This is a genomic window from Ramlibacter paludis (genome assembly GCF_022012305.1).
GTDB lineage: Bacteria > Pseudomonadota > Gammaproteobacteria > Burkholderiales > Burkholderiaceae_C > Ramlibacter > Ramlibacter paludis.
Genome location: NZ_JAKLTM010000003.1, coordinates 396,234 through 507,955 on the forward strand (window position 1 = coordinate 396,234; position 111,722 = coordinate 507,955).

At 69.0% G+C, this 111,722-nt stretch carries 105 protein-coding genes and 1 tRNA gene (2 of these 106 cut by a window edge); 48 read left to right on the forward strand and 58 right to left on the reverse strand.

What is annotated here, in order from left to right; translation table 11 throughout:
- On the reverse strand, positions 1–490 hold the 5' portion of the coding sequence (locus tag LZ009_RS12390) for a YbgC/FadM family acyl-CoA thioesterase (protein ID WP_275698238.1). The gene continues 380 nt to the left of window position 1, outside the view; only the first 490 of its 870 coding nucleotides appear in the window; its start codon is at positions 488–490; the stop codon falls past the left edge of the window.
- Positions 487–1,443: an alpha/beta hydrolase gene (locus LZ009_RS12395; RefSeq protein WP_275698239.1), complete on the reverse strand. Its 957-nt coding sequence runs from the start codon at positions 1,441–1,443 to the stop codon at positions 487–489. The genes LZ009_RS12390 and LZ009_RS12395 overlap by 4 nt, the downstream gene beginning before the upstream one ends.
- Positions 1,444–1,473: 30 nt before the next feature.
- On the opposite strand from LZ009_RS12395, the gene LZ009_RS12400 reads away from it, so the two are divergent.
- Complete coding sequence (locus tag LZ009_RS12400) at positions 1,474–2,610, forward strand: iron-containing alcohol dehydrogenase (RefSeq protein WP_275698240.1); 1,137 nt, start codon at positions 1,474–1,476, stop codon at positions 2,608–2,610.
- Between the two features lie 6 nt (positions 2,611–2,616).
- On the opposite strand, the gene LZ009_RS12405 is transcribed toward LZ009_RS12400, so the two are convergent.
- The 3 genes from LZ009_RS12405 to LZ009_RS12415 are packed head-to-tail and all read right to left on the reverse strand — an operon-like array spanning position 2,617 to position 7,053.
- Positions 2,617–3,675: an acyltransferase family protein gene (locus tag LZ009_RS12405; RefSeq protein WP_275698241.1), complete on the reverse strand. Its 1,059-nt coding sequence runs from the start codon at positions 3,673–3,675 to the stop codon at positions 2,617–2,619.
- Complete coding sequence (locus tag LZ009_RS12410) at positions 3,672–4,760, reverse strand: patatin-like phospholipase family protein (protein ID WP_275698242.1); 1,089 nt, start codon at positions 4,758–4,760, stop codon at positions 3,672–3,674. The genes LZ009_RS12405 and LZ009_RS12410 overlap by 4 nt, the downstream gene beginning before the upstream one ends.
- 10 nt (positions 4,761–4,770) lie before the next feature.
- Positions 4,771–7,053: an arginine/lysine/ornithine decarboxylase gene (locus LZ009_RS12415; RefSeq protein WP_275698243.1), complete on the reverse strand. Its 2,283-nt coding sequence runs from the start codon at positions 7,051–7,053 to the stop codon at positions 4,771–4,773.
- Between the two features lie 111 nt (positions 7,054–7,164).
- Between LZ009_RS12415 and LZ009_RS12420 the strand changes: the two genes are divergently transcribed.
- Complete coding sequence (locus LZ009_RS12420) at positions 7,165–7,587, forward strand: NfeD family protein (protein WP_275698244.1); 423 nt, start codon at positions 7,165–7,167, stop codon at positions 7,585–7,587.
- 21 nt (positions 7,588–7,608) lie between these two features.
- A complete protein-coding gene (locus tag LZ009_RS12425; RefSeq protein WP_275698245.1) occupies positions 7,609–8,568 on the forward strand; it encodes an SPFH domain-containing protein in 960 nt (319 codons plus the stop codon).
- Here the strand turns inward: LZ009_RS12425 and LZ009_RS12430 are convergent.
- Together LZ009_RS12430 and LZ009_RS12435 are read right to left on the reverse strand one after the other, a co-directional pair.
- Positions 8,535–8,924: a hypothetical protein gene (locus tag LZ009_RS12430; protein ID WP_275698246.1), complete on the reverse strand. Its 390-nt coding sequence runs from the start codon at positions 8,922–8,924 to the stop codon at positions 8,535–8,537. The genes LZ009_RS12425 and LZ009_RS12430 overlap by 34 nt on opposite strands.
- Positions 8,925–8,944: 20 nt before the next feature.
- On the reverse strand, positions 8,945–10,438 hold the full coding sequence (locus tag LZ009_RS12435; protein ID WP_275698247.1) for a MerR family transcriptional regulator: 1,494 nt from the start codon (positions 10,436–10,438) through the stop codon (positions 8,945–8,947).
- Positions 10,439–10,681: 243 nt separating this feature from the next.
- Here LZ009_RS12435 and LZ009_RS12440 point away from each other — a divergent pair, with 243 nt between their 5' ends.
- Positions 10,682–11,419 (forward strand): hypothetical protein, encoded by a 738-nt coding sequence (locus LZ009_RS12440; RefSeq protein WP_275698248.1) that lies wholly within the window; start codon positions 10,682–10,684, stop codon positions 11,417–11,419.
- Positions 11,420–11,474: 55 nt separating this feature from the next.
- Here the strand turns inward: LZ009_RS12440 and LZ009_RS12445 are convergent, their stop codons facing one another.
- From LZ009_RS12445 to LZ009_RS12480, 8 genes are all read right to left on the reverse strand, one after another.
- The gene (locus tag LZ009_RS12445) at positions 11,475–12,191 is read right to left on the reverse strand and encodes a hypothetical protein (protein WP_275698249.1); all 717 of its coding nucleotides are present in this window, start codon (positions 12,189–12,191) and stop codon (positions 11,475–11,477) included.
- A gap of 77 nt (positions 12,192–12,268) precedes the next feature.
- Positions 12,269–12,359, reverse strand: a tRNA-Ser gene (locus tag LZ009_RS12450).
- A gap of 41 nt (positions 12,360–12,400) precedes the next feature.
- Entirely contained in the window at positions 12,401–14,476 is a 2,076-nt protein-coding gene (locus LZ009_RS12455; protein ID WP_275698250.1) for a hybrid sensor histidine kinase/response regulator, read from the reverse strand.
- A gap of 9 nt (positions 14,477–14,485) precedes the next feature.
- Positions 14,486–21,097, reverse strand: a complete 6,612-nt coding sequence (locus tag LZ009_RS12460; RefSeq protein ID WP_275698251.1) for a hybrid sensor histidine kinase/response regulator — start codon at positions 21,095–21,097, stop codon at positions 14,486–14,488.
- Positions 21,098–21,366: 269 nt separating this feature from the next.
- The gene (locus tag LZ009_RS12465) at positions 21,367–22,494 is read right to left on the reverse strand and encodes a branched-chain amino acid ABC transporter substrate-binding protein (protein ID WP_275698252.1); all 1,128 of its coding nucleotides are present in this window, start codon (positions 22,492–22,494) and stop codon (positions 21,367–21,369) included.
- Between the two features lie 152 nt (positions 22,495–22,646).
- A complete protein-coding gene (locus LZ009_RS12470; protein WP_275698253.1) occupies positions 22,647–22,946 on the reverse strand; it encodes a hypothetical protein in 300 nt (99 codons plus the stop codon).
- Positions 22,946–23,383, reverse strand: a complete 438-nt coding sequence (locus tag LZ009_RS12475) for a DNA polymerase III subunit chi (protein ID WP_275698254.1) — start codon at positions 23,381–23,383, stop codon at positions 22,946–22,948. The genes LZ009_RS12470 and LZ009_RS12475 overlap by 1 nt, the downstream gene beginning before the upstream one ends.
- Entirely contained in the window at positions 23,384–24,874 is a 1,491-nt protein-coding gene (locus tag LZ009_RS12480; RefSeq protein ID WP_275698255.1) for a leucyl aminopeptidase, read from the reverse strand.
- 51 nt (positions 24,875–24,925) lie between these two features.
- On the opposite strand from LZ009_RS12480, the gene lptF reads away from it, so the two are divergent.
- From lptF to LZ009_RS12505, 5 genes are read left to right on the forward strand one after another with little or no spacing between them, the layout of a single operon-like run.
- Positions 24,926–26,053, forward strand: coding sequence for an LPS export ABC transporter permease LptF (gene lptF / locus LZ009_RS12485; RefSeq protein ID WP_275698256.1), 1,128 nt, complete (start codon positions 24,926–24,928; stop codon positions 26,051–26,053).
- Positions 26,050–27,150, forward strand: a complete 1,101-nt coding sequence (gene lptG, locus LZ009_RS12490) for an LPS export ABC transporter permease LptG (RefSeq protein ID WP_275698257.1) — start codon at positions 26,050–26,052, stop codon at positions 27,148–27,150. Before lptF ends, lptG begins: the two co-directional genes overlap by 4 nt.
- On the forward strand, positions 27,147–27,506 hold the full coding sequence (locus tag LZ009_RS12495) for a sirohydrochlorin chelatase (protein ID WP_275698258.1): 360 nt from the start codon (positions 27,147–27,149) through the stop codon (positions 27,504–27,506). Before lptG ends, LZ009_RS12495 begins: the two co-directional genes overlap by 4 nt.
- Positions 27,507–27,549: 43 nt before the next feature.
- On the forward strand, positions 27,550–28,494 hold the full coding sequence (locus LZ009_RS12500) for a CysB family HTH-type transcriptional regulator (protein WP_275698259.1): 945 nt from the start codon (positions 27,550–27,552) through the stop codon (positions 28,492–28,494).
- A 10-nt stretch (positions 28,495–28,504) separates the two neighbouring features.
- Positions 28,505–29,665, forward strand: coding sequence for a pyridoxal phosphate-dependent aminotransferase (locus LZ009_RS12505; protein WP_275698260.1), 1,161 nt, complete (start codon positions 28,505–28,507; stop codon positions 29,663–29,665).
- Between the two features lie 277 nt (positions 29,666–29,942).
- On the opposite strand, the gene LZ009_RS12510 is transcribed toward LZ009_RS12505, so the two are convergent.
- From LZ009_RS12510 to LZ009_RS12525, 4 genes are all read right to left on the reverse strand, one after another.
- Positions 29,943–30,647 carry a Rieske (2Fe-2S) protein gene (locus LZ009_RS12510; RefSeq protein ID WP_275698261.1) on the reverse strand — a complete coding sequence of 235 codons (705 nt, stop codon included), beginning with the start codon at positions 30,645–30,647 and terminating at the stop codon, positions 29,943–29,945.
- Between the two features lie 62 nt (positions 30,648–30,709).
- The gene (gene hrpA, locus LZ009_RS12515) at positions 30,710–34,543 is read right to left on the reverse strand and encodes an ATP-dependent RNA helicase HrpA (RefSeq protein ID WP_275698474.1); all 3,834 of its coding nucleotides are present in this window, start codon (positions 34,541–34,543) and stop codon (positions 30,710–30,712) included.
- Between the two features lie 39 nt (positions 34,544–34,582).
- On the reverse strand, positions 34,583–35,806 hold the full coding sequence (locus LZ009_RS12520; protein WP_275698262.1) for a GGDEF domain-containing protein: 1,224 nt from the start codon (positions 35,804–35,806) through the stop codon (positions 34,583–34,585).
- A gap of 8 nt (positions 35,807–35,814) precedes the next feature.
- Positions 35,815–37,068: a sensor domain-containing diguanylate cyclase gene (locus LZ009_RS12525; RefSeq protein ID WP_275698263.1), complete on the reverse strand. Its 1,254-nt coding sequence runs from the start codon at positions 37,066–37,068 to the stop codon at positions 35,815–35,817.
- Positions 37,069–37,134: 66 nt separating this feature from the next.
- Here LZ009_RS12525 and argA point away from each other — a divergent pair, with 66 nt between their 5' ends.
- The 4 genes from argA to LZ009_RS12545 all read left to right on the forward strand — a co-directional run bounded on the left by argA (position 37,135) and on the right by LZ009_RS12545 (position 41,373).
- Positions 37,135–38,484 (forward strand): amino-acid N-acetyltransferase, encoded by a 1,350-nt coding sequence (gene argA / locus LZ009_RS12530; protein ID WP_275698264.1) that lies wholly within the window; start codon positions 37,135–37,137, stop codon positions 38,482–38,484.
- Between the two features lie 160 nt (positions 38,485–38,644).
- Entirely contained in the window at positions 38,645–39,340 is a 696-nt protein-coding gene (locus tag LZ009_RS12535; protein ID WP_275698265.1) for a dienelactone hydrolase family protein, read from the forward strand.
- Positions 39,337–40,020, forward strand: coding sequence for a phosphoribosyltransferase (locus LZ009_RS12540; RefSeq protein ID WP_275698266.1), 684 nt, complete (start codon positions 39,337–39,339; stop codon positions 40,018–40,020). Before LZ009_RS12535 ends, LZ009_RS12540 begins: the two co-directional genes overlap by 4 nt.
- 3 nt (positions 40,021–40,023) lie before the next feature.
- Positions 40,024–41,373, forward strand: coding sequence for an erythromycin esterase family protein (locus LZ009_RS12545; RefSeq protein ID WP_275698267.1), 1,350 nt, complete (start codon positions 40,024–40,026; stop codon positions 41,371–41,373).
- A gap of 43 nt (positions 41,374–41,416) precedes the next feature.
- Here the strand turns inward: LZ009_RS12545 and LZ009_RS12550 are convergent, their stop codons facing one another.
- From LZ009_RS12550 to LZ009_RS12580, 7 genes are all read right to left on the reverse strand, one after another.
- Positions 41,417–41,944: a disulfide bond formation protein B gene (locus tag LZ009_RS12550; protein ID WP_275698268.1), complete on the reverse strand. Its 528-nt coding sequence runs from the start codon at positions 41,942–41,944 to the stop codon at positions 41,417–41,419.
- 42 nt (positions 41,945–41,986) lie between these two features.
- Entirely contained in the window at positions 41,987–43,090 is a 1,104-nt protein-coding gene (locus LZ009_RS12555) for a sulfate/molybdate ABC transporter ATP-binding protein (RefSeq protein WP_275698269.1), read from the reverse strand.
- Complete coding sequence (gene cysW, locus LZ009_RS12560; RefSeq protein ID WP_275698270.1) at positions 43,087–43,986, reverse strand: sulfate ABC transporter permease subunit CysW; 900 nt, start codon at positions 43,984–43,986, stop codon at positions 43,087–43,089. The genes LZ009_RS12555 and cysW overlap by 4 nt, the downstream gene beginning before the upstream one ends.
- A 1-nt stretch (position 43,987) precedes the next feature.
- A complete protein-coding gene (cysT, locus tag LZ009_RS12565; RefSeq protein WP_275698271.1) occupies positions 43,988–44,875 on the reverse strand; it encodes a sulfate ABC transporter permease subunit CysT in 888 nt (295 codons plus the stop codon).
- Positions 44,876–44,882: 7 nt separating this feature from the next.
- Positions 44,883–45,875 carry a sulfate ABC transporter substrate-binding protein gene (locus LZ009_RS12570; RefSeq protein WP_275698272.1) on the reverse strand — a complete coding sequence of 331 codons (993 nt, stop codon included), beginning with the start codon at positions 45,873–45,875 and terminating at the stop codon, positions 44,883–44,885.
- A gap of 3 nt (positions 45,876–45,878) precedes the next feature.
- Positions 45,879–46,520 (reverse strand): peroxiredoxin, encoded by a 642-nt coding sequence (locus LZ009_RS12575; RefSeq protein ID WP_275698273.1) that lies wholly within the window; start codon positions 46,518–46,520, stop codon positions 45,879–45,881.
- A gap of 83 nt (positions 46,521–46,603) precedes the next feature.
- Complete coding sequence (locus LZ009_RS12580) at positions 46,604–47,362, reverse strand: IclR family transcriptional regulator domain-containing protein (protein ID WP_275698274.1); 759 nt, start codon at positions 47,360–47,362, stop codon at positions 46,604–46,606.
- Between the two features lie 115 nt (positions 47,363–47,477).
- On the opposite strand from LZ009_RS12580, the gene pobA reads away from it, so the two are divergent.
- Positions 47,478–48,650, forward strand: a complete 1,173-nt coding sequence (gene pobA, locus LZ009_RS12585; protein ID WP_275698275.1) for a 4-hydroxybenzoate 3-monooxygenase — start codon at positions 47,478–47,480, stop codon at positions 48,648–48,650.
- A 4-nt stretch (positions 48,651–48,654) separates the two neighbouring features.
- On the opposite strand, the gene LZ009_RS12590 is transcribed toward pobA, so the two are convergent.
- The 3 genes from LZ009_RS12590 to LZ009_RS12600 form a co-directional block, all read right to left on the reverse strand.
- A complete protein-coding gene (locus tag LZ009_RS12590) occupies positions 48,655–49,629 on the reverse strand; it encodes a tripartite tricarboxylate transporter substrate-binding protein (RefSeq protein WP_275698276.1) in 975 nt (324 codons plus the stop codon).
- 79 nt (positions 49,630–49,708) lie between these two features.
- Complete coding sequence (locus LZ009_RS12595) at positions 49,709–51,337, reverse strand: hybrid sensor histidine kinase/response regulator (protein WP_275698277.1); 1,629 nt, start codon at positions 51,335–51,337, stop codon at positions 49,709–49,711.
- Between the two features lie 66 nt (positions 51,338–51,403).
- Entirely contained in the window at positions 51,404–53,623 is a 2,220-nt protein-coding gene (locus LZ009_RS12600; RefSeq protein ID WP_275698278.1) for a YgiQ family radical SAM protein, read from the reverse strand.
- 173 nt (positions 53,624–53,796) lie between these two features.
- On the opposite strand from LZ009_RS12600, the gene LZ009_RS12605 reads away from it, so the two are divergent.
- Complete coding sequence (locus LZ009_RS12605) at positions 53,797–55,449, forward strand: methyl-accepting chemotaxis protein (protein WP_275698279.1); 1,653 nt, start codon at positions 53,797–53,799, stop codon at positions 55,447–55,449.
- Positions 55,450–55,459: 10 nt separating this feature from the next.
- Here the strand turns inward: LZ009_RS12605 and LZ009_RS12610 are convergent, their stop codons facing one another.
- Genes LZ009_RS12610 through LZ009_RS12630 form a run of 5 tightly spaced genes read right to left on the reverse strand, consistent with a single transcriptional unit; the run spans position 55,460 to position 58,855 of the window.
- Positions 55,460–56,416 carry an aldo/keto reductase gene (locus tag LZ009_RS12610; RefSeq protein ID WP_275698280.1) on the reverse strand — a complete coding sequence of 319 codons (957 nt, stop codon included), beginning with the start codon at positions 56,414–56,416 and terminating at the stop codon, positions 55,460–55,462.
- 19 nt (positions 56,417–56,435) lie between these two features.
- A complete protein-coding gene (locus LZ009_RS12615; RefSeq protein WP_275698281.1) occupies positions 56,436–56,618 on the reverse strand; it encodes a hypothetical protein in 183 nt (60 codons plus the stop codon).
- Entirely contained in the window at positions 56,615–58,162 is a 1,548-nt protein-coding gene (locus LZ009_RS12620; RefSeq protein ID WP_275698282.1) for an FAD-dependent monooxygenase, read from the reverse strand. Before LZ009_RS12620 ends, LZ009_RS12615 begins: the two co-directional genes overlap by 4 nt.
- Before the next feature lie 38 nt (positions 58,163–58,200).
- Positions 58,201–58,668 carry a CHRD domain-containing protein gene (locus tag LZ009_RS12625; protein ID WP_275698283.1) on the reverse strand — a complete coding sequence of 156 codons (468 nt, stop codon included), beginning with the start codon at positions 58,666–58,668 and terminating at the stop codon, positions 58,201–58,203.
- Between the two features lies 1 nt (position 58,669).
- Entirely contained in the window at positions 58,670–58,855 is a 186-nt protein-coding gene (locus tag LZ009_RS12630; protein ID WP_275698284.1) for a hypothetical protein, read from the reverse strand.
- A 218-nt stretch (positions 58,856–59,073) separates the two neighbouring features.
- On the opposite strand from LZ009_RS12630, the gene LZ009_RS12635 reads away from it, so the two are divergent.
- Positions 59,074–59,430, forward strand: coding sequence for a hypothetical protein (locus LZ009_RS12635; RefSeq protein WP_275698285.1), 357 nt, complete (start codon positions 59,074–59,076; stop codon positions 59,428–59,430).
- A 64-nt stretch (positions 59,431–59,494) separates the two neighbouring features.
- Positions 59,495–60,043, forward strand: coding sequence for a DUF924 family protein (locus LZ009_RS12640; protein WP_275698286.1), 549 nt, complete (start codon positions 59,495–59,497; stop codon positions 60,041–60,043).
- Here LZ009_RS12640 and LZ009_RS12645 read toward each other — a convergent pair.
- From LZ009_RS12645 to LZ009_RS12655, 3 genes are all read right to left on the reverse strand, one after another.
- A complete protein-coding gene (locus tag LZ009_RS12645) occupies positions 60,040–60,675 on the reverse strand; it encodes a nucleotidyl cyclase domain-containing protein (RefSeq protein WP_275698287.1) in 636 nt (211 codons plus the stop codon). The two genes, LZ009_RS12640 and LZ009_RS12645, sit on opposite strands and share 4 nt — an antisense overlap.
- Before the next feature lie 93 nt (positions 60,676–60,768).
- Positions 60,769–61,608: an exodeoxyribonuclease III gene (gene xth, locus LZ009_RS12650; protein ID WP_275698288.1), complete on the reverse strand. Its 840-nt coding sequence runs from the start codon at positions 61,606–61,608 to the stop codon at positions 60,769–60,771.
- Between the two features lie 30 nt (positions 61,609–61,638).
- The gene (locus tag LZ009_RS12655; protein WP_275698289.1) at positions 61,639–61,857 is read right to left on the reverse strand and encodes a hypothetical protein; all 219 of its coding nucleotides are present in this window, start codon (positions 61,855–61,857) and stop codon (positions 61,639–61,641) included.
- Positions 61,858–61,917: 60 nt separating this feature from the next.
- On the opposite strand from LZ009_RS12655, the gene LZ009_RS12660 reads away from it, so the two are divergent.
- The 4 genes from LZ009_RS12660 (at position 61,918) to LZ009_RS12675 (ending at position 64,286) form a co-directional block, all read left to right on the forward strand.
- Entirely contained in the window at positions 61,918–62,370 is a 453-nt protein-coding gene (locus LZ009_RS12660) for a hypothetical protein (RefSeq protein ID WP_275698290.1), read from the forward strand.
- Positions 62,371–62,411: 41 nt separating this feature from the next.
- A complete protein-coding gene (locus LZ009_RS12665; protein WP_275698291.1) occupies positions 62,412–62,582 on the forward strand; it encodes a hypothetical protein in 171 nt (56 codons plus the stop codon).
- Positions 62,583–62,688: 106 nt separating this feature from the next.
- Positions 62,689–63,612 carry a non-homologous end joining protein Ku gene (gene ku, locus LZ009_RS12670; protein ID WP_275698292.1) on the forward strand — a complete coding sequence of 308 codons (924 nt, stop codon included), beginning with the start codon at positions 62,689–62,691 and terminating at the stop codon, positions 63,610–63,612.
- Positions 63,613–63,629: 17 nt separating this feature from the next.
- The gene (locus tag LZ009_RS12675) at positions 63,630–64,286 is read left to right on the forward strand and encodes a hypothetical protein (protein WP_275698293.1); all 657 of its coding nucleotides are present in this window, start codon (positions 63,630–63,632) and stop codon (positions 64,284–64,286) included.
- Here the strand turns inward: LZ009_RS12675 and LZ009_RS12680 are convergent.
- Together LZ009_RS12680 and LZ009_RS12685 are read right to left on the reverse strand one after the other, a co-directional pair.
- On the reverse strand, positions 64,240–64,644 hold the full coding sequence (locus LZ009_RS12680) for an SRPBCC family protein (RefSeq protein ID WP_275698294.1): 405 nt from the start codon (positions 64,642–64,644) through the stop codon (positions 64,240–64,242). The two genes, LZ009_RS12675 and LZ009_RS12680, sit on opposite strands and share 47 nt — an antisense overlap.
- Positions 64,644–65,606 (reverse strand): LysR substrate-binding domain-containing protein, encoded by a 963-nt coding sequence (locus LZ009_RS12685; RefSeq protein ID WP_275698295.1) that lies wholly within the window; start codon positions 65,604–65,606, stop codon positions 64,644–64,646. The genes LZ009_RS12680 and LZ009_RS12685 overlap by 1 nt, the downstream gene beginning before the upstream one ends.
- A gap of 73 nt (positions 65,607–65,679) precedes the next feature.
- Between LZ009_RS12685 and LZ009_RS12690 the strand changes: the two genes are divergently transcribed.
- Positions 65,680–65,940, forward strand: coding sequence for a DUF2917 domain-containing protein (locus LZ009_RS12690; RefSeq protein ID WP_275698296.1), 261 nt, complete (start codon positions 65,680–65,682; stop codon positions 65,938–65,940).
- Position 65,941: 1 nt separating this feature from the next.
- On the opposite strand, the gene LZ009_RS12695 is transcribed toward LZ009_RS12690, so the two are convergent.
- Positions 65,942–66,685: an aldolase gene (locus LZ009_RS12695; RefSeq protein ID WP_275698297.1), complete on the reverse strand. Its 744-nt coding sequence runs from the start codon at positions 66,683–66,685 to the stop codon at positions 65,942–65,944.
- A gap of 112 nt (positions 66,686–66,797) precedes the next feature.
- Here LZ009_RS12695 and LZ009_RS12700 point away from each other — a divergent pair, with 112 nt between their 5' ends.
- The 6 genes from LZ009_RS12700 to LZ009_RS12725 all read left to right on the forward strand — a co-directional run bounded on the left by LZ009_RS12700 (position 66,798) and on the right by LZ009_RS12725 (position 72,793).
- Positions 66,798–66,989, forward strand: coding sequence for a hypothetical protein (locus tag LZ009_RS12700; RefSeq protein WP_275698298.1), 192 nt, complete (start codon positions 66,798–66,800; stop codon positions 66,987–66,989).
- A gap of 151 nt (positions 66,990–67,140) precedes the next feature.
- A complete protein-coding gene (locus LZ009_RS12705) occupies positions 67,141–67,761 on the forward strand; it encodes a biliverdin-producing heme oxygenase (RefSeq protein ID WP_275698299.1) in 621 nt (206 codons plus the stop codon).
- On the forward strand, positions 67,739–69,952 hold the full coding sequence (locus LZ009_RS12710) for an ATP-binding protein (RefSeq protein ID WP_275698300.1): 2,214 nt from the start codon (positions 67,739–67,741) through the stop codon (positions 69,950–69,952). The genes LZ009_RS12705 and LZ009_RS12710 overlap by 23 nt, the downstream gene beginning before the upstream one ends.
- Positions 69,952–70,413: a response regulator gene (locus LZ009_RS12715; protein WP_275698301.1), complete on the forward strand. Its 462-nt coding sequence runs from the start codon at positions 69,952–69,954 to the stop codon at positions 70,411–70,413. The genes LZ009_RS12710 and LZ009_RS12715 overlap by 1 nt, the downstream gene beginning before the upstream one ends.
- Entirely contained in the window at positions 70,406–72,349 is a 1,944-nt protein-coding gene (locus tag LZ009_RS12720; RefSeq protein ID WP_275698302.1) for a hybrid sensor histidine kinase/response regulator, read from the forward strand. The genes LZ009_RS12715 and LZ009_RS12720 overlap by 8 nt, the downstream gene beginning before the upstream one ends.
- Before the next feature lie 117 nt (positions 72,350–72,466).
- Positions 72,467–72,793: a hypothetical protein gene (locus LZ009_RS12725; protein ID WP_275698303.1), complete on the forward strand. Its 327-nt coding sequence runs from the start codon at positions 72,467–72,469 to the stop codon at positions 72,791–72,793.
- A gap of 89 nt (positions 72,794–72,882) precedes the next feature.
- Here LZ009_RS12725 and LZ009_RS12730 read toward each other — a convergent pair whose 3' ends face one another.
- Positions 72,883–73,662 (reverse strand): transglutaminase family protein, encoded by a 780-nt coding sequence (locus tag LZ009_RS12730; protein ID WP_275698304.1) that lies wholly within the window; start codon positions 73,660–73,662, stop codon positions 72,883–72,885.
- Positions 73,663–73,917: 255 nt separating this feature from the next.
- Between LZ009_RS12730 and LZ009_RS12735 the strand changes: the two genes are divergently transcribed.
- Positions 73,918–75,882, forward strand: a complete 1,965-nt coding sequence (locus LZ009_RS12735; protein WP_275698305.1) for a response regulator — start codon at positions 73,918–73,920, stop codon at positions 75,880–75,882.
- Between the two features lie 11 nt (positions 75,883–75,893).
- Here LZ009_RS12735 and LZ009_RS12740 read toward each other — a convergent pair whose 3' ends face one another.
- Together LZ009_RS12740 and LZ009_RS12745 are read right to left on the reverse strand one after the other, a co-directional pair.
- Positions 75,894–78,251, reverse strand: a complete 2,358-nt coding sequence (locus LZ009_RS12740; protein ID WP_275698306.1) for a DUF3482 domain-containing protein — start codon at positions 78,249–78,251, stop codon at positions 75,894–75,896.
- A gap of 117 nt (positions 78,252–78,368) precedes the next feature.
- A complete protein-coding gene (locus tag LZ009_RS12745; protein WP_275698307.1) occupies positions 78,369–78,551 on the reverse strand; it encodes a DUF3606 domain-containing protein in 183 nt (60 codons plus the stop codon).
- 187 nt (positions 78,552–78,738) lie between these two features.
- On the opposite strand from LZ009_RS12745, the gene LZ009_RS12750 reads away from it, so the two are divergent.
- A complete protein-coding gene (locus LZ009_RS12750) occupies positions 78,739–79,362 on the forward strand; it encodes a hypothetical protein (protein WP_275698308.1) in 624 nt (207 codons plus the stop codon).
- Between the two features lie 55 nt (positions 79,363–79,417).
- On the opposite strand, the gene LZ009_RS12755 is transcribed toward LZ009_RS12750, so the two are convergent.
- Positions 79,418–81,571 carry an AAA family ATPase gene (locus LZ009_RS12755; RefSeq protein ID WP_275698309.1) on the reverse strand — a complete coding sequence of 718 codons (2,154 nt, stop codon included), beginning with the start codon at positions 81,569–81,571 and terminating at the stop codon, positions 79,418–79,420.
- Between the two features lie 369 nt (positions 81,572–81,940).
- Between LZ009_RS12755 and araD the strand changes: the two genes are divergently transcribed.
- A complete protein-coding gene (gene araD / locus LZ009_RS12760; protein WP_275698310.1) occupies positions 81,941–83,671 on the forward strand; it encodes an L-arabinonate dehydratase in 1,731 nt (576 codons plus the stop codon).
- 33 nt (positions 83,672–83,704) lie between these two features.
- Here araD and LZ009_RS12765 read toward each other — a convergent pair whose 3' ends face one another.
- Positions 83,705–84,577: a LysR family transcriptional regulator gene (locus tag LZ009_RS12765; protein ID WP_275698311.1), complete on the reverse strand. Its 873-nt coding sequence runs from the start codon at positions 84,575–84,577 to the stop codon at positions 83,705–83,707.
- Positions 84,578–84,672: 95 nt separating this feature from the next.
- Between LZ009_RS12765 and LZ009_RS12770 the strand changes: the two genes are divergently transcribed.
- The 9 genes from LZ009_RS12770 to LZ009_RS12810 all read left to right on the forward strand — a co-directional run bounded on the left by LZ009_RS12770 (position 84,673) and on the right by LZ009_RS12810 (position 91,649).
- A complete protein-coding gene (locus LZ009_RS12770) occupies positions 84,673–85,836 on the forward strand; it encodes a mandelate racemase/muconate lactonizing enzyme family protein (RefSeq protein WP_275698312.1) in 1,164 nt (387 codons plus the stop codon).
- A 261-nt stretch (positions 85,837–86,097) separates the two neighbouring features.
- Positions 86,098–86,946 carry a phosphate/phosphite/phosphonate ABC transporter substrate-binding protein gene (locus LZ009_RS12775; protein ID WP_275698313.1) on the forward strand — a complete coding sequence of 283 codons (849 nt, stop codon included), beginning with the start codon at positions 86,098–86,100 and terminating at the stop codon, positions 86,944–86,946.
- A gap of 2 nt (positions 86,947–86,948) precedes the next feature.
- Positions 86,949–88,037, forward strand: coding sequence for a hypothetical protein (locus tag LZ009_RS12780; RefSeq protein ID WP_275698314.1), 1,089 nt, complete (start codon positions 86,949–86,951; stop codon positions 88,035–88,037).
- A complete protein-coding gene (locus LZ009_RS12785; protein WP_275698315.1) occupies positions 88,034–88,846 on the forward strand; it encodes a phosphate/phosphite/phosphonate ABC transporter substrate-binding protein in 813 nt (270 codons plus the stop codon). Before LZ009_RS12780 ends, LZ009_RS12785 begins: the two co-directional genes overlap by 4 nt.
- Before the next feature lie 7 nt (positions 88,847–88,853).
- Positions 88,854–89,309, forward strand: a complete 456-nt coding sequence (locus LZ009_RS12790; protein ID WP_275698316.1) for a c-type cytochrome — start codon at positions 88,854–88,856, stop codon at positions 89,307–89,309.
- Complete coding sequence (locus LZ009_RS12795; protein WP_275698317.1) at positions 89,290–90,024, forward strand: cytochrome b/b6 domain-containing protein; 735 nt, start codon at positions 89,290–89,292, stop codon at positions 90,022–90,024. The genes LZ009_RS12790 and LZ009_RS12795 overlap by 20 nt, the downstream gene beginning before the upstream one ends.
- Positions 90,025–90,132: 108 nt before the next feature.
- Entirely contained in the window at positions 90,133–90,462 is a 330-nt protein-coding gene (locus LZ009_RS12800; RefSeq protein ID WP_275698318.1) for a hypothetical protein, read from the forward strand.
- A 100-nt stretch (positions 90,463–90,562) separates the two neighbouring features.
- Positions 90,563–91,030, forward strand: coding sequence for a J domain-containing protein (locus LZ009_RS12805; protein WP_275698319.1), 468 nt, complete (start codon positions 90,563–90,565; stop codon positions 91,028–91,030).
- A gap of 115 nt (positions 91,031–91,145) precedes the next feature.
- The gene (locus tag LZ009_RS12810) at positions 91,146–91,649 is read left to right on the forward strand and encodes a hypothetical protein (RefSeq protein ID WP_275698320.1); all 504 of its coding nucleotides are present in this window, start codon (positions 91,146–91,148) and stop codon (positions 91,647–91,649) included.
- A gap of 44 nt (positions 91,650–91,693) precedes the next feature.
- Here LZ009_RS12810 and LZ009_RS12815 read toward each other — a convergent pair whose 3' ends face one another.
- The 4 genes from LZ009_RS12815 to LZ009_RS12830 all read right to left on the reverse strand — a co-directional run bounded on the left by LZ009_RS12815 (position 91,694) and on the right by LZ009_RS12830 (position 96,170).
- The gene (locus tag LZ009_RS12815; RefSeq protein ID WP_275698321.1) at positions 91,694–92,065 is read right to left on the reverse strand and encodes a VOC family protein; all 372 of its coding nucleotides are present in this window, start codon (positions 92,063–92,065) and stop codon (positions 91,694–91,696) included.
- A gap of 4 nt (positions 92,066–92,069) precedes the next feature.
- Positions 92,070–92,465 carry a VOC family protein gene (locus LZ009_RS12820; protein ID WP_275698322.1) on the reverse strand — a complete coding sequence of 132 codons (396 nt, stop codon included), beginning with the start codon at positions 92,463–92,465 and terminating at the stop codon, positions 92,070–92,072.
- 76 nt (positions 92,466–92,541) lie between these two features.
- Entirely contained in the window at positions 92,542–93,705 is a 1,164-nt protein-coding gene (locus LZ009_RS12825) for an acyl-CoA dehydrogenase family protein (protein ID WP_275698323.1), read from the reverse strand.
- A gap of 62 nt (positions 93,706–93,767) precedes the next feature.
- Positions 93,768–96,170, reverse strand: coding sequence for a DUF6351 family protein (locus LZ009_RS12830; RefSeq protein ID WP_275698324.1), 2,403 nt, complete (start codon positions 96,168–96,170; stop codon positions 93,768–93,770).
- A gap of 174 nt (positions 96,171–96,344) precedes the next feature.
- Here LZ009_RS12830 and LZ009_RS12835 point away from each other — a divergent pair, with 174 nt between their 5' ends.
- On the forward strand, positions 96,345–97,550 hold the full coding sequence (locus tag LZ009_RS12835) for an acetyl-CoA C-acetyltransferase (protein ID WP_275698325.1): 1,206 nt from the start codon (positions 96,345–96,347) through the stop codon (positions 97,548–97,550).
- Between the two features lie 8 nt (positions 97,551–97,558).
- Positions 97,559–99,700, forward strand: coding sequence for a 3-hydroxyacyl-CoA dehydrogenase NAD-binding domain-containing protein (locus tag LZ009_RS12840; RefSeq protein ID WP_275698326.1), 2,142 nt, complete (start codon positions 97,559–97,561; stop codon positions 99,698–99,700).
- Positions 99,701–99,764: 64 nt separating this feature from the next.
- Here the strand turns inward: LZ009_RS12840 and LZ009_RS12845 are convergent, their stop codons facing one another.
- A complete protein-coding gene (locus LZ009_RS12845; RefSeq protein ID WP_275698327.1) occupies positions 99,765–101,042 on the reverse strand; it encodes a M20/M25/M40 family metallo-hydrolase in 1,278 nt (425 codons plus the stop codon).
- 84 nt (positions 101,043–101,126) lie between these two features.
- On the opposite strand from LZ009_RS12845, the gene LZ009_RS12850 reads away from it, so the two are divergent.
- Genes LZ009_RS12850 through LZ009_RS12865 form a run of 4 tightly spaced genes read left to right on the forward strand, consistent with a single transcriptional unit; the run spans position 101,127 to position 104,122 of the window.
- Entirely contained in the window at positions 101,127–102,047 is a 921-nt protein-coding gene (locus LZ009_RS12850; RefSeq protein WP_275698328.1) for a bifunctional helix-turn-helix transcriptional regulator/GNAT family N-acetyltransferase, read from the forward strand.
- Between the two features lie 8 nt (positions 102,048–102,055).
- On the forward strand, positions 102,056–102,946 hold the full coding sequence (locus LZ009_RS12855) for a DMT family transporter (protein ID WP_275698475.1): 891 nt from the start codon (positions 102,056–102,058) through the stop codon (positions 102,944–102,946).
- A gap of 7 nt (positions 102,947–102,953) precedes the next feature.
- Positions 102,954–103,550, forward strand: a complete 597-nt coding sequence (locus LZ009_RS12860) for a chromate transporter (protein WP_275698329.1) — start codon at positions 102,954–102,956, stop codon at positions 103,548–103,550.
- Positions 103,547–104,122, forward strand: a complete 576-nt coding sequence (locus LZ009_RS12865; RefSeq protein ID WP_275698330.1) for a chromate transporter — start codon at positions 103,547–103,549, stop codon at positions 104,120–104,122. The genes LZ009_RS12860 and LZ009_RS12865 overlap by 4 nt, the downstream gene beginning before the upstream one ends.
- On the opposite strand, the gene LZ009_RS12870 is transcribed toward LZ009_RS12865, so the two are convergent.
- Genes LZ009_RS12870 through LZ009_RS12895 form a run of 6 tightly spaced genes read right to left on the reverse strand, consistent with a single transcriptional unit; the run spans position 104,119 to position 108,757 of the window.
- A complete protein-coding gene (locus LZ009_RS12870; RefSeq protein ID WP_275698331.1) occupies positions 104,119–104,448 on the reverse strand; it encodes a hypothetical protein in 330 nt (109 codons plus the stop codon). The genes LZ009_RS12865 and LZ009_RS12870 overlap by 4 nt on opposite strands.
- Positions 104,445–105,170 (reverse strand): SIR2 family NAD-dependent protein deacylase, encoded by a 726-nt coding sequence (locus LZ009_RS12875; RefSeq protein WP_275698332.1) that lies wholly within the window; start codon positions 105,168–105,170, stop codon positions 104,445–104,447. Before LZ009_RS12875 ends, LZ009_RS12870 begins: the two co-directional genes overlap by 4 nt.
- Positions 105,167–106,291: an NAD(P)/FAD-dependent oxidoreductase gene (locus LZ009_RS12880; protein ID WP_275698333.1), complete on the reverse strand. Its 1,125-nt coding sequence runs from the start codon at positions 106,289–106,291 to the stop codon at positions 105,167–105,169. The genes LZ009_RS12875 and LZ009_RS12880 overlap by 4 nt, the downstream gene beginning before the upstream one ends.
- Positions 106,288–107,031, reverse strand: coding sequence for a 23S rRNA (guanosine(2251)-2'-O)-methyltransferase RlmB (gene rlmB / locus LZ009_RS12885; protein ID WP_275698334.1), 744 nt, complete (start codon positions 107,029–107,031; stop codon positions 106,288–106,290). Before rlmB ends, LZ009_RS12880 begins: the two co-directional genes overlap by 4 nt.
- A gap of 31 nt (positions 107,032–107,062) precedes the next feature.
- Positions 107,063–108,037 (reverse strand): Bug family tripartite tricarboxylate transporter substrate binding protein, encoded by a 975-nt coding sequence (locus LZ009_RS12890; protein ID WP_275698335.1) that lies wholly within the window; start codon positions 108,035–108,037, stop codon positions 107,063–107,065.
- 48 nt (positions 108,038–108,085) lie between these two features.
- Complete coding sequence (locus tag LZ009_RS12895) at positions 108,086–108,757, reverse strand: ABC transporter ATP-binding protein (protein ID WP_275698336.1); 672 nt, start codon at positions 108,755–108,757, stop codon at positions 108,086–108,088.
- Here LZ009_RS12895 and LZ009_RS12900 point away from each other — a divergent pair.
- Positions 108,756–109,397, forward strand: a complete 642-nt coding sequence (locus tag LZ009_RS12900) for an arylesterase (RefSeq protein WP_275698337.1) — start codon at positions 108,756–108,758, stop codon at positions 109,395–109,397. The two genes, LZ009_RS12895 and LZ009_RS12900, sit on opposite strands and share 2 nt — an antisense overlap.
- Entirely contained in the window at positions 109,394–110,446 is a 1,053-nt protein-coding gene (mnmH, locus tag LZ009_RS12905) for a tRNA 2-selenouridine(34) synthase MnmH (RefSeq protein WP_275698338.1), read from the forward strand. The genes LZ009_RS12900 and mnmH overlap by 4 nt, the downstream gene beginning before the upstream one ends.
- Positions 110,447–110,481: 35 nt before the next feature.
- On the opposite strand, the gene LZ009_RS12910 is transcribed toward mnmH, so the two are convergent.
- Together LZ009_RS12910 and LZ009_RS12915 are read right to left on the reverse strand one after the other, a co-directional pair.
- A complete protein-coding gene (locus tag LZ009_RS12910; RefSeq protein ID WP_275698339.1) occupies positions 110,482–111,648 on the reverse strand; it encodes a PLP-dependent transferase in 1,167 nt (388 codons plus the stop codon).
- A gap of 17 nt (positions 111,649–111,665) precedes the next feature.
- Positions 111,666–111,722 carry the 3' portion of a phosphoribosyltransferase gene (locus tag LZ009_RS12915; protein WP_275698340.1) on the reverse strand. It continues 468 nt past the right edge of the window, so 57 of the gene's 525 nt are visible here — the last part of the coding sequence; the start codon falls outside the window, past its right edge; it ends in the stop codon at positions 111,666–111,668.

A 111,722-nucleotide genomic window follows, 5' to 3' on the forward strand; every position in this document is an offset into this window, starting at 1 on the left:
CGGTGCGGATGCGGCCGGCGTCCCGCCCCAGCTCCTGCCAGCTGCCCGTGCGGACCTGCACCATGGTCTCGCCGGCTTCGTAGCCGGTGAGGATGTCGCGCAGCGGCGGCGGCACCGGCTTGGAAGTCTGGGTGGCCGGATCGGCAAACACGTAGACCAGCTCGCAGGTGATCAGCAGCTGCTCGCCGCGGAAGATCGCGCCCAGGAAAGTCATCGACGAATTGCCGATGCGGCTGCACTTCATGCCCACGTCGAGCCGGTCGTCCATGCGGGCCGAAGCGTGGAACTCCACCGTCGCCTTCTTCACGTACAGGTCGCCCTGCAGCAGGTGCATGGCTTCCTCGTAAGGCATGGCCAGCGAGCGCCAATAGTCGGCGACGGCCGTGTCGAAGTACATCAGGTAGTGGGCATTGAAGACGATCTTCTGCATGTCCACTTCGGCCCAGCGCACCCGCAGGCGGTGGAAAAACCGGAACTCTTCTCTTCTCATGGCGCGAACAGGGCTTTCTTCAGGGACAGCGCGGCGTCGGCATGGGCCTGCCGGGCTTCCGGCAGGGCGCGGCCCATCTTGATGAATTCGTGCGTGACGCCGCGGTAGATCTCCAGGTCCACGGGCACGCCGGCTGCCCGGAGTTTATCCGCGTAGGCCAGCGCGTCGTCCACGAGGGGATCGCACTCGGCCAGGCCGAACCACGCGGGCGCGACCCCTTCCACGTCCGGCGTCTCCAGCGGCGCGAAGCGCCAGTCCTCGCGCTGATGGTCGTCCACGTACTGGCGGAAGAAGTATTCGATGTGGGCCTGTTCCAGCACCAGGCCCTGGTGGTAGCGGGCATGCGATGGCGCACGCGGCCAGGCGGCGCAGCCTGGGTAGAACAGCAGCTGCAGCGCGATGGGAATGCCGGCGTCGCGGGCCAGCGTGGCGCACACGGTGGCCAGCGTCCCGCCGGCGCTGTCCCCGCCCACCGCCAGCCGGCGCGTGTCCAGCCCCAGCACGGCGCCGGAGCGGGCGATGGATTCGAGGGCATCCCAGGCGTCGTGGAGCGCGGTCGGAAAGCGGTGTTCGGGCGCGAGGCGGTAGCCGACGGACACCACCGCGCAGCCGGCCAGCTTCGCCAGCGTCCGGCACAGGATGTCATGGGTCGCGATGCTGCCGATGGTGAATCCGCCGCCATGGAAATAGACCAGCACTGGCAGCGGACCGGCGGTGGGCGCGTAGATCCGCGTGCGGATGCGCGTCCCGTCCCGGGCCGGCACCTGCAAGTCCTGCACGCGCGCCAGTTCCGGCTTGGGCACCTCCAGCACATCGGCGCTGGCCTCGTAGGCGGTCCGGGCTTCGAACGGGCTCAGCGTGTAGAGCGGAACATGCTTGCTGCGGGCCATGCGCTCGAGCACGGATCGCATGGCGGGCGTCAGTTCGGGAAACTGCGGAAGGAAAGCTACCATGGAGCCCTCCATCGTAAGGGACCGGTTGCCATGGCCTTCATCAACTACGTCACCCAGATCCAGTTCGACTTCGGCGCCATCCAGCTGCTGAAGCAGGAATGCGAACGGGTCGGGATCACCAAGCCCCTCATCGTCACCGATCCCGGCGTCAAGGCGGCGGGCGTGCTGCAGAAGGCGCTGGACGCCCTGCCCGGCATGTCGTATGCCGTGTTCGACCAGACGCCGTCGAACCCGACCGAGGCGGCCGTGCGCGCGGCCACCGCGATCTACAAGGAACAAGGCTGCGACGGCCTGATCGCCGTGGGCGGCGGCTCGGCGATCGACTGCGCCAAGGGCGTCGCCATCGCCGCCACCCACGAAGGACCGCTGACCCGCTACGCCACCATCGAAGGCGGCTCGCCGCGCATCACTGACCAGGCCGCGCCGCTGATCGCGGTGCCTACCACCAGCGGCACCGGCAGCGAGGTGGCGCGCGGCGCCATCCTCATCGTCGACGACCACCGCAAGCTGGGCTTCCACTCCTGGAACCTGGTGCCCAAGGCGGCCATCTGCGATCCCGAGCTGACCCTGGGCCTGCCGCCCATGCTGACCGCGGCGACCGGCATGGACGCGATTGCCCATTGCATGGAAACCTTCATGTCGGCCGCCATCAACCCGCCGGCGGACGGCATCGCATTGGACGGCCTGGAGCGCGGCTGGGCCCACATCGAGCGGGCCACCCGCAACGGCGCCGACCGCGACGCCCGCTTCAATCTGATGAGCGCCTCGATGCAGGGCGCGATGGCCTTCCAGAAGGGACTGGGCGCCGTGCACTCCCTGAGCCACAGCCTGGGCGGCGTGAATCCGCGGATGCACCACGGCACCTTGAACGCCATGTTCCTGCCGGCGGTGGTGCGCTTCAATGCGCAGGCCGAGTCGGTGCGGCGCGACCGCCGGCTGGAGAAGATGGCCCATGCGATGGGCCTGCAGTCGGCCGGCGACATTCCGGAGGCGATCCGCGACATGAACGCGCGCCTGGGCCTGCCGGCAGGCCTGGCGGCGATGGGCGTGGAGCGCGACTGGTTCGGGCGGATCGTGACCGGCGCCCTCGCCGACCACTGCCACAAGACGAATCCGAAGGTGGCAACGGCCGAGGAATACGAGGAGTTGCTGGCCTCCTCGATGTGATCGGGATCAGCCGGCGCGCTTCAGCCGCCGCTGGCTCCAGCGCCGCAGCGGCCGCTCCAGCCGCCGCTCGCTCAACACGGCGAGCGTCGCCGCCACGGACAGCAATCCGAGCAGCAGCAGGCAGCGCGCCGGCACGGACCACGTAGGCGCGTCGGGCGCCACGAACCACAGCACGCCGAACACCAGGATCGGATGCAGCAGGTAGAGCCCGAAGGTCACGTCGCCGAACCACTCGGCCAGAACCGCCGTCCTGCCTTCCAGCCGGACCCGGCCGCTGAAGAACACGGCCACGAACACCGACGAGAACAGCACGGCGCCTCGCAGCCCCAGCAGTTCATTGCCGGGCGCCGAGGGCATCAGCAGGAGCAGCAGCGACACCCAGGCAAAGGCGGTGAGCCAGCCCAGCCACTCCGGCTGCGCCGGCACTTCGCTGCGCTGCCGGTAGCCCAGCATGCAGCCGCCGAAGAAGTAGGCGGCAAAGGCCGGGACGTGGTGATAGGAGATCACGCCACCGGTCCACCCCATCGCCCCGACCGTGCGGTAGATCCACCACCACTGGAAGGCGACCAGCGCCGCCAGCACGGCCAGGCTCGCCGCCGGAGAACGCAGCACCCGCGCCATCAAGGGAAAGAACAGGTAATAGACGAACTCGATGCCCAGCGTCCAGCCGCCGATCAGGAGGGCCCACACGGCAGGATCCCAGAAACCGAAGGCAAAGGTGGCGTTGAGCGCGAGCCGCAGCGGCAGGCGGTTCACCAGCTGGCCGTTGTGCACGGACAGCATCACGATGAAGACGACGCACAGCAGCAGGTACAGCGGGGCGAGCCGCAGCCAGCGCGTGGCCAGGAAACGCAGGATGTCGTTGCCGTCCCGCACGCGCTCGGCGGGATAGACGTAGGCCAGGCTGGCCCCGGATAGCACGAAGAACAGGTAGACGCCGTAGGTGCCCAGCGCGGGCAGCTCCGCCAGTCCCAGCCAGTAGCTCAGGTGGTAGAAGGCCACCATCAGGGCGCCGACGCCGCGCAGCAGGTCCCAGCCGAGGATGCGTGCGGCCGGCTGGTTCACAGCGCCTCGACCCGCGCCGGGTCCGGCTTCGCCAGCCAGGCCGCGAATTCCTCCGCCAGCTGCGTGCTGGCCCGCACCGCCGCCGTCCAGTCCCGCACCCGCGCCTGCAGGTCGCTGCCGTAGCGGGTGAAGTCGGTGCGGTCCGGCAGCTTGCCATTGGGCAGGCTCTTCACCCACTCGGGATCGGGGGCCAGCACCACCATCGAGTCGAGGAACGCCGTGGCGCGATGCCGCCACTTCAGCCCCTTGTCCAGCCAGCCGGGCACGACCGCCTTCTGGAAATGCGGATAGAGCACCAGGTTGGGCCCGGCGCCGCAGTCGTATTTCAGGTGGAGGTGGTAATCGGTGATGCCGCCGTCCCAGTAGGCCCCCGGCGGCGCGCCGGGGATGTCGTGCACCGCGTTCAGCACGAAGGGAATGGAGCAACTGGCCTGCAGCGCCGGCTGGAAGTTGGCTTCGGTCAGCAGGACCTGGCGCGTCGGATAGTCGCCGGTGCCGAACGGCAGGGTGCAGGCCCCACCCTCTTCCGGCGTGGAGAACACCACCCGTTCCAGCCAGGCGCCCATGGCCTTGCGGTGCAGCGAGTTGCTGACGAAGGCGCCCAGGTAGCCGAGCGGCGTGGCGACGCGATGCTGGCGGCGCAGCACGTGGCGGCCGCGCGAGGTGACGATGTGCAGCCGGAACCGCGGGTGCGTCAACACCTCGCGGATGCGGCCGCCGTAGAAGGACTCCAGGCTTTGCGCGAAAGCGTCGCTGACCTGCGTGGCGCTGGGGGTCTTGCGCCCCGGCGCGGGCTCGTAGTGCTGCGCAATGTAGTCGCGCTCCAGCCGCTCGAAGGCGGCCACCGGCTCGCGCAGGCACGCGGTGGCCATGCGCCAGGCGCCGATCGAGGCGCCGACCAGGTGCACCGGATGGTCGGTCTGCGGCAGCCACTGGCCGAACAGGAAGCGGTCCAGCGGCCCCAGCACCAGGCCCTTGGGGCCGCCGGCGGCGGCCGGCACCACGCCGACGTCCGCCGGCTGCAGGCCCTGCTTCTCCAGGTGCCGCCTGGCCGCGGGACCGGCGTAGATACGCAGGGCGGGCATGGCCTCGTCTTTATTTGCCGGCGGCTTCCTGCTGCACGCAGTCGGCGAAGTAGCGCAGCTTGCCGTCCGGGCCGGCTTCGGACACGAGGCCGTGGATGTCGGTCTCGAAGCCGGGGCACTCGGAGTTGAACTCGCGCGAGAACTTCAGGTAGTCGACGATCTTCTTGTTGAACACCTCGCCCGGGATCAGCAGCGGGATGCCCGGCGGGTACGGCGTCACCAGGCTGGTGGTGATGCGGCCTTCCAGGTGGTCGATCTCGACCCGCTCCGTCTTGCGGTGGGCGATGTAGGCAAAAGCGTCGCTGGGCTTCATGGCCGGCTGCAGGTCGCTCAGGTAGATGTCCGTCGACAGGCGGGCGATGTCGTACTTGGCATAGAGCTCGTGCACGTACTGGCACAGGTCCGCCAGGCCCATGCGCTCGTAGCGCGGGAAGCGCTGGCAGAACTCCGGCAGGATCCGCCACATCGGCTGGTTCTTGGCGTAGTCGTCCTTGAACTGCTGCAGCGCCGACAGCAGCGTGTTCCAGCGGCCCTTGGTGATGCCGATGGTGAACAGGATGAAGAAGCTGTAGAGGCCGGTCTTCTCCACGATGATCCCGTGCTCCGCCAGGAACTTGGTGACGATCGAGGCCGGGATGCCGGTCTTGGCGAACTTGCCGTTCAGGTCCAGGCCAGGCGTGACGATGGTGGACTTGATCGGGTCCAGCATGTTGAAGCCTTCGGCCAGGTTGCCGAAGCCGTGCCACTTGGCGGTGCGGGCCTCGCCCTTGATGATCCAGTCGTCGGCGCGGCCGATGCCTTCGTCGACCAGCTTGTCCGGGCCCCAGACCTTGAACCACCAGTCGGCCTTGCCGTACTCGGCTTCCACCTTGCGCATGGCGCGACGGAAGTCCAGCGCCTCCAGCAGGCTTTCCTCCACCAGCGCGGTGCCGCCGGGCGGCTCCATCATGGCCGCGGCCACGTCGCAGCTGGCGATGATCGAGTACTGCGGGCTGGTCGAGGTGTGCATCAGGTACGCCTCGTTGAACAGGTGCCGGTCCAGCTTGCGGTTCTGCGAGTCCTGCACCAGCACGTGGCTCGCCTGGCTGATGCCCGCCAACAGCTTGTGGGTGGATTGGGTCGCGAAGGTCAGCGACTCCTTGGGCCGGGTGCGGCTGCGGCCCATGGCGTGGTAGACGCCGTAGAAGGGGTGGAAGGCGGCGTGCGGCAGCCAGGCTTCGTCGAAATGCAAGGTGTCGACGTAGCCGTCGAGCATCTTCTTGATGGTCTCGGTGTTGTAGATGACGCCGTCGTAGGTCGACTGGGTCAGGGTCATGACCCGCGGCTTCACCTTGTCGGCGTTGACGTGGGCCAGCAGCGGGTTGGCCTTGATCTTGGCCTTGATGTTGGCCGGCTCGAACTCGCTCTGCGGGATCGGGCCGATGATGCCGAAGTGGTTGCGCGTCGGCTTCATGAAGACGGGAATGGCCCCGGTCATGATGATCGAGTGCAGGATCGACTTGTGGCAGTTGCGGTCCACCACCACCACGTCGCCCGGGGCCACCGTGTGGTGCCAGACCATCTTGTTGGAGGTGCTGGTGCCGTTGGTGACGAAGAAGCAGTGGTCGGCGTTGAAGATCCGCGCGGCGTTGCGCTCGCTGGCGGCCACCGGGCCGGTGTGATCCAGCAGTTGCCCCAGCTCGTCGACGGCGTTGCAGACGTCGGCCCGCAGCATGTTCTCGCCGAAGAACTGGTGGAACATCTGGCCCACCGGCGACTTCAGGAAGGCGACGCCGCCCGAGTGGCCCGGGCAGTGCCAGGAATAGGAGCCGTCCTCGGCGTAATCGAGCAGCGCCTTGAAGAACGGCGGCTGGATCCCCTCCAGGTAGCTCTTGGCCTCCCGGATGATGTGGCGCGCCATGAACTCCGGCGTGTCCTCGTACATGTGGATGAAGCCGTGCAGCTCGCGCAGGATGTCGTTCGGGATGTGGCGCGAGGTCTTGGTCTCGCCGTACACGTAGATCGGCACTTCCAGGTTCTTGCGCCGCACCTGCTCGATGAACTGCCGCAGGTTGACGACGGCGGGGTCGAGGTCCGGCCCGGGCGTGAACTCCTCGTCGTCGATCGACAGGATGAAGGCGCTCGCGCGGCTTTGCTGCTGCGCGAACTGCGACAGGTCGCCGTAGCTGGTCACCCCCAGCACCTCGAAGCCCTCGGCCTCGATCGCCTGCGCCAGCGCGCGGATGCCCAACCCGGAGGTGTTCTCCGAGCGGTAGTCTTCGTCGATGATGACGATGGGGAAGCGAAACTTCATGGGCGGGGGTCCAGGGCAAAAAGGCGATGAAGGGGCGAAGTGTATGAAATCCGGGAGCCCTCGACGTTGCGCGGGTGAGGATTTCGCCCACAATGCGCCCAAAGGGGACATATGGCGGACTCAACCACCTGGTGGCTGCTGGCCGGCGCGGCCGTGGCTGTCGAACTGCTGACGGGCACCTTCTACCTGCTGATGCTGGGCATCGGCATGGCCGCCGGGGCACTGGCTGCCCATGCCGGCGCCGGCATCTCCACCCAACTGGTCGCGGCGGCCGTGATCGGCGGCGGCGCGGTTGCGGCCTGGCACGTGCTGCGCAAGCGCCGCTTCGGCGGCACGCCGGGCGCCAGCACCAACATGGATCTCGATGCCGGCGAACAGGTGGTGATCGACGCCTGGGGCGCCGACAACACCGCCAGCGTGCGTTACCGCGGCGCCTTGTGGAAGGCCGTGCCGGCCGGCGGCGCGCCGCAGGGGCCGGGGCTGCACCGGGTGCGCGAGGTCGATGGCACCCGCCTCGTCGTCGAAAAGATCTAGAACCAAGAAGGAGGAAAGCCCATGGAAGTCGCCCTGGTCCTGTTCGTCATCGCCGTCATCTTCGTCGTGCGTGCCGTCAAGGTGGTGCCGCAGCAGAACGCCTGGGTCGTGGAAAGGCTCGGCAAGTACCACGCCACCCTCACCCCGGGCCTGAACTTCCTGGTGCCTTTCGTCGACAAGGTCGCCTACCGGCACAGCCTGAAGGAGATTCCGCTGGACGTGCCCAGCCAGGTCTGCATCACCCGGGACAACACCCAGCTGCAGGTGGACGGCATCCTCTATTTCCAGGTGACCGATCCCACGCGGGCCAGCTACGGGTCTTCCAATTACATCGTGGCGGTCACCCAGCTGGCCCAGACCTCGCTGCGCAGCGTGATCGGCAAGCTGGAGCTGGACAAGACCTTCGAGGAGCGCGACATCATCAACGCGCAGGTGGTGCAGGCCATCGACGAGGCCGCGCTGAACTGGGGGGTGAAGGTGCTGCGCTACGAGATCAAGGACCTGACGCCGCCCAAGGAGATCCTGCATGCGATGCAGGCGCAGATCACGGCGGAGCGCGAGAAGCGGGCCTTAATTGCCGCCTCGGAAGGCCGGCGCCAGGAACAGATCAACATCGCGACCGGCGAGCGCGAGGCCTTCATCGCCCGCTCCGAAGGCGCGAAGCAGGCCGAGATCAACAAGGCCCAGGGCGAAGCCGCGGCCATCATTGCCGTGGCGGAAGCGACCGCCGATGCCATCCGCAAGGTGGCCGAAGCGATCCGCCAGCCCGGCGGCGAACAGGCCGTTCAACTGAAGGTGGCCGAGCGCGCGGTGGACGCGTTCGGCAAGGTGGCCGAGGACTCCAACACCACGCTGGTCATCCCGGCCAACATGAGCGAGGTCTCGGGGCTGATCGCCTCGGCCATGAAGATGATCGCCGGCACGCGTTCGGCGGCCGCGGACGGACTTCACTCGTCGGACCCCGGCCGGCTGGCCCGGTAGCCGCCGCTGAGCGGGCTGGGCCGCGAGCGCAGGCCCCGCGGCAGCAGGTCGGTGAACAGCACGCTCAGGTCTTCCAGCATCTCGCGCGCCACGGCCTCGCCATGGGTGCGCGCCAGCAGCCCCATCAGCTCGCCGCGGATGTACCACAGGGCCTCCAGGTCGGCGGCGTAGCGGATGCGGCGCGTGACCGCCAGCGCCCGCTCGTCATTGTCCATCGCGGCCAGCGCCAGCATCGCTTCCCGGATGTCCTCCATGCCCACCCCGGTCACCGCCACGGCGGGCGGCTGCGAAGCGCTGTGGCTGACGCTGAAGATCGCGTAGAAGCTGCTCGTGAGCTTGGGTTTGAGCCAACGCATGACTTGTCCCTTCTTCTCTATCAGCCCGCACTGCCGGGGCCGGTGTTGGTATTCGGAAAATTCAGGTCCAGGAGCTCCGCCACGGCGAGGTCGGCCACCGGGGCCGGCACGGTCGTGGGCGCGGCCAGGTCGGCCAGCCGCGCGAAAGTGAAAAGCAAGGGGGAGTCGCTGCCGTCGAGGCGGCGCACGCCGTAGGTGAGGCGCTGGCGGTCGGCCACGGCGAGCTTGCCAACGAGGCTGCGGGTGAGGAGGACGGCGCCCATCCGGCTGGCGCGCGACATCTGCGCAGCCCTTTCGGCAGCATCCCCCAGCACCCGCAGCTCGCCAGCTCCCTGGCTCCCCAACGTCCCCATCCACTCTTGCCCCTCGTCGATGCCGATGTTCATGCACAGCTCGACGTCCCAGCTCTTGCGCGCCTGCCAGCGGCGGCTGACCTGGCGCATGGCCGCGCGGGTCTGCTGTGCCGCCGCCAGGGCGTTCCAGAAATAGCTGCCGCCGTCGCCCTGCGGCAGGAAATAGCAGACCAGCACCTCGCCTGCCGCCCTGCCCGGCTGGCCATGGTTCTGGCGGAAGATGCGATCGAGCTCGACGCCCACTTCATTGAGCAGCTCGAAGTACTCCTGCGCGGTCAGCTTGACCCACAGGCCGGCGGCGTCCTGCAGCGAGGTCACCACGATGGCCACCGGCGTCAGCACCGGCGCGGCCGGTGCCTGCGCTTCGGTGCGGGCCGTTCCGGCGTCGGCGGGGGCATAGGCGAACAGCACGCCTTCGCGGAACTGCACCGCATAGGCCAGGCGGGCCGGCTGGCCGCCGGCGGCGGGCAGTTGCACCTGCGCGACCAGCGCGTCGTCGGCTTGCCCGACGTTCCGGTAAAGGGCTTCCAGGCGTGCGGCCTGCTGCGCGTCCAGGCCGCGGAACAGGTCCGCGGGGGCCGCGGAACGGGCGCGGGCGATCGCCAGGTGCAGGCGCAGCAGCGCGTCGCGGCCGGCAGCGGCATCCAATTGCAGCAGCGTCGCGAAAATACTCGTGGCCAGGGTGGCATTCGCCGTCGCCGGGTCGTTGCGGGCGGCCTCGTTGCGCCACACCAGGCGGAATGCGTCGTTGACCAGGTAGGCGGGATGGCGGGCGTTGGCCAGCCACATGCGCAGCGTGGGGTCCGCCTCCACCCCGGGCGCCGGAGCCGGCGCAGCCACGCGTGCGGCTGCGGCGGGAATCTCTGCCTGCTGCGCCGGGGCCGGCACGGGCGCGGCGGCCACGGAAGGTGCCGCCACCGGCGGATGCGCGGCGAAATGTTCGGCGATGCGGGTGATGCTCCAACCCTGCTGCTTCAGCCGCTGGATCGATTCGACGCGCGCGATCGTGTCGTCGGGGAAGTAGCCAATGCGAGGCGCAGCTCCATCCTGCGGGCCTGGGGGAAGGACCTGCGGCCGCGGCACGAGGCCGCTGGCGATGTAGTTGTTGAGAGTGGCACGTGAGATGCCGGTTCTCTCGATGATCTCTTTGCTGGTGAGCAAGAGGGCCTCTGTATTGGACTGTGTAGGCGCACTGTATGACTGTCTATCTAGACCGTCAAGAGCTACCTGAGCAGTGTGTCAACGCAGCAACAAGAGTTCCTGCAAAATCAAGCCTCTTCACTGTCCAAGCTACTGTCTAATGCCTGTCCTACCAAATTGGACACTGTCTAACTAATTGTCCAAGCCGAGCTAGGGTTATGCTCGGCGAAGGCGGCCTGCTGTTGGGCCAAGAAGAACGAGCACATGCGAAGTCGTTGGAGCGCCTTGCTGGCGGCCGCGGTCCTGGTGGGCTGCGGAGGTGGTGCCGATGGCGAGGCCGCCGATCCGGCAGCGGAAGCGCGCGGCTCCTGGGCCGGCAGCACCGGTTCGAATCGCTCCATCGCGGGCCTCGTCCTGGCCGACGGCTCCTATGCGGTCTTCTACTCCTCCCCCGGCTATCCCACGGTCCTGGGCGGCGCCGTCCTCGGCAGCGGCACGGCCAGCGGCGGCGCGCTTGCTTCCGCGGGCGCCCTGCACCTGAACCTGGAGGGATTGGGTGTGCTGGCCGCGTCGGTCACCGGAACCATCGTTCCGCGCGAAACCTTCGCCGGGACCATCCTGTCGACCGGGATCCCTCCCGTGACCTTCAGCTCGACCTACGATGCCGGTTTCGCGCAGCCGGCGCGTTTGGCCACGATCGTCGGGCGCTACACCGGCCTGCTGGGCAGCGCCAGCGGCAAGTTGGCCGCCGCCTGGACAGTGGACACCTCCGGCCAGTTCAGCCTCTCCACCTCCGGCTGCACGGCCACGGGCCAGCTGCTGCCGCGCGCCGACGGCAACGTCTTCGACGCCGCCATCGTGTTCGGCGCGGCGCCCTGCCCGCTGGCCGGCCAGTCGGTGCGCGGGCTGGCCGTGCTGCGCGGCGCGGACGGCCGCTTCTTCCTGGCGGCGCCGAACGGCAGCCGGAGCGACGCCGCCCTGCTCTCGGGCACCAGGAGCTGATCGGGCGCCGGCAACGAGGGTCTTGGGGCGCGGGCGGCTTCGCCCGGCGCGAGGTCTAGCGAAGAACCGGCGCGATCTGCCCGATCAGCCGCGACAGGGCGCGCGGCCGGGGATTGGCCACCGAAATGGGACCGCCGGGGTCCGCCGGCAGGTCGGTCACTTCCCCCTGCTTGTCGATCAGGCCCTCCACGCGCAGGGCGTCCCCCACCTCCAGCGTGTAGCCTTGCGGCATGAAGTTGGAGAAGGTCTTGTAGACCAGGATGTACTGCCTGTCCTTCTCGACGGGGTACTTCGTCACCGCAATGCCGTCCTGGAGGGCGTCCTGCACATAGAAGTTCCCCCAGGCGCGGAGGTCGGCTCCCGCTTCGATCACTCCGATGCTGATGGGAAAGCCGTAGCCTCGGAGGTACTTGCCCGTCAAGACGGTGGACGTCACGGTGACCGACTCGGAACGCAGGGCGGTGACCACGTAGGCGTCGTAGGAGAAGTCGTAGATGCCGGACTGGGAGTTTTCATCGAGCAGTCCGGCGATCAAGGTGGTGCTGCCGGCCGCGGGCTGCGGATCGCCGGAGGCCATCGCCGCGCCCCGGGGCGAGGCAGCCGTTTGCGCGGTGGCCAGCGTGAAGAGCGTCTGCAGCGCCGGGGCGGGACTCGGCGCGTCGACGGGTGCGGTGCCCGAGGAGGAGGACGGGTCGGCGCCACCGCCGCCGCAGGCCGCCAGCGCAAAAGTCATGACGATGGCTGCGGCTGCCGCGAGTGCTCGGGTGTTCATGCGATCCCCCTGTCAGGAGCTGACATTCTCGCGCCAAAAAGCAAAAAACCCGCCTGTGGCGGGTTCCCTGCATCTGCTGGCGGAGAGGGCGGGATTCGAACCCGCGGAGGGCTATTAACCCTCACACGCTTTCCAGGCGTGCGACTTAAACCGCTCATCCACCTCTCCAGCAAGCCCGCCATTGTAGCAGCGCCGCAAGCGCCTTCCGCTCAGGCCGTCACGGCCTGGCGTCTTGCCTCGGCCGGATCGGCCAGCATGGACAGCAGCAGGTTCACGTCGGCCGGCTTGGTCATGTGGAAGTCGAAGCCCGCCTGGGCCGAGCGGTTGCGGCTTTCGGCCTCGCCGTAGCCGGTCAGCGCGATCAAAAGCGCGTCACGCGACTCGTCCTGGTTGCGCAGGCCGTGCGCGACTTCGAAGCCGTTCATGCCCGGCAACCCGATGTCGAGCAGCACCACGTCGGGCCGGAACTCGCGCGCCATGGCCAGGGCCGCCTGGCCTTCGTGGGCGATCTTCACCTCGAAGCCTTCCATTTCCAGCAGCGTCATCAGCGTCTCGGCGGAAGCGGCCAGGTCGTCGACCACCAGGATGCGCGAGGCCGCATGCTTCTGCGGCGCGACGCGGGCGGGGGCCGCCGGAGCCGGCACCGCCCTGCCCGGGACGCCGATGCGCGCGGGCAGGCAAACCGTCACCTCCGCGCCCTTGCCCAGCCCTTCGCTCGTGGCAAAGACATGGCCGCCGTGCAGCTCGATCAGGTGCTTCACCAGCGTCAGGCCGATGCCCAGGCCGCCCTGGGAGCGGTCCAGCGACTGGTCGGCCTGCGCGAACAGGTCGAACATGTGGGGCAGGAATTCGGGCGCGATGCCGGCGCCCTGGTCCTTGACCGACACCTGCAGTTCCCCGTCGTTGAACTTCGCCTCCAGCGTGATGCGGCTGCGCTCGGGCGAGAACTTGCAGGCGTTGTTGATCAGGTTGGACAGAACCTGCGACAGGCGCAGCTGGTCGCCGTCGAGCTCGATCTCCTCCTTGGGCAGCACCACGTCCAGCACCTGCTCGCGCGCGCCCAGGCGCGGCGCGCTCGATTCCACCGACAGTTCGACCAGGGTGGCCAGGCTCAGCCGCTCCGGCTTCACCGTGACCTTGCCCTGCACGATGCGCGAGACATCCAGCAGGTCGTCGATCAGCCGTCCCATCTGGTCGGCCTGGCGGCCGATGACGTCGCGCGCCCAGGCCAGCTTGGGCGGCAGTTCCTCGGCCGCGGTCAGGATGTGGACGGCATTGCGGATGGGCGCGAGCGGGTTGCGCAGCTCGTGGGCCAGCATGGCCAGGAATTCGTTCTTGCGCCGGTCGGCGTCCTGCACCGCGGAGTACAGGCGGGCGTTCTCGATGGCGATCGAGGCGCGGCTGGCGAACTCGCGGATCAGCGCGATGCGGGTGGAGTCGAAGAAGCTCTCGTCGCCCAGCAGCGCGAGCGCCCCGCGGATCTCGTCGCCGGCCAGCAGCGGGCAGATGGCAGCCGCGCGCCGGTCTTCGCGCCGCAGCAGGCGGAACTGCTTGTTGCGGATCACCTCGTCGGCCGCCTGCCGCAGGTCCAGCGTGAACACCTCGGCGTCGTCGGCGCGCGGCGGCGGATGCATTTCCAGGCGGCGCACGCCGCCCTCCGCATCGGGAATACCCAGGATCGCGCGTTCGGCCAGCACCGGGACGCACTGGTCCAGGATGGCCGCGATGGTGTCGTCGAGATTCAGGGAGCGCGACAGGACCTGGCTCGCCTGCGCCAGGTAGTCCGCGCGCTGGATCGCGTCTTCCGCCGCCGTGCGTGCCGCTTCCGAGCGCGCCAGTTCCTCGCGCTGCTGCGCCTGCTTCTGCAGCTGGCGGTTCATGCGGAACAGCTCGACGAAGACCCGCACCTTGGAGCGGAGCACCTCCGGCACCACGGGCGACGGGATGTAGTCGACCGCGCCCAGCGCATAACCGCGGCGCGCCTGCAATTCGTCGACGTAGGCCGTGATGAAGACGATCGGCGTCTGGGCGGACTTCTTGTACTGCCGGATCAGGCTGGCCGTCTCCAGCCCGTCGATGTCGGGCATGTTGACGTCCAGCAGGATGACGGCGAACTCCATCTCCAGGATGTACTTCAGCGCCTCCTGGCCGGACCGCGCGCTGACGATGTTCTGGCCCAGCTCCTCCAGGATGGTGGTGAAGACGACATGCTTCTCCGGCAGGTCGTCCACCACCAGGATGTTGACCTTTTCGGGGGCCTCCGCCGCGGGCGCAGCACTCGTCACCGGTTCTCCCTAGTTCTGTTGCAGCCAGGCGCGCAGCACCGCCAGCAGGTCCGGCGTGTTCACCGGCTTGGCCAGGTAATCCCAGGCGCCCGCCTCGATGCACTTCTCGCGGTCGCCCTTCATCGCCTTGGCCGTCACCGCGATCATAGGCAGGTTCCGGCCCTGCGGCAGCTTGCGGATCTCCTTCATGGTGGCCATGCCGTCCATCTCCGGCATCATGATGTCCATCAGCACCACCTGGATGCCCGGGTCGTTGGCCACCCGGTTGATCGCCTCGCGGCCGTTGTCGGCCCAGACGATGTCCATGCCGTGCTCTTCCAGCACCGTGGCCAGCGCGAAGATGTTGCGCATGTCGTCGTCGACGATCAGCACCCGCTTGCCGGCCAGCGGCTTGGCGGATTCGTAGACGTTGTCGATCACGTTGCGCTTCACCTCCGGCAGCCGCGCCAGGCTGCGGTGCAGCGCGATCAGGGCGGCGTCGAACAGCTTGGGCGCGCCCTGCACTTCCTGCACCGTGACCGAATCGTCCGAGTGCCAGCCGTTCTGCGGGCTGGCCGCGCCGCGGTAGAGGATCAGCGGCATGGGCCCGATGCCGGCCTGCGCGCCGATGGCGCGGCGGAAGTCCCGCGGGTCGGCGCCGGCGAATCCGTCTTCCAGCACCACAGCGTCGAAGCGGCCCTCGTCCAGCGCCTGCAGCAGCTGCTGGGCGTTGGCGACCACGGTCACGTCGATCTGCTCGCCCTCGATCTGGGCCAGCAGTTCGTTGCGCACCTCCCGGTCGTCGATCGCGACCAGCAGGCTCTTTTCGTTGCGCGACACGTAGGCATGCAGCTTGTCGAGCATGCCGTCCAGCACTTCCTTCGAGCGGATCGGCTTTTCCAGGAAGGCCAGCGCGCCCGACTTGAAGGCGCGGTCCTTGGAGTCGTCGGTCGAGATCACCACCACCGGCACGTGGCGCAGCGACAAGTCGTGCTTCACGCGGTCCAGCACGCGCCAGCCGGCCATGTCGGGCAGGTGCATGTCCAGGGTCACGGCCGAGGGCTTGTGCTGGTTGGCGAGCGTCAGCGCGCCGGCGCCCACCGTGGTGACCAGGCCCTTGAAGCCCTTGCTGCGCGCCGCATCCAGCAGGAAGCGGGCGAAGGCCAGGTCGTTCTCGACGATCAGCAGCACCTGGTCGCCCGAGCCGATGTTGTCACGGTCGTCGTTGGCCAGGTTGTCGGCGGCCAGCACGTCTTCCGGATCCGGCTCGCCGTCGACGGCGATGTCGACGTCGGCGTCGTTGGCCGGCAGCTGCGGCGGCGGCAGGCGCTTGGGCACCGGCGCGACCGTCTGCGCTTCGGTGCGGTAGTCGGTCGTGACGCGGCGCGCCGTGCGCGTGGCCATGTAGACCAGCGGCAGGTAGAGCGTGAAGGTGGAGCCCTGCCCCGGCGCCGAGATCAGGCGGATCTCGCCGCCCAGCAGCTTGGACAGTTCGCGCGAGATCGCCAGGCCCAGGCCGGTGCCGCCGTACTTGCGGCTGGTGGAACCGTCGGCCTGCTGGAAGGCCTCGAAGATGATCTGCTGCTTGTCCGGCGAGATGCCGATGCCGGTGTCGCTGACCGAGAAGGCCAGCACCTGCTGGGCCCGGTTCAGGTCCTCGTTCTCGGTGTTCCAGCCCGCGAACACTTCTTCCACCGTCAGGGTCACGTGGCCCTGGTGGGTGAACTTGAAGGCGTTGGACAGCAGGTTCTTCAGGATCTGCTGCAGGCGCTTGGCGTCCGTGACCATCGACGCCGGCAGGTTGAGGCCGGTGCGGACGGTGAAGTCCACGTTCTTGGCTTCGGCCACGTGGCGGAAGGTGCGCTCCACGTACAGCTGCAGGTCCGACAGGCGCAGCTCGTTGACGTCGACCACCACCGTGCCGGACTCGATCTTGGACAGGTCCAGGATGTCGTTGATCAGCATCAGCAGGTCGTTGCCCGAGGAGTGGATGGTCTTGGCGAACTCCACCTGCTTGGGCGTGAGGTTGCCCTCGGGGTTCTTGCACAGCTGGTCGGACAGGATCAGCAGCGAGTTCAGCGGCGTGCGCAGCTCGTGCGACATGTTGGCCAGGAACTCCGACTTGTACTTGGAGGTCAGGGCCAGCTGCTTGGCCTTCTCTTCCAGCGCCTGCCGGGCCTGTTCCACTTCCGCGTTCTTGCGCTCCACCTCCTGGTTCTGGTGGGCCAGCAGGCGGGCCTTTTCCTGCAGTTCCTCGTTGGTCTGCTGCAGTTCCTCCTGCCGCGACTGGAGTTCCTGGGCCAGCGACTGCGACTGCGACAGCAGGTCTTCCGTCCGCATGTTGGCTTCGATCGTGTTGATCACGATACCGATCGATTCCGTCAGCTGGTCGAGGAAGGCCTGGTGGGTCGGGTTGAAGCGCTCCACGCTTGCGAGTTCGATCACACCGCGCACCTGGCCCTCGAAGATGATGGGCAGCACCAGCACGTTCAGCGGCGCCACTTCCGTCAGGCCCGACGCGATGCGCAAGGCCTCCGGGAAGCTGGAGGTCAGCATGATCTTCTTCTTGTCGAAGGCGGCCTGGCCGACGAGGCCCTGGCCCAGGTCGATCTCCTTGCCGTAGGCGCCGTGGCCGTCCGAGGCATAGGAGGCCATCAGGCGCAGCTTGGGCTGTTCCTGGGTGTAGCGCAGCACGTAGAACTCGGCCTGCTGCGCGCCGACCACGGGCGCCAGTTCGGACAGGATCAGGTGGCCCACCGCGACCAGGTCGCGCTGGCCCTGCAGCATCCGGGAGAACTTGGCCAGGTTGGTCTTCAGCCAGTCCTGCTCGGTGTTCACCTGCGTGGTGTCGCGCAGGTTGCGGATCATCTCGTTGATGGTGTCCTTCAGCGCCGCCACTTCGCCCTGCGCTTCCACGGTAATGGACCGCGTCAAGTCACCCTGCGTCACGGCGGTCGCCACTTCGGCAATCGCCCGCACCTGCGTCGTGAGGTTGGCCGCCAGCTGGTTCACGTTTTCCGTCAGGCCCTTCCAGGTGCCCGAGGCGCCCGGCACCTTGGCCTGGCCGCCCAGCTTGCCTTCCACGCCCACTTCGCGCGCCACCGTCGTCACCTGGTCGGCGAAGGTCGCGAGCGTGTCGGTCATGGAGTTGATGGTGTCGGCGAGCGAGGCGATCTCGCCCTTGGCTTCCACGGTCAGCTTCTGCTCCAGGTCGCCGTTGGCCACCGCGGTCACCACCTTGGCGATACCGCGCACCTGCGAGGTCAGGTTGCCGGCCATGAAGTTCACGTTGTCGGTCAGGTCCTTCCAGGTGCCGGCCACGCCCTGCACGTAGGCCTGGCCGCCCAGCTTGCCTTCTGTGCCCACTTCGCGCGCCACTCGCGTCACTTCCGAGGCGAAGGAAGAAAGCTGGTCCACCATGGTGTTGATGGTGTTCTTCAGCTCCAGGATTTCGCCCTTCACGTCCACCGTGATCTTCTTGGACAGGTCGCCGGCGGCCACCGCCTTGGTCACGTCGGCGATGTTCCGCACCTGGGAAGTGAGGTTGCCGGCCATGAAGTTCACGTTGTCGGTCAGGTCCTTCCAGGTGCCGGCCACGCCCTGCACGTAGGCCTGGCCGCCCAGTTTTCCTTCGGTACCCACTTCGCGCGCCACCCGCGTCACTTCGGAGGCGAAGCTTCGCAGCTGGTCCACCATGGTGTTGATGGTGTTCTTCAGCTCCAGGATTTCGCCCTTCACGTCCACCGTGATCTTCTTGGACAGGTCACCAGCGGCCACCGCGGTGGTCACCTCCGCGATGTTCCGGACCTGGGCCGTCAGGTTGCCGGCCATGGAGTTCACCGAGTCGGTCAAGTCCTTCCACGTGCCGGCCACGCCCTGCACGTCGGCCTGGCCGCCCAGCTTGCCTTCGGTACCCACTTCGCGTGCCACCCGCGTCACTTCCGAAGCGAAGGACCGCAGCTGGTCCACCATGGTGTTGATGGTGTTCTTCAGTTCGAGAATCTCACCCTTCACGTCCACGGTGATCTTCTTGGAGAGGTCACCGGCCGCCACGGCCTTCGTCACGTCCGCGATGTTCCGCACCTGCGAGGTCAGGTTGCCGGCCATGAAGTTCACGTTGTCGGTCAGGTCCTTCCAGGTGCCGGCCACGCCCTGCACGTCGGCCTGGCCGCCCAGCTTGCCTTCGGTACCCACTTCGCGCGCCACCCGGGTCACTTCCGAGGCGAAGCTTCGCAGCTGGTCCACCATCGTGTTGATGGTGTTCTTCAGTTCGAGAATCTCACCCTTCACGTCCACGGTGATCTTCTTGGTCAGGTCCCCGGCGGCCACGGCCTTCGTCACGTCGGCGATGTTCCGCACCTGGGCCGTGAGGTTGCCGGCCATCGAGTTCACGGAATCGGTCAGGTCCTTCCAGGTGCCGGCCACGCCTTGCACGTCGGCCTGGCCCCCCAGCTTGCCTTCGTTACCCACTTCCCGCGCCACCCGCGTCACTTCCGAGGCAAACGAGGAAAGCTGGTCCACCATGGTGTTGATCGTGATCTTCAGCTCGGAGATCTCGCCCTTCACGTCCACGGTGATCTTCTTGGACAGGTCGCCGGCCGCCACCGCCTTCGTCACGTCGGCGATGTTCCGCACCTGCGAGGTGAGGTTGCCGGCCATGAAGTTCACCGACTCGGTCAGGTCCTTCCACGTGCCGGCCACGCCCTGCACGTCGGCCTGGCCGCCCAGCTTGCCTTCGGTACCCACTTCCCTTGCCACGCGGGTCACTTCGGAGGCGAACGAGGAGAGCTGGTCCACCATGGTGTTGATGGTGTTCTTCAGCTCCAGGATTTCGCCCTTCACGTCCACCGTGATCTTCTTGGACAGGTCACCGGCGGCCACGGCCGTCGTCACTTCCGCGATGTTCCGCACCTGGGCGGTCAGGTTACCGGCCATGGAGTTCACCGAGTCGGTCAGGTCCTTCCAGGTACCCGCGACGCCTTGCACGTCGGCCTGGCCGCCCAGCTTGCCTTCGGTACCCACTTCGCGCGCCACCCGCGTCACTTCCGAAGCGAAGGACCGCAGCTGGTCCACCATGGTGTTGATGGTGTTCTTCAGTTCGAGAATCTCACCCTTCACGTCCACGGTGATCTTCTTGGAGAGGTCACCGGCCGCCACCGCCTTGGTCACGTCCGCGATGTTCCGCACCTGCGCCGTCAGGTTGCCGGCCATGGAGTTCACCGAGTCGGTCAAGTCCTTCCAGGTGCCGGCCACGCCCTGCACGTCGGCCTGGCCGCCCAGCTTGCCTTCGGTACCCACTTCCCGCGCCACCCGCGTCACTTCCGACGCGAAGGACCGCAGCTGGTCCACCATCGTGTTGATGGTGTTCTTCAGCTCGAGAATCTCACCCTTCACGTCCACGGTGATCTTCTTGGAGAGGTCACCGGCCGCCACGGCCTTCGTGACGTCCGCGATGTTCCGCACCTGCGAGGTGAGGTTGCCGGCCATGAAGTTCACCGACTCGGTCAGGTCCTTCCAGGTGCCGGCCACGCCCTGCACGTCGGCCTGACCGCCCAGCTTGCCTTCGGTACCCACTTCCCGCGCCACCCGCGTCACTTCCGAGGCGAACGAGCGCAGCTGGTCCACCATCGTGTTGATGGTGTTCTTCAGTTCGAGAATTTCACCCTTCACGTCCACGGTGATCTTCTTGGACAGGTCACCCGCCGCCACGGCCTTGGTCACTTCGGCGATGTTCCGCACCTGCGCCGTCAGGTTGCCGGCCATCGAGTTCACGGAGTCGGTCAGGTCCTTCCACGTGCCGGCCACGCCCTGCACTTCCGCCTGGCCGCCCAGCTTGCCCTCGGTACCCACCTCGCGCGCCACCCGCGTCACTTCGGCGGAGAAGGTGCCCAGCTGCTGCACCATCTTGTTGATGGTCATGGCGGTGCGCAGGAATTCCCCTTCCAGCGCGCGGCCGTCGGCCTCCAGGGCCATCGACTTGGACAGGTCGCCCTGCGCCACCGCACCGATCACGCGCGCCACTTCGGACGTCGGGTGCACCAGGTCGGAGATCAGCGAGTTGATCGATTCGGCGGAGTCGCGCCAGAAGCCGCCGGCCGCCGGCATCGCCGCGCGTTCCTTCAGCTTGCCTTCCTTGCCGACGACGCGCGAGAGGCGGGCCAGCTCCTGCGACATGCGCACGTTCTCGGCCACGACATCGTTGAAGGCGTCCGCCACCTTGCCGAAGAGGCCGGTCCAGTCGTGCGGCAGTTCGGCGTGGACGTTGCCCTTCTTCACCTCGGTCAGGCTGGCCAGCAGCGTGCGGGTGCGGTCGCCGGCCAGCTCCACCTCGTCCAGCAGGTTGTTGACGCTCGCGACGTTCTCCTGCCAGAAGCCGGTGAGCTTCTCGTCGGCGATGCGCTTGCCCGCACGCGAGCCGCTGTGCGGGCCCGCGGCCACCGTCTTCAGGCGGGTGTTGGTGCGCGAGGTCTGGGCCGACAGGTCGTTGAACTCCGCGGCGATCTTGCCGAACAGGCCATCCCATTCGGTCGGCAAGGTGACGCCCTGCTCGCCTCTGCGGAAAGCGCTCAGCGCTTTCAGGATCAACTTGAGGTCGCCACCGTCGCGGTGGTCCGCCGCAGGCACCTTGGCCAGAACTTCCATGTCACTACCCCCGATGTAAGCAACTGTTGGCAGACCAACAGAGAGGAGGGAGGGTAGCGGACAACGCTTAGCGCGACAACACGACGGCGCCCGCGAATGGGCCGCAGAGCCAGCACTGGCGCGGGCTGTAGGAGCTCGACTACATGAAAAGGACGCGCAAGCCTACAGGGTCGCGGCACCGCCGCAACGCGCGCGCGCGGGGGGCGCACCGACGAAAAAAAGCCGCCCGCAGGCGGCTTTCCCGATACAGGTGCTTACCCTGAACCAGCTTACATCGGTTCCTTCTTGCCGGACGCGTACGTGTACAGCGTCGTCGCGGCGTTCTTCATCTCGCCGTTCGGCTCGAAGGCGATGTTGGCGGTGACGCCCTTGTAGTTGGTCTTGGCCAGTTCCTTGGTGTAGACCTTCGGATCCCACGAACCGGCACGCTTCATGGCGTCGACCAGCACGAAGGTGGCGTCGTAGGTGTACGGGCTGTAGACCTGGAACTGGTTCGGGTACTTCTTGTCGTACTTGGCCTTCCAGGCGGTGCCGCCGGGCATCTTGGCCAGCGACGCTCCGCCTTCGGCGCAGATCACGTTGCCCAGCGTCTTGGCGCCGGCAGCCAGCTTGATGATCTCGCTGGTGCAGATGCCGTCGCCGCCGAAGTACTTGACCTTGTCCATGCCCAGCTGCTCCATCTGGCGCAGCATCGGGCCGGCTTGCGGGTCCATGCCGCCGTAGAACACGGCATCGGGGTTCTTGGCCTTGATGGCGGTCAGGATCGCCATGAAGTCGGTGGCCTTGTCGTTGGTGAACTGCTCGTCGACGACGGTCATGCCCTTGGACACGGCGGTCTTCTTGAACACTTCGGCGACGCCCTGGCCGTAGGCGGTGCGGTCGTCGATGATGGCGACCTTCTTCAGCTTCAGCTTGTCGGCGGCGTACAGGGCCAGCGCAGCGCCCAGGGCGTTGTCGTTGGCGATGATGCGGTACGTCGTCTTGTAGCCGGGCTTGGTCAGGGCCGGGTTGGTGGCCGCGCCGGTGACGTGGGGGATGCCGCAGTCGTTGTAGACCTTGGAAGCGGGAATCGTCGTGCCGGAGTTCAGGTGGCCGACCACGCCGGCGACCTTGGCGTCGCACAGCTTCTGGGCGGCGGCCGTGCCCTGCTTCGGGTCGGCGGCGTCGTCTTCGGCCTGGATCTCGAACTTGACCTTCTTGCCGCCGATGGTGACACCCTGGGCGTTCAGGTCCTCGATGGCCATGCGGACGCCGTTTTCGTTGTCCTTGCCATAGTGCGCCTGCGCGCCCGACAGCGGGGCGACGTGACCGATCTTGACCACCGTTTCCTGCGCCATGGCCACGCCACAGGCGGCGGCAATGGCAGCAACGGCCGTCAGTCTCAGGTTGAATTTCATAAATCCTCCAGGGTTGGGAAAAGTTGAGATCGTTTTATGTGCTCAACGGGGCTGGAACATATCGCAATTTCCGGGCCCGAACCATAGGGAAAGGTTCTAGGGATTGACCCTCGGACCGCGTTGCACCGCGACCCGCACACAACGCGCGGCGCTCACTGGCGTTGACGCGCCTGCATCTCTTCGGCGACAGCGTCGGCCACGACCTGGCGCACAACGCCTTCGAGCCGTTCGCGCAGCAGCGCCGCGAGGTCTTCGCTGTGCTCCAGGATCACGGTGGCCATCGCCTCGCGCAGCTTGCGGTCCAGCGACAGGTCGACGCGCTGCAGCACGCGCTGCGCGATCTGGTCGGCCGAGGGGGCGGGGCCGGAGGCCGGCGCGAGCGGCGCCGGTCCGGTCTGCACGACCTCGGTGAGCGTGGGCACGAAACGGGGCGGCGTGCGTTGCGTGGCCATCAGCGTGCTTCCTTGCTCGCGACGTCGTGCCGCTTGATCGCATACCCGCGCGTCGCATAGTGCTTCCAGCGGTCGCGCGCGCGCAGCCGGTCGGCCTCGTCCTGCGACACCAGTTCGTTCAGGCGCTGGAAGCGCTCGAAGCCTTCGGGCACCGGGCCGCCCAGGTTGACGAGGACTTCCTGGTGCGGCGCGCCCCGCGGCGCCGCGGTCAGCACCACCGGGGACGCCGCCAGCACCCGCGGGTCGGCACCTTCGGCCTGGCAATGCGGGATGAAGTCCACCTGCGAGAAGGTCCAGAGGTCAGCGTCCAGGGTCCGCAGCGTGTCGGGGTCGCCGGTGACGACGACCCGCGAGCCCGCGCCCACGGCCCGCCGCACCAGGCGGCAGGCATAGCCCACGGAATCCGGCACGTTGAAGTGGAAGGTGACCTCGGTCATTCAGGCCGCGGCCTTGCTGCGCGCCGCCTTGCCCTGGCCCTTGGTGACCGCGCCGCCTTCCTGCGCGAGCAGGAATTCCAGCAGCAGGCCGACCGGGCGGCCGGTGGATCCCTTGCCCGCGCCGCTCTTCCAGGCGGTGCCGGCGATGTCCAGGTGGGCCCAGGGATAGTTGGGCGTGAAGCGTTGCAGGAACTTGGCCGCCACCACGGCGCCGGCGGCGCGGCCGGCCACGTTGGCGACGTCGGCGAAGTTGGTCTTCAGGCCCTCGGAATACTCGTCGTCCAGCGGCATGCGCCACACGGGGTCGAGCGCCGCGTCGCCGGCGGCCTGCAGCTGGCCGGCCAGGGCGTCGTCGCTGGCGAACAGGCCGCTGCGCACGCCGCCCAGCGCGATCACGCAGGCGCCGGTGAGCGTGGCGATGTCGACCACGGCCTTGGGCTTGAAGCGCTCCGCATAGGTCAGCGCGTCGCACAGGATCAGGCGGCCTTCGGCGTCGGTGTTCAGCACCTCGATGGTCTGGCCGCTCATGCTGGTGAGGATGTCGCCCGGCTTGTAGGAGCTGCCATCGAGCATGTTCTCGCAGCTGGGGATGATGCCGACCACGTTGACCTTGGGCTTGAGCTCGCCCAGCGCGCGGAAGGTGCCCAGCACGCTGGCCGCGCCGCCCATGTCGAACTTCATTTCGTCCATGTCGGCCGACGGCTTGATGGAGACGCCGCCGCTGTCGAACGTGATGCCCTTGCCCACCAGCACCACCGGCGCGTCGCCCTTGGCGCCGCCTTCGTGGCGCAGCACGATGAAGCGCAGCGGCTCGGACGAGCCCTTGGCCACGCCCATGAAGGAGCCCATGCCCAGCTTCTCGACTTCCTTCGGGCCCATCACTTCGACCTTGAAGCCGTGGTTCTTGGCCAGCTTCTTCGCTTCCTCGCCCAGGCGGGTGGGCGTGGCGTAGTTGGGCGGCAGGTTGCCCAGTTCGCGGGCGAATTCGATGCCGGTGGCGGCCGCCTTGGCGCGGCCGAAGGCCTGGCGCCCGGCGCCCGCGTCGGCCACGCCGACCACGACCTTCTTCAGCTCGCGGCCTTCCGGCTTGGACTTGGTGGTGACGTAGACGTAGCTGCTCTCGGCGGTGGCGCAGACCGCGGCGCGCACGGCTTCGTCGCCGCTGCCCGCGGGCAGCAGGATGGTCAGCTTCTTGGCCGCGGAGGCGCGCAGCACGCCGGCGGCAGCCGCCACGGCGGCCTGGATCTTCTTGCCCGAACCGTCGCCGGCGCCTGCCAGCAGCACGCGCGGCGCGGCGATGCCCTCGCAGCGGTAGGCCTGCAGCAGCTTGCCCGCCTTGGGCTCGAGGTCGCGCGCGGCCAACGCCGAGGTCACCAGTTTCGACACGGCATCCTTGCCGGCCTTGAAACCTTCGGTCACCAGCACCAGCAGCACGTCCGATTTCTCGGCGGCTGCTCCGGCCGCATCCAGGGTCTTGAGTTCGAAGTCCATAATTCCCGTTTTGTCCCGTTGTTGTATCCGCGCATGCCGCGCTGGCCGCCGATGTTATTCCATTCAACCGTACGCAAGGAACTGGCCCGCAGTTTCGGTGCCTCCCTGGTGGTCCTGGTCACCATCGTGATGACCATGACGCTGATCCGCACGCTGAGCCTGGCCAGCCGCGGCAGCGTCAACCCCGAGGAAGTGATGATGGTCATGGGCTACACGGTGCTCGGCTACCTGCCGACCATCCTGACCCTGTCGCTGTTCATCGCGATCGTCGGAACGCTCTCGCGCATGTACCGCGACAGCGAGATGGTCATCTGGTTTTCCGCGGGCCGCGGCCTGTCGTCGCTGGTCAAGCCCCTGTTCGGCTTTGCCTGGCCGATCCTGCTGGTCGTCGCCCTGCTGTCGCTGGTGATCTGGCCCTGGGCGAACCAGCAGACGCAGGTGCTGAAGGACCGCTACGGCAAGCGCGGCGACCTCGAGCGCGTCGCGCCCGGCCAGTTCCAGGAGTCGGCCAGCGGCCGCCGCGTGTTCTTCCTGGACAAGGACACGCCGGACAACAAGTCGGGCCGCAACATCTTCATCAGCAGCATAGAGCGCGACCGCGAGACGGTGACCTCGGCGCGCAGCGGCCACGTGGAGACCATCGGCGACAGCCAGTTCCTGCTGCTGCAGAACGGCCAGCGGCTGGAGAACTCGCTCAAGGGCGAAGGCATGCGCATCAGCGAATTCGAGGAGCACGGCAGCCGCGTGGCCGGCACCACGCTGACCGGCCTGGACGAAAGCCCGGCGCGCGCCCGCTCCACCCTCACCCTGCTGCGCGAACGCACGCCGGTGAACCGCGGCGAGCTGGCCTGGCGCCTTGGGCTGGCCCTGGCCGCCTGCAACTTCGTGCTGCTGGCCATCACGGTGTCGAGCGTGAACCCGCGTGTCGGGCGCAGCGGCAACCTGGTGTTCGCGCTGTTCGCGTTCGTCGTCTACGTCAACCTCCTGAACATGGGCCAGAGCTGGATCGCGCGCGGCCGCGTGGGCCTGGTGCCCTTCCTGCTGCTGCTGCATGGCGGCGCCTTCGTGCTGGCCGCCTTCTGGCTGGGCAAGCAGCACAACAACTGGTCGCTGGTGCCGCTGCTGCGCAGGTGGCGGGAAGCGCGGGAAGCGCGCGAAGCCCGCGGGGCGCAGGCATGAAGACCATCCGCCGCCTGATCTACGTCGAGATCCTCTACGCCGTCCTGTACGTCACGCTGGGCTTCCTGGCCCTCTTCTTCATCTTCGACCTGATCGACGAACTGCCGCTGATCGGCAAGGGCGTGGGAACCTACAAGCTGTCGCAGGCCATGCTGTTCGTCAGCCTGCGCGTGCCGGCCCACCTCTACGAACTGCTCCCCATCGCGGTGCTGATCGGCACCATCTTCGTGATGGCGCGCTTCGCCCAGAGCTCGGAATACACCATCCTGCGCACCAGCGGCCTGGGCCCGGTGCGGGCGCTGCGCACGCTGCTGCTGCTGGGGGTGGGCTTCACCGCCCTCACCTTCGCCGTGGGCGACTACCTGGCGCCCGCCAGCGACCGCGTGGGCCAGCTGTTCAAGGGCCAGGTGATCGACGGCGGCGTCTCGGTGGGCGGCACCGGCGCCTGGCTGAAGGAGCGGCAGCGCTACCTCTCGTACAACGTGAACGTCCGGGCGCTCACGGACAACAGCATGCAGAACGTGCGCATCTTCGAAGCGGATCCGCGCGGCTTCCTGGTGTCCATCACCCAGGCCCCCAAGGCGCGTTTCGAGGACGGCGCCTGGGTGCTGGAGAACGCCGAGCGCAGCGAGTTCGCGCTGGGCGAGCTGGAGCGCGCGCACGTGGAGCGCATCAAGGTGCCGTCGCTGCGCTGGCCCACCGAGATCACGCAGGAAATGGTCTCGGTGGCGCTGCTCAAGCCCGATCGCATGAGCACCATCGCCCTCTTCCAGTACATCCGCCACCTCGAGGCCAATTCGCAGACCTCGCAGCGCTACGAGATCGAGTTCTGGCGCAAGGTGTTCTATCCGCTGTCCTGCCTGGTGATGGTGGTGCTGGCCCTGCCCTTCGCCTACCTGCACTTCCGCACGGGCGGCATCACCAGCTACGTGTTCGGCGGCGTGCTGATCGGCATCAGCTTCTTCCTGCTGAACAACGTCTTCGGCTACATCGGCAACCTGCAGAACTGGAAGCCCTGGCTGGCGGCGGGGACGCCGGGCCTGATCTACACCATGCTCTCCCTGGGCGCCTTCGGCTTCCTGGTGCTGCGGCGATGAGCAAGGCCATCGTCCTGTTCGGCCACGGCTCGCGCGATCCGCTGTGGCGGCTGCCCATGGAAACCGTGGCGACCCGCCTGCGGACGCTGCAGCCCGGCGTGCCGGTGCGCTGCGCCTACCTGGAACTGGACACGCCCGACCTGGGCACGGCCGCCGGCGAGCTGGTGGCGGCGGGCGCCACCGAGGTCACCATCGTTCCCATGTTCCTGGGCACCGGACGCCATGCGCGCGAGGACCTGCCGGCCCTGGTACGCCAGTTGCAGGTGGTTTGCCCCACCGTCCGCTTCGTGTTGCAGGCGCCCGTCGGCGAGGACGCAAGGGTCGTGGACCTGCTGGCAAAGATTGCGATGGAATAAGACAGCGAGGCATAATGAATTTCTCTCTTAGAAGAAATTCAATATGAATCTGCATCAGTTTCGCTTCGTCCAGGAAGCGGTGCGGCGCAACTTGAACCTGACGGAAGCAGCCAAGGCGCTGCACACCTCCCAGCCGGGGGTCTCCAAGGCCATCATCGAACTCGAGGAAGAACTCGGCGTCGAGATCTTCGCCCGGCACGGCAAGCGCCTGAAGCGCGTCACGGAGCCCGGCCAGCACGTGCTGAAAAGCATAGAACTGATCATGCGCGAGGTGGGCAACCTCAAGCGCATCGGCGAACAGTTCAGCGCCCAGGACAGCGGCACCCTCTCCATCGCCACCACCCACACCCAGGCACGCTACGTGCTGCCGATCCCGGTGGCCAAGCTGCGCGAGCAATACCCCAAGGTGTCGGTCAGCCTGCACCAGGGCTCGCCCGACCAGGTGGCGCGGATGGTGCTGGACGAGATCGCCGAGATCGGCATCGCCACCGAGTCGCTCTCGGACTACCCGGACCTGGTCACCATGCCCTGCTACGAGTGGCAGCACGTGCTGGTGCTGCCCAAGGAGCATCCGCTGGCGAAGAAGGAGCGCGTCACGCTGGAGGACATCGCCGCCGAGCCGCTGGTGACCTACCACCCGTCCTTCACCGGCCGCACGCGCATCGACTCCGCCTTCGCGCAGCGCAAGCTGACCCCGCACATCGCGCTGGAAGCGATCGACTCCGACGTGATCAAGACCTACGTGCGCCTCGGCCTGGGCATCGGCATCGTCGCCGAGATGGCCGTGCGCGACGACGGCAGCAACGGCGACCTGGCCGTGCGGCCCCTGGGCACCCTGTTCGGCCACAACCTCGCGCGCGTGGCCTTCAAGCGCGGCGCCTACCTGCGCAACTTCGTGTTCCGCTTCGCCGAACTGCTGTCCGACCGCCTCGACCGCAACCTCATCGCCAAGGCCATGAGCGGCCACGGCAACGACTACGAACTGTGACTCCCGCACCATGAGCACCGAACGCACGCCCCCCATCGCCACCAAGTTCCCCACCATGGGGACCACCATCTTCACGGTGATGTCGGCCCTGGCCGCCGAGAAGAACGCCGTCAACCTCGGCCAAGGCTTCCCCGATTTCGAATGCGACCCCAGGCTGGTCGACGCCGTGAGCCAGGCCATGACGATGGGCCTGAACCAGTACCCGCCCATGACCGGCGTGCCGGTGCTGCGCGAGGCGGTGGCCGCCAAGATCGAGGCGCTGTACGGCCGCAAGTACGACCCGGCCAGCGAGATCACCATCACCGCCGGCGCGACGCAGGCGATCATCACGGCCATCCTCGCGATCGTGAAGCCGGGCGACGAAGTGATCGTGCTGGAGCCCTGCTACGACAGCTACGTGCCCAACATCGAGCTCGCCGGCGGCAAGGTCGTGCGGGTGCCGCTGACGCCCGGAACCTTCCGGCCGGACTTCGGCAAGATCGCCGCGGCGCTGTCGCCGCGCACCCGCGCCATCCTGGTGAACTCGCCGCACAACCCGAGCGCCACGGTGTGGACGCGCGAGGAGATGCTGCAGCTGCAGGACCTGCTGGCGCCAACCGACGTCTTCGTGATCAGCGACGAGGTCTACGAGCACATGGTCTTCGACGGCCAGCTGCACCAGAGCGCCGCGCGCTTCCCCGGCCTGGCGGCGCGCTCGCTGATCGTCTCGAGCTTCGGCAAGACCTACCACGTGACCGGCTGGAAGATCGGCTACGTGGCCGCGCCCGCCGCCCTGACCGCCGAATTCCGGAAGGTCCACCAGTTCAACGTCTTCACGGTCAACACGCCGATGCAATACGGCCTGGCCGCGTACATGGCCTCGCCGGAGCCCTACCTGCAGCTGCCGGCTTTCTACCAGCGCAAGCGCGACCTGTTCCGCGAAGGCCTGGGCCGCACGCGCCTGAAGCTGCTGCCCAGCCAGGGTTCGTACTTCCAGTGCGTGGACATCTCCGCCGTCAGCGACCTGGGCGAGGCGGACTTCTGCAAATGGGTCACCAGCGAGATCGGCGTGGCGGCGATTCCGCTGTCGGCGTTCTACGGCAATGGCTTCGACCAGCGGGTGGTGCGCTTCTGCTTCGCGAAGAAGGACGAGACGCTGCAGACGGCGCTGGAGCGGCTGGCGAAGCTCTAGGTCGTTCACTGAGAAATCCGCCAAGGCGGATTTCTCAGTGGTCTAAACGGTGTGGAGGAGCCCGGCAAAGCCGGATCTCCTCCACAAGGGAGACCGGTCTGCGCGATGCTCCGTCCGGTCTACGTGCCGCTGCGCGGAGAGAACACCCGGGACAATGCGAGGATCGCGCGGAATATCATGCAGCGCGGTCCCACTTGTGGAGAGGATCCGGCTCTGCCGGGCCTCTTCACACTGACTAGTCCACTCTGGAATCGCGTAGCGATTTCAGAGTGCGGCCTCAACACTGGATCGAATTGCGGCAGAACCGCTCCAGCTCCCGCACCACCACCTGCCCGCTCACCGCATTGCGCGCCTTGCTGCCCACCTCCAGGCTCAGTTTCGCCTGGTACTTCTGGAAGAACTCGTCGAACAGCTCGCCCCCGAGCGTGGCATAAGCGGTGAGGCTGTCCACGCGGGGATCGTAGGAGAGCAGCACGGCGCACAGCGGCTGCCGCGCCGGGCCTGACAGCACTTCGGCGCCGCGGGCGGGATCGTATTGGCTGTGTTCCGCGCAGCAGTGGATCAGGCCATCCTGCACGCCGCGCTGCGCCCGCGTCTTGCGGAAGCTGATGAAGCTGACGTCGCGGGTCGGGTAGACCAGCTGGTGCGCGCAGATGGCGGAAAACGCCACGATGCTGCGCTTGCTGCCCACGCCGCCCGGCCAGCTGTAGGCGCTGCGGTCGTGGGTGCTCAGCGCATTCGGCTGCGCCGGCTTGCCCAGGTCCAGCAGGAACACCGGCGTCGCTTCGAAGGGATAGTGGAAGACGTAGTTGGCCTGGACCTTGAGTTCCGAGGCCTTGAGCGGGTCGCCGCGCTCGTTGACCAGCAAGGCCGGCGCATAGGCCTTGGGTTTCGCATCGGCCGCCCAGGCCGGCAGGGCGGCGGCCAGCGACATCCCGGCCGCACCCGCCGAGCAGGTCTCCATGAAACTGCGTCGGTCCATCGTTGCTTTGTACTCCCGCCGGCCGGCGGCGAACAGGGGGAGAAACGCAGAAGCCGAAAGCTTCAACTATTCAGCTGGGCCCAGACCTTCTCGAGCCGCTTGCTGCTCACCGGCTGCGGCGTCTTCAGCTCCTGGGCGAACAGACTCACCCGCAGCTCTTCCAGCAGCCAGCGGAAGTCCTGCATGCGCTCGTCGGCCACGCCCTTGCGCTCGGCCACCAGCCGCCAGTATTTCTGCTCCTGGGGCCGCAGTTCGGCCAGGCGCGTGCCGTCGCGCGCCGGATCGGCGCGCAGCTTGTCCAGGCGCAGCACGATGGCCTTCAGGTAACGCGGCAGGTGCTGCAGGCGCGCCCAGGGCGTCGCGGCCAGGAAGCGCTTGGGCACCAGCCGTTGCAGCTGTTGCAAGGCATCGGCGGTGGCATCCGGCTGGATCTTCGTGTCCTTGATCTTGCGGGCGGCGGCGGCGTAGTCGGCCAGGATGCTGGCGGCCAGGCGCGCCACTTCGTTGGCGATCAGCGTCAGGCGGCCGCGGCCTTCGTCCAGCCGCTTCTTGAAGTCGGCCGCGTTGGCGGGCAGCGGATCGAGCAGGAAGGCGCGGTCCAGCGCCACCTCGACGATCTGCTCGCGCAGTTCTTCCAGCGTTCCCAGCGGCAGGTAGGCCACGGCCATCTTCTGCAGGTCCGGGATGTTCTTTTCCAGGTACTTGAGCGCGTCCTTCAGCTGCAGCGCGAACAGGCGGCGCAGGCCCGCGCGATGCTTCGCGGCGGCCACCTCCGGCTCGTCGAACACTTCGATCGTCACCGCATCGCGGCCATCGATCAGCGCCGGGAAGCCGACCAGCGAAGTGCCGCCCTTGCGCACTTCCATCAGCTCGGGCAGCTCGCCGAAGGTCCAGGCCGTGTGCCTCTCGGCCGTGGACCCTCCCCCTGCCGTCGCAAGGCTGGGCGGTGGGCTCGCGACGGCGGCGGACCTGGCTGGCGTTGCGGGCGCCGCCTCCACCTGCTTCGCGACCTTCAAGCCCGCCAGCGCCTGGAAGGCGCCGCGTGCCTGCGCCCCCAGCTCGGACTTCAGCGCCGCCAGGTTGCGCCCCATGCCCAGTTGGCGCCCGTGCTCGTCGACGATGCGGAAATTCATGAACAGGTGCGCCGGCACCATGTCCAGCTTGAAGTCGGTGCGCTTCACGTCCAGGCTGGTTTCGTCGCGCGCGAGTTTCAGCAGCGCATCGGTCAGGCCGCCGAGCGCCCAGCGTTCCGGCGTGGACAGCAGCGCGGCGATGCGCGTGGCCGACTCCGGCAGCGGCACGAAGCGGGAGCGCGGCCGCTGCGGCAGGCTTTTCAGCAGCGCCTGGATCTTGTCCTTCAGCATGCCGGGCACCAGCCACTCGGCACGCTCCTCGTTCACCTGGTTCAGCACGTAGAGCGGCACCGTCACCGTGATGCCGTCGCGCGCGTCGCCCGGCTCGTGCAGGTAGGTCGCCGCGCAGTCGATGCCGCCCAGGCGCACCGTCTTCGGGAAGGCGTTGCTGGTGATGCCGGCCGCCTCGTGCCGCATCAGCTCCTCGCGCGAGAGCTTCAGCAGGTCCGGGTTGGCGCGGCTCGCCTGCCGGTACCAGCCTTCGAAGGTGGCGCCGCTGTAGACGTCCTTGGGCACCTGCTGGTCGTAGAAGGCGTAGATCAGCTCCTCGTCCACCAGCACGTCCTGCCGGCGCGACTTGTGCTCCAGCTCCTCGACCTGCCGCACCAGCTTCTGGTTGGCGGCCAGGAAAGGCAGGCGCGTCTCCCATTCGCCGGCGACCAGGCCTTCGCGCAGGAAGATGTCGCGCGCGCCGTGCAGGTCGGCGCGGGCAAAGGGCACGCGTCGGCCGCTGTAGATCACCAGGCCGTACAGCGTGGCCCGTTCCAGCGCCATCACTTCGGCCTGCTTCTTCTCCCAGTGCGGATCGAGCAGCTGTTTCTTCAGCAGGTGGCCGGCGACTTCCTCCACCCACTGCGGCTCGATGTTGGCGATGCCGCGGCCGAAGAGCCGCGTCGTTTCGACCAGCTCCGCCACCACCACCCAGCGCCCCGGACGCTTCTTCAGGTGCGCGCCCGGATGGCGGTAGAACTTGATGCCGCGCGCGCCCAGGTAGGCCTCGTCGTCTTCCAGCTTGAAGCCGATGTTGCCCAGCAAACCAGCCAGCATCGACTTGTGGAGCTGCTCGTAGCTGGCGGGCTGGTCGTTCAGCTTCCACTTGTGCTCGGTCACCACCGTCAGCAGCTGGCTGTGGACGTCGCGCCATTCGCGCACGCGCCGCACGTTGACGAAGTTCTGGCGCAGCAGCTGCTCGTACTGGCGGTTGGACAGGCGATGGTCCGTGCCGTGGCCGCCGCGGGCCTGCTCGAGCCACTGCCACAGGCGCAGGTAGCCCGAGAACTCGCTCTTCTCGTCGTCGAACTTGGCGTGCTGCTGGTCGGCCTGCGCCTGCAGCTCCATGGGGCGGTCGCGCACGTCCTGCAGCGACAGCGCCGATGCGATCACCAGCACGTCGGCCAAGGCGCCGCGCTGGCGCGCCTCCAGGATCATGCGGCCCACTCGCGGGTCCAGCGGCAGGCGGGCCAGCTCCGCGCCCATGGGCGTGAGCGCGTTGTCGTCGTCCACCGCCCCCAGCTCGTTCAGCAGCTGGTAGCCGTCGGAAATCGCGCGGCCCGAAGGCCGGTCGATGAAGGGAAAGTCCTCCACCGCGCCCAGGTGCAGCGACTTCATGCGCAGGATCACGCCCGCCAGCGACGAGCGCAGGATCTCCGGGTCGGTGAAGCGCGGCCGCGCGGTGAAGTCCTTCTCGTCGTAGAGGCGGATGCAGATGCCGTTGGCGACGCGGCCGCAGCGGCCCGCCCGCTGGTTCGCCGCGGCCTGGCTGACCGGCTCCACCAGCAGCTGTTCCACCTTGCTGCGGAAGCTGTAGCGCTTGACGCGGGCGGTGCCGGTGTCGATCACGTAGCGGATGCCCGGCACCGTCAGCGAGGTTTCCGCCACGTTGGTGGCCAGCACGATGCGGCGGCCGCCATGCGTGTCGAACACGCGGTCCTGCTCGGCCTGCGACAGCCGCGCGAACAGCGGCAGCACTTCGGCGTTGCGCGTCAGCGCGTCGTGCGCGAGGTGCTTGCGCAGGTGGTCGGCCGCCTCCCGGATTTCGCGCTCGCCCGGCAGGAACACCAGGATGTCGCCGGGCGCGTTGCCGCGCCAGAGCTCGTCGACCGCATCGGCGATCGCGTCGTTCAGGTCGAACTCCCGCGTCTCCTCGAACGGCTGCCAGCGCTGCTCCACCGGGAACATGCGGCCGGAAACGTAGATGACGGGCGCCGGCCCCTTGGCGGACGCGAAGTGCTGCGCGAAGCGTTCGGCGTCGATGGTGGCCGAGGTCACCACGATCTTCAGGTCCGGCCGGCGCGGCAGCAGCTGCCGCAGGTAGCCGAGCAGGAAGTCGATGTTGAGGCTGCGCTCGTGCGCCTCGTCGATGATGATGGTGTCGTAGGCCTTGAGCAGCGGGTCCGACTGCGTCTCGGCCAGCAGGATGCCGTCGGTCATCAGCTTCACCGACGCGTCCTTGGCCAGCCGGTCCTGGAAACGCACCTTGAAGCCGACCACTTCGCCCAGCGGCGTTTCCAGCTCCTGCGCGATGCGCTTGGCGACGCTGGAGGCGGCGATGCGGCGCGGCTGCGTGTGGCCGATCAGGCGGCCCTTGCCGTCCGGCGCATTGAGCTTGCCGCGGCCCATGGCGAGCGCGATCTTGGGCAGCTGGGTGGTCTTGCCCGAGCCGGTCTCGCCGCAGACGATGACCACCTGGTGGGCGGCCATGGCTTCCATGATCTCTTCGCGCTTGGCGGAAACCGGAAGCGCTTCCGGGAAGGTGATTTTCAGCGAGGCAGGCAAGGCGGAACGGCGGACCAAAGCCTGGGATTATCGGGCCTGGGGCTCCTGCGGCGGCAGCTCCGCGATCTGCTGGAGCCGCGGGTCGAAGAAGGCCAGGCGGCTGGCATAGCTCCAGGCCGTCTGGGCCATGGCGCGTGCCGTCGCCACCGCCTGCGCCGGCCGCACCTGCGTGCTGGTGGACAGCACGCCGATGCCGATCTCGGCCACCCAATGCGTTGCGCCGGCTTCCAGCCGCGGGGCGTCGCGGCCGGTGCTCAGGGCCAGCGGGCGCGCCAGGCGCTCGCGCACCACGCGCGCCAGCTGGGACAGCCGCCGCGCGTCCTCGGCGTTGCGCACGATGAGGAGGAAGCCGTCCTCGCCGAGCCGGCCCATCTCCACGTACTGCGGCACGCAGCGGCGCAGCCGCCCGGCGCAAACGAAGAGCGCATGGTTGAAGGCCGCGCGGCCATGCAGGTTTTCCAGCGCGTAGAGGTTGGCGATGCAGACCGCGATCACGCCGATCGGGCGGCTCGCGCCGCCTTCGCGGCGAAAGAACATCTCGCCGACCATCTGCCCGGTCTCGCTGTGGGAGCGCATGCGCGTCACCGGGTCGTAGCTCGGGCCGTGGGCCATCACCTCGGCCAGCTCGATCAGGTAGGAATAGCGTTGCCAGAGCACCGCGGCGATCACGCACAGGTAGGCGATGCCCGAGACCGCGCTGATCGCGTGCACGGGCCAGCGGGTGGTGCGGCTGAGCGCGATCCAGCTCAGGCCCGCGATCGCCACCAGCATGAAGACCAGGCCGGCCACCGCCGACCACCCGGCGCGGTCGCCCCGGGCGGCGCCCCGCATGGCGATCACGAGCATCGCGGCGCCCACTGCCAATGCGAGCACCGAGCTCATGGCCAGGGCCTCGCCGGCGTCCACCAGCCAGCCCGCCGCCAGCACCGCGGCGCCGGAGGCCAGCAGCAGGACGCGCGCGCGCCGGCCGACGGCATGTTGCCGCAGCATGCCGAAGGTGGACATGAGCATCCATGCCAGGCTCACGGCAGCGGCCACGGCGACGTGCGCGAGCACGCGGGCTTCGACCGCGCCTTCGATGGGCAGCCAGCCCAGGTAGGCCACCACGAAGGCGGCGGAGACGACGGAGGTGAGGCCCGCCATCAGGGCCACGCGGCGGTGCGAACGCGCGAAGGCGGCGAGCGACAGCACCAGCATCAGCGATGCCGTGCAGAAGAAGGCTCCCCAGAACGCCGCCGCAACCCGGTCCATGTATGGCGCTAGATGACGCTCGGCACGGGCAGCGGACCGGGTGCGGTCGCCAGGTCTTCGGGCGGCAGTTCGGCGATCTGCCCCTGCGTCTGGTCGTAGAAGGCCAGCCGGCTCGAATAGCTCCAGGCGGTGCGCGCCATCGCCCGCGCCGTCGCCACCGCCTGCGAAGGCCGCACCTGCGTGTTGGTGTTCAACACGCCGATCCCGAGCTCGGCGACCCAGTTCGTCGCCGACGCCTCCAGGCCCGCGGGGTCGCGGCTGGTGCTCAGGGCCAGCGGCCGCGACAGCCGCCTGCGCACCTGGCGGGCCAGTTGCACGATGTGCTCCATGCTTTGCGGGTTGGACAGCAGCAGCAGGAAGCCGTCTTCGCCGAGCCGCCCCATCTCCACGTATTGCGGCACGCAGCGGCGCAGCCGCCCGGCGCAGACGAACAGCGCGTGGTTGAAGGCGGCGCGGCCATGCAGGTTTTCCAGCGCGTAGAGATTGGCGATGCTGACCGCGATCACGCCGATCGAGCGGCTGGGCCCGTCCTCGCGCCGGAAGAACAGGTCGCCCACCATCTGCCCGGTTTCGCTGTGCGAACGCATGCGCGTCACCGGGTCGTAGCTGGGGCCATGGGCCATCACTTCGGCCAGTTCCAGCAGGTAGGAATAGCGGCGCCACAGGGCCGAAGCCATCACGCTCAGGTAGGCCATGCCGGCCACGGCGCTGACTGCATGCACCGGCCACCAGGTGCTGCGGCTGAAGGCGATCCAGCTCAGGCCGGCCAGCGCCACCAGCATGAAGGCCACGCCCAGCACGCTGGTCCAGGCCAGGCGGTCGCCGCGCACCGCGCTGCGAAAGGAAACGACCAGCATCAGCAGGCCGACGCCCACGGCAACCAGGGAACTCAGGCCCAGCGCCTGCCCGGGCCGCAAGGTCCAGCCCGCGGCGATCACCAGCAGCCCCAGGCCGACGAGCGCGGCCACGATGCGCCGGGCGCTGGTGCGCTGGCGCAACAGGCCCAGCATCGCCAGCAGCATGAGGGCCAGCGAGACGGCGGCGGCCATGGCCACGTGGGCCAGCAGGCGCGCCTCGGTGGCCGGCTCGAAGGGCAGGAAGCCCAGGTAGGCGATGACGAAGGCGGCGGAGACCACGGCCGACAGCCCCGCCGTCAGCGCCACCTGCCGGTGCGAGCGCACGAAGGCGACCAGGGATAGGGCCAGCATCAGCACCGCGGTGCCGAAGAATGCGCCCCAGAAGCCCGCGGCCAGTGCGTCCATCCCCACACGATAACAAATACCGCCGAGCACTCCCTTACACTGACGCGTTCGCTTTTCCGTCGACCGATGTCCGCCATCTTCAATTTCACCTTCGTGCCGTGGTTCCGCTCGGTGGCGCCCTACATCCACATGCACCGGGGCAAGACCTTCGTGATCGGGATGGCGGGCGAGGCGGTGGCTTCCGGCAAGCTGCAGCACATCGCGCAGGACCTGGCCCTGATCCAGAGCATGGGCGTCAAGGTGGTGCTGGTGCACGGCTTCCGGCCGCAGGTGAACGAGCAGCTCAAGGCCAAGGGCCATGCCGCCCGCTACTCGCACGGCATGCGCATCACCGACGAAGTGGCGCTCGACTCGGCACAGGAAGCCGCCGGCCAGCTGCGCTACGAGATCGAGGCCGCCTTCAGCCAGGGCCTGCCCAACACGCCCATGGCCGGCTCCACGGTGCGCGTGATCTCGGGCAACTTCATCACCGCGCGCCCGGTCGGCATCGTCGACGGCGTCGACTTCAAGCATTCCGGTCTGGTGCGCAAGGTCGACGTGGCCGGCATCACCCGCACGCTGGACTTCGGCGCGATGGTGCTGCTGTCGCCCTTCGGCTTCTCGCCGACCGGCGAGGCCTTCAACCTGACCATGGAAGAAGTGGCGACCAGCGTGGCCATCGCCCTGCAGGCCGACAAGCTGGTGTTCCTGACCGAGATCCCGGGCATCCGCGTCAAGCCGCTGGAGGCCGAGGGCGAGGACAACCCGATCGACACCGAGCTGCCGTTGGCGGCGGCGGAGCAGCTGCTGGCCAGCCTGCCCGCGGCCCAGAACCCGAGCGACACCGCCTTCTACCTGCAGCACTGCGTGAAGGCCTGCAAGGCGGGCGTCGAGCGCAGCCACATCATTCCCTTCGCCACCGACGGCTCGCTGCTGCTCGAGGTCTACGTGCACGACGGCATCGGCACGATGGTGATCGACGAGAAGCTGGAGGAACTGCGCGAAGCCACGGCCGACGACGTGGGCGGCATCCTGCAGCTGATCGAACCCTTCGAGAAGGACGGCACGCTGGTGAAGCGCGACCGCACCGAGATCGAACGGGACATCGCCAACTACACCATCATCGAGCACGACGGCGTGATCTTCGCCTGCGCGGCGCTCTACCCTTACCCGGAAGCGAAGACCGGCGAGATGGCGGCGCTGACGGTGTCGCCGCAAAGCCAGGGCCAGGGCGACGGCGACAAGGTGCTGCGCCGCGTGGAGCAGCGCGCCCGCGCCATGGGCCTGGAAAGCATCTTCGTGCTCACGACGCGCACCATGCACTGGTTCCTCAAGCGCGGCTTCGTGCAGGTCGATCCCGACTGGCTGCCCGAAGCGCGCAAGCGCAAGTACAACTGGGACCGGCGCAGCATGGTGTTCGTCAAGAAGCTGTCCTGAGCACCTGGCAGGGGCCGGCTGCACCGCCGTGACCCTGCCGGCAGGGCTGGCCGACAGGGGCGCCGCGGCGTATCGTTGCCCTTGGGGCGTCCTACATCGCCCGCGCTGCCCGACTACAGCAAGCCGCCGTGGCCTGCCCTAGCTTGCAAAGGAGACCGCCATGCCGTCCTCCGTCTTGACCATGCACACCACGCCCTTGCAGGAGGTCCGCATCCCGGCGGGCGAAGCCTGGCTGTACGGCGACCTCGGGCTGCCGGCGGAGTTCATCGGGCTCGTCCTGTTCGCGCACGGCAGCGGCAGCGGCCGCCACAGCGCGCGCAACCGCCTGGTGGCGCAGCGCCTGCAGCAGGCGGGCATCGCCACCCTGCTCTTCGACCTGCTGACCGTGCAGGAAGAAGAGGTCGATGCGCACACCCGCCAGCACCGCTTCGACATCGCGCTGCTCACGCGGCGCATGGAAGAAGCCACGCTCTGGGCGGCGGCACAGCCTGCGGTGCAAGGCCTGCCGATCGGCTACTTCGGCGCCAGCACCGGCAGCGCGGCCGCCTTGATCGCTGCCGCGCAACTGGGCCAGCGGGTGGCCGCCGTCGTGTCGCGCGGTGGCCGGCCCGACCTGGCGGGCAGCGCCGCGCTGGCCGCGGTCACCGCGCCGACCTTGCTGGTCGTCGGCAGCCTGGACCGCGAAGTGCTCGCGCTCAACGAGCAGGCGCTGGCGCACCTGCAATGCGAGAAGCGCATCGCCATCGTCCCCGGCGCCACCCACCTGTTCGAGGAGCCGGGCACGCTGGAACAGGCCGCGACGCTGGCCGCCGCCTGGTTCAGCCGGCACCTGCTGCGCACGGAGCAGCTGGCATGAGCGCGGCGCCGCGCCTGCCCTACACCGACCGCCAGGAGGGCGGCCGGGTGCTGGCGCAAGCGCTGCAGCACCTGCGCGGACGCGCGGGTCTGCTGGTGCTGGCCCTGCCGCGCGGCGGCGTGCCGGTCGGGTACGAGGTCGCGCGCGAACTGGGAGCGCCGCTGGACGTGCTGATCGTGCGCAAGCTGGGCCACCCCAACCACGAGGAATATGCGATGGGCGCCATTGCCAGCGGCGGCATCCGGGTCATGAATCCTGAAGCCGAGCGCTACGTCAAGCCGGCCGAGGTGGAGCGCATCGCGCGGCGCGAGCAGGCCGAACTGGAAAGGCGCGAGCTGCACTACCGCGGCGACGCCGGGCCGCTCGTCCTGTCGGGCCGGGTGGTGATCCTGGTCGACGATGGCCTGGCCACCGGCTCCACGATGCGCGCGGCCGCGCGCGCCGTGCGGCAGCAGGAGCCGGCATGGACCTGCATCGCCGTGCCCGTGGGTGCGCCGGAAACCTGCGAAAGCCTGCGCGCGGAGGCCGACGAAGTCGTGTGCCCCGCGCAACCCATTCCCTTCCGCGCGGTCGGGCTCTGGTACCGCGCTTTCCCGCAGACCGGCGACGAGGAAGTCCGCCGGCTGCTGGCCGATGCGCGGCAGGCCCTGCCGGCCGCGGCCATGCCGCATGGAAGTTGAAGCATGAAGTTCCTCGCTCCCAACAAGGATGCCGCCCTGCTGGAGGGCCTGCGCGGCCACTTGCGTCCCCTGCCCGGCTACGCGGCCGACGACAACGCGCTCGTCGACCGCATCGCGGCCGCCCGGCTCGTGCTGCTCGGCGAAGCGAGCCACGGCACCCACGAGTTCTATGCCGAGCGCGCGGAGCTCACCAGGCGCCTCATCACGCACCATGGCTTCGGCGCCGTGGTGGTCGAAGCCGACTGGCCCGATGCCTGGCGCGTGAACCGCTACGTGCGCGGCGCGTCCGATGACGCCGATGCGGCGGCGGCGCTTTCCGGCTTCGAACGCTTCCCGACCTGGATGTGGCGCAACACCGTGGTGCGCGACTTCGTCGAATGGCTGCGCGAGCACAACCGCGCCTTGCCGGCGTCGCAGCGTTGCGGCTTCTACGGCATGGACCTGTACAGCCTGTACCGTTCGATGGCAGGCGTGCTGGCCTACCTGGACCGCACCGATCCGGAAGCGGCGCGGCGGGCGCGGGCGCGCTACGCCTGCTTCGACCACTACGGCGAGGACAGCCAGGCCTACGGCTACGCGGCCAGCTTCGGCCTGCAGGCCAGTTGCGAGGACGAAGTGGTGCAGCAGCTGCGGGAACTCAATCGCAGGATGGCCGACGCGCCGGCGGGCTCCGGCGAAGAGCGCGACGACGCCTTCTTCGCGCAGCAGAACGCGCGCCTGGTGCGCAATGCCGAGGAGTACTACCGCACCATGTTCCGCGGCCGCGTCTCGTCCTGGAATTTGCGCGACAGCCACATGGTGGAGACCTTGCAGGCGCTGGAAAAGCATCTCGGCCAACGCGGGGCCGCCTCGAAGATGGTCGTCTGGGCGCACAACTCGCACCTGGGCGATGCCAGCGCCACCGAGATGGGCGACCAGGGCGAGTGGAACGTCGGTCAGCTGGCGCGCGACCGGTGGGGCGCGCAAGCCTGCCTGGTGGGCTTCAGCACGCACCATGGCAGCGTGACGGCCGCTTCGGAATGGGACGGCGCCGGTGAACGCAAGCTGGTGCGGCCGGGCCTGCCGGGCAGCTTCGAGGACCTCTTCCACCAGGCCGACGAGGAGCGCTTCTGGCTCGACCTGCGCGGCGAGGCATCACTGCGAGACCTGCTGTCCGAGCGCCGCTTGCAGCGCGCGATCGGCGTCATCTACCAGCCGCAGACCGAGCGCATGAGCCACTACTTCCACACCCGCCTGCCGGACCAGTTCGACGCCATGATCCACATCGACGCGACGCGGGCCTTGCAACCGCTGGCCCCGGAGCCGGAATGGCATGCCGGGGAAGTGGCGGAGACGTATCCGTCCGGGTTGTGAGCGGGGACGCCGTGGTGCGCCCGCAGGCGAACCGCGGCAGGGCTCAGGCGAAAGCGCGGCGCGAGGAATTGGTGCGCAGCTGCCGCGCGATCAACACCAGCCCCACCACCGCGATCGCCACGAAGCACAGGAACGACCAGTTCGCGATCGACAGCCCCAGGAAGGTCCAGTCGATCTTGGTGCAGTCCCCGCTGCCGCGGAAGATCATCGGGATCGCGCGCTTGAGGGGGAAGGTCTCGATCATCCCGTAGATGTCGCGGCCGCAGGACGCGACCTCGGACGGATACCACTGCAGCCAGCTCTGGCGCGCCGCCACGAAGGCGCCGCCGCCGGCCAGCAGCGTCATGAGGGCCGCGCCGGCTACGTGAACGCCGCGCCCGCGGAAAGAAGCCGCGATGCCCGCCACCAGCGCCACCAGCACCAGCGCGTAGCGCTGCACGACGCACATCGGGCAAGGCTCGAGCCCCACCACGTGCTGCAGGTACAGGCCGAAGGCCAGCATGGCCACGCAGGCCAGCGCGATCGCACCCAGGATGCGCCGCGGCGCCGTATCGAACCAGTTCAAGACCATCCGTCGTTCCCCATCCAGCCTGCAGGCCGGCGGATCCGGCCTTCAGCTCTCCACAAAGACACGGGCGCGCCGCGGCGTCACCACCAGCGTCTCGCCCTCCCGGAAGCCCATTTCGTTGAATTGCTGCGCAGGGATCTGCGCCTCGATCACGGACTCCGGTGCCGCATTTTCCACCGTTTCGACCGGAATCAGTTCCAGCCGGGCGATGGGTCCGACCACGATGGCGCGCGAGAGTTGCGCCACGATGCCGCGCGGCCGACCGGCGGCGTCCACGCCGGCACCGGCGGTGTAGCGCTCCACGTCCAGGTCGTGCGGCCGCACGTAGGCAAAGGCTTTCTGGTTCTGGGCGCCGGCATGCTCGGGGGAGGACAGCTGCAGGCCTTCCAGGTGCACCTCGCCCTCGTGGGCGCGGCCGTGGAACAGGTTGACGTCGCCCAGGAAGCCGTAGACGAAGGGGCTGGCCGGATGGTCCCAGACCTCCTGCGGCGAGCCGACCTGCTCGATGTTGCCGGCGTTCATCAGCACCACCCGGTCGGCCACTTCGAGTGCCTCCTCCTGGTCGTGCGTGACGAAGATGCTGGTGACGTGCAGTTCGTCGTGCAGCCGGCGCAGCCAGCGCCGCAGTTCCTTGCGCACCTTGGCGTCCAGCGCGCCGAAAGGCTCGTCCAGCAGCAGCACCTTGGGCTCCACCGCCAGCGCGCGCGCCAGGGCGATGCGCTGGCGCTGGCCGCCGGAGAGCTGGGAAGGAAAGCGGTCGGCCAGCCAGTCGAGCTGCACCAGGTTCAGCAGGTCGTGCACCTTCTTCTTGATCTGCTCCTCGCTCGGGCGCTGGCCGCGCGGCTTGACCCGCAGGCCGAAGGCCACGTTCTCGAACACGGTCATGTGGCGGAACAACGCGTAGTGCTGGAACACGAAGCCGACCTGGCGCTCGCGCACGTGCACGTCGGTGGTGTCCTCGCCCGAGAACAGGATGCTGCCGCGGTCGGCCGTCTCCAGGCCGGCGATGATGCGCAGCAGCGTGGTCTTGCCGCAGCCCGACGGGCCCAGCAGCGCGACCAGCTCGCCGGAAGCGATGTTCAGCGAGACGTCGCGCAGGGCCTTGAAGTCGCCGAAGTTCTTGCTGACGTTGCGGATTTCGATGCTCATGGGGTGCCTTTCACCGCGGCGGGCACGAACTCGGGGGCGGACTCCTCCGCCGCCTGCAGCTCGCGCTCCTGCCGCCATTCCGCCACCGACTTGATCACCAGCGTGACCAGGGCCAGCAGCGCCAGCAGGGAGGCGACGGCAAAGGCCGCCACCGACTGGTATTCGTTGTAGAGGATCTCGACGTGCAGCGGCATGGTGTTGGTCTGGCCGCGGATGTGGCCGGACACCACCGACACCGCGCCGAACTCGCCCATGGCGCGGGCGTTGCACAGGATCACGCCGTAGATCAGGCCCCACTTGATGTTGGGCAGCGTGACGTGGCGGAAGGTCTGCCAGCCGGTCGCGCCGAGCACGATCGCGGCCTGCTCCTCGTCGTTGCCCTGCGCCTGCATCAGCGGGATCAGTTCGCGGGCGATGAAGGGAAAGGTCACGAACACGGTGGCCAGCACGATGCCCGGCACGGCAAACACGATCTTGATGTCGTGCGCCTGCAACCAGGGGCCGAACCAGCCTTGCGCGCCGAACACCAGCACGTAGATCAGGCCCGCCACCACCGGCGACACCGAGAACGGCAGGTCGACCAGGGTGGTCAGGAAGGCCTTGCCGCGGAATTCGTACTTGGCGATGCACCAGGCGGCGGCCACGCCGAACACCAGGTTCAGCGGTACCGCGATGGCGGCCGTGACCAGGGTGAGGCGAATCGCCGCCCAGGCGTCGGGCTCCTTCAGCGCTTCCAGGTAGGCGCCCAGGCCCTTGCGCAGCGCCTCGGTGGCGACGGCGGCCAGCGGCAGCACCAGGAACAGCAGCAGGAAGACGAGCGCGATGCCGATCAGCGTCCACTGCACCCAGGGAGCTTCGGTGGTGGTGACGCGCTTGCGGGTCAGGTCGGTGGCCATGTCAGTGGGCTCCGCTGCGCTTGCGCTGCCAGGCCTGCAGGGCGTTGATCACCAGCAGCAGGACGAAGGAGAACAGCAGCATCACCACGGCCACCGCGGTGGCGCCGGCGTAGTCGTACTGTTCGAGCTTGCTGATGATGATCAGCGGCGTGATCTCCGAGACCATGGGCATGTTGCCGGCAATGAAGATCACCGAGCCGTATTCGCCGATCGCGCGGGCGAAAGCCATCGCGAAACCCGTGAGGAGCGCGGGCAGGATGGATGGCAGGATCACGCGCAGGAAGGTCTGCAGGCGCGTCGCGCCCAGGCACATCGCGGCTTCTTCCAGCTCGCGCTCCGACTCTTCCAGCACCGGCTGGACCGTGCGCACCACGAAAGGCAGGCCGATGAAGATCAGCGCGATCACCACGCCGTTGGGATTGAAGGCCAGCTTGATGCCCAGCGGCTCCAGGTACTGGCCGATCCAGCCGTTGCCGGCCAGCAGCGCGGTGAGCGAAATGCCGGCGACGGCGGTCGGCAGCGCGAACGGCAGGTCCACCAGCGCGTCGACGATGCGCTTGCCGGGAAACTTGTAGCGCACCAGCACCCAGGCCACCAGCAGGCCGAAGACGACGTTGACCAGCGCGGCGAGGAAGGAGGCGCCGAAGGTCAGGCGGTAGGAGGCCACGACCCGCGGCGAGCTGACGGCGGCCCAGAACTGGTCCCAGTTGAGCGTGAAGGTCTTGAGGACCAGCGCCGACAGCGGGATCAGGACGATCAGGCACAGGTACGCAAGCGTGTAGCCCAGGGTCAGGTTGAACCCGGGCAGCACTTTACTGCTGCCGGCGCGTGAAGTGGATGGCGCCGCTGCCGGTCCGCCCGGCAGCGGCGCCGCAAGGGCCCCGCTCATGGTCGGCTTACCTGACGGTGTAGATCTTGTCGAACTGGCCGCCGTCGTTGAAGTGCACCTTCTGCGCCTCCGACAGCGAGCCGTACAGCTCCTGCACCGTGAACAGCTTCACCGGCTTGAAGGTGGCGGCGTATTTCTTCAGCACCGCGGCGTTGCGCGGGCGGATGCTGTGCTTGGCGGCGATCTCCTGGCCTTCTTCCGAGTACAGGAAGTTCAGGTAGGCCTTGGCCAGCTCGCCGGTGCCCTTTTTCGCCACGGTGCGCTCGACGACTGCCACGGGGTTCTCGGCGACGATGCTGACCGAGGGATAGACCACGTCGACCTTGTCGTTGCCGAATTCCTTGTTGACGGACTCGACTTCGGATTCGAAGGTGATCAGCACGTCGCCGGTATTGCGCTGCAGGAAGGCCGTGGTGGCGTCGCGGCCGCCGCGGGCCAGCACCGGCACGTTCTTGTACAGCTTGCTCACGAAGTCGGCAGCCTGCGCGTCGGTGCCGCCCTTCTTCTTGACGTAGCCCCAGGCGGCCAGGTAGGCATAGCGGCCGTTGCCGCCGGTCTTGGGGTTCACCACCACGACCTGCACGCCGGGCTTGACCAGGTCGTCCCAATCCTTGATGCCCTTGGGGTTGCCGTTGCGGGTGAGGAACAGCATGGTCGACGTGGTCGGCGCCGCATTGTCCGGGAAGCGCTTGGCCCAGTCCTTGGCCACGATGCCCTTGTCGGCCAGGAATTCGACGTCGGTGGTGGTGTTCATGGTCACCACGTCGGCGTCGAGGCCGTCGGCGACGGCGCGCGCCTGCGCGCTCGAGCCGGCATGCGACTGCTCGATCTTCACGTCCTTGCCGGTGGTCTTCTTGTAGTAAGGCACGAAGGCCGCGTTGATGTCCTTGTAGAACTCGCGGGCGACGTCGTACGAGACGTTCAGCAGGGTCTGGCTCTGGGCGGAGGCGATGCCGCTGGCGGCGAGCGCCGCGGCGGCGAGGAACGACTTGAACTTCATTGCTTACTTATTCGGTTGCGGGGTGATGCGGAGATAGGGGCGGACGGCCTTGAAGCCCTTCGGGAAGCGCTCGGCCAGTTCCTTCGGGTCCTGGAGCGACGGCACGATGACGACATCGTCGCCCTGCTTCCAGTTGGCCGGCGTCGCGACCTTGTGGCTGTCGGTCAGCTGCAGCGAGTCGATGACGCGCAGGATCTCGTCGAAGTTGCGGCCGGTGGAGGCCGGATAGGTCAGCGTGGTGCGGATGACCTTCTTCGGGTCGATGATGAACACGCTGCGCACCGTGGCGTTGGCCAGCGAGTTCGGGTGGATCATGTCGTACAGGGTGGCGACCTTCTTGTCCGCATCGGCGAGGATGGGGAAGTTGACCGTCGTGTCCTGCGTCTCGTTGATGTCCTTGATCCAGTTGCGGTGCTGGTCGACCGGGTCGACGCTGACGGCGATGGGCTTGACGCCGCGCTTGGCGAACTCGCCCGACAGCGCCGCCGTCCGGCCCAGCTCGGTCGTGCAGACGGGGGTGAAATCGGCCGGGTGCGAGAACAGCACGACCCAGGAATTGCCGGCCCATTCGTGGAAGCGGATGGGACCTTCGGTGGAGTCCTGGGTGAAATCGGGGGCGGTGTCGCCGAGGCGCAGGGTAGCCATCATCAACCTCTTGTCGGGTGGGACAAGGAGTTTGGGGGCGGTCCTATCAAACCCCAACGAATATATCGTTGTATGTTTATATGTCAGAGCAGGGGTCGAAGCTCCCGCGCCGCCTCGAACAGCAGCGGCAGCAGGTCTTTTTGCATCACTTTCGGCTCCAGCCTCTGCGGTGGCGCGACCACGTTGAGCGCCGCGACCGTCCGCCCTTCCATGTTCCGCAGGGGCACCGCCAGCGCGTGGACGCCCAGCTCGTGCTCCTCGCTGGCCATGGCCCAGTCCTGCGCGCGCACCTCCTCGACCAGCGCCCGGAACTTGCGCGCATCGACGGTGGTGTGCGTGGTCAGGCGCGGCAGTTCCCTGCCCTTGAGCCAGGCATTGAATTCGGTGCGGGTCTTGGCCGCCAGCAGGACGCGGCCGGTCGACGTGGCATGGGCCGGCAGGCGTGCGCCCAGGTGCAGGCCATAGGCGAGCATGCTGCGCGAGCCGCTGCGGGCGATGATGACGACCTGGTCGCCGTCCAGCACCACGGCGGAGAAGGACTCGCCGGTCAGCGCGGCCAGGCGGTTCAGGGTCGGCTGGATCACGCGCGGCAGGCGCGCGGAAGCCAGGTAGCTGCCGGAAAAGCGCAGCACCTTGGGCGCCAGCCAGAAATAGCTGCCGTCGGTTTCCAGGTAGCCCAGGTGTGCGAGCGTGAGCAGGTGCCGCCGGGCCGCGGCGCGCGTGAGGCCGGCGCGCTGCGCCGCCAGCGTGGCGTTCAGCCGCTGCCGCTCGGTGTCGAAGCTCTCCAGCACGGCCAGGCCCTTGGCCATGCCTTCGATGTAATCCGCCTTGGCGATCGTCATGTCGGGGTCCGTTGCGCGATGATCGCGCAAGCGGGGCAATGATCGCACAACCGGCGCGCCCGCCCCTGGCTTCGCGAAGGCGCCGCTCCTAAGCTCGGGGGCAGGAGACACACCCATGCGAACCCAGGTTGCCATCATCGGCGCCGGCCCCTCGGGCCTGCTGCTCGGCCAGCTGCTGCACAAGGCCGGCATCGCCAACATCATCGTGGAGCGCCAGAGCGGCGAATACGTGCTGGGCCGCATCCGCGCCGGCATCCTGGAACAGGTGACGGTCGACCTGCTGCGCGAAGCGGGCGTCGGCCGGCGCGTCGACCGCGAGGGCATCGTCCACCACAGCATCGAGCTCGTCTTCGGCGGCGTGCGCCATCCCATCGACGTGCACGGCCTGACCGGCGGCAAGGTGGTGACGGCCTATGGCCAGACCGAGCTCACGCACGACCTGATGGATGCGCGCACCGCGCAAGGACTGCCGACGGTCTACGAGGCGGCCAACGTGTCCATTCACGGAATCGACGGCACGCGCCCGACGGTGCGCTACCAGAAGGACGGCGCCACGCACGAGATCGAGTGCGACTTCATCGCCGGCTGCGACGGCTTCCACGGCGTCTGCCGCCAGACCGTCAAGGACTCCGTGCGGGAATTCGAAAAGGTCTATCCCTTCGGTTGGCTGGGCGTGCTCTCAGACACGCCGCCGGTCTCGCCGCATGCGATCGTCTACGGCAACAGCGAGCGGGGCTTTTCGCTTTGCTCCATGCGCAGCATGACGCGCAGCCGCTACTACGTGCAGTGCCCGCTGGACGACAAGGTGGAGGACTGGAGCGACCAGCGCTTCTGGGACGAGCTGCGGCGACGCCTCGACCCCGAACTGGCCGCGAAGATCGTCACCGGTCCCAGCATCGAGAAGAGCATCGCGCCCCTGCGCAGCTTCGTGGCCGAGCCGATGCGCTTCGGCCGCCTGTTCCTCGCCGGCGACGCGGCGCACATCGTGCCGCCCACCGGCGCCAAGGGCCTGAACCTCGCCGCCACCGACGTGAAGTACCTGTCGGGTGCGCTGATCGAGCACTTCCGCGAGAGGAGCGACGCCGGCATCGACACCTACTCGCAGCGATGCCTCAAGCGCGTGTGGAAGGCGGAGCGCTTCTCCTGGTGGCTCACCACGCTGATGCACCGCTTCCCGGACACCGAAGGCTTCGGCCAGCGGGTGCAGGAGGCGGAGCTGGAGTACCTGGTGAACTCGCGGGCGGCGTCGACGGCGCTGGCGGAGAACTACGTCGGGCTGCCGCTCTGACGAATCAGTCCGCGAACTTGCCGCCGGCCTTGATCACGGGCCCCCACTTGTCGATCTCCGCCTTCAGCCACGCGTGCAGGGCCTCCGGCGTATTGCCGGCATCCGGCACGATCTCGGCGCCAAGTTCGTCCATGCGCTTGATGACGTCCGGATCCTTGAGCGCGGTGCGCACGGCCGCATTCATCTTGTCGAGGACGGGCTTGGGCGTGCCCTTGGGCGCGTAGATGCCGTGCCAGACGACGACCTCGAAGTCCTTCAGGCCCTGTTCCGCCAGCGTGGGCGCATTGGGCAGCACCTTCACCCGGCTCTTGGTCGTCACGCCATAGAGCTTGACGTTGCCGGCCTTGATCTGCGGCACGGTCTGCGTGGTCTGGTCGCACAGCACGTCGACCTGCCCGCCCAGCAGCGCGTTCATCGCGGGGGCGGTGCCCTGGAACGGCACCTCGGTCACCTGCACGCCGATGGCGCGCTGAAACATCATGCCGCACAGCTGCGACACGGCGCCCAGGCCGGCATTGGCGAGGTTGATCTTGCTCTGGTTGGCCTTGATGTAGGCCACCATCTCCTGCAGGTTGTTGGCCGGGAAGTCCTTGCGGGCCAGCATCGTCATCGGCACTTCGACGGCCTGGCTGACGAATTCGAAGTCCTTCAGCGGATCGAAGGCCAGCTTGCGGTACAGCGCCGGCGCGGTGGCCATGCCGTTGTGGTGGATGAAGAAGGTGTAGCCGTCCGGCGCCGCCTTGGCGACGTAGTTCGCCGCCACGGTGCCACCCGCCCCGAGCTTGTTCTCGACCACGATGGTCTGGCCGAGCGACTTGGTCATGGCAGCGCCCAGCGTGCGGGCCACGACGTCGGTGGGGCCGCCGGCCGCGAAGGGCACGACCAGGGTGATGGGCTTGGTGGGCCAGGCGCCCTGCGCCTGGGCGACCGCTGCGGTGGCGATGCCCAGCAGCGCGATGATGGTTGGCTTGAACTGCATGCGTGTCTCCTGTAATGCGGGGCACAGCCTAGGGGCCGCGGCCTTCCACCGCATCGGGGCCTACCACTAGCACCCGCATCTAAGGCGCGGCGGGGAAGTCCAGGTGCACGGTCGTGCCCTGCCCGGGCGCGCTGACGATGGTCAGGTCGCCGCCCAACTGCTGCATCATCCCGTAGACCTGCGCGAGGCCCAGGCCGGTGCCGCCCTCGCCCTTGGTGGTGAAGAAGGGCTCGAGGGCGCGGCGCCGCACGGCCTCCTCCATGCCCGGTCCGTCGTCCTGCACGCTCAGGCGCACGAGGTCGGGCCGGCCGGCGCGTTCGCCGGTTCGCAAGACGATGCGGCCGCGCCCGCCGGCCGCATCGCGGGCATTGGCCGTGAGGTTGATCAGCGCCACCTCGAGCTGGCTGCGGTCGAGCCGGCAGCGCGCCGGCCGCGGCTGCAGTTCCGGCACCAGCACCATGCCCTGCCCGGCGGCCTGCTCCAGCAGCGGCAGTACCGAAGTCACGGCGTCGTTGAGGTCCGCCTCCACCACCACCATCTCGCGCTTGCGGGCAAACGCCATCAGCTGGCGCGTCATCTCCGTGCCGGTCGCCACGGCGCGCTGCGCACGTTCCAGCACGCGCGCGGGCGGCGGGCCCGAGCCGCGCTGCAGCAGCTCGAGGTTGGTGGCAACGATGGCCAGCACGTTGGCGAAGTCGTGCGCGATGCTGCCGGTCAGCTGGCCCAGGGCTTCCATCTTCTCGCCCTGCGCCAGCCGCTCGCGCACGCGCTGGCGGTGCTCCTCCGCGCGCAGGTACTGCGCCACGCCGGCCGCGAGCAGCAGGGCCAGCACCACCAGTCCCCCGGCTGCCGCTGCGGCCAGGTGCCGCCAGCCCGCCAGCACGACATCGAGGTCCTGCGACAGCGTCACCACCAGCGGCTGCTGCTCCAGGGCGTCGTAACTCAGGATGCGCTGGTAGCCGACCGGTCCGCCGCTGGTGATGTAGACGCCGCGCGCGGCGCGCGTGAGGTGCGTGCGGAACAGCGGGAAGTCGGCGTAGCTGCGGCCGATGACGCCGGACTCGGCGGGGAACTGCGTCACCAGCCGGCCGTCGCGGTGGAACAGCGCGATCTGGTGGCCCGGGCCCAGGCCCACGCGCTGGTAGAGGTCGGCGAAATAGCGCAGCTGGAGGGCGGCAACGACGATGCCCTCGAAGCGCTGGCCGTCGCCCAGGCGGCGCGTGGCGGCCACGAACCACCCGGTGCCCGAGCGGCTTTGCAGCGGCGCCGAGAGATCGCGCACGCGCGCGAGATCGGCCCGGTGGGCTACGAAATACCCGCGGTCTGCCAGCGAGACGTTCGGCGTCTTCGGGTAGTCGGTGTCGTGCAGGATGAAGCCGTCGGGTCCGATCACGAACAGCGCCCGCACATACGGCATGTCCTTCAGCCGCGCCTGCATCAGTGCGCGCAGCTCGGCGTCGTGGCGCGGCAGCGGCTCGGCAGCCAGGTGGCCCGCCACCTCCTGCAGCACCAGGTCCACCACCTGCAAGGTGCTGGCGGTCTGCGCTTCCATCAAGGCGGTGGTGGCGGCGGCGGCCAGGCGCGCGCGCGCGATGGCGGTGGTTCGCTCGTGCCAGACCGCCGCCGTTGCCACGGCGGCGACCAGCAGCCAGGCCAGCAGCGCGAGCGCGATCACCGGCCGGGCGGGCACCCGCAGCCACGGCAACATCGAATGGTCCCCTCTCGCGGACGTCCGCCGCGCAGGCCCGATTCTAGGCAGCGCGGGAGCCGGGACCTAACGGGATTTGCGCGGAGGCTTGGCGGCGCCCGTCACGCGCGGCGGCAGGCCGGTGTGCTGCGTGAGGATGCGGCCGCGCGCGGGCTTGGCGGGTGCCGCGGTGGAGTTCTTGCGCCGCGGGCTGGCGTAGCTGCCGTCCGTGAGCGGCTGGTAGGTCGGCACCAGGTGGTGCTTGCCATTGCCGATCAGGTCGGCGCGGCCCATGGCCTTGAGCGCGTCGCGCAGCATCGGCCAGTTGTTCGGGTCGTGGTAGCGCAGGAAGCCCTTGTGCAGGCGGCGGCGCCGCTCGCCGCGCACGATGTCCACGCCTTCGCTGTCGCGCGTCACCTTGCGCAGCGTGTTCTTGCCCGAGTGGTACATCGCCGTGGCCGTGGCCATCGGGCTCGGGTAGAAGGCCTGCACCTGGTCGGCGCGGAAGCCGTTGCGCTTGAGCCAGAGCGCGAGGTTCAGCATGTCCTCGTCGCTGGTGCCGGGGTGCGCCGCGATGAAGTACGGGATCAGGTACTGCTCCTTGCCCGCCTCGGCCGAAAACTTCTCGAAGAGCTGCTTGAACTTGTCGTAGCTGCCGATGCCCGGCTTCATCATCTTCGACAGCGGGCCGGCCTCGGTGTGCTCGGGCGCAATCTTCAGGTAGCCGCCCACGTGGTGCTGCACCAGTTCCTTCACGTACTCGGGCGACTGCACCGCCAGGTCGTAGCGCAGGCCGGAGCCGATCAGCACCTTCTTGATGCCCTTGAGCGAACGCGCGCGCTGGTAGATCTTGATCAGCGGGCCGTGGTCGGTGGTGAGGTTCTGGCAGATGCCGGGGTAGACGCAGCTGGGCTTGCGGCAGGCGGCCTCGATCTCCGGGCTGCGGCAGCCCAGGCGGTACATGTTGGCCGTGGGGCCGCCCAGATCGGAGATCACGCCGGTGAAGCCCGCCACCTTGTCGCGGATGTCCTCGACCTCCTGGATGATCGATTCCTCGCTGCGGCTCTGGATGATGCGGCCTTCGTGCTCGGTGATGGAGCAGAAGGTGCAGCCGCCGAAGCAGCCGCGCATGATGTTCACGCTGAAGCGGATCATCTCCCAGGCGGGGATCTTTTCCTGGCCGTAGGCCGGGTGCGGGGCGCGCGCGTACGGCAGGCCGAACACGTGGTCCATCTCCGCCGTGGTCAGCGGGATCGGCGGCGGCGTCAGCCAGACATCGCGCTCGCCGTGCGCCTGCACGAGCGCGCGCGCGTTGCCCGGATTGGTCTCCAGGTGCAGCACGCGATTGGCGTGCGCATAGAGCACCGGGTCCGACTTCACCGCCTCGTACGAAGGCAGGCGGATGACCGTGCGGTCGCGATTGAGCTTCACGCGCGGATTGGCGACGAACTGCACCGTCTTGGGCGGCTCGCCGCCCTCTTCCTTCGCGCAGGACTGGCCCTGGGCCTTGGCCTGGTCGGCGATGGTGAGGTAGGGATTGACGTGGTCCTCGACGCGGCCCGGCGCGTCGACGCTGGTCGAATCGATCTGTAGCCAGCCGTCCGGCGTTTCGCGGCGCACGAAGGCAGTGCCGCGCACGTCGGTGATCTGGGCCACGGGCTCGCCGCCGGCGAGGCGGTGCGCAATCTCGACGATCGCGCGTTCGGCGTTGCCGTACAGCAGCAGGTCGCACTTGGCGTCGAGCACGATGCTGTGGCGCACCTTCTCCGACCAGTAGTCGAAGTGCGCGATGCGGCGCAGCGAGCCTTCGATGCCGCCCAGCACGATGGGCACGTCCTTGAAGGCTTCGCGGCAGCGCTGGCTGTAGACGATGGCGGCGCGGTCGGGGCGCTTGCCGCCCACGTCGCCGGGCGTGTAGGCGTCGTCGCTGCGGATCTTCCGGTCGGCGGTGTACCGGTTGATCATCGAATCCATGTTGCCCGCGGTCACGCCCCAGAACAGGTTGGGCTTGCCGAGCGCCTTGAAGGGCTCGGCGCTGTGCCAGTCCGGCTGCGCGATGATGCCCACGCGGAAGCCCTGCGCTTCCAGCGTGCGGCCGATCACGGCCATGCCGAAGCTCGGGTGGTCGACGTAGGCATCGCCCGTGACGAGCACGACGTCGCAGCTGTCCCAGCCGAGCGCTTCCATTTCCTGCCGGTTCATCGGCAGGAACGGCGCGGGGCCGAAGCGATGCGCCCAGTACTTGCGGTAGCTGGTGATCGGCTTCGCGGCGCGCGCGAAAAAGGAAACGTCGACGGGGGCGTTCATTCGGTCTCTTCGGGGGGAACCGCGCATTTTAGGTGCACGGCCGTCTCCGGACCGGCGCATGGTTATTACTTTCGGATGAGCTAGCACGCCGTTGTGCACCGGACACCACATACAACTTGCAACAACTAGGCGCCACTGGCATCCTGCCAGCTCATCCTCAGGGAAGGCATGACATGCGGAATCTGAAGGTCGTCGTACGGCTGGGGCTGGCCTTCGGCGTGCTGCTGGCCATCTCCCTGGTGGCCATGGGCGTGGCCTTCCACGGCCTGCGCGCGGTCGAGGAGCACGCCAGCGTGCTGGCCCGCGACAACGTCGCCCTGCTCAATGCGGCCTCCGCGATGCGGGCGGCCCAGCTCACCGAAGCGGTGGCCATCCGCGACTTCGTCGGCCAGACCGACGTCGATCGCCAGCGGGCCGCCCACGAAGCCCTGAAGGCCTCCGAAAAGGCCTACCTGGACGCGGCCGCCGCGCTCGAGCGGCTGGGCGGCGGTGAGCAGGCCGACAGCCGCGTGCGCGCGCTGGTGGCCAAGCTGAAGGACGCGAACAAGCCGATCGCCGCCAAGCTGCACGACGCCATGGAGCTGTCCGACCAGGCCGAGTACGCGCCGGCGCAGGCCATCGTCTACAACGACCTGCGTCCGCTGCAGGCCGCGCTCGGGGCCGACCTGCAATCGCTGGTCGACCTCACCACCGGCCTGGCGCACGAGCGCGCCGAGGCGGGCCGCAAGCAGGCGACGCAGACCGAGTGGCGCTTCATGTTCGTCACCCTGTTCGGCATCGCCCTCGGCGTGGCCGCCACCTGGGTGATCACCCGCGGCATCGTCCGGCCCCTGCACTTCGCGGCGAAGACGGCCGAACGCGTGGCCGACGGCGACCTGCGGCTGACCGTCAAGAAGTCCTACCGGGACGAGACCGGGCGAGTGGTCGCGTCCCTGGGCAGCATGCAGGCACGCCTGAACGCGCTGGTGCGCGCCATCCGCGACAGCGCTTCGGCCGTGAGCGGGGCCTCCCAGCGCATCTCGGTCGGCAACACCGAACTGGCGGCACGCACCGAGGAACAGGCCGCTTCGCTGGAAGAAACCGCGGCCAGCGTCGAGGAGCTGACGGCCATCGTCAAGCAGAACAGCGACGGCGCCGGCAAGGCCAGCCAGCTGGCGCGCGAAGCGTCCACGCTGGCAACCGACAGCGGCCAGGCCGTGCAAGGCGTGGTGCAGACGATGGAAGGCATCCACCAGTCGTCGCGCAAGGTGTCGGACATCGTGGGCGTGATCGACGAGATCGCCTTCAAGACCAACCTGCTGGCCCTCAACGCCGCCGTGGAAGCAGCGCGCGCCGGCGAACATGGCCGCGGCTTCGCCGTGGTGGCGGCCGAAGTGCGCATGCTGGCGCAACGCAGCGGCGAGGCGTCGCGCGACATCAAGCAGCTGGTGTCCCAGGCCGTCGGCCAGGCCCAGCAAGGCAGCCAGGCCGCGGTGCGCGCGGGCGAATCGATGGCCAAGGTGGTGCGGGTCGCGCACGACGTCGCGCAGCTGGTGGCCGAAATCGCGCGCGCCAGCGGCGAGCAGCGCGCGGGCATCGAACAGGTCAACACCACCATCGGCCAGATGGATGCCGCCACGCAGAGCAACGCGGCGCTGGTGCAGGAAATCAACACGACGATCGAGTCGCTGCTGGCACAGGCCGGCGAACTCGTGGCCGCCACCAGCCGCTTCCGGCTGGACGAACACGAGGACAGGGCCGAAGACCGGGAAGATGAAGCCGGCGAGATCTCCGACCTGACACCGCTGGACGCGGTGACCTGGTCGCACGAAGCGGTCCGGGCCTGAGCGGCCCGGGCTAGGCTTCCCGGCTCGCGCGGTCCAGTTCCGCCAGGTCTTCCGGCGTCAGCGCAAGGCGCACCGCACGCACGAGTTCCTCGAGTTGCTGCAGCGAGGTCGCACTCGCGATCGGCGAAGTCACGGCCGGTTGCGCCAGCAGCCAGGCGATGGCGACCTGCCCCGGCTTGCAGGACTGGCGCTTCGCCACCGCATCGAGCGCAGCCAGGATGCGCAGCCCGCGCGGGTTGAGGTACTTCTGCACCGTGCCCTTGCCGCGCGCGCTCTTGCCCGCATCCTCGGGCGTGCGGTACTTGCCGGTGAGGAAGCCCGCGGCCAGCGCGTAGAAGTTGATGACCGCTATGGATTCCTTCTGGCACAAGGGCGCGAGTTCGGCCTCGAAGCCGGCGCGGTCGTTCAGGTTGTACAGCGGCTGCAGGCTTTCGTAGCGCGGCAGGCCCAGCCGCTTGCTGGTGTCCAGAGCCTGCGCGAGCCGCGGCGCGCTGTAGTTGGACGCGCCGATGGTCCGCACCTTGCCCTGCTCGATCAATTGCGCGAAGGCTTCCAGCGTGGCTTCCAGCGGCGTCGCTTCGTCGTCCTTGTGCGCCTGGTACAGGTCGATGCAGTCGACCTGCAGGCGCCGCAGCGAATCCTCCACGGCCTGCCGGATCCTTTGCGGCGCCAGGCCGATGCGGCCCTCGCCCATGTCCATGCCCACCTTGGTCGCGATCACGACCTGGCTGCGCCGGCCGCCGGCCTTGAGCCATTTGCCGATGATGGTTTCGGATTCGCCACCGGCATGGCCGGGCACCCAGCGGGAGTACACATCGGCGGTGTCGATGAAATTGAAGCCGGCATCGAGCCAGGCGTCGAGCAGCGAGAACGAAGTGCGCTCGTCGGCCGTCCAGCCGAAGACGTTGCCGCCGAAGCACAGCGGCGACACGCGCAGGGCCGACCGGCCCAGGGGACGCAGGTTCATGGGGACCTCCTGCGGCCGATTATGGAGTGCGCGCCTTGTCGCGCGCCTGCGCGATCAGCGGCAGCACGGTGTCGGCGTCGCCGGCGCGCGCGATGAGGGCCAGCGCCAGCATGGCGAGCATCAGTTCGCTGCGTTCCTCGCCCACGTCGGCCAGCGCATGCGCGAGCGCGGTGTAAGCGCGGTCGAGATCGGCTTCGTTCATGCGAGTCCCTTCTGCTGCAGGCAGGCGAGCAGCGGCGCCGGGTCGAGGCCACGCCAGCGTCCCAGCACGTAGCCGTCGGGACGCACCAGCACGAGGCCGGTGGCATGGGGTTCCGGGAGCCCGTAGCGTTCGCGCGCCTGGCCTTGCAGGTCGGTCACCACCGCGAGGCCTGGGCGTTCGATGGTGGGCGCAGCTTCACCGAAGACCAGGCAGGTGAAGTCGCGGCCGAACATTTCGCTCAGGTGGCGGACCGGCCGTCCTGCCAGCTGCGCCTCCGGGGCGGGCATTCCCGGCGCTGCGCCCTCGCCTCGCCACTCGCCCACGCTGGGACCGTTCAAGGCCGAGTCGCGGTACGCGACCGGCGCCGATTGGCGCGGATTGATCAGCGAGCGCACGGCAGCGTCGTCCAGCGCGAGGCGCAGCGTCGCTTCGCGCAGCAGGCGGAAGGCGAAGTCCGGCGGCGCCATGAACTCCGTGCTCTTCGCGCCGTAGGCGATGTTTTCGCGGGCGGCCTGGACGCGCTCCGTCGAATAGGTGTCCAGCAATCCGGGACCGGCGCGGCCTTGCAGCACGCGCGCGAGCTTCCACGCCAGGTTCGCGGCATCGTCCAGTCCGGAGTTGAGGCCGCGCACGCCGAAGATCGGCACCAGGTGCGCCGCATCGCCCGCGAACAGCACGCGGCCGTGCCGGTAGGCGGGCAAGGTCAGGCACTTGGCGTTGTACATCGACGCCCACAGCATCTTCCACGGCGCATGCTCGCCGATCATCGTGAGATGGCTTTGCACGCGCGGCAGGATGTTCCCGGGCTGCAGCGCCTCGGCGGCGTCCTCGTCGTCGCGCAACTGGTAGTCGATGCGCCAGACGTCGTCCGGCTGGCGGTGCATCAGCAGCGTCGAGCCGGGATTGGAAGGCGGATCGAACCATGCGAGCCGCTCGACCGGCCTTTGCGTGGCCTGCACGATGTCGACGATGACGTAGCGTCCCTCGTACTGCGTGCCTTCGAGCTGCAGCCCGAGCTGTTCGCGCACCGTGCTGCGGCCGCCGTCGCAGGCCACCACCCAATCGGCATGCACCCGCTGGCGCCCGCCCGCAGTCTCGACTTCGACCTCTACGCCCTCCTCCTTCGGCGCCACCGCACCGACGCGCGACGCCCACGCCACGCGCGCCGGACCGGTCGCCAGCGCTTCCGCGACGAACTGCTCGACGTAGAACTGCTGGATGTTGACCATGGGCGCGAAGCGCTCGGTCGGGTCGCTGGGCATGCGGAAGTACAGCACCTCGGCGCCACGGTAATAGCTGCGCCCACCGGTCCAGGGCAGTGCCTTGGCGGCGAGCGCCGCCCCCGCGCCGGCCCAGCCGAGGATCTCCTGCGAGCGGCGCGAAATGCAGATCGCGCGGCTGCCCGTGCAGTAGCCGTCGTCGGCTTCGACAACGAGGCTGTCGATGCCCTGGCGCGCCAGCAGCGCGGCCAGCGCCAGGCCCACCGGCCCGCCGCCGGCGATCAGCACCGGCACGTGCGCCGGCAGGCATTGCGATGGGGACACGCGCGCTCCGTTGGTTGCGCGCGGACTATAACCAGCCGTCAGTCCGGGCGCGAACGCAGCTGCCCGCGGATCTCGCCATCGGGATGGGCCGCGGTATGGATGTTGACGTACCACTGGCCCGATTCGAGCTGCGTCGCCTGCTCCGGCGTGATCCGCAGCTGGCCGTTGATGGTGGCCGGACGCACGTCCAGCGGCACGATCGCGGGCGCGTTCTGTCCCGGTCCCGCCGGCCCGTGGATGTGCGCGGCGGTGGCCTTGCCGCTCAAGCCGTTGGCCGTCACGCGCCAGTGCAGCATGTTGCTGCGGGGGTGGTAGTCGACCTCCGCGCTGCCCGTGGCCGCGCTCGCCACCGGCGGCACTTCCTGCGCGCCGGCCAGCGTGGCCTGGTAGTGCTGGATCTGCTCCACGACGGGCGCATCGCGCTGCATGGGCGCGCAGCCCGACATGGCGGCCAGGAGGGAAAGCGTCAGCGCCGCGCCGGTGGCGCGCCAGGAAGCCAGCGCCATGTCAGCGCTCCTGGGTGGACGGCGTCGCGGGCCCTTGGGGCGGCTGCCTGGCGTCCGCGGCGCCGGCCTCCGGCTCCTGCGGCACGGCGTGCTCGCCCAGTGTCTTGTTGCCGCAGCCATCGGCGTTGCCGTGGTCTTCGTTGCCGCCGCGCGCGGGGCCCGGGCCGATGCTGGTGTTGGTGCTCATGCCGGCAATGTAGGCCGTGCCGCACGCCTCGCCTGCAAGCTGGCCCAGCGGCTGCGTGTAGGAAAGGCACTACGCCCGCTGAGCCAGAGAAGGCCCTGCCCCAGCGCAAGCCGGTTCCTACAAACTGCGGGCTCGCGTCCCACAGTCGTGCGCGCCCCGCGTCCCTACAGTGGTCGGGAGGCCCGCATCCGGGCCCCGACCACCGCAAAGGAATGACCATGGCACAGGGACAAGACAACCAGCAGAACCAGCAAGGCATGCAGAAGCAGCAGGACCAGAAGGGCCAGCAGGACCAGCAGAACCGCCAGGGCGGCCAGCAGGGCAGCGGCAACACCGGCAGCTCGCAGGACTCGCAGGGCGGCTCCGGTCGCCAGCAGGACCAGCAAAATCAGCAGAACCAGCAGAGTGGCAGCCAGCAGGACCAGCAGCGCCAGCAGGAGCAGCAACGCCAGCAGGACCAGCAGCGCCAGCAGCAGGGTGGCAGCCAACAGGGCGGCAGCAGCGGTACCAGTGGTACCAGCGGCTCCAGTGGCTCGAGTGACAGCAGCAGCGGCGGCAGCAACCAGAAGCGTTGAGCTTCTCCAGCAAGCACGAGCGGGGCCCGGCCCCGCTTTTTCATGCCCTCGCCACAATGGCGGCATGACGCAGCAACTTGCCTCCAGCGCGGACGTGGTCGGCTTCTGGCGCGGCGCCGGGCCGCAGAAGTGGTTCCGCAAGGACCCCGCGTTCGACCACGAATTCCGCGAACGCTTCCTGGCCACGCACGAAGCGGCCGCCGCCGGGCAGCTGCGCGAATGGGCGCAGTCCGCCGAAGGCGCGCTGGCCCTCGTGCTCCTGCTCGATCAATTCCCGCGCAACGCGTTTCGCGACACGCCGCGCATGTATGCCACCGATGCGCAGGCTCGCGCAGCCGCGGATGCAGCCATAGGCGCGGGCCTCGACCGGCAGGTGGACGCCCCGCTGCGCCCCTTCTTCTACATGCCCCTGATGCATTCGGAAGACGTGCGCGACCTCGATCGTTGCGTGGCCTGCATGGAGCCCATCGGCGGCGAGTCGCTGCGCTTCGCGCGGCACCACCGCGACATCGTCACCCGTTTCAATCGCTTCCCGCATCGCAACGCGGTGCTGGGCCGCGCGAGCACGGCAGATGAAGAGCGCTTCCTCGCCGAAGGCGGTTTCGGCGGTTAGTGCCTGGCGGCGGTGGCCGGCTTGGCTGCCGGTTCAGCGACGTGTTCGGTGAGGCCCGACAGGGTGATCTCCGAATCCTGGAACTCGGAAGCCGGGCCCGTGGCCTTGGCCAGCAGCGTCGCGCCGGGCGCGTGCGCCTCGGGCGAGATCACGATGCCGCCGGCGTTCGCACCCGCGGCGACCTGCGCTGCCCGCTCGGGCTGCGCGCCCAGCGGCGTGCACCAGAGCCGGCCCTGGGCGCGGATGAAGGCCAGCACGCAAGGACCGCTCACGATGCCGATGCGCAGGTCCAGGCCCGCGGCGGCGCGCTGCAGGCTCATGGCCATGCGCACGGCGGCGCCGGGTTCCTCGAAGGTCACCAGGGCGGTCGCGGCGACGTACGGATCGAGCCGCCCGCGATGGCGCGCGGCGAGCTGTTGCAGCTGCAAGCAGAAGTGTTCCCAGGCCTCGCCGGTGGCACCGGGCTGCAGTTCGGCGTCGACGTGCACCAGCGTCAGCTGGCGCTGCTCGAAGACGATGCCGCTGCGGCCTTCGCCAAGGAAGAGGTTCTTCCAGACGGAAGGCGCCAGTTGATGGAGGACCTTGTCGGACAGGGCTTCCAGCAGCAGCGGCTCGTCGATGATCTCTTCCATGCGGTGGCTCCATGTATCGCGCGTAACCGAATGAAACCACGCCTGGCGGGCCTTCACGGTAAGGGAATGCGCCCCAGGAGCTAGGTAATTCGCTTAAGTGGAGCCTGCGGGACGGGTCTTCTTCCTGGGAGCCGCCTTCTTCTTCGCCGGCGCCCGGCCGAGGTCGAGCTCGATCCAGGTCGGCGCATGGTCGCTCGCCTTCTCCCGGCCCCGGACCCAGGTGTCGACGCCCGCCTTCCTCAGGGAAGGCGCCAGGGTGCGGTTCAACAGCAGGTGGTCGATCCGCAGCCCGGAATTGCGCTGCCAGTGTTGCCGGAAGTAGTCCCAGAACGTGAAGATCGCCTCGTCGGGATGCAGCTCGCGGACGGAGTCGGTCCAGCCCTGGTCCAGCAGCCGCTGGTAGCACGCGCGGCTTTCCGGCTGCAAGAGCGCGTCCTTCAGCCAGGAGCGCGGGTTGTAGATGTCGAAGTCGGTCGGCACCACGTTGTAGTCGCCGGCCAGCACCACCGGATGCTCGCTGTCCACGAGGGTCTTCGCGTGCGCGATGAGGCGCTCGAACCAGCGCAGCTTGTAGTCGAACTTGGGGCCCGGCTGCGGATTGCCGTTGGGCAGGTAGAGGCAGCCGACCAGCACGCCGTCGACGGCGGCTTCGAGGTAGCGGCTGTGGTCGTCGCCCGGGTCGCCGGGGAGCTCGCGCCGGATTTCGATCGGCGGCTGCTCGCCCCGCGCCAGGATCGCCACCCCGTTCCAGGAGCGCTGGCCCTTCCACAGCGGCTGGTAGCCGGCGGCGCGGATCGCGTCGGCCGGAAAGCCCTCGTCCAGCGCCTTGAGTTCCTGCAGGCAGGCGACGTCCGGCTGCGCGCGCTCCAGCCATTCCAGCAGGTGCGGCAGCCGGGACTTGATGCCGTTGACGTTGAAGGTCGCGATCTTCACGCGAGGCGGCCGTCGTTCGGGTGGTCCGTTCTATTTCCCGGTCTTGCGGCGACTATAGGCCTCGGCGCCGCCGCTGCCGCCGCCATCGGCAAAGTCGTGCGGGTCGAGCTTGCCCTTGCGCGGCTTCAGCGGCGCTTCGATCAGCGTGCTGGACGAGTTCTCGCCGGCGTCGGGCCTCGCCGGAACCGACGAGGTGGGCCGCTCGCCGCGCACGGCACGGCTGGAACTTGTGGACGATCGCGAGGTCATGCACAGAAGGTAAGCCAGGCCGCCGCGGCCTTGCTGTCGGACAAGGACGCGAACGCCGCCATGAGAACCCTTCCCTTGCTGGTGCTGGCCCTGGGCCCCGCGCTGCTACACGCCCAGGACGGCGACCCGCTGAAGTCGGCCGCCTGCGGCGATGCCCTGGCCGCACTGCAGGCGGCGCGCGGCGGGGACGATGCCGCAACGCAGCCCCTGCGTGCCAGCGCGGCGCGGACCTGCCTGGGCGGAAGCGGAACGCCGGGCCGTCCGGCCCGCGTGCTGCAGGCGCCCATCGCCATTCCCGCGCCCGTGATCACGCCGCCGAGCGTGGCCTTGCCGATGGCGCCGCCGACTCCCATCCCGCCGCCGGTGGCGATCCAGCGCCCGCCCACGCCGACCCACTGCGACATCGGCGGCTGCTGGGCTGACGACGGCACCCACCTGCGCCAGGTGGGGCCCAATCTGGCGGGCCCGAACGGCCTGTGCAGCCAGGCCGGCGGAGTGGTGTATTGTCCGTAGTCCGAAACAAACCATCCGATTCGAAGGAACCAGAGGAAATCATGGGTAACAAGATCGTCACCGAAGCTGATCGCAAGCGCACCCCGGCCCCCAAGCTTGCAGAAGGCCTGGGCGTCCGCAAGGACGGACGCGGCCAGAAGGTCAGCCTCGAGCGCGGCACCGCCACCCGCAGCAAGAAGAACCCGGGCAAGCGTCCGCACAAGGGCGGCTGATCGGCAGAAGCCGCGGTGCCCTGCACCGCGAGCCTGCACAGTCCTACAGCGGGTGCGGCCCCGCTTCCCTAGGGTGGAAGGCCTGACCAAGGACCTTCTGCCTGCCATGCCCGCTCCCACCAGTTCCCGCACCCTCTGGAAGGGCGCCATCAGCTTCGGGCTGGTGCACATTCCCGTGTCGCTGCATTCCGCGACCGCCGAGAACCGGATGAAGTTCAACCTGCTGGACAAGCAGAGCATGACCCCCGTCGGCAACCAGCAGGTGAACAAGGCCACCGGCGAAGCCATGGCGCGCGAGGAAGTCGTCAAGGGCTTCGAGGTCGAGAAGGACCAGTACGTCGTGCTCACCCCCGAGGAAATCAAGGCGGCCCTGCCCAAGTCCACGCAGACCATCGCCATCGAGTCTTTCGTCGACGCCAACCAGATCCCCACCGTCTTCTTTCATCGGCCCTACTACGTGAGCCCCGCCGGCAAGGGCGGCCAGAAGCCCTTCGCGCTGCTGCGCGAGACCCTGGAGCGCACCGGCAAGGTCGGCATCGCCCGCGTCGTGATCTCCACCAAGCAGCACCTCGCGGCCGTGTTCCCGCGCGGCAACGGCCTGGTGCTGAACCTGCTGCGCTGGGAGGACGAGGTGCGCGACACCGCCGGCCTGGCCTGGCCCGACGAGGACACCAAGGTCAGCGCCGCCGAACTGAAGATGGCCGAACAGCTGGTCGAGGCCATGGCCGGCGACTGGCAACCCGACCTGTTCCACGACGAGTTCCGCGAGAAGCTGATGGAGCTGGTGGAACAGAAATCGCGCGAAGGCGGCAAGCGCCACGTGGCGCCGCTGCCCGGCGAGGACGTGGCCGCGGGCGCGGAGATCATCGACCTGACCGAGCTGCTCAAACGCAGCCTGAAGGGCAATGCGCCGGCCCGCAAGGCGGCCGCCAACGACGAGGCCGCCCCGGTGAAGAAAGCCGCGGCGCGCAAGTCGGCCACCACCGCGCGCGCCACGACCAAGGCGAGCCCACGCCGCAAGAGCGCCTGATTCCGGAGAGAGCCAGCATGAAGTTGAAAGCCGCAGGAACCATCCTGCTCATTGTGGGCACGGCCTTGCTGGGCGCCTGCCGCGACGCCAAGCCGCCCGCCGCGAGCGAACGCAGCCCCACTTCCGTCCTGGGCAACGCCGGCCCTTCGCCCTCGCAGGCGGATGGCATCGCGCAACCGCCTGGCGTCCCGGCCGGGACGCAGGCAAAGATCGCCCGCACCGGCGCCGACACGGCGCTGGCCGCCTGGGTGCAGGATGGGCGCGTCGTCGCCGCGAGCTATGCCAAGGCCACCGGCTGGACGGCCGCGCAACCGCTGGAAGAAATCTACGGCGAGGACAGCGACCCGCAGCTCGCGAGCGATTCGCAGGGCACGGCGATGGCCATCTGGCGCCACACCGTCGGCAGCATCGAAAGCCTGCGCTACAGCCGCTTCGACTCCAGCGGCTGGAGCGTGCCCGACGTGATGCCCGGCGCCCTGCCGCAGCCGCGCACGGCCAAGAACGCCGCGCCGCGCCTGCAGATGGACGCGCAAGGCCAGGCCGTGGCCGAGTGGACCAGCGGCTTCGACGCCAGCCGGACCCAGAGCACGCGCTACGTGCCGGGCCAGGGCTGGACGCACGCGTCGTCTAGCGCGCTGGCGTCAGCCGCGCCTGCATCGCCTTCGCCCCGGTAGCCATCATCTGGCCGATCGCCGGCGCCATGGCGTCCGGCAGCAGGTCCGTGGTCCAGACGAAGCGGCAGCGCCGCGGCCCCAGCGGAATCACTTGCGCCGACGCGTTGTGATGCGTGGTTCGGCCGCCGGTGGCGCTGTACACGATGCGCATCGCCGCGTCGTCCAGCGTCACCAGCCGCTCGCGCACCTGCATGCCGTTGGCGAAGGTGATGAGGCGCACCGCCCCCTCCTCCTCCAGCGTGCAGGCGGTGACGAAGCCGGTCGCGAGCTTGTCATGCAAGGCGCCGAAATCGCGCAAGGCGGCCCAGACTTCCTCGGCCGCGGCGGGAACCTCGAATTCGTGCTGGATGGTCGCCATCAAGTTCTCCTTGTCGCCTGTTCCGCCTCGGCCAGCAGCCAGCCGGCAAAAGCATGGGCGTCGGGGTTGTGGGCCGCATGCGCGGCCAAAGTGACGAAGTAGCCGCGGCGCGAAGCCGCGGGACTGCGGAAGGGCGCGACCAGCTTCTTCTGCCGGACCAGGTCGGCCAGCAGCGGCAGGCGGCCGATGACGATGCCATGCCCCGCCACCGCGGCGGCCACCGCTTCGCTGTATTGCGTGAACCGCATCGTGTGCGCCATGTGCACCTCGCGCACGCCCATCAGCTGCAGCCACGGCTCCCAGTCCGCCATGGGCTCGTCCTTCATCTCCACCGTCAGCAGGGTGTGCTGCGCCAGGTCGGCCGGTGCGCGCAAGGGCCGCCCCGGGTCGCGCAGCAGCAGCGGCGAGCACATGGGCTGCACCTGCTCCTCGAACAGCACGGGCCCGCTGCCCTGGGCGACCGGCACGAAACGCACCGCGAGGTCGATGCTGCTGCGGTCCAGGTCGACGAGGTCCAGGGTCGCGGAGATGCGGACGTCGACTTCCGGATGCGCGGCGGTGAAGCGCGCGAGGCGCGGGATCAGCCAGAAGGACGCGAAGCCGGGCGTGCAGGTGACGGCGACGTGATGGCCGACGGCGGTGCTGGCCCGCACGCGCGCGGCGGCGTCGCGCAGGCGCTCCAGGCTGTCCTGCACCGCCCGCTGCATGATGCGGCCGGCTTCGGTCAAAGCCAGCGCGCGATGCCGGCGCTCGAACAGCGGCACGCCGACGCTCTCTTCCAGCTGCTGGATCTGGCGGCTGATCGCCGACTGCGAGAGGAACAGTTCGGCCCCGGCGCGCGTGAAGCTCAGGTGGCGCGCCGCTGCCTCGAAGCTGTGCAACAAGTCGAGCCGCAGCTGCCGCGAGCGCGTGAGGTCCGCCGCCGGCTCGCTTTTCGCATTCCTGTCTTGCATGCGAATCATGCGGATTCACCGTTTCACCATTGGGAGTCCGGCCAGTATATTGATTCGCATGACGCATGCAAGGAGAGAGAACGTGGAAGCCTTCCAGCTCGCCGCCCGCCGCCTGTTCGACATTCCCGACGCCGCCTCGGTGCACATACGCTGCACCTCGGGCAGCCTGTGGATCACGCTGGACCACGATGCCCGCGACATCGTGCTGGAGGCCGGGGAAAGTTTCAGCACGCCGGAGCACAAGCGTGCCCTGCTCTACGCGCTGGAGCCTGCCAGCTTCGCCCTGAGCTGCGTGCCCCACGGCGCGATGGCGCACGGCATGCAGCGCGCGCTCGCGGCCTGAATCAGCGCAGCTGCCGCCGCAGGCTGCGGAAGAACAGCTCCGACTGCAGCCGCTCGCCCAGCGTCTGCGCCGCGACGCGGGCCGCCAGTTCCGGCGCGACCGGCTGCAAGGGCCGGCCGGTCGAGAGTGCCAGCACCTGGGCCTGGCAGGCGCGCTCCAGGTAGTAAAGGTCGTCGAAGGCGTGGTCCACGCGCTCGCCGCAGACGATCACGCCGTGGTTGCCGAGGAAGACCACGTCCGCGCCCTGCATCGCGCGGGCGATGCGTTCGCCCTCGCCCATGTCCAGCGCCAGGCCGTTGTAGTCGGCATCCACCGCGACGCGCCCGTGGAAACGCATCGCGTTCTGCGACAGCGTGGTGTCCAGCGCGCGCAGGTCGGTCAGCGTCAGGGCCGTCGCATGAGGCATGTGCGTGTGCATGACGCAGGCCTTGCCCGCGATGCGGTGCACCGCGGCGTGGATGAACATCGCCGTCGGTTCGACCGGATGGCTGCCGGCCAGCACGCGGCCGCTCGCGTCGACCAGCACGATGTCGTGCGCCTGCACCTCGCTCCAGTGCAGGCCGCGCGGATTGAGCAGGAACCAGTCGGCGCGTTGCGGCACCGCGACGCTGAAATGGTTGCAGACTCCCTCGCCCAGCCCATGGTGCGCGGCCGCGCGCAGGGCCAGGGCGAGGTCGGCGCGCAGGCTGGCCAGCGCCGGGGTGCGGAACAGGGCCTGGGCTTGGATGTCGTGGTCGGCGTGCATGGCGGCTCCCGGAAATCTGGGTGGATGAGGCATTGTCCTACTCCGCACACGCTGGCGCGCTGACAGTCGAGCCAGGCGCGGCGCTCACACTGGGTCGGCATCAAGGAGTGCTGTGCCCAAACGAAACCAGCGCGGCGGCCCCAAGCCGTCGCCCAAGCAGGAAGCCAAGCCGGTCTCGCCGCCGCTGGATCGCCATAGCGGCGAGGGTGCGGCGAGCGCGCTGGAAACCCTGCAGACGCTGGAGAACCGGCGCCGGCTGCCGTTGCGCCCGGTCGATCCGCACGCGGAAGACCCCAAGGCCTGAGCAGCGCGACCCGCGCTCCACGTCGGCATGCCAACCTGGTTAGCATTCGATGTGCGTACCTCAGCGCGACCATCGGCGTTGTCCTACACACGGGCAGGCTGAACGATGACAGGATGCCGGCAGTCCGAATTTCCCGCCCCCTGGCCAACCTTTGAAGTCCCCCACCGCAGCCACCGAGCGCCCGGCCCTTTCCGATGACACCGCCCTGCTGGCGCTCCGGCAGGCCACGCGCGAGCGGCATGCGCGCATCGACACCCTGATGGACCTGCGCCGCATGGGCGACCGGGCCCGCTACGGCCGCATCCTGCAAGCCTTCCATGCCTTCCTCGCGCCCTGGGAGCAGAGCGTGGCCAACGCGCTGCCGGCGCATCGCCATGCCTGGCTGCACGGCCGCTCGCGCCGGCACTTCCTGCAGGAGGACCTGGCCGCGCTCGCCCTGCCTCCGCTGGCCGCCAAGCCGGCCGTGCCGCGCCTGCAAGGCAATGCGGCGGCCTGGGGCTCTCTTTACGTGATCGAGGGCTCGGCGCTGGGCGGCCAGGTGATCAGCCGCGCCCTGGCCGGCGCGGGCCTGGCCCCGGGCATGGGCAGTTCCTATTTCCACGGCTGGGGCGACGACACGCCCGGCATGTGGCGCGACTTCCGCAGCGAGCTGCGCTCCGAGCTGGCCGCACCGGCCTGCGTGGAGACTGCGTGCGCCGCCGCCTGCGCCACCTTCGACGCGCTGACCGCGCACCTGGAACAGACCCTCGATGAGCGCGTTACCTTTGCCTGACCTGGCGCAATGCGCCAGCGAACCGATCCGCGTGCCGGGCGCCATCCAGCCCCACGGCCGGATGGTCGTGCTCTCCGCGGGCGATGGCGCCCTGCTCGCATTCAGCGCCAACTGGGCCGGCGCGGACGAAGCCAGGGAAGCGGCCGCCGCCCTGCCGATCGACGCCAACGTCCTGGTCGATGGTGCCGGCCCCAGCTGGGTCGGCAGCCTGCAATGGCAAAGCCGCGCCTGGGACGTGACGGCGCATCGCCAGGGCGCGCAGCTGGTCGTGGAATACGAGCCGAGTACGGCCGCCGCCGGCATGCAGGCGCCAATCTACCAGGTCGCGCGCGAGCTGCTGCCGCAGCTGCAGCAGGCCGTCTCGGTGGACCAGCTGTGCCAGCGCGTGGCGCGCGACATGAAGCGCCTCACCGGCTTCGGCCGCTGCCTGGTCTATCGCTTCGATGCCGACGGCCACGGCGAGGTGCTGGCCGAACGCATCGACGAGGGGTATGCCTCCTACGCCGGCCACCGTTTTCCCGCCAGCGACGTCCCGGCCCAGGCGCGCGAGCTTTACCGCGTCAACCACATCCGGCTGATCCCCGACGCGAACTACGAGCCCGTGCCGCTCGTTGCGGCTCCCGGCGCGTCCGATCCCGCTGCGCTGGACCTGAGCTTCGCCGCGCTGCGCAGCGTGTCGCCGGTGCACCTGGAATACATGCGCAACATGGGGACCTTCGCCTCCATGTCGGTGTCCATCGTCGTGCGCGGACAGCTCTGGGGCCTGGTCTCCTGCCACAACCACGAAGCGCTCCACCTGCCTTTCCAGACGCGCGTGGCCTGCGAACACCTCGGCCGGCTGCTGTCGCTGCAGGTGCAGGCGCAGGAGGACAACGCCGAAGTGGCGCAACGCCTGGCGCTGCACCAGCGCGTGCTGACGCTGGTGGCGATGATGGCCGAGACCGACGGCACGCTGCAGCGGCTGGTCGCGCCCGAACTGGGCCTGCCGGAACTGGCCGATGCCACCGGCGCCGCCGTGGTGCTGAACGACAGCTGCTGGACCATCGGCCGCGTGCCGCAGCAGGAGCAGATCCGCAAGCTCGCGCACTGGATCGCCGGCCGCGGGGAGCAGTCCTTCTGCACCGACCGCCTGTCCGAGGTCTACCCCGAGGGCGAGGAGCTGCTGCCCGGCTGCGCCGGCGTGCTGGCGCTGTCTATCTCGCAGGTCCACCGCCACGTCGTGCTCTGGTTCCGGCCCGAGCTGGTGCAGACCATCCAGTGGGCCGGCGACCCGCGCAAGACCCTGCCTTCGGCCGGCCGCATCCACCCGCGCCTGAGTTTCGACAGCTGGCAGGAGCGCGTGCGGGGCCGCTCGGCGCCCTGGCTGGGCGCGCAGCAGGCGGCCGTGGTCGAACTGCGCCAGGCGCTAATCGCGCTGGTGCTGCGGCGGGCCGAGGAAATGGCCGGCCACGCCATCGAGCTGGGCCGCGTCAACAAGGAGCTGGAAGCCTTCAGCTACACCGTGTCGCACGACCTGCGCGCGCCCATGCGCCACATCGCGGGCTACGTCGACCTGGTGATGGAGGACAACGCGGACCGCCTCGACGACCGCGCGCGCCGCTACCTGCGCCACGTGAAGGAAGCCGCCGCCTATGCCGGCCAGCTGGTCGACGCCCTGCTCGATTTCTCGCGCATGGGCCGCTCGGCCATCAAGCCCTCGCTGGTCGACACCACCGCCCTGGTGGAGGACCTGGTGGAGGAGCTGCGGCAGCAGGAACGCAACCGCCGCATCGAGTGGGACATCGCCGGGCCCCTGCCGCGCCTGTGGGCCGACCCGCTCCTGCTGCAGGTGGCGCTGCGCAACCTGCTCGGCAACGCGGTCAAGTACAGCCGCGGCCGCGACCCGGCGCGCATCCGCATCGAACCGTCGGCGGCGCCCCAGGCCGCCGGCCTGGAGATCACCGACAACGGGGTCGGTTTTCCCATGAAGTACGTCGCCAAGCTGTTCGGCGTGTTCCAGCGGCTGCACCGCAGCGAGGACTTCGACGGTACCGGCATCGGCCTGGCCAACGTCAAGCGGATCATCGAACGCCACGGCGGCTCGGTGTGGGCGCGCGGCGAGCCCGACCGCGGCGCCAGTTTCGGCTTCGTGCTTCCCTTCCGTCCCGAAGACAACAACAACGGCAAGAAAACCCTTGAGGAGTCCGTCTGATGCTCAAGCCCATCCTCCTGGTCGAAGACGACCCCCGCGACCTCGAGCTCACGCTGGTGGCCCTGGAACGCAGCCAGCTGGCCAACGAAGTCATCATCGTGCGAGACGGCGAAGCCGCGCTCGACTACCTGGGGCGCAGCGGCGAATACGCCAACCGCGCCGAAGGCAACCCGGCGGTGGTGCTGCTGGACCTGAAGCTGCCCAAGGTGAACGGCCTGGAAGTGCTGCAGACGGTGCGCTCCACCGAGGGGCTGCGCAGCATCCCGGTGGTGATGCTGACCTCCTCGCACGAGGAGACCGACGTGCTGCGCAGCTACCAGCTGGGCGTGAACGCCTACGTGGTGAAGCCGGTCGAATTCAAGCAGTTCGTGGAAGCCATCGCCGACCTCGGCATCTTCTGGGCGGTGCTGAACGAGCCGCCCCCGGGATCGCTGCGCAGCGCGAGGCGCCGGCATGACTGAGGCGGGCGAGGCCGACGGCCGGCTGCTGCGGGCGCTGTTGATTGAGGACTCGCGCCTCGACGAGGAGCTCCTGCGCGTGCAGCTGGAGAAGGCCTACCCCAACGCGCAGCTGCAGGTGCTGCGCAACGAAGCCGACTTCGTCACCGCCCTGCATGCGGGCGGCTGGGACGTGGTGCTGTCCGACTACGAGCTCGCCGGCTTCACCGGCTCCGACCTGCTGGAGCACCGCAACCGCATCGCGCCCGACACGCCCTTCGTCTTCGTCTCCGGCGTGATCGGCGAGGACAACGCGGTGGAGCTGCTCAAGCGCGGCGCCACCGACTACGTGAGCAAGTCGCGCCTGGCGCGGCTGGCCCCCGTGCTGCGCCGCGCGCTGCGCGAAGTGGACGACCGGCGCGCGCGCGACCTCGCCGAGCGCCAGCTGCGCCATGCCGACATGACCTTTGCCCGCGTGGTCGACGGCCTGCACGACTACGCCGTGCTGCTGCTCGATGGCGAGGGCCGCATCGAATTCTGGAACCGCGCCGCCGAAACGGTGTTCGGCTACGCGTCCGAGGAAGTGGTGGGCCGTTCGGCCGCCATCCTGTTCCCGCCCGAGTCGCAGCCGGACGAGGCGCTGGTGCGCGAGATGCGGGTGGCCCGCGAAAAGGGCAAGGCCAGCGACAACTGCTGGCTGATCGCCAAGGATGGACGCCGGCTCTGGGCCGAGGGCGTGCTGACGGTGCTCGAGGCGGACGACGGGCTGCCGGGCTACTGCAAGCTGGTGCACGACGCGACGGAAGGCTACATGGCCGCCGAAGCGCTCCGCGCCGCCAAGGAAGAAGCCGATCGCGCCAATCGGGCCAAGGACCGCTTCCTGGCGGTCCTCTCGCACGAACTGCGCACGCCGCTGGCGCCGATCACCACCGCGGTCCACTTGCTGGAGAAGGCGGTGCAGGTGGACCCGCGGCATCGCGACCTGCTGCCCATGATCCGCCGCAACGTCGCGCTCGAAGCGCGCCTGATCGACGACCTGCTGGACCTCACCGCCATCAGCTCGGGCAAGGTGAGCCTGCAGCGCGCGCGTGTCGACATGCACCAGCTGGCCCGCGCCGTGGTGGCCATGGTGGCCGACGCGCTGCAGGACAAGCGCATCCAGCTGGCGCTCGACCTCGACGCCACCGATCCCTGGGTCGATGCCGACCAGGCCCGCATGCAGCAGGTGCTGTGGAACATCATCCGCAACGCCATCAAGTTCACGCCGCAAGGCGGCCGCATCGCGCTGCGCACCGCCAACCGCGACGGCCTGTTCACGCTGGAGTGCAGCGACTCCGGCATCGGCATCGCGCCCGACGCGCTGCCCCGCATCTTCCGGCCCTTCGAGCAGGCCGACGCCGAGGTGTCGCGCAGCTACGGCGGCCTGGGCCTGGGCCTGGCGATCGCCTACGGGCTGATGGCGCAGCACGGCGGCGAGATCACCGCCCTGAGCGCCGGCCGCGGCAGCGGCGCCACCTTCCGCATCGCGATGCCCAGCGCGGAGGCCACCCTCGCCCCGCCGGAAGTCGCGGCGCCCGAAACGCCGGGCGCCAGCGACCGCAAGCGGGTGCTGCTGGTGGAAGACAACGAGGACGCCGCCGTGGCGCTGGCCATGTGCCTCGAGGAGTACGGCTACGTGGTCGAACACGTGGCGACCTGCGCGGATGCGCTGCGCGTTGCGCGCGCGCGCACCTTCGACGCCGTGCTGACCGACCTCGGCCTGCCCGACGGCAGCGGCATCGACATCGGCCGTGCGCTGTCGAAGGACCTGCCCGTGCTGGCCCTGTCGGGCTACGGCGCCGAGCAGGACCTGCGCCGCTCGGCCGAAGCCGGGTTTTCGGCCCACCTGGTGAAGCCGGCCGACCCGGCGGCAGTGCACGCCAAGCTCACCGAAGTGCTGGGCCAGGCGGTCGCCTCGTAAGGGCCCGCAAGCACAACGGTAGGCATCCTTCGGACGGCCGATGCCGTCCCTCTCTTACAGCCGTGCTTTGCGGCGCCTCCCACAATTCGCAGCACCAAACCAAAGGGAGTCCCTGTCATGCGTAAAACCTCTATCGTCCTCGCCTGCATCGCCGCCACCGCGTCCCTCGCCCTCGTGGGCTGCGACGTGCGCAAGACGCAGGAAGGCAACGTCGAAGTGCCGAAGTACGAAGTGTCGAAGACCAAGGAAGGCGACGTCACGCTGCCGAAGTACGACGTGACCGCGCCGAAGGTCGACGTGTCCACGACGGAAAAGGAAGTGAAGGTTCCGGAAGTGAAGGTCGAGAGCAAGGAAGCCACCATCACGGTGCCCAAGATCGACGTCACGCCGGCCAGCGAAGTCGCCGCCCAGAAGGACGGCTCCAAGGTCGCCCAGAAGAAGTAAGAAGCGCCTCAGCCTTGTCAGGAGGGCCGGCTTTGCCGGCCCTTTCTCATGGCGCCGCCGGCACGGGGGGCTTGCCAGCGCAACCCACCCTACGCTTCGCGCACGGTCACGTCCATCTGCGTGATTTCCAGCGGGCCGTAATTCGACAGGAAGGCGACGTCGGCGATGTCGCGGCCATGCGCGACCACGATGCGGCCGCCCTTGGGCTGCTGCTGCGTGGCGTCGAAGGCGTACCAGTGGCCGCCGAGGAAGACCTCGTACCAGGCGTGCATGTCCATCGGGTCCAGCTCGTGCAGGTAACCCACGACCACGCGCGCCGGCAAGGTGAGGCTGCGGCACAGCGCGACGCCCACGTGCGCGAAGTCGCGGCAGACGCCCGCGGCGTGCTGCAGCGTGTCGAGCGCGCAGGTGCTCTCCTCGCTCACGCCGTAGCGGTATTCGATGTTGTCGCGGATCCATTCCTGGATGCGCTCGGCCTGCGGATAGCCCGGCGCGCAGCCCTGCACGATGTCGCGCGCACGCTCTTCCATCTTGTCGCTCGGGCAGTAGCGGCTTTGCAGCAGGTAGACCAGGGTTTCATCGGGCAGCTGCGCGGGCGGGACCTGCGGCGCCTTGCGGTCCACCGCGATCTGCTCGGCCACCTCGACTTCGCTTTCCACGGTGACGACGCTGTTGCCGGCGGGCAGCGTGAAGCGCTGCACCAGGTTGCCGAAGCCGTCGACGTATTCGGTGGCCGGCACCCAGGGCGCGATCTCGTAGCGCTCCGCCACTATCCACTGGTCTGCATTGCTGCGCGGTCGCAGCATCGCGGCCAGCGGGCAGTCCTCTTCGCAATGCAGTTCGATCCGGTTGCGGGCTCTGAGGCGCATGGTTGGAAAGTGAGAGGCCAAAAAATGCCCGGCACGCGGCCGGGCTCAAAGATTCCAAGGCATGGCGGCTGCTCGCCGCCGGAGCAACTATGCATTGCAGCGCGTGGCGCAGCCGTAGGACCACTGCCTGCGGCCCGCGCGAACGCGTCCCACAAGCGCGCCGGACAAGGCGCCAACTCCGCCGGCACCGGCCCATGCGCTTGCAAAGCGACTTAGACTCCGGCTGCCCGGACGCTGTCCGAACCAATCGTTACCGTGCCCTTCCAATCCATCGCTACCCACGTGCTGCTGGTCGACGACCAGGCGGCCAACCTGTTGGCCCTGGAAGCCGCGCTGGGGCCGCTGGGCGTGGACATGGTGCGGGCGCAATCGGGCCTCGAAGCGCTGGCCGCGCTGGAGAAACAGGACTTCGCCGCGATCCTGCTGGACGTGCGCATGCCGGGCATGGACGGCTTCGAGGTGGCGCGCGAGATCCGCAAGCGGCCGCGCACGCGCTTCACGCCCATCCTGTTCGTGACGGCGGGCGACGACCCCGAAGAAGCGAAGATGTCCGCCTACGAACTCGGCGCGGTCGACTTCCTCTCGAAGCCGCTGCGCGCCGAAGTGCTGATGGCCAAGGTGTCGGTGTTCGTCGAGCTCTATCGCAGCAAGGAAGAACTGCGCGCGCGCGAGCGCCGCGACTACGAGCAGCGGTTGGAGGCCAAGGAAGAACGCTACCGCACCCTGTTCGAATCGATCGACGAAGGCTTCTGCGTGATCCGGCTGCTGCGTGAAGCCGACGGCACGGTGCGCGACTACTCGTTCGAGGAAGCCAACGAGGCCTTCAGCATGCACACCGGCCTGCGCGATGCCGTGGGCCGCACCATCAACGAGCTGGCGCCGGGCATCGAAACCCGCTGGTTCGAGCTCTACGACCGCGTCGCCCGCACCGGCGAAGCGACCCGCTTCGTCGAGGAGTCGAAGGCCATGCACCGCTGGTTCGACGTCTATGCCAACCGCCTCGGCGGTCCGGGCAGCGACCTCGTGGCGGTGCTCTTCTCCGACATCACCGAGCGCCTGGTCGCCGAGCAGGACCTGCGCCGCCTGGCCGACCAGCTCGCCGAAGCCAACAAGCGCAAGACCGAATTCCTCGCCACCCTCGCGCACGAGTTGCGCAACCCGCTCGCGCCCCTGTCCAACGGCCTGCACCTGATGCGGCTGGCCGGCAACAAGCCGGAGATGCTGGAGAAGACGCGCCAGATGATGGAGCGCCAGGTGCAGCACATGGTTCACCTCGTCGACGACCTGCTGGACGTCGCCCGCATCAGCACCGGCAAGGTCGAATTGCGGCGCCGGCCCATGGACCTGAAGGACGTGGTGGCCACCGCGGTGGAAACGAGCCATTCGCTGATCGAGTCGTCCCGCCACGGCTTCCAGGTGGAGACGCCGGCCGAGCCGCTGCCCATGAACGCGGACCCGACGCGCATCGCGCAGGTGGTGAGCAACCTGTTGAACAACGCCGCCAAGTACACGCCGCCGGGTGGCCGCATCGCGCTGCGCGTCACGCGCGAGGGCGACGAGGCCGTGCTGAGCGTGACCGACACCGGCGTGGGCATAGGCCCCGAGGCGCTGGGCAAGGTGTTCGAGATGTTCGCGCAGGTCTCCACCGCCGAAGGGCGGCCGCAAGGCGGGCTGGGCATCGGCCTGTCGCTGGTGCAGAGCCTGGTCGCACTGCATGGCGGGAGCGTCACCGCCACCAGCCCGGGCCGGGGCCAGGGAAGCACCTTCACGGTGCGGCTGCCGCTGGTCAAGGAGGTGCAGCCGGGCGCCACCAGCGCGCCGGCGTCGGATTCCCGCAAGGCCGGCCAGCTGCGCGTGCTGGTGGTCGACGACAACACCGACGCCGCCGAGAGCCTGGGCGTGCTGCTGGAAATGGAAGGCCATGCGGCCCACATCACCCACACCGGCCGCGATGCGCTGGCTGCCGCGCCCGACTTCGCGCCCGACGTGGTGTTCCTCGACATCGGCCTGCCCGACCTGAGCGGCTACGACGTCGCGCGCCAGCTGCGCAACATGCCGGCCGGCGAGAACGCGCTGCTGGTCGCGCTCACGGGCTGGGGCACGCAGGAAGACCGCAAGCGCACCAGCGACGCGGGCTTCGACCGCCACCTGACCAAGCCCGCGGAGCTCGCCGCCGTCGAGGAACTGCTGCGCTCGGCGGCGCTCGCCAAGCACGGCTAGCGGTCACGGCCTCAGAAGCGCTGCAGCAGTCCGCGCGCCAGCGCGTCGAATTCCCCCGCGAGGTCCGCCTCCACCCGCTCGAGGTCGCCGCCGCTGCGCGCCTGCTCGCGCAAGGCGGCCAGCGTCTCGCGCCGGCCGGCGACGGCGGCGACGATCTCGCTGCGCCAGGCGGCCGGCAGGCTGCCGTCGGAGGGCGCGAGCCGGTGCGCGACGGACAGATAGGCGGCCAGCATGCGCTCGCAAAGCGCCACCAGCATCTCCTCGTTCAACTGCACCTGCGACTGGCCGCCCGGGGTGGCGCGATTGCGCAGCGCCGCGGCCACGTAGGCGGCGCCGCCGCCGATCACGGCGCCGAGCGCGGCGGCGGCGCCCAGGGTCAGGCCGCCGGTGAGCAGGTCGATGCCGGCGCCCATCGCGGCGCCGGTCGCCGCGCCGGCCATGCCGGCCTGCGGGCCGTCCACCGCCTGGTGCATGTCGAAGCCCTCCTCGGCCCGCACGCCGGCGACCGGTCCGGCCGGCGTCTCCATGCCGTGCAGGCGCACCAGGTCGGCCAGGGCGGCGGCTTCTTCGCCCTGCAGGCGCTGCAGCAGCGCCTGCGCCGCCGCCTCGCGCGCGCGCTGGCTGGCCTCGCGCTCGTTCGCATCCACCAGGTGCCGCAGGCCCGCCTGCGCGCCCACGATCTCTTCCCGCTCGCGGGCGGCGCGGATGAACAAGGCGGCCAGCACGCGCATGGATTGCGCGAGCCGCGCTTCGTGCTGCTCGCTCCAGGCATCCGCCAGGCGCGCGAATCCCGCGCGCTTGCCGGTGGCGAGCCGCGCCGCGATGGCCTCCCGCAGCTGCGGCTCGCGCAGCCAGTGGCCCGCGACCGCTTCGAGGTCGAACACGTCGGCGGCCAGGCCCTGGCGCTGCACCGCGAGCCGGTAGACCTGCAGGCGCTCGGCGTCGCCGGCCGCATCGGCCAGCACCAGCGCGGGCTGCGCCACCCAGTGCAGCAGGCGCGTTGCGTGCGCGATGGCCCCGCTGTCCTCGGGCAGCAGCAGCACCAGGTCGCAGTCGGCCAGCGCCGTTTGCAGTTCATCGCCGGCGTCTCCAGCCGCGGGTGGCGCGCGGAAGCGTCCCAGCAGGTCCTGCAGCCAGGCTTGCGCCGCGCCGGGGCCGCCTTTGTCGCCCGCGGGCGCGGGGGGCCGGTAGTCCGGCGGGATGTCGAACACGCGCAGCGCGTCGCCCTTGGCCGTCGTCAGCACCGTGCGCGCCAGGCCGCCGCGCGGCGCGCGGTCGCCTGCGGCCTCGCGCAGCAGCCGCAGCACGAGGTCGCGCGCGCGGCCCGCCGGGGCCAGCAGGCCCAGCGTCACGCGCGCCGGGCTCACCCGGGCAAGCACCTCCACGTAATAGGGGTCGCGCAGGTCGATGCCGACCGCGCGCCCGAGGCGGCTGCGGCGCCAGGCGGCCCAGGCAGCGAGCAAGGTCCGGGGCACCAGCACCACCAGGGCCAGCAGTGCCAGGTACATCCAGACCCAGCGCCGCGCTTCCTCGACGCCGATGGTGGCGTTGGACGCGAAAGCCATGCGCTGCAGGTCGGCCTGGCTGAACTCGTGGAACGGCAGCAGCGCCACGACCGGCGCGAACAAGGCACTGAGGAAGGCATGCACCTGGCCCAGGTCCAGCAGCGTGCTTTCCCAACCGACGCGGTATTGGCGCACCAGCCCGCCCAGGATGATCGAGATGGCAAGCCCCACCGCCCATCCGCCGGCGGTGAGGTGCAGCAATTGCTTGAACCACAACAGCTGCTGCCGCGAAGTGGCCTGCAGCCATTGCTGGTGGAAACGCGTGGAGACGTCGACACGCAGGCGGCCCGTGCGCTGGCCATGCACCGGCAGGCCCGCCATCCAGCGCTGCAGCATGGCGACCAGGCCCTTGCCCTGCCATTTGCCCGGCAGGACCGCGGCCAGCACCAGCAGCAGGTACATGCAGAGGTTCCAGGCCAGCACGCCGAGCATCGGCGGCGAGAGCATGTTCACCATCTGCGGGTTGTCGATGCGGTCCAGCACCGCGCCACCGATGACGGCCAGCAGCGGCAGGACCCAGAGGAGCCAGCGCCGCCATGGCTCGGGATCCTGCAAGGCGGCCAGTTGGGGGTTGCGGTTCTCGACCACCGCGAGCAGCTTGCGTGCGCGCTGCTGCAGGTATTGCGAGAGGTCGAGATCGGCGGCGGGCGACACCCGACGGCTGGCCTCCAGCGCCTCGCGCTCGAGCTGCTCGCGCTCGACTTCGCTCAGCAGCTTGCCCTGGACATCGACGTCGTCGATGGCGCGGGCCAGCACCAGGCGCCGGGCGCTGGCTTCGTCGAGGCGGAGCGTGCTGTCTTCCATGCTGTAGCGAAGAGTCTAGGGCCGCCAGCGGGCGCGTGCGCATCGTCACGCGCCGCAGCTGGCCCATCCATCTTCGCACCGGCAGGCGCAGCCGGCTCCGAAGCGGCGGCTAGCGCATCAGCAGCGGGCCTGGCGCAGGAAGCGCCGGACATTGTCGGGGTCGTGCCCCACGTAGGTGACGGCGTGTTCCAGCTCGGCTTCGCTGCAGCTGAGCCAGTTGCACCAGTTCTGCCGTTCCCACCGGGGTTCCAGGTGGATCAGCAGTTGCTCATTGGCGGACTTGTTGGCGTCTTCGGACATGGTGCTTGCCTCCTTTTGCCTATGCTTCCAGAGTAGGCGGGCGGACTCGGAAGCGCGGCAAGACAAGGCACCTGCGCGCCGTGCGACCACGTGTTTGCCGGGTGTAGGACCCGTAGCGGCCGGGTTATGGGCAAAGCGCCCATGGCCACGTAACGAAAGGGTTACCTGCAGCCGCTAAGATGCGCCGATGTTGAAGAAACCCCTGCTCCTCCTTTCGCTGGTCGCCGCGTGCACGCTGGCCCAAGCGCAATCCACCCCGGCCAAGAAGGCCCTCGTCGAACGCATCCTCAAGGTGCAGCAGGCCGGCATCGAGCAGCTGGCGCGCGACCTCGCCAAGCAGCCGGCCAACGAGCTCCTGGGCAGCGCCATCGAATTCGTCCAGACCCAGGTGCCCGCGGACAAGCGCGAGGCCATGGCCAAGGGCCTGCAGGAAGACGGCGACAAGTACCTGGCCGACGCCTACCCGCTGGTGCGCGAACGCGCCCTGAAGCTCGCCCCGACGACCGTGGGCGCCTTGCTGGAAGAGAAGTTCACCGAAGACGAACTGAAGCAGGTCGCCGTCATGCTCGAAGCGCCCGTGTACCTGAAGTTCCAGGGCCTCGGCGGCGACATGCAGCGCGCGCTGGTGAACAAGCTGGTGCCGGAACTCAAGCCGCAGATGGAGCCCAAGCTGCGCGCCCTGGATGCGGCCATCGCCAAGCGCCTGGGTGTGCAGGCTGCCCTGGGCGGCAACGGGGGCGCCTCGGCCCCGGGCGCCGCGGCGCCCGTCGCTCCGGCCGCTCCCGCCGCCAGGCCCGCGCCCAAGAAGTAAAAAAAAGGGGACGGCCCGCAGGCCGCCCCCGTTCCGCCCCGCTCTATGAATTCGTCTAGGCCGCCGCGTCCGGCGCCGGCGCGTTCGCGGTGCCGTTCAGGCCGACGCGCGAATCGAAGCTGAAACAGGCCGCCTCGAAGGAGCGGATCTCGAACAGCGCTTCCTTCAGGCTCATCTCGCCCGCGTCCATCAGCTTGCCGGCCAGGTGCTCGGTCAGCGGCTTCTGGCGCGCCAGCAGGGCCTTGGTCTCGCCGTAGAGGCGCTCGCTCTGCAGCTCCATGATGGAGCGCGTTTCCTCGTCGACCGTGCGCGAGCCGTTGTCGTTCAGCGCGCCGAAGTTCAGGCGCGTCTTGCGGTACATGCCCATCTCGGCCACCGCGTGGTGCAGCAGCTTGGTGACGCGCGTGATGTCGTTGTGGGCGCCGTTGGTGGTGCCCTCCTCGCCGAAGAACAGTTCCTCGTTCGCCATGCCGCCCAGCAGCACGCGCACGTCGTGCTCGATGTCGGCCTTGGTCTTCAGCAGGTTGGAGCCCTGCTTGTGGAAGACGAAGCCCAGCGCGTTGTTGCGCGGGTTGGCCTTCAGCGAGATCTTGATGGTCTTCATCTCGCTTTGCAGCTTTTCCCAGTCGCCGCCGGCGCGCTTGCGCTCCAGGTCGAAGTCGACCAGGAAGTGGCCCCACTCGTGGATGGCGATGATGCGGCGGTCCCGCTCGCGCTCCTTCGTGGTGTTGGCGTTGACGTTGCCGACCAGCACGCGCTCGGCGGCCTGCATCAGCGTGTCGGCATCGATCATCTCGCCGGCCTGCACGGCGCTGATGCCGGCCTGGTTGACGATGGTCTCGAGGTCGGCCGGGCTGCGGCCCTCGGTGATCTCGACGAAGTGGCGCAGGTCCATCTCGTGCGCCACCTTGTCGGCGCGCTGGTCGAGATAGTGGCCGATGATGGCGCGGCGCTCTTCCTTGTTCGGCAGGCGGAAGTCCACCTTCATCTGGAAGCGGCGCAGCATCGCCTCGTCCATCGGCATGGATTCGTGGTTGAAGTTCGAGGCGACGATCCAGATGATCTCGGCGTCGGCCTTGGTGCGCACGCCATCCAGGATGGCCAGCAGCATGTTCTGCGTGTCGTCGTCGAACTTGCGGTGGCCGCCGCGCTTCATGAACAGGTCCTGCGCCTCGTCCAGGAACACGATGCAGCGCTTGCGGCGCTTGGCCATCGTGGAGATGCGCGCCAGCGTGTTCGAGCCGCCGGCCACGTAGCCGGTCTCGAGGTTGGCCGCCGAGTGGAACAGGATCGGCAGGTTCAGCTCCTTGGCCAGGTAGCTGGCGAGCTTGGTCTTGCCGGTGCCGGCCGGGCCGCTGAACATCACGTTGAACGGCTTGTTGATGCCGTACTCGGCGTACGCGGCGCGGCGCTCGTACTGGTCCTTGATCTGGCGGACTTCGCTCTTGATGTCGTCCATGCCGACCAGGTCGTCGATGGAGCCGTGCACCTGGTTGGGTTCGATGAAGCGCAGCGACTTGAACTGGCCCTTGAGGTGGAAGGCCAGGAAGCCGAGCAGGCCGAGCGTCAGCGCGGCCGACAGCACGCCGCTCACGCCGGCCTTCCAGCCGTCCTTCTCGGACTGCGGGCGGGCGCCGGCAAAGCGCTCGTCCAGCTTCTCCAGCATGTCGGCGCTGCTCGCGGTGAGTTCGCCGCGCGGGATGAACACCAGCTTGGCGCCCCAGGGGGCGCTGACCGCCTTGTCCGCGAAGATCTTGGTCTCCATGTCGCTCGGGTAGTAGGCGTACTGCTTGCCCTGCGACTCGATCAGCAGGATGCGCTCGGAGATGTTCCACATCAGCGGCTTGTAGATCACCGTGATGCGGTCGACCGGGCGGCTTTCCAGGAAGCCGAGCACCGAACCGGTGCCGAAGACGACGGGCAGGCTTTCGTTGAGCGTCCACATGGCGTCGCTGCCCGAGGCGCCGGCCATGGCCTTGACCTGTTCGGCGACCGCGGCCTGGCGCTGCCAGAGCACGAAGGAATAGGAGCCGGTCACCGGGATCAGGATGGCGACGGCGACGACCAGCATCTTGACGGCGGTCGACTGGATGCCGAACCAGTCCTGCAGGCGGGTGGCGATTTTCTTGATGGCGAGCCAGGGGCTCGGGGTGGCCGCGGAGCCGCCGCCGGATTCGGCTGCGTCTTCGTTGGCGGACAGATCGGACATGGTGTTCCCGTTGTCATGGCCCTTGCCCCCCAGCGGGCGCAAGCTGCCGAAAATTGTCAGAGCGGCCCACGGCTGAAAGGGCCCTCTTGTCAGAGTCATCCTACAGAAAGGGTTCCCGGCAGGCGAGTTCAAAAAACCGCGGTTACCGGTGCAGGCTGGGCGTCGTGACAAATTCACGAAAGGGGCCGTTGCCATTTCGCACCAACCCGCTGGGTGAACAGGGGATCGGGAACCCGGCACGGCTTATGCAATCCAACCGACCAGCCGGGTTCTTTTTCAAGTTTCTTTCCCGGCTATTTATCCCCCTGGGGCTTCAATGCACAGGGGGATTTTTTATTGTCGCTGCGAAGCGATGCCATGATGGTGCGCATGGCCAAGCTTGAAAAATTCCGCAGCCAGCGCTGGCTGGACCGCAACGACTTCCGCAGCTTCAACCATCGCTCGCGCGTGATGCAGATGGGTTATGACCCGAAGGACTGGGAAGGCAAGCCCGTCGTCGCCATCTTCAACAACTGGAACGACTACAACCCCTGCCACCAGCATTTCAAGCAGCGGGTGGACGACGTCAAGCGCGGGGTGCTGCAGGCGGGCGGCTTTCCGCTGGAGCTGCCGACCGTGTCGCTCGGCGAAAACCTGATCAAGCCTTCCGCCCTGCTCTATCGCAACATGCTGGCGATGGAGGTGGAGGAGATGATCCGCGCCTATCCCGTCGACGGCGTCGTGCTGATGGGCGGCTGCGACAAGACGACGCCCGCCATGCTGCTGGGCGCGACCAGCGCCGGCCTGCCGGCCATCTTCCTGCCTGCCGGCCCGATGCTGCGCGGCATGTCGCGCGGCCAGACCCTGGGCTCGGGCTCGGACGCCTTCAAGTACTGGGACGAGCGCCGCGCCGGCACCATCACCGAGCCGCAGTGGCAGTCCATTATCGGCGGCATCGCGCGCAGCTCGGGCACCTGCATGACCATGGGCACGGCAAGCACCATGACCTCGATTGCCGAAGCGATCGGCATGACCTTGCCCGGCGCCGCGGCGATCCCGGCGGTCGATGCCAACCACCAGCGCATGGCGGCGCAGGCGGGCCGCCGCATCGTGGAGATGGTGCACGAGGACCTGCGGCCGGCGCGGATCCAGACGCGCGACGCCTTCCTCAACGGCATCACGGTGGCGATGGCGCTCGGCTGCTCCACCAACGCCATCATCCACGTCATCGCGCAGGCGCGCCGCGCGGGCCAGGACATCTCGCTGGCCGACTTCGACCGCATCAGCCGCGAAGTGCCGGTGCTGGCGAACATCCGTCCCAACGGCACCAGCCAGTACCTGATGGAGGACTTCTACTACGCCGGGGGCCTGCCGGCGCTGATGCAGCGCCTGCAGCCCTACCTGCGGCTCGATGCCCTCACGGTCACGGGCAAGACCGTGGGCGAGAACATCGCCGGAGCCGAATGCTTCAACGACGACGTGATCCGGCCGCTGGCGAATCCGGTGTACGCCGAAGGCTCGCTGGCGGTGCTGCGCGGCAACCTGGCGCCGGACGGCTGCGTGATCAAGCCTTCGGCCATGAGCGAGAAATACCTGCGCCACAGCGGGCCGGCGCTGGTGTTCGACGACTACCCGAGCCTGAAGAAGATGCTCGACGATCCGCGGGCCGACGTCACCGCCGACCACGTGATCGTGCTGCGCAACGCGGGCCCCAAGGGCGGGCCCGGCATGCCCGAGTGGGGGATGATCCCGGTGCCGCAGAAGCTGATCGACGAAGGCGTGCGCGACATGCTGCGCATCAGCGACTGCCGCATGAGCGGCACCAGCTATGGCGCCTGCGTGCTGCACGTGGCGCCCGAAGCCTTCGTCGGCGGCAACCTGGCGCTGGTGCAGACCGGCGACACCATCTCGGTCGACATCCCCAACCGCAGCATCCACATGGAAGTGTCCGACGAGGAACTGGCGCGCCGCCGCGCGGCCTGGACGCCGCCGCCGGCGCGTTTCGCCCGCGGCTACGGCTGGATGTTCACGCAGCACATCCTGCAGGCGGACCAGGGGTGCGACATGGATTTCCTGCAGACGCAGTTCGGCGAAGGCGCCGGCGAGCCGGATATCTTTTGACCTTGCATGGTGGGGTCGCTGCGCGAACCCACCCTACGCGGGCTTTGTAGGGTGGGTTCGCGCCAGCGACCCCACCGCGCCCCAGAACTCCTCCGCGTACACGCCCAGCGGCGCCGGATCGCGATACAGCCGCACCTCCAGCGGAATCCGCCACTGTCCCGGCCCTCGCAGCTGCAAGCGGCCGGCTGCGATCTCTTCGCGCACCAGCGTCTCGGGCAGCCACGCCAGCCCCCGCCCTTCCAGCGCCATCCCCTTCAGCACCGACGCCAGGTGCGCGGTAAACACCGTCTGCCAGCCGGCCAGCTCCGGCCCCAGCGCGCCGCGCACGATCCGCCCCAGCCCCGACTCTTCGCTGAACGCCAGCAAGGCCTTCTCCGGCGCGCCCGGCGCAGCCACCGGCAGCAGCTCGTCGCGCCCGACGACCACCGACGGCGTTCCGGCCTCTTCGAGCGCGCCACCCGCCGCATGCGCCACCACGAACTGCACCTGGCGCTGGGCCAGCAACGCCTCGCAACGCTGCAGCACGTCGGACTCCAGCCGGATCGGGCCGCCCTGCGTGTAGGCCTGCAAGGTCTGCAGCCAGCCGGGCACGAAGCTGAAGGACAAAGCGTGCGTGGCCGCGATGCGCAAGGTCCCCGCGCTGGCTTGCGCCACGGCCCGCACCTCGGATGGCAGGCGCGCCACGCGACCCAGCAGCTGCTCGGCCTGCGGCCGCAGCCATTCGCCGGCCGCCGTCAGGCGCGCCGGCTGCGAGCTGCGGTCGAACAGGTCCGCGCCCAGCCATTCCTCCAGCGCGCGGATGCGGCGGCTGAAGGCCGGCTGCGTCATGTGGCGCTCCTCGGCGGCGCGCGAGAAGTTGCCGCTGCCGGCAAGGGCGAGGAAGTCCTCCAGCCAGGAGAGGTTCATGGGCAGTGCCGTGGCGGCATCGAAGTCAAGAAAACAGGCATTGGCCGGAAAGCGGCGGGCGCGCGAAGATCGCGCCCTGCCCACCAGGAGTGACCATGAAGATCGTCGAGATCCGCGAAAAGACCGTTCCCATCAGTTCCCCGATCCGCAATGCCTACATCGACTTTAGCAAGATGACGCTGAGCCTCGTCGCCGTGATCACCGACGTGGTCCGCGACGGCAAGCCGGTGGTGGGCTACGGCTTCAACTCCAACGGCCGCTACGGCCAGGGCATGCTGATGCGCGAACGCTTCCTGCCGCGCATCGCCGAAGCGGCGCCCGACTCCCTGCTCGACGCGCGCGGCATCCTGGATCCGCACAAGGTCTGGGACACCATGTTCAAGAACGAGAAGCCCGGCGGCCACGGCGAGCGCTCGGTCGCGATCGGCACCATCGACATGGCGGTGTGGGACGCGGTGGCCAAGATCGAGAACAAGCCGCTGTTCCAGCTGCTGGCCGACCGTTACGGCAACGGCACCGTCAACCGCAAGGTCTTCGTCTATGCCGCCGGCGGCTACTACTACCCCGGCAAGGACGACAGGCAGCTGAAGGACGAGATGCGCAGCTACCTCGATCGCGGCTACTCGGTGGTCAAGATGAAGATCGGCGGCGCCTCGCTGGACGACGACCTGCGCCGCATCGACTCGGTGCTGTCCATCCTGCAGGACGGCCAGCGCCTGTGCGTGGACGCCAACGGCCGCTTCGACCTCGACACCGCCATTGCCTATGCCAAGGCCCTCTCCCAGTACAACCTGTTCTGGTACGAGGAAGCCGGCGACCCGCTGGACTTCGAGCTGCAGGCCGCCCTGCGCAACTACTACAAGAACCCGATGGCGACCGGCGAGAACCTGTTCTCCATGCAGGACGCGCGCAACCTCGTTCGCTACGGCGGCATGCGGCCGGACCGCGACTGGCTGCAGTTCGACTGCGCCCTCTCGTACGGGCTGGTGGAATACCTGCGCACGCTGGAGATGCTGAAGCAGCACGGCTGGTCGGCCAGCCGCTGCGTGCCGCATGGCGGTCACCAGATGTCGCTGAACATCGCCGCCGGCCTCGGCCTGGGCGGCAACGAGTCCTATCCGGACCTGTTCCAGCCTTACGGCGGCTTCCCCGACGGCGTGAAGGTGGAGAACAGCTACGTGACCATGCCGGACCTGCCCGGCATCGGCTTCGAAGGCAAGAGCGACCTGATCCGGCAGATGCGCGCACTCTCGGACTGACGCGCGAGCGCATCGCAAGGGGGCGCGGAAGGAAAATACCTAGGCCCCCTAGCCCTTTCCTTCTTCGGCCCGCGCAAGCCACCGCTCGTTCGCGCGAATCGACCGTTGGCCCCGCTCCAGCGGTATCGGCGGTGAGCAGATGTCAGCAGTGCGCAATCGCTCGTGACAACTCGGGGCCCTGGCCGCGGCCGCGCGCTTGCCGCTTTCACGCTTTCCTTCCTACATTCCGCCCCAACAAGCGAAGAAGGGAAGGGAGTGGCAATGAACCACGAAGTCGACGGCCGCACGCGCCGGCGCCTGCTCGCCGCGGGCACGTCCGGGGCGCTGCTGCTCGCAGCCAATGCACTGGGCGCGAGTCCGCCCCGGTCGTGGCGGCTGTTGATCAACGAAGCCTTCACCGGTGAATCCAACCTGTTCATCCTGACGGCGCGCTACCAGCCTTTCGCGGAGTACGTGACGGGCACGGTGCGCAGCCGCCCCGGCATCGCGATCGAGCCGGTGGTGGACGTGCGGCGCTTCATGACGCTCGCCAAGGCGGGCAGCAAGCCGCAACTGGTGTTCGGCAAGTCGGTCAACCAGCTGGCCAAGCTGGTGCGCGACGACGGCTACCAGCCGCTGGTGCGCCGCGCCGACCCGTACAAGGCCGCCTTCATCGTGGCGCGCGATTCGCCGATCCGCGCGCTGAAGGACGTCGCGCCCGCGCGGGCCAAGATCATCATGCCCGACGAACTCGCCGCCACCACCGCGGTGGCGCGCGCGGAACTGCGGCGCCAGAACGCGGGCGACGTGCAGATCGTGCACACGCGCTACCAGGAAGCCGTGGCGCAGCAGATCTCCAACGGCTTCGCGCAGGTCGGCGTCGTCAATCCCACGATCGCCCGCAAGTGGACCGAAGACGGCGGGCGCGTGGTCGCCGAGACCCAGCCGGTCGTCAACTGGTCGGTGCTGGCCTCGCCCGACGTGGCCGAAGCCGAAGTCGCGCAGCTGCGCGCCGGCCTGCTTGCCATGAATGGCGGCGCGCCGGCGGTGCTGGCCTCGCTGGGCATCAAGCAATGGGCGGCGGCCGAACGCGCCGACTACCTGGCACTGCTCGATTACACGAAGGAGTAAGGATGAAGATGCGAATCTCACGCCGCACCGTGTCCGGCCTGCTGGCCGCCGCCGCCCTGCTCGCGGGCGGGCTCGCCAGGCCGCAGCCCTCCCAGCCGGTGCCGCCCGCGGTCGAGGCCCTCGCCGCGAAGATCGCGGGCGAGCTCGCGCAGCACTGCCCGCTGGCCGACGCCAACGACGCCGCCGCCTTCGACAGCTGCCGCGCCATGCTCTACGGCGACAGCACCTTGCGCGCGCATTTGCCGCCCGTGCTGCTGTGGGGCCGCCAGAGCGCCAACCCGCAGGCGACGCTGCGCCAGACCAACCTGACGCAGTTCGCGCCCGACGTCTGGATCGCGCTGTACGCGCCGCTGTTCATGTTCAACGGCCGCTACCAGGTGGAATGGGTGCCGGCGGAGAAGCAGTTCGCGGTGCGGCTGGAGGCGGCCTTCCGCAACCGCCTTGCCCCCGGCCAGTTCCCCTATCCCTTCTGGCACGACGACTCCAAGTGGGGCACCTACCAGAACGCCAACGGCTTCCTGCTGTGGGTGCATCCGGCCACGCTGAAGGTGCAGGTGGCGCAGCTCACCGACCGGGCGCAGAACGCGCTGCTGCAAGCCGTGACGCCGGTGCAGCAGGCCAAGTTCGACGGCAAGTGGCTGTGGACCGACGCGGCCGGCCGCACGCAGCCGGCGGTGACCCTGTTCGATGGCCTCTACCGCGCCGAGAACCCCTACCTGCGCGACCTCGATCGCCAGTACCGCGACCTGGCGCTGCAGATGCGCGAGTCGCAGTGCACCAGCTGCCACGTGCCCAACAACCCGGACAAGATGAGCCGCCTCGTGTTGCTGTCGACGCCCGCGCACGCGGCCGGCGAGATCGACCGGCTGATCAAGTCGGTGAAGGAGGACCGCATGCCCATGGACGAATACCGCAACAGCTACGCCCTCTCGCCCGAGGACAAGAAGTGGCTGCTGGAAAGCGCCGAGACCTTCCGCGGCACGGTGCAGGCCGCGCGCGCCTGGGAGGCGCAGGCCACCCGCGCGGAATCGCGCCTGCCCGCACCCTGGCAACCCGTGGCCACTGGCCAGCGCAAGGAGGTCTCGCAATGAAACGCCGCCAACTCCTGCGCGCCGCCGGTGCCGCCGCCCTCTGCACGGTGCCCGTGGGCTGGGCGCAATCGACCCCGAGCAGCCGGCTCCTGATCAACGAAGCGGTGACCGCGGACCTCAGCATCGCCATGCTGGCCGTGCGCTACCGGGCCTGGGCCGACTACCTCGCGCCGCAGCTGAAGATCAAGCAGGTGACGGTCGACCCGATCATCGACATCCGCCGCTTCTTCCAGCAGGCAGTGGCCGACGACAAGCCGATGGTCCTGTTCGGCAAGTCCGTCAACCAGCTCGCGAAGCTGGTGCGCGACCACGGCTACCAGCCGCTGGTGAGCCGCGCCGACCCGTACCGCGCGGCCTTCATCGTGCCCAAGGGTTCCACCATCTCCGACCTCGGCCACCTGGGCGGGCGCAAGCTGCTGATGCCCGACGAGTCCGCGGCCACCACCGCGGTGGCCAAGGCCGAACTGCGGGTGCGCGGCGTGCGCGAGCCCTACATCTCGCACACGAAGTACCAGGACAGCGTGGCGGCACAGGTCTCCATGGGCCTGGCCGACGCCGGCGTGGTGAACCCCACCATCGCGCGCCGCTGGAAGGAAGCCGGCGGCACGGTGATCGGCGAGACGCAGGGCGTCGTCAACTGGTCGGTGCTGGCCTCGCCCAAGGCGCCGCCGGAACTCGCCGCGCGCCTGACCGAAACGCTGCTGGCCATGAACGGGCAGCCGGCGCTGCTGGCCGACATCGGCGTGAAGCAATGGCAGAAGGCGGAGCGCCGCGAGTACCTGGCGTTGCTCGACTACACCGGCGAGTGAGGCAGCGATGCGCAGCAGTCTCGCCCCCCTCCTTGTCACGCTGGCTTGCGCCGGCGCCGCTTTGCCCGCCCAGGCCCAGTTCGCGCGGCCCGACGAAGCCGTGAAGTACCGGCAAGGCGCCTGGAACGTGCTCAACCAGCACTTCACGCGCGTCGGCCACATGGTGCGCGGCCGGCTGCCGTTCGAGCCACGGCTCGCGCAGCAGGACGCCGACGTCGTCGCGCTGCTGGCGCGGCTGCCCGCGGCGGCCTTCGGTCCCGGCACCGACACCGCGGCCGACCATGCGCGCGCCGAGATCTGGGCCGAGCCGGCGCGCTTCCGCGAACTGGGCGAGCGCCTGGTCGCCGAGACCGGCCGGCTGCAGGCCGCGACGCGCCTGCATGACCTGGACCAGATCAAGGCCGCCTGGGGCGCCGCCGCCAACACCTGCAAGGAGTGCCACGATGCCTACCGCAGTCACTGAGGCAAGTTTCAGCACGCTGGCGCCAGCGCGCGTGCAGCGCGCCGCCGTCGTCGAGGCCGGCGTGCGCGTGCGCATCTGGGACCTGCCCACGCGCGTCTTCCACTGGTCGCTCGCCGCCTCGCTGGTGGGCCTCACGGCCACCGGCTATGCCGGAGGAGCGTGGATGGCCTGGCACGCGCGCATCGGCAGCTTGCTGCTGGCCTTGCTGTTGTTCCGCGTGGTGTGGGGATTCATCGGCGGACGCTGGTCGCGCTTCGTGAACTTCGTGCCGACGCCGGGTGCGCTCAAGCGCTACCTGCGCGGCCCCGCAACGCCGGAGCAGGACGCCGGCCACAGTCCGCTGGGCGCACTTTCCATCCTCGCGATGATGGCGGTGCTGCTGGGTCAGGCCGTCACCGGGCTGCTCGGCGACGACGGCGGCGGCTTCACCGGCCCCTGGAACGAACTCGTGTCCAGCGCGACCGGCTTCGCCGCGACGGCGCTGCACAAGCAAGTCGGCCAATGGCTGCTGTTCGCCCTGGTGCTGCTGCACGTGCTGGCCATCGTGTTCTATCGCGTCGTACGCCGGCGCAAGCTCGTGCGGGCGATGCTCGACGGCGACAAGTTGCTGCCGCGCCGCGTGCCACCGGCGCGCGACGACGCGCGCAGCCGTGCGCTCGCCACGGCCGTGCTGCTGGCGTGCCTTTGCGTGGTCGGTTTCGTGACCGGCTTCTGAGCCGTACCTCCAAGTTTGTAGGACCGCGCCGCGAGCGTGTAACCCTGCCCCCACAAGCGCTTCCAGGCATCGCACACTCCCGGCCGAGAGCAGTACGGGAGTTGCGCGATGGAAAAGATCTGGGGGCCGCTCAACGGCTTCTACGTGGCGGCCTATGCGGCACCGGTGGGTGAGAGCGGCGAGCGATTTTGCAGCTACGCGAAGGTGTGCTGGACCGAGCCCGACAGCTATTGGGACGCGGACTGCGCCTTCAAGCTCTTCGCCGGCGAACACCACCACACCATCGAAGGCGCGCTCGGCGCCGCGGCGCTGACGGCTCGCGCGGAGACCGCGCTGCTGCCGCCGCCGGCCCGCAAGCTGGCCCAGCGCCGCCAGCGCGGCGAGGCCCCGATCCCGCGCCTGTTCGCCACCGCCTTCTTCCGGCACCGGCTCGCCTGAGGCCCGCTGCACCCATTTTTGTAGCGCCCCGCCCACACGCGCGCATGCAAAACGCAGCTTCCACTGGACGTCTCCGGCCGCAGCTATAACATTCATAGCGATGGCGACCGAGACCCTGCCCACCTACTACGACGTGCTCCAGGTCGAGCGCGACGCCTCGCCGGAGCGCGTGCGCGGCGCCTACCGCCGGCTGGCGCAAAAGTACCACCCGGACAAGATGCCCGGCAACGCCAATGCCGTGCGGGCCATGGCCGCCATCAACGCCGCCTACGAAGTGCTGTCCGACGGCCACCGCCGCGCGGAACACGACCTCTGGATCCGCCGCGCCGAGCACACCAGCCGCGCGCCCGTGCCTGCCGCGCCCCCGGTGCCGGCCACGCTGTGGGCCTTCCTGCATCCCGCGACCCACTGGGCCTGGTACCTGCTGGGCGGCACCTTCCTGTTCGTCCTGGGTACGCTGCTCACGGCGATCTACCTCACCGCGATGCCTGCGCGGCCCAGCGTCAAGGCAGAGCCTTGCAAGCTGTCCGCGCCTGCCGCCCAGGCGCGCTGCGTCGCCAGCCGCTGAGCCAGCCGCCGCAGCCGCTCGCCAGACCACACTGACGGGCAGACCCGTCCCCGGACTATCGCAATCGGTCGAGCGAGGCTTCACCTTCGAGGTATTCCTCAAAGGAGAGACCAACATGAACCGCAAGACCTTGATCGCGGCCTCGCTGGCCGCCGGCGCACTGATGGGCCTGGGCACCGCCGCCCAAGCCACCCCGGCCGTCGTGGCAGGCACGGGCTATGGCCCGAGCGTTTACGTGCAACCGGCGCCTCCGTCGCCCATGTACGAGGCAGTCCCGTCGCCGCGCGCCGGCTACGTCTGGGCGCCCGGCCACTACGAGTGGCGCGGCAACCGCTACGAATGGACCACCGGCCAGTGGCTGGAAACGCGCCCGGGCTGGGCCTGGCAGGAATCGCGCTGGCAGCAGCGCCCTGACGGCTCCTGGTTCCTGGCGGGCGGCCAGTGGGTGCGTTCGGACAACTACTCGTCCTATGACGACCGCCGCTACCGCAGCGACCGCTACGGCGCCTATGGCGACCGCGACCGCGACGGCATCCTGAACCGCGACGACCGCGACCGCGATGGCGACGGCGTGCCGAACCGCTGGGACAACTACCCCAACGACCCGGGCCGCAGCTAAGCAGTCCTGCAACGAAAGGCCGCCGTGGGGCGGCCTTTCATTTTTCACCCTTCGGCGAAGCAGAGGATGTTGCCGTCGGGGTCCTTGCACCAGGCCACGCTGCGGCCATGGCCGCGGTGGATCGCACCCTCGCGCACGGTTTCCGGCAGGTCGTAGTGCTCGAAGCGCACGCCCTTGCCTTCCAGCGCGCGCACGGCCTCGACCAGCCCCGAGCGGAACCCGAAGGTGGCCGCGGTGGCCTGGTTGGTGCCGGCAAACCCGGATTCGTAGATCAACAGGGTGCCCGCGCCACAGCGGTAGCTGGCCATGTTTTCTTCGGTGGCCTGCGGCTCCAGACCCAGCTTGCCTTCATAGAACGCACGTGCCCGCCCGAGGTCGCGGACGGCCGCCGTCGCCATCACATCGGCGTTGTCCATGCGCTCAGCCCCGGGGGTTCGGCTGCAGCATGCTGATGCGGTTGCGTTCGGTGTCGTAGAACGCCACGTAGCGGCCGACGCCGGGGATGTCCATCGGCTCGCCCAGCACCTCGCCCCCGGCATTCTTCACCGCGGCCATCGAACGCGCGATGTCCTGCACGCCGATCACCACCGACGGCACCTGGCCCGGCATCTTGGGATCGTGCGCGAAGAAGCCGCCATTGATCGCGCCGCGCACCGCGCCGTCGGCCCGGCTGTCCTCGGTGGCGGTGGTGGCCAGCACGTAGTTGCCCATCTCGGGGCCGAGCATCTCGGTCTTCCAGCCGAAGGCCGACTGGTAGAACTTCGCGATGCGCTCGCGGTCGTGGTAGGGAAACTCGAAGTGAACGACGGGGTCCATGGCAGCTCCTCGGAGTCTTCGCGAAGCGGTGAATTTAGACCGTCGTCCCGGCTTGTCAAGCGCGGCGTCCAGGCTCCTAGCGGCCGCCGAGGCCCATCGCCCGCGTGATCACCTCCTTCATGATCTCGTTGGTGCCGCCATAGATGCGCTGCACGCGCGCGTCGGCATAGGCACGCGTGATCGGCACTTCCCACATGTAGCCGTAGCCGCCGTGCAGCTGCACGCATTCGTCCATCACCTGGCACTGCAGGTCGGTGGTCCAGTACTTGGCCATGCTGGCGGTCGCGGTGTCGAGCTTGTCCTGCACGATCAGCTCCAGGCACTTGTCGACGAAGACGCGCGCGACCTGCACCTGCGTCTGCAGTTCGGCCAGCTTGTAGCGCGTGTTCTGGAAGGCGGCGACCGGCTGGCCGAAGACCCGCCGGTCCTTCACGTACTCCACGGTCTGGTCGATCGCCGTCTGCGCGGCGGCCACGGCCGTCACGGCGATCTGCGTGCGCTCCCAAGGCAGCTGTTCCATCAGGCAGATGAAGCCGCGGTTCTCGAATGCCGGGCCCCCCAGCAGGTTCTCCGCCGGCACGCGCACGTTGTCGAAGAACAGCTCCGAGGTGTCCTGCGCCTTCAGGCCCAGCTTCTTCAGGCGCTTGCCCTTCTCGAAGCCCGCCATGCCGCGCTCCACCAGCAGCAGGCTGGTGCCCTTGGCGCCGGCGGCCGGATCGGTCTTGGCCACCACGATCACCAGTTCGGCATGCCAGCCGTTGGTGATGAAGGTCTTGCTGCCGTTCAGCAGGTAGCTGCCGTCGGCCTGCTTCAGCGCGGTGCTGCGCACGCCCTGCAGGTCGCTGCCCGCCGAGGGCTCGCTCATCGCGATCGCGCCGACCATCTCCCCGCTGGCAAGTTTCGGCAGGTAGCGCCGCTTCTGTTCCTCGGTGCCGTAATGCAGGATGTACGGCGCCACGATCTCGCTGTGCAAGGAGTAGCCGATGCCGCTGTAGCCGCCGCGCGCGAGTTCCTCCATCTGCACCACCGAGTACAGCTTGTCGGCGCCGGCGCCGCCGTACTCCTCGGGCATCGAGGGGCACAGGTAGCCGTTGGCGCCGGCCTTGCGCCAGACCTCGCGGTCCACGTAGCCCTGCTCTTCCCATTCGGCGTGGAAGGGCGCGATCTCCTGCTCGACGAAGCGCCGGAAGGCGTCGCGGAAGGCTTCGTGGTCGGCGGAAAAGAGCGTGCGTTCGATCATTGCGGTCCCCCAAAAGAAAAAGCCCGCCGCTGCCTGTGCAAGCGGCGGGCCCTGGCGCGACTTTACTGCTTCGTCGACACCGGGTCGGCGCCCAGCGGCACGCCGCCAGGACCGGCCTTGAAGGTCAGCGGCGACACGGCGGCCTGCTGGCCGACGCCCGGCTTGGACCAGTCACAGACGCCGGTGCCGAACACGGAGTTCAGGCGGGCCAGCTGGCTGGCGCTGAAGGTGACGCCGGTGTAGTCGGACGCCGCCAGCGGCTTCAGCTGGCACTTCAGCACGTCTTCCGAACGCGGGCCGCCGGCCACCTGCCGCGGCGACAGCGACGGGATCAGGTACTTCGCCGCGGTCGCCGGGTTGTCGCAGGCCGCGCCGGTCACCTTCACCGACTGGGTCGCGTCGTCCGGCAGGTAGCAGAAGTCCGCCGTGCTGGCCGGCCGGGTGGCGCGCACCTTGGCTTCCAGGGTCGCGGTGCTGCTGCTGGTCACCAGGGCATTGAGCCATTCGTCCATCGCCGTGATGCCGTCGGTGAGCATGGTCCCGGGCGGGATCGAGAAGTTGCCGCGGGCGAAGCGCCACAGGGCCTGGTTGTTGGCGTCGCCGGCGTCGCGCGCGATGCGGTCGCGGATGGCGAAGCTGTACCACTGGTGGTGGATGCCGGTCGACACCGGCGTGCCGGGCGGCAGGTTGGCGGCCAGCAGCGAATCGTCCCAGCCGCGCATGTCGATGATGGCGGCCTTCGCCAGGTTGCGGCCCGAGGCCACGATGCCGGAGCGGTAGGCGATGTCCAGCGCCTCGGCGTCGGCGGTGCTGCGTGCCGCCCGCGGCGTGGAGTCGCGGTCGATGCCGCCGACGGCCTCGTTCAGGGTGACGAATTCCTCCGGCGTGATCTTGCCGGCCAGCAGCGCCTTCAGCCCGTACTGCACGCCCACGTTATCGCGCGTGTCGCGCGCGGCGGGGCTGCCAGCCACCTTGCCCCAGATCGACTCGGCCCAGGACCAGGCATTGCAGCGCGGCAGGCTGGCCGTGGCCACCGGGTTGGCCGGGTCGTAGACGGCGCTGTTCGGCAGTTCACAGTTGTTGGTGAAGGTCGTGGACTGCGTGATGGCGCCCGTGACGTTGTCGGTCACGGTGCGCATCTGGTACAGGCCGGCCTTGCCGTTGCTGCCGAACAGGTTCATCCAGGCATGGCAGGCGGTCTGGTCCACGTGGCCATTGATCGCCGCCTTGCGGGCGTTGATCTGGTCCTGCGTCAGGCCCATGGTGGTCCACAGTCCCAGCACCTCGTTCTTGCGATAAGCCTCGGCCAGCAAGGTGCAGTCCCCCACCTCCATCGACGTCGTTTCCGAGTCGGGATAGGTGCAGGTCGTGATCACGCCGTCCAGCGTGCCCGGCATGATGGACAGGTTCATGTTCGAGTTGATCGAACCGCCCGAGCATCCCGTGCCCAGCGTGTACTTCACGCGGCCGTAGGTGTCGATGATGTGTTCCTTCATCATCATCGTGACTTCCGCCATCAGCACGCGGTTGGAATTGCGCGAGGAGTCCGTCATGCTGTTCTGAACGACCAGGTAGCCGCGCTTGAGCTGCTCGGTGAGCGTGCTCCAGTTGACGGTGGTGCGCGACTGGCGCCGCGGCTGGCCGGTGCTCGATCCGAAGGAATACCAGATCTTCCGGTTCCACTGCGCCTGCGGCGCGTTGGCGGTCCAGGGCTTGCTCGGGTCGAACAGCACGGCGATGTCGTAGATGCCGCGGTTCATGGTGCCGCGCTCCACCCGCACCACGAAGGGCACGGTCACGCCGTCGCTGGTGGTCGTGCTGGCGAGGTCGGCCGGCGCCGCGGCAGCGGGGTCGTAGGGCTTGAAGCACAGGTTGGCCGCCGTCGACGTGTCGGGCAGCGCCGTCGAACAGCCCGCCGCCGTCGTGCGGTAGTACAGCTTGTACTCGGTGGCGATGTTGCAGTTGGCATCCGGCTGGCCCGAGAGGCCGCTGGCGTTGGTGGCGGGCGCGTTGCCCGAAGCCGGCTGCGCCGTGGGCGTGGCGCAATAGAAAGGCGTGGGCTGCGCGCCGGAGATGACCGGCCCCGAGCGCGGCGCATTGGTGACCACCAGGCGGGCGCCGAAGGCGTCGCCGGAGTTGGCCAGGATCACGTTCTCACCGACCGCCAGGCCCGTCACCACGCCGGTGATGCGCCCGTCGCTGCCGCGCACGAAGGCGCTGCTCTGGTCGGTGCCGTTGACCGTGACCTTCAGCGCGCTGGCGCTGGAGCCGGCCGGCGGGATGACTTCCATCAGCACGTTGCCGTCGCTCACCAGGTCCGCGCGCGTGGAAAGCGTTTGCAGCTGCAGTGGCGGCAGGTCGCTGCCGCCCCCGCCGCCACAGGCGGCCAGGACCATGGATGCCAGCGCCACGGCGCCGAACCACCAGGGCGCGCGCCCCGGTCTTCTTCTGGATGGGGATGCCACGGTTGTCTCCTTGATGGACCCGCTCGCCACCGGCGGGCTGGCAGGCAATCTACGGCGGGCACAAGCCCAGCGGGGTTGGAAAAACCCGCAGCGGGTCGCCTGCGTGACAGTGCTTTACACGCCGGAGCGCCGGTGCAGCCTGCCTATACTGGCGCAACCCGACTGGAGCACGCCATGACCGAAGCATTCGTCTACGACGCCATCCGCACCCCGCGCGGCAAGGGCAAGAAGGACGGCAGCCTGCACGAAGTGAAGCCCGTCAACCTGCTGGCCGGCGTGCTGGCCGAACTGCAGAGGCGCAACGACTTCGACACCGGCCAGGTCGACGACGTCGTGATGGGCGTGGTCTCGCCGATCGGCGAACAGGGCTCGGTGATCGCCAAGGTGGCGGCGCTGAAGGCGGGCTGGGACTGGCGCTGTTCCGGCGTGCAGCTCAACCGTTTCTGCGCCTCCGGGCTGGAGGCGGTGAACATGGCGGCGCAGAAGGTGCGCTCGGGCTGGGAAGACCTGGTGGTGGCCGGCGGCGTCGAGAGCATGAGCCGCGTGCCCATCGGCTCCGACGGGGGCGCCTGGGCGCAGGACCCGGAGACCAACTCCGCCACCGCCTTCGTGCCGCAGGGCATAGGCGCCGACCTCATCGCCACGCTGGAAGGCTTCAGCCGCGACGACGTCGATGCCTTCGCGCTCGAATCGCAGAAGCGCGCCGCGCGTGCGCGCGAAGGCGGCTACTTCGCCGGCTCGGTGGTGCCGGTGAAGGACTTCCTCGACCAGGTGATCCTGGACCAGGACGAGTTCATCAAGCCGCACACCACGCTGGAGGGCCTGGGCGCGCTCAAGCCGGCCTTCGAGCAGCTGGGCGCGATGGGCTTCGACCAGGTGGCCATCTCGCGCTATCCGCAGGTGGAGCGCATCGCCCACGTGCACCACGCCGGCAACTCCTCGGGCATCGTCGACGGGGCGGCCGCCATCCTGGTCGGCAGCGAAGCCGCGGGCAAGGTGCATGGCCTGAAGCCGCGCGCGCGCATCCTCGCCGCGGCGCTGTCGGGCGCGGACCCGACGATCATGCTCACCGGCCCGATGCCGGCCGCGCGCAAGGCGCTGGCCAAGGCCGGCCTCACCCTCGACCAGATCGACCTGTTCGAGGTGAACGAGGCCTTTGCCGCGGTGCCCATGAAGTTCATGAAGGAGCTAGGCGTGGACCACGAACGGGTCAACGTGAACGGCGGCGCCATCGCCATGGGCCATCCGCTGGGCGCCACCGGCGCCATGATCCTCAACACGCTCATCGACGAACTGCACCGGCGCAAGCTGCGCTACGGGCTGGCCACGCTGTGCGTGGGTGGCGGCATGGGCATTGCCACCATCGTCGAGCGGATCTGAGGCGCCCCATGAAGACCATCCGCTACGAACTCGCCGACGGCATCGCCACGCTCACCTTCGACGAGCCGGGCTCGCCCGTCAACACCATGTGCCTGCAGTGGCAGGAAGACCTGACCGCGGCCGTGCAGCAGGTGCTGCAGGACCAGGAGCGCATCCGCGGGATCGTGCTGGCCTCGGCCAAGTCCACCTTCTTCGCCGGCGCCGACCTCAAGGGCACGATGCGCCTGCAGCCCGAAGATGCGCCGCGCGTGTTCCGCGAAGTGGAGCAGTGCAAGAAGAACTTCCGCACGCTGGAGACGCTGGGCAAGCCCGTGGTGGCCTGCCTGAACGGCAGCGCGCTCGGCGGCGGCTGGGAAGTCGCCTTGATCGCGCACCACCGGGTCGCCGTCGACAACGCCAAGATCCAGTTCGGCCTGCCGGAGGTGACGCTGGGCCTGATCCCCGGTGCTTCCGGCGTCACCAAGATGACGCGCCTGCTGGGACTGATGGGCGCGCAGCCCTACATCCTGGAAAGCAAGCTGTTCGCGCCGCGCGAGGCTTTGGAGCTGGGACTCGTGCAGGAACTGGTGCCCGACGCGGCCGCCCTGCGTCCTGCCGCCCTCGCCTGGATAGCCGCCAACCCGAAAGCGCTGCAGCCCTGGGACGCCAAGGACTACAAGATCCCGGGCGGCACGCCGTCCAACCCGAAGATCGCGGGCGCGCTCGCGGTCGCGCCGGCGATGCTGAAGCAGAAGACGCGCGGCCTGTATCCGGCGCCGGAAGCGGCGCTGGCCGCCATGGTGGAAGGCGCGCAGGTCGACTTCGACACCGCCTTGCGCATCGAGAGCCGCCACCTGGCGAAGCTGATCGTGTCGCCGGTGGCGAAGAACATGATCAACACCTTCTTCTTCAACCTGAACGCCATCAAGAGCGGGCAGTCGCGGCCGAAGTGGGACGGCAAGTTCAAGCCCGCGAAAGTCGGCATCCTCGGCGCCGGCATGATGGGCGGCGGCATCGCCTACGCGCAGGCGAGCCGCGGCATCGCCACGGTGCTGAAGGACGTCTCGCAGGACAAGGCCGAGGCCGGCAAGGCCTACAGCGCCAAGCTCACGCAGCCGCGCGTCGACAAGGGCCGGCTCAGCCCGCACGACCAGGCGGCGCTGCTGGCGCGCATAACGCCCACCGAGTCCGTGCAGGACCTGCAGGGCTGCGACCTGATCATCGAGGCCGTGTTCGAGAACCGCGAGCTGAAGGCCCGCGTGACGAAGGATGCCGAGCCGCAGCTCGCGCCCGGCGGTTTCTTCGCCAGCAACACCTCCACCTTGCCGATCAGCGGGCTGGCGCAGGCGAGCGCGCGGCCGCAGAAGTTCGTCGGCATCCATTTCTTCAGCCCCGTCGACAAGATGAAGCTGGTGGAGATCATCCGCGGCAAGGAGACGGACGACGAGACCGTGGCGCGCGCGTTCGACTACGTGCAGGCGCTGGGCAAGATCCCGATCGTCGTGAACGACGCGCGCGGCTTCTTCACCAGCCGCGTGTTCGGCACCTTCGTGATGGAAGGCGCGGCCATGCTGGGCGAAGGCATTCCCGCGCCGGTGATCGAGCAGGCGGGCCTGCAGGCCGGCATGCCGGTGGGGCCGCTGGCGGTGCTGGACGAAACGGCGTTGTCGCTGTCCGTGCACGTGCTGGACCAGACGCGCGCCGACTACCGCGCCCAGGGCGACACCTACATCGCAACGCCGGGCGAGCTGCTGGTCGAGCGCATGGTCAAGGAGTTCGACCGCAACGGCCGCGCGGCCGGCGGCGGCTTCTACGAGTACCCGAAGGGCGGCAAGAAACTCCTCTGGCCCGAGCTGTCCGCGCTGTTCGGGCGCGAGGGCGTCGCCTGGGACATGCAGGACCTGAAGGACCGCCTGCTCTATCGCCAGGCGGTGGAAACGGCGCGCTGCCTGGCCGAAGGCGTGCTGACCAGCGTGCACGACGCCAACATCGGGTCGATGTTCGGCATCGGCTTTCCGGGCTGGACCGGCGGGGCGATGCAGTTCATCTACGGCACGGGAGTCGACAAGTTCCTGCACCGCGCGGAAGTGCTGGCGGCGAAGTACGGGCCGGGGTTCGTGGTCGCGCCGCAGGTGAAGGACGCGATCCGGAAGTTCGAGCCGAAGTATTGACCGTCATTCCCGCGCAGGCGGGAATCCAGGGCGCCCTGGATCCCCGCCTCCGCGGGGATGACACTCATTGCCCTTTGCCGCGCGCGAAATCCATGATCACCCGCGCCGCCAGGTACAGCCGCGGCTCGATCGCGTCGACCAGGATGTACTCCGAATCGTTCGAATGCGCGCCGAAGCCCGGCAGGCCGAAGCGCTCGATCACCGGCGCCTTGGTCTTGAGCGCGGCAAACGCCGCATCGGTGCCGCCGCCTTCCGGCTGGTCGTCCACCACCAGCTTCTGGCCGATTTCGGCGTAGATCGCCTGCGCATGCGCGGCCAGCTTGCGGCTGGCGTCGGTCGCTTCCAGCGGCGGGCGGCGGCGCTCGAACTTCACCGTGACCTTGGCTTCCGGCACCAGCTGCTTCTTCGCGCGCTCGCGCACGGCCGCCTCGATGCGGTCGTAGTCCGAAACGCGCAGCACGCGCACGTCGGCTTCCGCCTTGGCGACCGCCGGAATCACGTTGCGGTTGGTGCCCGCCGACGCGATCGTCCAGTTCAGCTTCAGGCCCACCTGCGGCTCCGACAGGTCGCGCATCTGCAGCACCTGATGCGACAGCTCGTACAGCGCGTTGACGCCGCGCTCGGGCGCGCTGCCTGCATGCGAGGCCTTGCCTTCCACCTGGATCTCCACCGCGCCGATGCCGCTGGTGGCCAGCGACAGCTTGTCGTTGCCGACCCGCGTGGCTTCGAAGGACAGCACGGCGTCGTGCTCGGCGCCCGCCTGCGTGATGAAGTTGCGCGCGCCGGGCGAGCTGATCTCCTCGTCGGAATTCACCAGCACGGTCAGCGTGCCGAACTCGTTGAAGTTCAGCGACTTGAGCAGCGCCGCCAGGTGCACCACCATGGCCACGCCCTGCTTGTCGTCGGCGATGCCCAGGCCCCAGGCCTTGTCGCCCTCGACGCGGAAAGGCTGCTTCTCCAGCATGCCCTTGAGGTAGACGGTGTCGATGTGCGCGATCAGCAGGATGCGCTTGCTGCCCGTGCCCTTGAAGGTGCCGCTCAACATGCGGCCCGGCTGCGGCGGCGTGTCGGCCATGCGGTAGGTGGTGGCATCGGTGGGCTGGATGAACTCCACCTGGGCGCCCAGGGCGCGCAGCTTGCCGGCCACGACCTCGGTGGCGCGGTTGATGCCCTCGATGTCCTTGCTGCCGGTCTCGATGGACACGAGTTCCTTCAGGGTGTCGAGCAAGGGCTGCTTCTGGGCGGCGGCGGCGCGCTGCACGGCGCCATCGAGCTGGGCGAACACGGGAGCGCAGGCCAGCGCGGCGGCGGCGACGGTCAGGCGCAGGAACGACTTCTTCAAACGCGATCTCCTCGGCAAAAGCCTGCGAGCATAGCGGCAAAAAAATTGGTTGACTCCGGCAAGTAACAGGCCGAGACTGCCGCCATGGAGCCCGTTTCCCCGGCGGACGTCAAGGCCGTGCGCGCCTTCAACCGCTTCTACACGCAGCGCATCGGCGTCCTCAAGCGCTATCTCGACACCGACTTCACGCTGACCGAGGTGCGCGTGCTGTACGAGCTCGCGCACTCCCCGGCGCTCACCGCCAGCGACCTCGCGCACGGCCTCGAACTCGACCCGGGTTACCTGAGCCGCATCCTGCGGCGCTTCGAGGCGCAAGGCTGGCTCGCCCGCACCACGGCGCCGCACGACGGCCGCCAGAGCCTGCTGCAACTGACCGAGGCGGGCTACGCCACCTTCGCCCCGCTGCAGCAGAAGTCGCGCGACGAAACCGCCGAACTGCTCGCCGCCGTGCCGGCGCCGGCGCGCGCCCGCCTGATCGCGGCGCTGGGCACGGTGCACCAGTTGCTCGACCCGACCGGCGCCGAGCGCCGCATCGTGTTGCGCGACCCCCGGCCCGGCGACCTGGGCTGGGTCGTGCAGGCGCATGGTGAGCTCTATGCGCGCGAGTTCGGCTATACGAGCGAATTCGAGGCGCTGGTCGCGGAGATCGCCGCACACTACCTGCGCAAGTTCGATCCGCAATGGGAGAAAGGCTGGATCGCCGAACTCGATGGCGAGCGCGTCGGTTCGGTCTTCGTCGTGCGCAAGTCGCGCACCGTCGCCAAGCTGCGCCTGCTGATCCTGCTGCCGCAGGCGCGCGGCCTGGGCCTGGGCGGGCAGCTCACGGACGCCTGCCTGGACTTCGCCCGGGCCAAGGGCTACCGCAAGATGGTGCTGTGGACGCAAAGCCACCTGGAGGCGGCGCGCGCCATCTACAAGTCGCGCGGCTTCCAGTGCGTGGCCACCGAATCCAACCACGCCTTCGGGCATGACCTGGAAAGCGAAACCTGGGAGCTGAGGCTCTGAACCGCGCCCTGCTTGCCGCCGCGGGCGCCAGCGTGCTGGTCGGCGCGGGCATCGTCGCCTCGCGCTTCGTCGTGGCGGAGGTGCCGCCGCTGACGCTGGCCATGCTGCGCTACACGATCGGCTTCGCCTGCCTGCTGCCCTTCGCGCTGCCCACGCTGGGCGATGCCCTGCGGGTGCTGCGGCGGCGCGACCTCCTGGCCTTGACGGCACTCGGCGTCGGCCAGTTCGCCGTGCTGATCGCCCTCCTCAACTTCGGCCTGCAGCGCGTGGGCGCGGGCCAGGCGGCCCTGATCTTCAGCCTGTTCCCCCTGCTCACGCTGCTGCTCGGCGCGGCGCTCGGGCGCGAGCAGGTCGGCGGCCGGCTGCTGCTGGGCGTGCTGCTGTCGATCGCCGGCGTCGCGCTGTCGCTCTGGCCCAAGCTGCAGGCCGCGCACGGCGGCGGCTGGTGGGGCGAACTCGCCGTGCTGGCGTCCGCGGCGATCGGCGCCCTGTGCAGCGTGCTGTACCGCCCTTACCTGCAGCGCTATCCGACGGTGCCGGTGTCGGCCTTCGCGATGCTGGCCTCGGTGGTGTTCCTGGCGCTGGCGGCGCTCGGCGAACACTGGCCGGCGCGCGTCGCCGCCATCAGCGTGACGGCATGGCTGGTCGTGGCCTTCATCGGCGTGTCGAGCGCCGTCGGCTACTTCTGGTGGCTGTTCGCGCTGAAGAACGAATCGCCGACGCGGGTCACCGTGTTCCTGGCGCTGAACCCGGTGACGGCCGCCCTGCTCGGGTCGCTGTTGCTCGCGGAACCGCTCGGCGTCCACCTGCTCGCGGCGCTGGCCTTGATCGCCGCGGGCCTCTGGCTCGCGACCCGGCCGCCGCGCGCGTTGGTGAATCGACAGGTCCGCCCGGGATAATGCAGGCATGACCGCTTCCCCGCCCGCCGCCGCCGACGCGGCTGCGCAGTCCCGGCCGCGGCCGGCCGACCTCACCGACCTCTTCGTCTCCTTCACCGTGCTGGCCCTGCAGGGCTTCGGCGGCGTGCTGGCCGTGGTGCAGCGCGAGTTGGTGGAGAAGAAGGGCTGGATGACGAAGGAGGAATTCGTCGAGGAATGGGCGGTGGCGCAGATCATGCCGGGGCCCAACGTCATCAACCTGTCGATCACCCTGGGCGCGCGCTACTTCGGCTGGCGCGGCGCCGTCGTAGCCGTGCTGGGCATGCTCACCTGCCCCTTGCTGGTGGTGCTCTCGCTGGCCCTGGTCTATGCGCAGTTCTCCACCAGCCCGCAGGTGGCAGGCGCGCTGCGCGGCATGGGCGCGGTGGCCGCCGGCCTGATCACCGCCACCGGCCTCAAGCTGATGGTGGCGCTGCAGAAGAACATCCTGGGGCTGCCCCTGTGCATCGCGCTGGGCATCCTGGCTTTCGTCGCCATCGCCTGGCTCAAGCTGCCGCTCCTGTGGGTGCTGCTGGCGCTGGGCGGCCTGGGCTGGTCGCTCGCCTACCGGAGGCTGCGCGCATGAACACCATCGTGCTGGGCCTGCCCGACTGGCTCTCGCTGCTCGGGCACTACATGGCGCTGTCGCTGCTGTGCGTGGGCGGCGCGATCACCACCGCGCCCGACATGCACCGCTTCCTGGTGCAGGAAAAAGGCTGGCTGACCGACCCGCAGTTCAGCGCCTCGATCGCCATCGCGCAGGCGGCGCCGGGCCCGAACGTCCTGTTCACCGGGCTCATGGGCTGGAACGTGGGCCTGAACGCCGGAGGCCTGCCGACCGCCCTGCTCGGCATGCTGGTGTGCCTGGGCGGCATCATGCTTCCGAGCTCGGTGCTGGCCTATGCGACGGCGCAGTGGAGCCATCGCAACCGCGACCTGCGCGCCGTGCGTGCCTTCAAGCAAGGCCTGGCGCCGCTGGTGATCGCGCTGCTGGTGGCCACCGGTTGGATCCTGGCGACCGCCAACGGCTATGCGATCCGCAACTGGCCGACCTGGGCGGTGACCATCGTCACCACGCTGGTGGTCTGGCGCACCCGCCTGCACCTGTTGTGGCTGCTGGGAGCGGGCGCGGTGATCGGCGCCCTGGGTTGGGTCTAGCGCGGGTTCTCGAAGAACACGTAAGTCCCGAAGCCACCGACCTCGAAGTACACCTTCTTCTCGCCCGGATCGACCGCGAAGTTCAGGTTCTCGTCGAGGACGCCATAGCCGTAGCGGTAGTTGCGCGGCGAGCCGTCGTCGGTGCCGAGGCCGGTACTGAGCTTGTCGACCTTGAGGAAGCGCCGCACGACCTTGTCGCCGGAGTAGATCTCCAGCACGCCGTTGGTGCCGGTCCAGTTCTGGATGTCGCGCCCCAGCTTGTTCTGCTGCTCCTGCGTGCAGCCGCCCAGTGCCAGCAGCACGGCGGCGATGGCGATCCGGTTCATCCCTGTTCCTCCAGCAAGAGCGGCAGCAAGGCGGCCGCGGTACCGCGCAGCACCGCGTCGGCGGCATCGTCCAGGTCGCTTGCGTGCGGATTCAGCACGACGACCCGGCCCGGCGTGGCACGCGCCAGGCCGGCCGCAGGATAGACCATCCCGGAGGTTCCCACCACCAGCATCAGGTCACAGGCCGCGGCTGCGTCTTCGGCCGCCGCCAGTTCGGCGGCGGGCAGCAGCTCGCCGAACCACACCACCGCGGGCCGGCGCAGGTTGCCGCACACAGGGCAGGACGGCGGGCTGCCCGTACGCAGGACCGCGACGTCGCAGCAAGCGCGGGGCGCATCGAGCCATCGGTCCGCGGCCAGGTTGCCATGCAGGGCCAGCACGCCCGGGGAGCCGGCGCGCTGGTGCAGGCCGTCGACGTTCTGCGTGACCACCGCCAGGCGGCCGGGGTGCCGCTGCTGGAACGCGGCGACCGCGCGGTGGCCCGCGTTCGGTTCCACCTGGCGCAGGGCTTCGCGCCGCATCGCATACCAGTCCCACACCATCGAAGGATTGCGCCGGAAGGCGTCCTCCGTGGCCAGGTCCTCGGGCCGGAACTTCGCCCACAAGCCGGTCTGCGCATCGCGGAAGGTCGGCACGCCGGACTCCGCGCTCATGCCGGCGCCGCTCAGGAGGACGATGCGGCGCGCAGCCCGGACCCAGTCGCGGACTTCTTGCGGGCTCAACGCCGCGCCGCGTGCGTCGCGCGTCCCTTGCTGCCCTTGCGGTGGAAATACACCTCTTCGGCCAGGCGCCGCATGGCGGCGGTGCCCAGCAGCTGGTTGAAGACCCAGTCGTTCTGCAGTTTCTCGTACAGCCAGCGCACCGCACGCTTGGCGCGGAAGGTGGGATAGCGGCGCGGCAGCCATGCGGCTGGGTCGTCCTTGCGGCCTTGCAGGAATGCCGCCACCGCTTCGCCCGCCTCCTGGCCGTGGCGCAGCGCCGTGTGGATGCCGCCCGCGGTCGCCGGCGAGACCATGCCGGCGGCATCGCCGACCAGCAGCGCGCCGGGCCGCGCCACCCGTTCCAGCAGGCCGCCGCAGGGAATCATGCCCGCGCGCACCGAGCGCGCCGGCCCCAGCGGCTGCACCAGGTGCGAGGTCTTTTCCAGCAGGCCGTCGAGGCGCAGGCGTCCGTGGCCGGCGCCCGGCAACACGCGGCGCGCCAGTCCCACCTGCGCGGCCGCCACGCCCGCGACGGCCCAGCCGATGTAGCCCGGCGCCAGTTCGCGGTCGACGAAGCAGTGCAGGAAGTTGCGGTCCATCTCCGCGTCCGGATACTCGTGCTCCACGCCGAACAGGAACTCGCGGTTCTGCGACAGGCCCAGCGACTTCGCGACGCGCGAGAACGGGCCGTCCGCGCCTATCAGGTAGCGCGTGCGGACGGCTTCGCCGGAGGCCAGCGGGATCTCCCAGCCCTCGGCGCCCGACACGGGCCGTGCTTCGGTGAACAGCGTTTCCAGCCGCACCTCCGCGCCGGACGCGCGCACCGAACCGACCATCCAGTCCAGCAGGGCCGGCGCGTCGGTGGCCCAGAAGTAGTAGCCGGGCGCGTACAGGTCCAGGTGGCGCAGGTTGGGCGCGTACAGGCGCACGCCGTCGATCCGGCGCACCAGCGCGGGCGGCACTTCCTGCAGCCAGGCGATCTCCTCGATGGCGTCCTTCACGATCACGCCGGTCGTGTGCAGGCGCGCGCCGGCGGACTGCTTCTTTTCCAGCACCAGCACGCGCAGGCCGGCCAAGGCCGCGGCCCGGGCCGCCGCCAGCCCGGCAAAGCTCGCGCCGACCACGACCAGGTCGAAACTCATGCCGCCTTTCGCTGCCGCACCGCTTCGTACAGGCAGATCCCGCTGGCCACCGAGACGTTCAGGCTCTCCACCGCGCCCAGCATCGGGATGGACACCAGCGCATCGCAGGTCTTGCGCGTCAGCTGGCGCAGGCCCGTGCCCTCGGCGCCCATCACGAGGGCCGTGGGCGCCTTCAGGTCGGCCTGGTACAGCGTCTGGTCGGCCTCGTCGCTCAGGCCCAGGCACCAGATGTTGCGCTCCTTCAGTTCGCCCAGCGTGCGCGCCAGGTTGGTGACCATGAAGTAAGGCACCGTTTCCGCCGCGCCGCTGGCCACCTTGGCCACGGTGGCATTGATGCCCACCGCATGGTCCTTGGGCGCGATCACGGCGTGCGCGCCGGCACCGTCGGCCACCCGCAGGCAGGCGCCCAGGTTGTGCGGGTCGGTCACGCCATCGAGCACCAGCAGCAGCGGCGGGCCCTGCACGCCATCGAGCAGGTCGTCCAGCGAGGTGACCGTGGGCAGGGTTTCGACCCGCGCCACCACGCCCTGGTGGCCGGCGCTGCCCGCCAGCCGCGACAGGCGCAGGGCATCGGCCTCGATCGGCCGCAGGCCGGCCTCCTGGGCGCGCTGCAGGAACTGGCGCATGCGCGCATCCCGCCGCGTGGATTCGTAATACAGCTCCAGGATGGAGCGAGGTGCGGTGCGCAGGCGCACCCCCACGGCATGGAAGCCGAACAGGACTTTCGGGGCAGACGACATTGGCGGGATTATCCCCGCCCGGCAGAGCCGGCTAGTCGAGCTTGGCGCCCGAGGCCTTCACCACTTGCGCCCATTTGCGGATGTCGTCCTGCAGGATGCGGCCGAACTGCTCGGGCGTCGTGGGATAGGGGTCCGCGCCCACGCCGCTGAACTTCTCCAGCAGGTCCTTGTCCTTCAGCAGCTCGCCGACGTCGGCGTTGATCTTGCGCACCACCGCCTCGGGCGTGCCGGCCGGCGCCAGGATGCCGAACCAGGGGCTCAGCTCGAAGCCCGCCAGGCCGGCTTCGCCCAGCGTCGGCACGTTGGGGAAGGTCGCCGAACGATGGGCGCCCGTCACCGCCAGCGCCCGCAGCTTGTCGCCGCGGATGTGGCCCGCCACCGAGGGCAGGCTGCTGAAGGTCATCTGGATCTGGCCGCCGATGGTGTCGGTCAGGGCCCCGGCGGCGCCCTTGTACGGCACGTGGACCAGCTTGATGCCCTGGTTCATGTTGACCATCTCGCCCAGCAGCTGGTTCAGCGAGCCGTTGCCGGCGGAGCCGAAATTCACCTGGCCCGGGTGCGCCTTGGCATAGGCGACCAGCTCGCCCATGGTCTTGGGCGGGAAGGCGTTGTTCACGACCAGCGCGAAGGGCACGGTAGCCACCGTCGCCACGGTGGCGAAATCCTTGTAAGGCTCGTAACCGAGGCTCTTGTAGAGGCTGCCGTTGATGGCCTGGGTGCCCACGTAGCTCATGAGCAGCGTGTAGCCGTCGGCCGGCGCCTTGGCGACGAACTCGGTGCCGACGTTGCCGCCCGCGCCCGGCTTGTTCTCGACGACGACGGGCTGGCCCCACTTCTCCGACAGCTTCTGGCCCACGATGCGGGCCAGCGCATCGGACGCGCCGCCTGGGGTCTGCGGCACGATCAGCTTGACCGGCTTGTTGGGGAAGGCGCCCTGCGCGAAGGCGGCGGGAGCGAGCACGAAGGCGGCTGCCAGGGCAGCGAGGGTGAGGCGGCGGGTCTGCATGCGCCCCATCTTAGGGGCGTGTGTGCATGCCACCCATGTGGGAATCCCTCAGGCGGCGATGGCGCCGGCCTCGATCGTGATGCGCCGCTCGCAGCGAGCCGCGATGGCGCGGTCGTGGGTCACCAGCACCAGCGTCGTGCCCTGCTCCCGGTTCAGGTCGAACATCAGTTCCATCACGGTCTCGCCGGTGGCGAAATCAAGGCTGCCGGTGGGCTCGTCGGCCAGCAGCACGGCCGGCTGGACGACGAAGGCGCGCGCCAGCGCCACGCGCTGCTGCTCGCCGCCCGACAGCACCTTGGGGTAGTGCCCGAGGCGCTCGCCCAGGCCCACGCGTCCCAGCATCTCGGTGGCCGCCTTGCGGGCGTCGCGGCGGCCGGCCAGTTCCAGCGGCAACATCACGTTTTCCAGCGCGCTCAGGTTGCCCATCAGCTGGAAGCTCTGGAACACGAAACCCACCTGGCGCGCGCGCAGGGCGGCGCGTTCGTCCTCGTCGAGCGCGAACAGGTCCTGGCCGGCCAGCATCACCGTGCCCTCGGTCGGGGTGTCCAGGCCCGCGATGATCGACAGCAGCGTGCTCTTGCCGGAGCCCGAGGCCCCGACGATGGCCGCAGTCTCCCGCGGCGCCAGGGAGAAATCGATATCGCGGAGAATGGCAAGCGTCCCGGTGGAGTCGGTCACCGATTTGTGGACGTGTTGGACGGAGATGATGGGTTCGGACATGCAAGCAGGTGGGTGGAGGCGGCGTGACTTTATCGCGGCCGGCTTAGCCGCGTCTTATGCGGCCCTGGCGCCGGCGGCCGCGGCCCCGGTGATCCTGGTGGTGGGCGACTCGCTGAGTGCGGAGTATGGCCTGAAGCGGGGCAGCGGCTGGGTGGCCTTGCTGGAACAGAAGCTGGCCCGGGAGAAGATTCCCGCCCGGGTGGTCAACGCCAGCATCAGCGGCGACACCACGGCCGGCGGCCGCTCGCGCCTGGGGCCGCTGCTGGCGCAGCACAAGCCGACCCACGTGCTGATCGAGCTGGGGGCGAACGATGCCCTGCGCGGGCTGCCCCTGTCCATGACCGAAGACAACCTGGCTCGCATGACCCAGTCGGCGAAACAGGCCGGCGCCAAGGTGCTGCTGCTCGGGATGCAGGTGCCGCCCAACTACGGCACGGACTACACCAACCGCTTCGGCGCGCTGTTCGGCAAGGTCGCCAAGGAGAACCAGGCCGGGCTGGTGCCCTTCCTGCTGCACGGCGTGGCCGACGCGCCCGAGCCGCTGAAGCTGTTCCAGGCGGATCGCATCCACCCGAAGGCCGAGGCGCATCCGGCGATCCTGGACAACGTCTGGCCCGAATTGAAGAAGCAACTGAAATGAGCGTGATGGTCCTGCCGGCGGCGATGGCGCTGGAGAAACTCGGGAAGTTCGATGCGGTGATCGACGCCCGCAGCGAATCGGAATACGCCGAGGACCGCCTGCCCGGGGCGATCAACTGGCCGTCGCTGAACGACGCCGAGCGGCACGAAGTCGGCACCGTCTACAAGCAGGTGAACCCCTTCGAGGCGCGCAAGCTCGGCGCCGGCTACACCGCGGCCAACATCGCGCGGCACGTCATGCGCGACATCGGCGACAAGCCCCGCGACTGGCAGCCGCTGGTGTACTGCTGGCGCGGCGGCCAGCGCAGCAACTCGCTGGCGCTGGTGCTGGGGCAGATCGGCTTCCGGGTGAACCTGCTGGAAGGCGGCTACAAGGCGTTCCGCCAGGCCGTGCTGGCCGCCCTGCCCGCGTTGGCGCAAGGGCTGCAATACCGCGTGATCTGCGGTCCCACGGGCTCGGGCAAGACGCGCCTGCTGCAGGCGCTGCAGGCCGCCGGCGCGCAGGTGCTGGACCTGGAGGACCTGGCGAGCCACCGCAGCTCGGTGCTGGGCCTGATTCCCGGCCAGCCGCAGCCGACGCAGAAGCGCTTCGACACGCTGGTGTGGGAGAAGCTGCGCAGCTTCGATGCGGCGCGGCCGGTGTTCGTCGAAAGCGAAAGCAAGAAGGTCGGCAACCTGGCCGTGCCCGATGCGCTGATGGCCGCCATGCGCGCCAGCCCCTGCCTGCGGCTGGAGCTGTCGGACGACGAGCGCGTGCAGCTGCTGCTGGAGGACTACGCCTTCTTCGCCGACGACAAGGACTTCTTCTGCAAGCGCCTGGAAGCGCTGGCGGAACTGCGCGGGCGGGCGCAGGTCGACGCCTGGCAGGAGCAGGTGCGCGCCGGCGACGTCGAATCCGTGGTGCGCGAGCTGCTGGTGAAGCACTACGACCCGGGCTATGCCACGTCGACCCTCCGCAATTTCGGCGCCTTCGCGGATGCGCCGGTGATCGCGCCCGGCGACCGGACGCCCGAGGCGATGGCGCGCCTCGCGCAGGAACTCGTGGTTTGATTTCTTAGGGTGGGTTCGCGCAGCGACCCCACCAGTCACAGGGCGGCGAGCGCCTGTTCGAGGTCGGCCTTCAGATCCTCGGCCGCCTCCAGCCCGATCGAAAACCGCACCAGGATCCCCTTCGACCAGCTGCCCGCCTTGCGCATGGCCGGCATGTCGTAAGGAACGACCAGGCTCATCGGCCCGCCCCAGGAATAACCGAGCTTGAACAGGCGCAGGCGGTCGCAGAAGGCGTCGACCTGCGCGCTGGTGTACTTCTCGTCGAACACCACCGAGAAAAGGCCGGCCGCCAGGCCGTCGTTGCCGCACACCTCGCGCCAGTTCCCGTGCCCCGGCGCGCCTTCGAAGGCGGGATGCAGCAGGTGTGCGATTTCCTGGCGGCCACGCAGCCAGCCGGCGAGCTCGCGCGCGCTGCGATCGTGCGCGCGGTAGCGCACCTCGATCGAAGGCAGCGCGCGGAGGATGGCTTCGGCATCGTTGGCCCCGACGCCGAAGCCCAGCCGCATGTGCGCCAGCTTGACCCGTTCGTGCAGCGCCTGGTCGCGCGTGACGACGCTGCCCATGAGGACGTCGCCGCCGCCGCTGGGGTACTTGGTCAAGGCGTGCGCCACGATGTCGGCGTAATCGAAGCCCGGGAAGGCGAGCCCCGCGCCCCAGGTGTTGTCCAGGGCCGTGAGCACGCCGCGCTGTCTGCACACGTCCGACAGCTGCCGCAGCGGCGGGAATTCCATCGACACCGATCCGGGCGCCTCCAGCCACACGAGGCGGGTCCTGGGGCCGATGCGCCGCTGCAGGTCGGCCGGGTCCATCGCGTCGTACAGCTGGAAGGTGATGCCCCAGTTCTTCAGCTCGCCTTCGGCCAGGGCCTTGCTCGGGCCGTAGACGTTGTCCGGCAGCAGCACCTCGTCGCCCGCATGCAGCAGCGCGAGGTTGACGTTGGCGATGGCGGCCAGGCCGCTGGGCACCAGCACGCACTGCTTGCCGCCTTCGAGCGCGGCGAGCCGCTCCTCCAGCAGGAAGGTGGTCGGGGTGCCGTGCAGGCCGTAGGTGTAGCCGTTCTTGTTCTTCCAGTCGCGCGCCCGCATGGCGGCGACGTTGGGGAAGATGACGGTGGAAGCCTTGTAGACGCCCGGCTGCGGCGCGACGAAGCCGGCGGGCGGCTGGTACGGGTGGTGGATGAGGTCGGTGACCGGCTTGCTCATGCCGGCATCCTAACGCCTCAGACCTTCCACTTCTCCAGCAGCTTCTCCGGCCGCGTGCTGTCGTAGGTTTCGAA

Bases quoted from the DNA above. Each gene is read 5' to 3' on its own strand.
- LZ009_RS12395 (WP_275698239.1), bottom strand. From the start codon at position 1,443: ATGGTAGCTTTCCTTCCGCAGTTTCCCGAACTGACGCCCGCCATGCGA.
- LZ009_RS12400 (WP_275698240.1), top strand. From the start codon at position 1,474: ATGGCCTTCATCAACTACGTCACCCAGATCCAGTTCGACTTCGGCGCC.
- LZ009_RS12410 (WP_275698242.1), bottom strand. From the start codon at position 4,760: ATGCCCGCCCTGCGTATCTACGCCGGTCCCGCGGCCAGGCGGCACCTG.
- LZ009_RS12415 (WP_275698243.1), bottom strand. From the start codon at position 7,053: ATGAAGTTTCGCTTCCCCATCGTCATCATCGACGAAGACTACCGCTCG.
- LZ009_RS12420 (WP_275698244.1), top strand. From the start codon at position 7,165: ATGGCGGACTCAACCACCTGGTGGCTGCTGGCCGGCGCGGCCGTGGCT.
- LZ009_RS12425 (WP_275698245.1), top strand. From the start codon at position 7,609: ATGGAAGTCGCCCTGGTCCTGTTCGTCATCGCCGTCATCTTCGTCGTG.
- LZ009_RS12430 (WP_275698246.1), bottom strand. From the start codon at position 8,924: ATGCGTTGGCTCAAACCCAAGCTCACGAGCAGCTTCTACGCGATCTTC.
- LZ009_RS12440 (WP_275698248.1), top strand. From the start codon at position 10,682: ATGCGAAGTCGTTGGAGCGCCTTGCTGGCGGCCGCGGTCCTGGTGGGC.
- LZ009_RS12445 (WP_275698249.1), bottom strand. From the start codon at position 12,191: ATGAACACCCGAGCACTCGCGGCAGCCGCAGCCATCGTCATGACTTTT.
- LZ009_RS12460 (WP_275698251.1), bottom strand. From the start codon at position 21,097: ATGGAAGTTCTGGCCAAGGTGCCTGCGGCGGACCACCGCGACGGTGGC.
- LZ009_RS12465 (WP_275698252.1), bottom strand. From the start codon at position 22,494: ATGAAATTCAACCTGAGACTGACGGCCGTTGCTGCCATTGCCGCCGCC.
- LZ009_RS12470 (WP_275698253.1), bottom strand. From the start codon at position 22,946: ATGGCCACGCAACGCACGCCGCCCCGTTTCGTGCCCACGCTCACCGAG.
- LZ009_RS12475 (WP_275698254.1), bottom strand. From the start codon at position 23,383: ATGACCGAGGTCACCTTCCACTTCAACGTGCCGGATTCCGTGGGCTAT.
- LZ009_RS12480 (WP_275698255.1), bottom strand. From the start codon at position 24,874: ATGGACTTCGAACTCAAGACCCTGGATGCGGCCGGAGCAGCCGCCGAG.
- lptF (WP_275698256.1), top strand. From the start codon at position 24,926: ATGTTATTCCATTCAACCGTACGCAAGGAACTGGCCCGCAGTTTCGGT.
- lptG (WP_275698257.1), top strand. From the start codon at position 26,050: ATGAAGACCATCCGCCGCCTGATCTACGTCGAGATCCTCTACGCCGTC.
- LZ009_RS12495 (WP_275698258.1), top strand. From the start codon at position 27,147: ATGAGCAAGGCCATCGTCCTGTTCGGCCACGGCTCGCGCGATCCGCTG.
- LZ009_RS12500 (WP_275698259.1), top strand. From the start codon at position 27,550: ATGAATCTGCATCAGTTTCGCTTCGTCCAGGAAGCGGTGCGGCGCAAC.
- LZ009_RS12505 (WP_275698260.1), top strand. From the start codon at position 28,505: ATGAGCACCGAACGCACGCCCCCCATCGCCACCAAGTTCCCCACCATG.
- LZ009_RS12510 (WP_275698261.1), bottom strand. From the start codon at position 30,647: ATGGACCGACGCAGTTTCATGGAGACCTGCTCGGCGGGTGCGGCCGGG.
- LZ009_RS12520 (WP_275698262.1), bottom strand. From the start codon at position 35,806: ATGGACCGGGTTGCGGCGGCGTTCTGGGGAGCCTTCTTCTGCACGGCA.
- LZ009_RS12525 (WP_275698263.1), bottom strand. From the start codon at position 37,068: ATGGACGCACTGGCCGCGGGCTTCTGGGGCGCATTCTTCGGCACCGCG.
- argA (WP_275698264.1), top strand. From the start codon at position 37,135: ATGTCCGCCATCTTCAATTTCACCTTCGTGCCGTGGTTCCGCTCGGTG.
- LZ009_RS12535 (WP_275698265.1), top strand. From the start codon at position 38,645: ATGCCGTCCTCCGTCTTGACCATGCACACCACGCCCTTGCAGGAGGTC.
- LZ009_RS12540 (WP_275698266.1), top strand. From the start codon at position 39,337: ATGAGCGCGGCGCCGCGCCTGCCCTACACCGACCGCCAGGAGGGCGGC.
- LZ009_RS12545 (WP_275698267.1), top strand. From the start codon at position 40,024: ATGAAGTTCCTCGCTCCCAACAAGGATGCCGCCCTGCTGGAGGGCCTG.
- LZ009_RS12550 (WP_275698268.1), bottom strand. From the start codon at position 41,944: ATGGTCTTGAACTGGTTCGATACGGCGCCGCGGCGCATCCTGGGTGCG.
- LZ009_RS12555 (WP_275698269.1), bottom strand. From the start codon at position 43,090: ATGAGCATCGAAATCCGCAACGTCAGCAAGAACTTCGGCGACTTCAAG.
- cysW (WP_275698270.1), bottom strand. From the start codon at position 43,986: ATGGCCACCGACCTGACCCGCAAGCGCGTCACCACCACCGAAGCTCCC.
- cysT (WP_275698271.1), bottom strand. From the start codon at position 44,875: ATGAGCGGGGCCCTTGCGGCGCCGCTGCCGGGCGGACCGGCAGCGGCG.
- LZ009_RS12570 (WP_275698272.1), bottom strand. From the start codon at position 45,875: ATGAAGTTCAAGTCGTTCCTCGCCGCCGCGGCGCTCGCCGCCAGCGGC.
- LZ009_RS12575 (WP_275698273.1), bottom strand. From the start codon at position 46,520: ATGGCTACCCTGCGCCTCGGCGACACCGCCCCCGATTTCACCCAGGAC.
- LZ009_RS12580 (WP_275698274.1), bottom strand. From the start codon at position 47,362: ATGACGATCGCCAAGGCGGATTACATCGAAGGCATGGCCAAGGGCCTG.
- pobA (WP_275698275.1), top strand. From the start codon at position 47,478: ATGCGAACCCAGGTTGCCATCATCGGCGCCGGCCCCTCGGGCCTGCTG.
- LZ009_RS12590 (WP_275698276.1), bottom strand. From the start codon at position 49,629: ATGCAGTTCAAGCCAACCATCATCGCGCTGCTGGGCATCGCCACCGCA.
- LZ009_RS12595 (WP_275698277.1), bottom strand. From the start codon at position 51,337: ATGTTGCCGTGGCTGCGGGTGCCCGCCCGGCCGGTGATCGCGCTCGCG.
- LZ009_RS12600 (WP_275698278.1), bottom strand. From the start codon at position 53,623: ATGAACGCCCCCGTCGACGTTTCCTTTTTCGCGCGCGCCGCGAAGCCG.
- LZ009_RS12605 (WP_275698279.1), top strand. From the start codon at position 53,797: ATGCGGAATCTGAAGGTCGTCGTACGGCTGGGGCTGGCCTTCGGCGTG.
- LZ009_RS12610 (WP_275698280.1), bottom strand. From the start codon at position 56,416: ATGAACCTGCGTCCCCTGGGCCGGTCGGCCCTGCGCGTGTCGCCGCTG.
- LZ009_RS12615 (WP_275698281.1), bottom strand. From the start codon at position 56,618: ATGAACGAAGCCGATCTCGACCGCGCTTACACCGCGCTCGCGCATGCG.
- LZ009_RS12625 (WP_275698283.1), bottom strand. From the start codon at position 58,668: ATGGCGCTGGCTTCCTGGCGCGCCACCGGCGCGGCGCTGACGCTTTCC.
- LZ009_RS12630 (WP_275698284.1), bottom strand. From the start codon at position 58,855: ATGAGCACCAACACCAGCATCGGCCCGGGCCCCGCGCGCGGCGGCAAC.
- LZ009_RS12635 (WP_275698285.1), top strand. From the start codon at position 59,074: ATGGCACAGGGACAAGACAACCAGCAGAACCAGCAAGGCATGCAGAAG.
- LZ009_RS12640 (WP_275698286.1), top strand. From the start codon at position 59,495: ATGACGCAGCAACTTGCCTCCAGCGCGGACGTGGTCGGCTTCTGGCGC.
- LZ009_RS12645 (WP_275698287.1), bottom strand. From the start codon at position 60,675: ATGGAAGAGATCATCGACGAGCCGCTGCTGCTGGAAGCCCTGTCCGAC.
- LZ009_RS12655 (WP_275698289.1), bottom strand. From the start codon at position 61,857: ATGACCTCGCGATCGTCCACAAGTTCCAGCCGTGCCGTGCGCGGCGAG.
- LZ009_RS12660 (WP_275698290.1), top strand. From the start codon at position 61,918: ATGAGAACCCTTCCCTTGCTGGTGCTGGCCCTGGGCCCCGCGCTGCTA.
- LZ009_RS12665 (WP_275698291.1), top strand. From the start codon at position 62,412: ATGGGTAACAAGATCGTCACCGAAGCTGATCGCAAGCGCACCCCGGCC.
- ku (WP_275698292.1), top strand. From the start codon at position 62,689: ATGCCCGCTCCCACCAGTTCCCGCACCCTCTGGAAGGGCGCCATCAGC.
- LZ009_RS12675 (WP_275698293.1), top strand. From the start codon at position 63,630: ATGAAGTTGAAAGCCGCAGGAACCATCCTGCTCATTGTGGGCACGGCC.
- LZ009_RS12680 (WP_275698294.1), bottom strand. From the start codon at position 64,644: ATGGCGACCATCCAGCACGAATTCGAGGTTCCCGCCGCGGCCGAGGAA.
- LZ009_RS12685 (WP_275698295.1), bottom strand. From the start codon at position 65,606: ATGATTCGCATGCAAGACAGGAATGCGAAAAGCGAGCCGGCGGCGGAC.
- LZ009_RS12695 (WP_275698297.1), bottom strand. From the start codon at position 66,685: ATGCACGCCGACCACGACATCCAAGCCCAGGCCCTGTTCCGCACCCCG.
- LZ009_RS12710 (WP_275698300.1), top strand. From the start codon at position 67,739: ATGAGCGCGTTACCTTTGCCTGACCTGGCGCAATGCGCCAGCGAACCG.
- LZ009_RS12715 (WP_275698301.1), top strand. From the start codon at position 69,952: ATGCTCAAGCCCATCCTCCTGGTCGAAGACGACCCCCGCGACCTCGAG.
- LZ009_RS12720 (WP_275698302.1), top strand. From the start codon at position 70,406: ATGACTGAGGCGGGCGAGGCCGACGGCCGGCTGCTGCGGGCGCTGTTG.
- LZ009_RS12725 (WP_275698303.1), top strand. From the start codon at position 72,467: ATGCGTAAAACCTCTATCGTCCTCGCCTGCATCGCCGCCACCGCGTCC.
- LZ009_RS12730 (WP_275698304.1), bottom strand. From the start codon at position 73,662: ATGCGCCTCAGAGCCCGCAACCGGATCGAACTGCATTGCGAAGAGGAC.
- LZ009_RS12740 (WP_275698306.1), bottom strand. From the start codon at position 78,251: ATGGAAGACAGCACGCTCCGCCTCGACGAAGCCAGCGCCCGGCGCCTG.
- LZ009_RS12745 (WP_275698307.1), bottom strand. From the start codon at position 78,551: ATGTCCGAAGACGCCAACAAGTCCGCCAATGAGCAACTGCTGATCCAC.
- LZ009_RS12750 (WP_275698308.1), top strand. From the start codon at position 78,739: ATGTTGAAGAAACCCCTGCTCCTCCTTTCGCTGGTCGCCGCGTGCACG.
- LZ009_RS12755 (WP_275698309.1), bottom strand. From the start codon at position 81,571: ATGTCCGATCTGTCCGCCAACGAAGACGCAGCCGAATCCGGCGGCGGC.
- araD (WP_275698310.1), top strand. From the start codon at position 81,941: ATGGCCAAGCTTGAAAAATTCCGCAGCCAGCGCTGGCTGGACCGCAAC.
- LZ009_RS12765 (WP_275698311.1), bottom strand. From the start codon at position 84,577: ATGAACCTCTCCTGGCTGGAGGACTTCCTCGCCCTTGCCGGCAGCGGC.
- LZ009_RS12770 (WP_275698312.1), top strand. From the start codon at position 84,673: ATGAAGATCGTCGAGATCCGCGAAAAGACCGTTCCCATCAGTTCCCCG.
- LZ009_RS12775 (WP_275698313.1), top strand. From the start codon at position 86,098: ATGAACCACGAAGTCGACGGCCGCACGCGCCGGCGCCTGCTCGCCGCG.
- LZ009_RS12780 (WP_275698314.1), top strand. From the start codon at position 86,949: ATGAAGATGCGAATCTCACGCCGCACCGTGTCCGGCCTGCTGGCCGCC.
- LZ009_RS12785 (WP_275698315.1), top strand. From the start codon at position 88,034: ATGAAACGCCGCCAACTCCTGCGCGCCGCCGGTGCCGCCGCCCTCTGC.
- LZ009_RS12790 (WP_275698316.1), top strand. From the start codon at position 88,854: ATGCGCAGCAGTCTCGCCCCCCTCCTTGTCACGCTGGCTTGCGCCGGC.
- LZ009_RS12795 (WP_275698317.1), top strand. From the start codon at position 89,290: ATGCCTACCGCAGTCACTGAGGCAAGTTTCAGCACGCTGGCGCCAGCG.
- LZ009_RS12800 (WP_275698318.1), top strand. From the start codon at position 90,133: ATGGAAAAGATCTGGGGGCCGCTCAACGGCTTCTACGTGGCGGCCTAT.
- LZ009_RS12805 (WP_275698319.1), top strand. From the start codon at position 90,563: ATGGCGACCGAGACCCTGCCCACCTACTACGACGTGCTCCAGGTCGAG.
- LZ009_RS12810 (WP_275698320.1), top strand. From the start codon at position 91,146: ATGAACCGCAAGACCTTGATCGCGGCCTCGCTGGCCGCCGGCGCACTG.
- LZ009_RS12815 (WP_275698321.1), bottom strand. From the start codon at position 92,065: ATGGACAACGCCGATGTGATGGCGACGGCGGCCGTCCGCGACCTCGGG.
- LZ009_RS12820 (WP_275698322.1), bottom strand. From the start codon at position 92,465: ATGGACCCCGTCGTTCACTTCGAGTTTCCCTACCACGACCGCGAGCGC.
- LZ009_RS12825 (WP_275698323.1), bottom strand. From the start codon at position 93,705: ATGATCGAACGCACGCTCTTTTCCGCCGACCACGAAGCCTTCCGCGAC.
- LZ009_RS12835 (WP_275698325.1), top strand. From the start codon at position 96,345: ATGACCGAAGCATTCGTCTACGACGCCATCCGCACCCCGCGCGGCAAG.
- LZ009_RS12840 (WP_275698326.1), top strand. From the start codon at position 97,559: ATGAAGACCATCCGCTACGAACTCGCCGACGGCATCGCCACGCTCACC.
- LZ009_RS12850 (WP_275698328.1), top strand. From the start codon at position 101,127: ATGGAGCCCGTTTCCCCGGCGGACGTCAAGGCCGTGCGCGCCTTCAAC.
- LZ009_RS12860 (WP_275698329.1), top strand. From the start codon at position 102,954: ATGACCGCTTCCCCGCCCGCCGCCGCCGACGCGGCTGCGCAGTCCCGG.
- LZ009_RS12865 (WP_275698330.1), top strand. From the start codon at position 103,547: ATGAACACCATCGTGCTGGGCCTGCCCGACTGGCTCTCGCTGCTCGGG.
- LZ009_RS12870 (WP_275698331.1), bottom strand. From the start codon at position 104,448: ATGAACCGGATCGCCATCGCCGCCGTGCTGCTGGCACTGGGCGGCTGC.
- LZ009_RS12880 (WP_275698333.1), bottom strand. From the start codon at position 106,291: ATGAGTTTCGACCTGGTCGTGGTCGGCGCGAGCTTTGCCGGGCTGGCG.
- rlmB (WP_275698334.1), bottom strand. From the start codon at position 107,031: ATGTCGTCTGCCCCGAAAGTCCTGTTCGGCTTCCATGCCGTGGGGGTG.
- LZ009_RS12890 (WP_275698335.1), bottom strand. From the start codon at position 108,037: ATGCAGACCCGCCGCCTCACCCTCGCTGCCCTGGCAGCCGCCTTCGTG.
- LZ009_RS12900 (WP_275698337.1), top strand. From the start codon at position 108,756: ATGCAAGCAGGTGGGTGGAGGCGGCGTGACTTTATCGCGGCCGGCTTA.
- LZ009_RS12895 (WP_275698336.1), bottom strand. From the start codon at position 108,757: ATGTCCGAACCCATCATCTCCGTCCAACACGTCCACAAATCGGTGACC.
- mnmH (WP_275698338.1), top strand. From the start codon at position 109,394: ATGAGCGTGATGGTCCTGCCGGCGGCGATGGCGCTGGAGAAACTCGGG.
- LZ009_RS12910 (WP_275698339.1), bottom strand. From the start codon at position 111,648: ATGAGCAAGCCGGTCACCGACCTCATCCACCACCCGTACCAGCCGCCC.